General features: G+C 67.0%; 101 protein-coding genes and 1 tRNA gene (2 of these 102 running past the window's edge). 37 read left to right on the top strand and 65 right to left on the bottom strand.

The features are described from left to right. A protein-coding gene (recJ, locus tag AC6CHL_RS00985) for a single-stranded-DNA-specific exonuclease RecJ (RefSeq protein ID WP_498292879.1) crosses the window boundary here: on the bottom strand, positions 1–1,764 show its 5' portion. 9 nt of this gene lie to the left of the window's left edge; the window shows 1,764 of its 1,773 coding nt (coding positions 1–1,764); its start codon is at positions 1,762–1,764; its stop codon lies beyond the left edge, outside the window. Positions 1,765–1,905: 141 nt separating this feature from the next. On the opposite strand from recJ, the gene AC6CHL_RS00980 reads away from it, so the two are divergent. Further along, positions 1,906–2,976, top strand: coding sequence for a DUF1176 domain-containing protein (locus tag AC6CHL_RS00980; protein WP_498292877.1), 1,071 nt, complete (start codon positions 1,906–1,908; stop codon positions 2,974–2,976). Positions 2,977–3,027: 51 nt separating this feature from the next. On the opposite strand, the gene AC6CHL_RS00975 is transcribed toward AC6CHL_RS00980, so the two are convergent. From AC6CHL_RS00975 to dapB, 5 genes are all read right to left on the bottom strand, one after another. Next, positions 3,028–3,948 (bottom strand): phosphoglycerate mutase, encoded by a 921-nt coding sequence (locus AC6CHL_RS00975; RefSeq protein WP_498292875.1) that lies wholly within the window; start codon positions 3,946–3,948, stop codon positions 3,028–3,030. A 4-nt stretch (positions 3,949–3,952) separates the two neighbouring features. Then, positions 3,953–4,417: a transcription elongation factor GreA gene (gene greA, locus AC6CHL_RS00970; RefSeq protein ID WP_026069738.1), complete on the bottom strand. Its 465-nt coding sequence runs from the start codon at positions 4,415–4,417 to the stop codon at positions 3,953–3,955. A gap of 8 nt (positions 4,418–4,425) precedes the next feature. Then, complete coding sequence (gene carB / locus AC6CHL_RS00965; protein ID WP_038688570.1) at positions 4,426–7,668, bottom strand: carbamoyl-phosphate synthase large subunit; 3,243 nt, start codon at positions 7,666–7,668, stop codon at positions 4,426–4,428. A gap of 148 nt (positions 7,669–7,816) precedes the next feature. Beyond that, positions 7,817–8,947, bottom strand: coding sequence for a glutamine-hydrolyzing carbamoyl-phosphate synthase small subunit (gene carA, locus AC6CHL_RS00960; protein WP_498292873.1), 1,131 nt, complete (start codon positions 8,945–8,947; stop codon positions 7,817–7,819). Between the two features lie 268 nt (positions 8,948–9,215). Continuing rightward, positions 9,216–9,968, bottom strand: coding sequence for a 4-hydroxy-tetrahydrodipicolinate reductase (dapB, locus tag AC6CHL_RS00955; RefSeq protein ID WP_498292871.1), 753 nt, complete (start codon positions 9,966–9,968; stop codon positions 9,216–9,218). A gap of 155 nt (positions 9,969–10,123) precedes the next feature. On the opposite strand from dapB, the gene AC6CHL_RS00950 reads away from it, so the two are divergent. Both AC6CHL_RS00950 and AC6CHL_RS00945 read left to right on the top strand, forming a co-directional pair. Further along, a complete protein-coding gene (locus tag AC6CHL_RS00950; RefSeq protein ID WP_038688576.1) occupies positions 10,124–10,525 on the top strand; it encodes a MerR family transcriptional regulator in 402 nt (133 codons plus the stop codon). Between the two features lie 53 nt (positions 10,526–10,578). Next, a complete protein-coding gene (locus tag AC6CHL_RS00945; RefSeq protein ID WP_038688578.1) occupies positions 10,579–11,160 on the top strand; it encodes an NAD(P)H-dependent oxidoreductase in 582 nt (193 codons plus the stop codon). A gap of 233 nt (positions 11,161–11,393) precedes the next feature. Here the strand turns inward: AC6CHL_RS00945 and AC6CHL_RS00940 are convergent, their stop codons facing one another. Genes AC6CHL_RS00940 through AC6CHL_RS00930 form a run of 3 tightly spaced genes read right to left on the bottom strand, consistent with a single transcriptional unit; the run spans position 11,394 to position 13,758 of the window. After that, positions 11,394–11,648, bottom strand: coding sequence for a DUF6587 family protein (locus AC6CHL_RS00940; protein ID WP_137189385.1), 255 nt, complete (start codon positions 11,646–11,648; stop codon positions 11,394–11,396). Next, entirely contained in the window at positions 11,648–13,507 is a 1,860-nt protein-coding gene (gene feoB / locus AC6CHL_RS00935; protein WP_038688581.1) for a ferrous iron transport protein B, read from the bottom strand. Before feoB ends, AC6CHL_RS00940 begins: the two co-directional genes overlap by 1 nt. Next, complete coding sequence (locus AC6CHL_RS00930; protein ID WP_498292868.1) at positions 13,504–13,758, bottom strand: FeoA family protein; 255 nt, start codon at positions 13,756–13,758, stop codon at positions 13,504–13,506. The genes feoB and AC6CHL_RS00930 overlap by 4 nt, the downstream gene beginning before the upstream one ends. Positions 13,759–13,877: 119 nt before the next feature. On the opposite strand from AC6CHL_RS00930, the gene AC6CHL_RS00925 reads away from it, so the two are divergent. The 6 genes from AC6CHL_RS00925 (at position 13,878) to yeiP (ending at position 20,193) form a co-directional block, all read left to right on the top strand. Next, a complete protein-coding gene (locus AC6CHL_RS00925; RefSeq protein ID WP_498292866.1) occupies positions 13,878–14,666 on the top strand; it encodes an enoyl-CoA hydratase-related protein in 789 nt (262 codons plus the stop codon). 10 nt (positions 14,667–14,676) lie between these two features. Beyond that, positions 14,677–15,063, top strand: a complete 387-nt coding sequence (locus AC6CHL_RS00920; protein WP_498292864.1) for a VOC family protein — start codon at positions 14,677–14,679, stop codon at positions 15,061–15,063. A 190-nt stretch (positions 15,064–15,253) separates the two neighbouring features. Further along, the gene (locus AC6CHL_RS00915) at positions 15,254–16,147 is read left to right on the top strand and encodes a hydroxymethylglutaryl-CoA lyase (RefSeq protein WP_498292862.1); all 894 of its coding nucleotides are present in this window, start codon (positions 15,254–15,256) and stop codon (positions 16,145–16,147) included. Continuing rightward, the gene (locus tag AC6CHL_RS00910) at positions 16,144–18,711 is read left to right on the top strand and encodes a sensor domain-containing protein (protein WP_038688591.1); all 2,568 of its coding nucleotides are present in this window, start codon (positions 16,144–16,146) and stop codon (positions 18,709–18,711) included. The genes AC6CHL_RS00915 and AC6CHL_RS00910 overlap by 4 nt, the downstream gene beginning before the upstream one ends. A 78-nt stretch (positions 18,712–18,789) precedes the next feature. Then, positions 18,790–19,560, top strand: coding sequence for an SDR family NAD(P)-dependent oxidoreductase (locus AC6CHL_RS00905; protein WP_447593385.1), 771 nt, complete (start codon positions 18,790–18,792; stop codon positions 19,558–19,560). A gap of 66 nt (positions 19,561–19,626) precedes the next feature. Next, a complete protein-coding gene (gene yeiP, locus AC6CHL_RS00900; protein ID WP_038688595.1) occupies positions 19,627–20,193 on the top strand; it encodes an elongation factor P-like protein YeiP in 567 nt (188 codons plus the stop codon). 163 nt (positions 20,194–20,356) lie between these two features. On the opposite strand, the gene AC6CHL_RS00895 is transcribed toward yeiP, so the two are convergent. From AC6CHL_RS00895 to AC6CHL_RS00880, 4 genes are all read right to left on the bottom strand, one after another. Then, positions 20,357–21,091, bottom strand: a complete 735-nt coding sequence (locus AC6CHL_RS00895) for an MliC family protein (protein WP_447593383.1) — start codon at positions 21,089–21,091, stop codon at positions 20,357–20,359. 99 nt (positions 21,092–21,190) lie between these two features. Continuing rightward, a complete protein-coding gene (locus AC6CHL_RS00890; protein ID WP_038688599.1) occupies positions 21,191–21,580 on the bottom strand; it encodes a nuclear transport factor 2 family protein in 390 nt (129 codons plus the stop codon). A gap of 1 nt (position 21,581) precedes the next feature. Next, entirely contained in the window at positions 21,582–24,695 is a 3,114-nt protein-coding gene (locus AC6CHL_RS00885) for a multidrug efflux RND transporter permease subunit (protein WP_498292858.1), read from the bottom strand. Between the two features lie 594 nt (positions 24,696–25,289). Further along, a complete protein-coding gene (locus AC6CHL_RS00880; protein WP_498292856.1) occupies positions 25,290–26,462 on the bottom strand; it encodes an efflux RND transporter periplasmic adaptor subunit in 1,173 nt (390 codons plus the stop codon). Positions 26,463–26,588: 126 nt separating this feature from the next. On the opposite strand from AC6CHL_RS00880, the gene AC6CHL_RS00875 reads away from it, so the two are divergent. Together AC6CHL_RS00875 and AC6CHL_RS00870 are read left to right on the top strand one after the other, a co-directional pair. Beyond that, positions 26,589–27,335, top strand: coding sequence for a response regulator (locus AC6CHL_RS00875; RefSeq protein ID WP_447596234.1), 747 nt, complete (start codon positions 26,589–26,591; stop codon positions 27,333–27,335). Then, complete coding sequence (locus AC6CHL_RS00870) at positions 27,335–28,399, top strand: ATP-binding protein (RefSeq protein WP_498292854.1); 1,065 nt, start codon at positions 27,335–27,337, stop codon at positions 28,397–28,399. Before AC6CHL_RS00875 ends, AC6CHL_RS00870 begins: the two co-directional genes overlap by 1 nt. Here the strand turns inward: AC6CHL_RS00870 and AC6CHL_RS00865 are convergent. The 3 genes from AC6CHL_RS00865 to AC6CHL_RS00855 all read right to left on the bottom strand — a co-directional run bounded on the left by AC6CHL_RS00865 (position 28,377) and on the right by AC6CHL_RS00855 (position 31,941). Beyond that, positions 28,377–30,194, bottom strand: a complete 1,818-nt coding sequence (locus tag AC6CHL_RS00865) for a DUF7844 domain-containing protein (RefSeq protein ID WP_498292852.1) — start codon at positions 30,192–30,194, stop codon at positions 28,377–28,379. The genes AC6CHL_RS00870 and AC6CHL_RS00865 overlap by 23 nt on opposite strands. Continuing rightward, the gene (locus AC6CHL_RS00860; RefSeq protein WP_392732939.1) at positions 30,194–30,487 is read right to left on the bottom strand and encodes a DUF2388 domain-containing protein; all 294 of its coding nucleotides are present in this window, start codon (positions 30,485–30,487) and stop codon (positions 30,194–30,196) included. The genes AC6CHL_RS00865 and AC6CHL_RS00860 overlap by 1 nt, the downstream gene beginning before the upstream one ends. Before the next feature lie 65 nt (positions 30,488–30,552). Then, positions 30,553–31,941: a D-2-hydroxyglutarate dehydrogenase gene (locus tag AC6CHL_RS00855; RefSeq protein ID WP_498292850.1), complete on the bottom strand. Its 1,389-nt coding sequence runs from the start codon at positions 31,939–31,941 to the stop codon at positions 30,553–30,555. 187 nt (positions 31,942–32,128) lie between these two features. On the opposite strand from AC6CHL_RS00855, the gene serA reads away from it, so the two are divergent. Continuing rightward, the gene (gene serA, locus AC6CHL_RS00850; protein WP_498292848.1) at positions 32,129–33,370 is read left to right on the top strand and encodes a phosphoglycerate dehydrogenase; all 1,242 of its coding nucleotides are present in this window, start codon (positions 32,129–32,131) and stop codon (positions 33,368–33,370) included. A gap of 184 nt (positions 33,371–33,554) precedes the next feature. Here serA and AC6CHL_RS00845 read toward each other — a convergent pair whose 3' ends face one another. After that, entirely contained in the window at positions 33,555–34,139 is a 585-nt protein-coding gene (locus AC6CHL_RS00845; protein WP_498292846.1) for an NUDIX hydrolase, read from the bottom strand. 183 nt (positions 34,140–34,322) lie between these two features. On the opposite strand from AC6CHL_RS00845, the gene AC6CHL_RS00840 reads away from it, so the two are divergent. The 5 genes from AC6CHL_RS00840 to mtnC all read left to right on the top strand — a co-directional run bounded on the left by AC6CHL_RS00840 (position 34,323) and on the right by mtnC (position 40,257). Then, entirely contained in the window at positions 34,323–35,801 is a 1,479-nt protein-coding gene (locus tag AC6CHL_RS00840) for an amino acid permease (protein WP_038688618.1), read from the top strand. Between the two features lie 67 nt (positions 35,802–35,868). Then, on the top strand, positions 35,869–37,296 hold the full coding sequence (locus AC6CHL_RS00835) for an amino acid permease (protein ID WP_038688620.1): 1,428 nt from the start codon (positions 35,869–35,871) through the stop codon (positions 37,294–37,296). 755 nt (positions 37,297–38,051) lie between these two features. Further along, a complete protein-coding gene (locus AC6CHL_RS00830; RefSeq protein ID WP_425598270.1) occupies positions 38,052–38,696 on the top strand; it encodes a methylthioribulose 1-phosphate dehydratase in 645 nt (214 codons plus the stop codon). Between the two features lie 295 nt (positions 38,697–38,991). Then, a complete protein-coding gene (locus tag AC6CHL_RS00825; RefSeq protein ID WP_038688624.1) occupies positions 38,992–39,555 on the top strand; it encodes a 1,2-dihydroxy-3-keto-5-methylthiopentene dioxygenase in 564 nt (187 codons plus the stop codon). Positions 39,556–39,558: 3 nt separating this feature from the next. Continuing rightward, positions 39,559–40,257, top strand: a complete 699-nt coding sequence (mtnC, locus tag AC6CHL_RS00820) for an acireductone synthase (protein ID WP_498292844.1) — start codon at positions 39,559–39,561, stop codon at positions 40,255–40,257. Between the two features lie 36 nt (positions 40,258–40,293). Here mtnC and AC6CHL_RS00815 read toward each other — a convergent pair whose 3' ends face one another. The 7 genes from AC6CHL_RS00815 to AC6CHL_RS00785 all read right to left on the bottom strand — a co-directional run bounded on the left by AC6CHL_RS00815 (position 40,294) and on the right by AC6CHL_RS00785 (position 50,718). Next, positions 40,294–40,746 (bottom strand): hypothetical protein, encoded by a 453-nt coding sequence (locus tag AC6CHL_RS00815; protein ID WP_498292842.1) that lies wholly within the window; start codon positions 40,744–40,746, stop codon positions 40,294–40,296. 64 nt (positions 40,747–40,810) lie between these two features. Beyond that, positions 40,811–43,459, bottom strand: a complete 2,649-nt coding sequence (locus AC6CHL_RS00810; RefSeq protein ID WP_498292840.1) for a beta-mannosidase — start codon at positions 43,457–43,459, stop codon at positions 40,811–40,813. Between the two features lie 87 nt (positions 43,460–43,546). Continuing rightward, on the bottom strand, positions 43,547–44,740 hold the full coding sequence (locus AC6CHL_RS00805; RefSeq protein WP_498292839.1) for an AGE family epimerase/isomerase: 1,194 nt from the start codon (positions 44,738–44,740) through the stop codon (positions 43,547–43,549). Continuing rightward, complete coding sequence (locus tag AC6CHL_RS00800; RefSeq protein WP_498292837.1) at positions 44,737–45,738, bottom strand: carbohydrate kinase family protein; 1,002 nt, start codon at positions 45,736–45,738, stop codon at positions 44,737–44,739. Before AC6CHL_RS00800 ends, AC6CHL_RS00805 begins: the two co-directional genes overlap by 4 nt. Before the next feature lie 7 nt (positions 45,739–45,745). Then, positions 45,746–47,056: an L-fucose:H+ symporter permease gene (gene fucP / locus AC6CHL_RS00795; protein WP_051598833.1), complete on the bottom strand. Its 1,311-nt coding sequence runs from the start codon at positions 47,054–47,056 to the stop codon at positions 45,746–45,748. Positions 47,057–47,100: 44 nt separating this feature from the next. Next, positions 47,101–48,147: a LacI family DNA-binding transcriptional regulator gene (locus tag AC6CHL_RS00790; RefSeq protein ID WP_038692249.1), complete on the bottom strand. Its 1,047-nt coding sequence runs from the start codon at positions 48,145–48,147 to the stop codon at positions 47,101–47,103. Positions 48,148–48,252: 105 nt separating this feature from the next. Then, positions 48,253–50,718 (bottom strand): GH92 family glycosyl hydrolase, encoded by a 2,466-nt coding sequence (locus AC6CHL_RS00785; RefSeq protein WP_498292835.1) that lies wholly within the window; start codon positions 50,716–50,718, stop codon positions 48,253–48,255. A 618-nt stretch (positions 50,719–51,336) separates the two neighbouring features. On the opposite strand from AC6CHL_RS00785, the gene AC6CHL_RS00780 reads away from it, so the two are divergent. Next, positions 51,337–54,408 carry a TonB-dependent receptor gene (locus AC6CHL_RS00780; protein WP_038688633.1) on the top strand — a complete coding sequence of 1,024 codons (3,072 nt, stop codon included), beginning with the start codon at positions 51,337–51,339 and terminating at the stop codon, positions 54,406–54,408. Positions 54,409–54,647: 239 nt separating this feature from the next. On the opposite strand, the gene AC6CHL_RS00775 is transcribed toward AC6CHL_RS00780, so the two are convergent. From AC6CHL_RS00775 to hisS, 15 genes are all read right to left on the bottom strand, one after another. After that, on the bottom strand, positions 54,648–55,379 hold the full coding sequence (locus AC6CHL_RS00775) for a copper homeostasis protein CutC (protein WP_498292834.1): 732 nt from the start codon (positions 55,377–55,379) through the stop codon (positions 54,648–54,650). A 2-nt stretch (positions 55,380–55,381) separates the two neighbouring features. Then, on the bottom strand, positions 55,382–56,380 hold the full coding sequence (locus tag AC6CHL_RS00770) for a glycosylasparaginase (RefSeq protein ID WP_498292833.1): 999 nt from the start codon (positions 56,378–56,380) through the stop codon (positions 55,382–55,384). 55 nt (positions 56,381–56,435) lie between these two features. Beyond that, positions 56,436–57,440, bottom strand: coding sequence for a glucokinase (locus tag AC6CHL_RS00765; protein ID WP_498292831.1), 1,005 nt, complete (start codon positions 57,438–57,440; stop codon positions 56,436–56,438). 172 nt (positions 57,441–57,612) lie between these two features. Continuing rightward, the gene (locus AC6CHL_RS00760; protein WP_038688639.1) at positions 57,613–59,211 is read right to left on the bottom strand and encodes a calcineurin-like phosphoesterase C-terminal domain-containing protein; all 1,599 of its coding nucleotides are present in this window, start codon (positions 59,209–59,211) and stop codon (positions 57,613–57,615) included. An 88-nt stretch (positions 59,212–59,299) separates the two neighbouring features. Further along, positions 59,300–59,923, bottom strand: coding sequence for a bifunctional phosphoribosyl-AMP cyclohydrolase/phosphoribosyl-ATP diphosphatase HisIE (gene hisIE / locus AC6CHL_RS00755; RefSeq protein WP_137189358.1), 624 nt, complete (start codon positions 59,921–59,923; stop codon positions 59,300–59,302). Beyond that, on the bottom strand, positions 59,913–60,689 hold the full coding sequence (hisF, locus tag AC6CHL_RS00750; protein ID WP_141058340.1) for an imidazole glycerol phosphate synthase subunit HisF: 777 nt from the start codon (positions 60,687–60,689) through the stop codon (positions 59,913–59,915). The genes hisIE and hisF overlap by 11 nt, the downstream gene beginning before the upstream one ends. Further along, complete coding sequence (hisA, locus tag AC6CHL_RS00745) at positions 60,683–61,417, bottom strand: 1-(5-phosphoribosyl)-5-[(5-phosphoribosylamino)methylideneamino]imidazole-4-carboxamide isomerase (RefSeq protein WP_498292829.1); 735 nt, start codon at positions 61,415–61,417, stop codon at positions 60,683–60,685. The genes hisF and hisA overlap by 7 nt, the downstream gene beginning before the upstream one ends. Then, complete coding sequence (hisH, locus tag AC6CHL_RS00740; RefSeq protein WP_038688646.1) at positions 61,414–62,016, bottom strand: imidazole glycerol phosphate synthase subunit HisH; 603 nt, start codon at positions 62,014–62,016, stop codon at positions 61,414–61,416. Before hisH ends, hisA begins: the two co-directional genes overlap by 4 nt. After that, on the bottom strand, positions 62,013–63,086 hold the full coding sequence (gene hisB, locus AC6CHL_RS00735) for a bifunctional histidinol-phosphatase/imidazoleglycerol-phosphate dehydratase HisB (RefSeq protein ID WP_137189355.1): 1,074 nt from the start codon (positions 63,084–63,086) through the stop codon (positions 62,013–62,015). Before hisB ends, hisH begins: the two co-directional genes overlap by 4 nt. Further along, positions 63,083–64,174: a histidinol-phosphate transaminase gene (gene hisC, locus AC6CHL_RS00730; protein WP_498292827.1), complete on the bottom strand. Its 1,092-nt coding sequence runs from the start codon at positions 64,172–64,174 to the stop codon at positions 63,083–63,085. Before hisC ends, hisB begins: the two co-directional genes overlap by 4 nt. Then, positions 64,171–65,466 carry a histidinol dehydrogenase gene (gene hisD, locus AC6CHL_RS00725; RefSeq protein WP_498293483.1) on the bottom strand — a complete coding sequence of 432 codons (1,296 nt, stop codon included), beginning with the start codon at positions 65,464–65,466 and terminating at the stop codon, positions 64,171–64,173. The genes hisC and hisD overlap by 4 nt, the downstream gene beginning before the upstream one ends. A gap of 11 nt (positions 65,467–65,477) precedes the next feature. Then, positions 65,478–66,389 (bottom strand): ATP phosphoribosyltransferase, encoded by a 912-nt coding sequence (gene hisG / locus AC6CHL_RS00720; protein ID WP_038688653.1) that lies wholly within the window; start codon positions 66,387–66,389, stop codon positions 65,478–65,480. Between the two features lie 13 nt (positions 66,390–66,402). Beyond that, on the bottom strand, positions 66,403–66,729 hold the full coding sequence (locus tag AC6CHL_RS00715) for a YerC/YecD family TrpR-related protein (RefSeq protein ID WP_463600866.1): 327 nt from the start codon (positions 66,727–66,729) through the stop codon (positions 66,403–66,405). A 172-nt stretch (positions 66,730–66,901) separates the two neighbouring features. Continuing rightward, a complete protein-coding gene (locus tag AC6CHL_RS00710) occupies positions 66,902–67,195 on the bottom strand; it encodes a hypothetical protein (RefSeq protein ID WP_498292825.1) in 294 nt (97 codons plus the stop codon). Then, positions 67,192–68,589: a histidine--tRNA ligase gene (hisS, locus tag AC6CHL_RS00705; RefSeq protein WP_447593335.1), complete on the bottom strand. Its 1,398-nt coding sequence runs from the start codon at positions 68,587–68,589 to the stop codon at positions 67,192–67,194. Before hisS ends, AC6CHL_RS00710 begins: the two co-directional genes overlap by 4 nt. 139 nt (positions 68,590–68,728) lie before the next feature. Between hisS and AC6CHL_RS00700 the strand changes: the two genes are divergently transcribed. After that, positions 68,729–69,481 carry a Crp/Fnr family transcriptional regulator gene (locus AC6CHL_RS00700; RefSeq protein WP_038688658.1) on the top strand — a complete coding sequence of 251 codons (753 nt, stop codon included), beginning with the start codon at positions 68,729–68,731 and terminating at the stop codon, positions 69,479–69,481. A gap of 185 nt (positions 69,482–69,666) precedes the next feature. Here the strand turns inward: AC6CHL_RS00700 and thrC are convergent, their stop codons facing one another. The 5 genes from thrC to AC6CHL_RS00675 all read right to left on the bottom strand — a co-directional run bounded on the left by thrC (position 69,667) and on the right by AC6CHL_RS00675 (position 76,533). Beyond that, entirely contained in the window at positions 69,667–70,956 is a 1,290-nt protein-coding gene (gene thrC / locus AC6CHL_RS00695; RefSeq protein WP_498292823.1) for a threonine synthase, read from the bottom strand. Positions 70,957–70,991: 35 nt separating this feature from the next. Continuing rightward, positions 70,992–71,924: a homoserine kinase gene (locus tag AC6CHL_RS00690; RefSeq protein WP_498292822.1), complete on the bottom strand. Its 933-nt coding sequence runs from the start codon at positions 71,922–71,924 to the stop codon at positions 70,992–70,994. Continuing rightward, on the bottom strand, positions 71,921–74,437 hold the full coding sequence (thrA, locus tag AC6CHL_RS00685) for a bifunctional aspartate kinase/homoserine dehydrogenase I (protein ID WP_498292820.1): 2,517 nt from the start codon (positions 74,435–74,437) through the stop codon (positions 71,921–71,923). Before thrA ends, AC6CHL_RS00690 begins: the two co-directional genes overlap by 4 nt. A gap of 353 nt (positions 74,438–74,790) precedes the next feature. Then, entirely contained in the window at positions 74,791–75,738 is a 948-nt protein-coding gene (locus AC6CHL_RS00680) for a DMT family transporter (protein ID WP_038688664.1), read from the bottom strand. Between the two features lie 72 nt (positions 75,739–75,810). Beyond that, positions 75,811–76,533 (bottom strand): helix-turn-helix transcriptional regulator, encoded by a 723-nt coding sequence (locus AC6CHL_RS00675; RefSeq protein WP_498292819.1) that lies wholly within the window; start codon positions 76,531–76,533, stop codon positions 75,811–75,813. A 123-nt stretch (positions 76,534–76,656) separates the two neighbouring features. Between AC6CHL_RS00675 and AC6CHL_RS00670 the strand changes: the two genes are divergently transcribed. Both AC6CHL_RS00670 and AC6CHL_RS00665 read left to right on the top strand, forming a co-directional pair. Continuing rightward, positions 76,657–77,478 (top strand): DUF6491 family protein, encoded by an 822-nt coding sequence (locus AC6CHL_RS00670; RefSeq protein ID WP_498292817.1) that lies wholly within the window; start codon positions 76,657–76,659, stop codon positions 77,476–77,478. After that, positions 77,475–77,957: a GNAT family N-acetyltransferase gene (locus AC6CHL_RS00665; RefSeq protein WP_498292816.1), complete on the top strand. Its 483-nt coding sequence runs from the start codon at positions 77,475–77,477 to the stop codon at positions 77,955–77,957. Before AC6CHL_RS00670 ends, AC6CHL_RS00665 begins: the two co-directional genes overlap by 4 nt. Here AC6CHL_RS00665 and AC6CHL_RS00660 read toward each other — a convergent pair whose 3' ends face one another. From AC6CHL_RS00660 to AC6CHL_RS00625, 8 genes are all read right to left on the bottom strand, one after another. Next, positions 77,958–78,245 carry a hypothetical protein gene (locus tag AC6CHL_RS00660; protein ID WP_038688668.1) on the bottom strand — a complete coding sequence of 96 codons (288 nt, stop codon included), beginning with the start codon at positions 78,243–78,245 and terminating at the stop codon, positions 77,958–77,960. 166 nt (positions 78,246–78,411) lie between these two features. Continuing rightward, the gene (locus AC6CHL_RS00655; protein WP_137189345.1) at positions 78,412–78,861 is read right to left on the bottom strand and encodes a PA2169 family four-helix-bundle protein; all 450 of its coding nucleotides are present in this window, start codon (positions 78,859–78,861) and stop codon (positions 78,412–78,414) included. 161 nt (positions 78,862–79,022) lie between these two features. Then, positions 79,023–79,292 carry a hypothetical protein gene (locus AC6CHL_RS00650; RefSeq protein WP_447593320.1) on the bottom strand — a complete coding sequence of 90 codons (270 nt, stop codon included), beginning with the start codon at positions 79,290–79,292 and terminating at the stop codon, positions 79,023–79,025. Then, positions 79,292–80,014 (bottom strand): glycosyltransferase family 2 protein, encoded by a 723-nt coding sequence (locus AC6CHL_RS00645; RefSeq protein WP_498292814.1) that lies wholly within the window; start codon positions 80,012–80,014, stop codon positions 79,292–79,294. Before AC6CHL_RS00645 ends, AC6CHL_RS00650 begins: the two co-directional genes overlap by 1 nt. Beyond that, positions 80,011–80,598, bottom strand: coding sequence for a class I SAM-dependent DNA methyltransferase (locus AC6CHL_RS00640; RefSeq protein WP_447593318.1), 588 nt, complete (start codon positions 80,596–80,598; stop codon positions 80,011–80,013). The genes AC6CHL_RS00645 and AC6CHL_RS00640 overlap by 4 nt, the downstream gene beginning before the upstream one ends. Then, positions 80,595–81,353, bottom strand: coding sequence for a PIG-L deacetylase family protein (locus AC6CHL_RS00635; RefSeq protein ID WP_498292812.1), 759 nt, complete (start codon positions 81,351–81,353; stop codon positions 80,595–80,597). The genes AC6CHL_RS00640 and AC6CHL_RS00635 overlap by 4 nt, the downstream gene beginning before the upstream one ends. Next, positions 81,341–82,318, bottom strand: coding sequence for an acyl-CoA dehydrogenase (locus AC6CHL_RS00630; protein WP_498292810.1), 978 nt, complete (start codon positions 82,316–82,318; stop codon positions 81,341–81,343). Before AC6CHL_RS00630 ends, AC6CHL_RS00635 begins: the two co-directional genes overlap by 13 nt. A gap of 1 nt (position 82,319) precedes the next feature. After that, positions 82,320–83,483: a zinc-dependent alcohol dehydrogenase gene (locus AC6CHL_RS00625; RefSeq protein ID WP_463600856.1), complete on the bottom strand. Its 1,164-nt coding sequence runs from the start codon at positions 83,481–83,483 to the stop codon at positions 82,320–82,322. 148 nt (positions 83,484–83,631) lie between these two features. On the opposite strand from AC6CHL_RS00625, the gene AC6CHL_RS00620 reads away from it, so the two are divergent. The 3 genes from AC6CHL_RS00620 (at position 83,632) to AC6CHL_RS00610 (ending at position 86,677) form a co-directional block, all read left to right on the top strand. Then, positions 83,632–83,802 (top strand): hypothetical protein, encoded by a 171-nt coding sequence (locus AC6CHL_RS00620; protein WP_498292808.1) that lies wholly within the window; start codon positions 83,632–83,634, stop codon positions 83,800–83,802. A gap of 416 nt (positions 83,803–84,218) precedes the next feature. Then, complete coding sequence (locus AC6CHL_RS00615) at positions 84,219–85,310, top strand: alpha/beta hydrolase fold domain-containing protein (RefSeq protein ID WP_498292807.1); 1,092 nt, start codon at positions 84,219–84,221, stop codon at positions 85,308–85,310. 830 nt (positions 85,311–86,140) lie between these two features. Beyond that, a complete protein-coding gene (locus AC6CHL_RS00610) occupies positions 86,141–86,677 on the top strand; it encodes a hypothetical protein (RefSeq protein ID WP_498292805.1) in 537 nt (178 codons plus the stop codon). Positions 86,678–87,012: 335 nt separating this feature from the next. On the opposite strand, the gene AC6CHL_RS00605 is transcribed toward AC6CHL_RS00610, so the two are convergent. Then, positions 87,013–87,089 (bottom strand) — tRNA-Arg (locus AC6CHL_RS00605). Between the two features lie 126 nt (positions 87,090–87,215). After that, a complete protein-coding gene (gene kdsA, locus AC6CHL_RS00600; RefSeq protein ID WP_498292803.1) occupies positions 87,216–88,061 on the bottom strand; it encodes a 3-deoxy-8-phosphooctulonate synthase in 846 nt (281 codons plus the stop codon). A gap of 158 nt (positions 88,062–88,219) precedes the next feature. Between kdsA and AC6CHL_RS00595 the strand changes: the two genes are divergently transcribed. From AC6CHL_RS00595 to AC6CHL_RS00570, 6 genes are all read left to right on the top strand, one after another. Beyond that, positions 88,220–88,822 (top strand): phosphatase PAP2 family protein, encoded by a 603-nt coding sequence (locus AC6CHL_RS00595; protein WP_498292801.1) that lies wholly within the window; start codon positions 88,220–88,222, stop codon positions 88,820–88,822. Between the two features lie 119 nt (positions 88,823–88,941). After that, positions 88,942–89,262: a hypothetical protein gene (locus AC6CHL_RS00590; protein WP_498292800.1), complete on the top strand. Its 321-nt coding sequence runs from the start codon at positions 88,942–88,944 to the stop codon at positions 89,260–89,262. Between the two features lie 92 nt (positions 89,263–89,354). Next, positions 89,355–90,461, top strand: coding sequence for a polysaccharide biosynthesis/export family protein (locus AC6CHL_RS00585; RefSeq protein WP_498292799.1), 1,107 nt, complete (start codon positions 89,355–89,357; stop codon positions 90,459–90,461). Positions 90,462–90,474: 13 nt separating this feature from the next. Beyond that, positions 90,475–91,161: a YjbF family lipoprotein gene (locus tag AC6CHL_RS00580; RefSeq protein WP_498292797.1), complete on the top strand. Its 687-nt coding sequence runs from the start codon at positions 90,475–90,477 to the stop codon at positions 91,159–91,161. Further along, the gene (locus tag AC6CHL_RS00575) at positions 91,158–91,934 is read left to right on the top strand and encodes a capsule biosynthesis GfcC family protein (protein ID WP_498292795.1); all 777 of its coding nucleotides are present in this window, start codon (positions 91,158–91,160) and stop codon (positions 91,932–91,934) included. The genes AC6CHL_RS00580 and AC6CHL_RS00575 overlap by 4 nt, the downstream gene beginning before the upstream one ends. After that, positions 91,931–94,081 (top strand): YjbH domain-containing protein, encoded by a 2,151-nt coding sequence (locus tag AC6CHL_RS00570; RefSeq protein ID WP_498292793.1) that lies wholly within the window; start codon positions 91,931–91,933, stop codon positions 94,079–94,081. The genes AC6CHL_RS00575 and AC6CHL_RS00570 overlap by 4 nt, the downstream gene beginning before the upstream one ends. Positions 94,082–94,101: 20 nt before the next feature. On the opposite strand, the gene AC6CHL_RS00565 is transcribed toward AC6CHL_RS00570, so the two are convergent. The 10 genes from AC6CHL_RS00565 to AC6CHL_RS00520 form a co-directional block, all read right to left on the bottom strand. Further along, a complete protein-coding gene (locus AC6CHL_RS00565; protein ID WP_498292791.1) occupies positions 94,102–94,656 on the bottom strand; it encodes a serine O-acetyltransferase in 555 nt (184 codons plus the stop codon). Continuing rightward, positions 94,653–95,165: a DapH/DapD/GlmU-related protein gene (locus AC6CHL_RS00560; RefSeq protein ID WP_498292789.1), complete on the bottom strand. Its 513-nt coding sequence runs from the start codon at positions 95,163–95,165 to the stop codon at positions 94,653–94,655. The genes AC6CHL_RS00565 and AC6CHL_RS00560 overlap by 4 nt, the downstream gene beginning before the upstream one ends. Further along, positions 95,162–96,415, bottom strand: coding sequence for a glycosyltransferase (locus tag AC6CHL_RS00555; protein ID WP_498292788.1), 1,254 nt, complete (start codon positions 96,413–96,415; stop codon positions 95,162–95,164). Before AC6CHL_RS00555 ends, AC6CHL_RS00560 begins: the two co-directional genes overlap by 4 nt. After that, a complete protein-coding gene (locus tag AC6CHL_RS00550; protein WP_498292786.1) occupies positions 96,408–97,688 on the bottom strand; it encodes a hypothetical protein in 1,281 nt (426 codons plus the stop codon). The genes AC6CHL_RS00555 and AC6CHL_RS00550 overlap by 8 nt, the downstream gene beginning before the upstream one ends. Before the next feature lie 11 nt (positions 97,689–97,699). Further along, a complete protein-coding gene (locus tag AC6CHL_RS00545) occupies positions 97,700–98,902 on the bottom strand; it encodes a glycosyltransferase (protein ID WP_498292785.1) in 1,203 nt (400 codons plus the stop codon). Positions 98,903–98,928: 26 nt separating this feature from the next. Beyond that, positions 98,929–100,353 carry a hypothetical protein gene (locus AC6CHL_RS00540; protein WP_498292784.1) on the bottom strand — a complete coding sequence of 475 codons (1,425 nt, stop codon included), beginning with the start codon at positions 100,351–100,353 and terminating at the stop codon, positions 98,929–98,931. After that, the gene (locus AC6CHL_RS00535) at positions 100,353–101,519 is read right to left on the bottom strand and encodes a nucleotide sugar dehydrogenase (protein ID WP_498292783.1); all 1,167 of its coding nucleotides are present in this window, start codon (positions 101,517–101,519) and stop codon (positions 100,353–100,355) included. The genes AC6CHL_RS00540 and AC6CHL_RS00535 overlap by 1 nt, the downstream gene beginning before the upstream one ends. A gap of 153 nt (positions 101,520–101,672) precedes the next feature. After that, a complete protein-coding gene (locus tag AC6CHL_RS00530) occupies positions 101,673–103,889 on the bottom strand; it encodes a polysaccharide biosynthesis tyrosine autokinase (RefSeq protein WP_498292782.1) in 2,217 nt (738 codons plus the stop codon). Positions 103,890–103,958: 69 nt separating this feature from the next. Next, complete coding sequence (locus AC6CHL_RS00525) at positions 103,959–104,393, bottom strand: low molecular weight protein-tyrosine-phosphatase (protein WP_498292781.1); 435 nt, start codon at positions 104,391–104,393, stop codon at positions 103,959–103,961. Between the two features lie 204 nt (positions 104,394–104,597). Further along, a complete protein-coding gene (locus tag AC6CHL_RS00520; protein WP_498292779.1) occupies positions 104,598–106,055 on the bottom strand; it encodes an undecaprenyl-phosphate glucose phosphotransferase in 1,458 nt (485 codons plus the stop codon). Positions 106,056–106,401: 346 nt separating this feature from the next. Between AC6CHL_RS00520 and amaB the strand changes: the two genes are divergently transcribed. From amaB to AC6CHL_RS00485, 7 genes are all read left to right on the top strand, one after another. Beyond that, positions 106,402–107,934: an L-piperidine-6-carboxylate dehydrogenase gene (gene amaB / locus AC6CHL_RS00515; protein ID WP_498292778.1), complete on the top strand. Its 1,533-nt coding sequence runs from the start codon at positions 106,402–106,404 to the stop codon at positions 107,932–107,934. Beyond that, positions 107,934–108,707: an SDR family NAD(P)-dependent oxidoreductase gene (locus tag AC6CHL_RS00510; protein WP_498292776.1), complete on the top strand. Its 774-nt coding sequence runs from the start codon at positions 107,934–107,936 to the stop codon at positions 108,705–108,707. The genes amaB and AC6CHL_RS00510 overlap by 1 nt, the downstream gene beginning before the upstream one ends. Before the next feature lie 87 nt (positions 108,708–108,794). Next, complete coding sequence (locus tag AC6CHL_RS00505; RefSeq protein ID WP_038688720.1) at positions 108,795–109,079, top strand: DUF4190 domain-containing protein; 285 nt, start codon at positions 108,795–108,797, stop codon at positions 109,077–109,079. Between the two features lie 7 nt (positions 109,080–109,086). Continuing rightward, the gene (locus AC6CHL_RS00500) at positions 109,087–109,857 is read left to right on the top strand and encodes a class I SAM-dependent methyltransferase (protein WP_498292774.1); all 771 of its coding nucleotides are present in this window, start codon (positions 109,087–109,089) and stop codon (positions 109,855–109,857) included. 9 nt (positions 109,858–109,866) lie between these two features. Further along, positions 109,867–110,922, top strand: a complete 1,056-nt coding sequence (locus AC6CHL_RS00495) for a quinone-dependent dihydroorotate dehydrogenase (RefSeq protein WP_498292773.1) — start codon at positions 109,867–109,869, stop codon at positions 110,920–110,922. Next, positions 110,919–111,968, top strand: a complete 1,050-nt coding sequence (gene murB, locus AC6CHL_RS00490) for a UDP-N-acetylmuramate dehydrogenase (protein WP_498292772.1) — start codon at positions 110,919–110,921, stop codon at positions 111,966–111,968. The genes AC6CHL_RS00495 and murB overlap by 4 nt, the downstream gene beginning before the upstream one ends. A 32-nt stretch (positions 111,969–112,000) precedes the next feature. Next, complete coding sequence (locus AC6CHL_RS00485; protein WP_498293482.1) at positions 112,001–112,888, top strand: DMT family transporter; 888 nt, start codon at positions 112,001–112,003, stop codon at positions 112,886–112,888. A 78-nt stretch (positions 112,889–112,966) separates the two neighbouring features. Here the strand turns inward: AC6CHL_RS00485 and AC6CHL_RS00480 are convergent, their stop codons facing one another. Beyond that, positions 112,967–113,847: the 3' portion of a nucleotide sugar dehydrogenase gene (locus AC6CHL_RS00480; RefSeq protein ID WP_498292770.1), read on the bottom strand. It continues 286 nt past the right edge of the window; only the last 881 of its 1,167 coding nucleotides appear in the window; its start codon lies off the right edge, out of view; its stop codon occupies positions 112,967–112,969.

The following is a 113,847-nucleotide window of genomic DNA, read 5'->3' as shown; positions in this document are numbered from 1 at the left end:
GGCGCAGTGTTCGATGATGAGCTGGATCGCGCCGCCGCCACGGTAGTCGTCGCTGACCAGGCGGTAGGCGATATGCACGTGGTCGGCCGGGGCGGTGCCCTTCCAGCCACTGAAGTGGATCGCATTGATCGGTTCGGCACGGCCGGGCACGCGCAGGCTGAGTTTCAGGTGCTTTTCCTTCAGCACCTGCCAACGCGCCACCTGGAAATGACCGTCGAACAGCGGCTCGGGGAAGCCCTGCCCCCACGGGCCGGCCAGGCGCAGCGCTTCGGCATGGCGGAAATCGAGTTCCCCCGGCGCCAGCTCGCCATCGCTCAGCAGCAGCTGCTGCAACGAGGCCGGGTCCATGCTGGATTCGACCACGGCCACGAACGCCTTCTGGAAATCATCGAAGCGTGCGTGCGGCAGGCTCAGGCCCGCCGCCATCGCGTGGCCACCGAACTTGTCGATCAGGCCCGGGTGCGCGGCATTGACCAGCGCCAGCGCGTCACGGATGTGGAAGCCGGGGATCGAGCGTGCCGAGCCGCGCAGTGAATCGCTGCCCGGTTCGGACGGGGCAAACGCAATCACCGGGCGATGCAGGCGGTCCTTCATCTTCGATGCCACCAGGCCGACCACGCCGGGATGCCAGTCGGCATCGAACAGACACGCGGCGATCGGGCGTTCGCCTTCGGCCGTGAGCATCGCGCGCGATACCGCCAGTTCGGCGTCGTCGGTCATCAGCTGCTGCACCGCGCGGCGCTCGGCGTTGATCTGCTCCAGTGTCTGGGCGATCTCGCGGGCTTGGCCGCGGTCTTCTGTGAGCAGCAGTTCAATGCCCAACGCCATGTCTTCCAGGCGCCCGGCAGCATTCAAGCGTGGGCCCAGCGCGAATCCGATGTCGGTGGCGCTCAGCCGTGCCGGGTCGCGGCCGCTGGCCTCGATCAAGGCCTGCACGCCCACGCAGCCCTGCCCTGCGCGCAGGCGGCGCAGCCCGGCAGCAACCAGTGCACGGTTGTTGGCGTCGAGCGCCACCAGGTCGGCCACGGTGCCCACCGCGACCAGATCGAGCAGGGTCAGCAGGTCCGGCTCGGGGGTCGCCGCAAAGGCGCCCTGTTCGCGCAGGTGGCGACGCAGCGCCATCAGCACGTAGAAGATCACGCCCACGCCCGCCAGCGCCTTGCTGGGGAAGGCATCGCCGCTGATGTTCGGGTCTACCAGCGCATCGGCCGGCGGCAGCCGTTCGCCGGGCAGGTGATGGTCGGTGACCAGCACTTTCCAGCCCAGTGCTTTGGCCGCCGCGACGCCGGCATGGCAGGCAATGCCGTGGTCGACGGTGACCAGCAGGCCCGGCTGCAGGTGCGCCAGGTCCGCCACCAGCGACGGCGACAATCCGTAGCCGTGCAGGATGCGGTTGGGCACCGCGTGCACCACGTCGCGCGCACCGAGCATGCGCAGTCCGCGCACGCCCACCGCGCACGCCGTGGCGCCGTCGCAGTCGAAATCGCCCACCACCAGAATGCGGGCGTTGCTGGCAATTGCCTCGGCCAGCAGGTTCACTGCAGCCTGCATGCTGCCCATCAGCTCCGGCGCGTGCAGCTGCGCCAGCTTTGGCTGCGCCTGCGCCGCATCGGTGACACCGCGTGCGGCATACAGACGCTGCAGCAGCGGCAGCATGTCGTCGGGCCAGCCAGTCACGGGCGCTGCGTCGCGACGCTGCAGGGTGACGGCGTGCGTGGTGGTCGGGGAAGCGGAGAGCGGCGCAGCAGCGGCGGTGGAAGACATCGGGATCGCCGGGTTGCAGAGAGTGCCGCCATGATACCGGCTGGCTCCGGTAGCTGCTCTGCGGGTGTATCGGTCGACACATGCGTTCCCGTGCATGCGCCGATGTTGGATACTCCCTGCCCGCTTTAACCCGACTATTTCATGCCTTTCTCTGCATTGCCGCTGCGCCTGGCCATGGCCCTCTCGCTGGCACCGGTCACCGCCGCAACGGCTTCTTCACTGGGTACGTCGTTCTTCGAGCACGATTGGCTGCTGGCCTGTGACAACACCCGTACCTGCCGCGCCGCCGGATTCAGCGCCGACGCACCGCTGGCCTTCAGCCTGCTGTTCGAACGTGCCGGCGGGCCGGATACCCCGGTCACGGCAATGCTGGGCTACGTGGACGGCGAGGAGTATCTCGATGCGGGAAGCGCGCCGCCCGCGGCCAAGCCCACCGGCGCGCTGCAGCTGCGCGTGGACGGCCGTGCGCTGGGTGCGGTGGTTCCCACGCAGCCCGAGGCACCGGTCTCGCTCAGTCGTGCGCAGGTCGAGGCGCTGCTGGCCGCGCTACGGCGCGATGCGCCCATCGCGATCGTGGATGCGGCCGGCAGCGCCTGGCCCATTTCCAACCGCGGTGCCACGGCCCTGCTGCTGAAGATGGACGCGGCGCAGGACCGGCTCGACACCCCCGGCGCGCTGATCCAGCGCGGCACCCGGCCGGAGTCGAGCGTGCCGCCGGCCTTGCCCAGGCCGGTGCTGAAGAATCCGCCACCGCTGGCGGAAACACGGCCGAACGATGCGGCGCTTGCCGAGCGCAAGGACCTGATGGACGCGCTGTTGGCCGGCCGTGACATGCAGGCGGTGTGCGCATGGCAGGAGGATCGGGTGGAATCGACATCACTGGACGTGCACCGGCTGGACCCGGTGCACCTGCTGGCGTCCATGACCTGCCACGGGCCGGGCTACTACGGGAGCGGGCCGAGCTGGGTGATCCGCGCGCAACCGCCGTTCGAGCCGGCGCTGGTCACCACCGCACACGTGTTCCTGCGGCCTCCGGACGCGGTGCTCTACGAAGAGAGGGACGAGCGGACGCTGGGACGCTGCGGGTTCGGGCGCTACTGGGTCTGGGATGGCACGCGGTTCGTGGTGAGCCGCGAATACGTGACCGGGCTGTGCCGGGCCATGCCGGGCGGCTTCTGGCACCTGGCCACGTTCGAGACAGAATTGCGCTGAGCCCTGGCGCTGGCCAGAGGCAGGAACGCCGACCTTCGGTCGGCGCTGTACTCAGGTGTCGTGAAGCTGGACCGGCTTCTTCCAGAAGCGCCAGCGCTGGCCCTTGTCGATCTCGAAACGCACGCCGTCTTCGAAATCCAGGACCAGGCGACGCAGCTCGCCGCGCTGCACCGCCACCAGCAGCGGCCGGATCGCATCCTTGCCCAGCTGATCAAGCGACCGCAGCTGGCGAAGATCCACCAGCGCGTCCACCTGCTGCTCGCCATCGGCGTGCACGCCGGCCGCACGGGCCAACGCCTGCAGCAGTGCCTCGCGGCTGCGTACCTGCGCGTGCGGGGTATGCACGGCCTGGGGAAGCTCACCGCCGCCCCAGAACCACAACGAATTGATGGCACGTTTGCCCGCCGCCGTGCGCTGCTCATTCCACGGGTGGGTATGCAGCACCACCTGCGCTTCGGTCAGCAGGGCACGCCAGCGGCGCCCGGCGTCGCCTTCGGGCAGATGCGTGAACAGGTCATCGCCGAGCACGTCATCGGGGGAATCGAATACCGGCAAGGTGGTGCCCGGCGGCAAGCGCAGGTACCAGCGCGACGGCACCGGCGCATCCAGGGTGAACCCGAACCCGGCAAACAGCGGCTGCAACGCCGGCAGCAGCTGGGCCACGTCTTCGGCGTCGGGCCGCAGCGTGTCGCCGTGGCCCATCATCCGCGCGCCCTGCATGTCCGGCACCACATGGGCCGGGTCGGCACGCAGCCAGATCGCCTCGCCCGCGTCGCCCACGTCCAGCTGGCGGGTCAACGCGGCAACCGGCCAGTGCGCCGGCTGCAGCTGGAAATGCCGCTGCAGCTGGGCGTCCTCACCGGCCTGGACACTGCTGCGTTCGGCCCGCCCGAGCGCCTTTGCCACGTCATCGGGCAAGGGCGTGGCCGGGAACCGGCTGCGCGCCGGCAACAGCAGCGTCGCGGTGGCCATCGTTTCAGTCCAGGTACTGGACGCTGACGATTTCGTACTCGCGCTGGCCGGCCGGTGCGTCGATGGTGACCGCATCGCCTTCCAGCTTGCCGATCAACGCACGCGCCAGCGGCGAGGAGATGGCGATCAGGCCGAGCTTGATGTCCGCCTCCAGGTCACCCACGATCTGGTAGCGCTTTTCCTCGTCGCTTTCCACGTCCGACAGCTCGACGGTGGCACCAAACACCACCTTGCTGCCGGCGTTGAGCTTGGTGATGTCGATGATCTCGGCGTGCGACAGCTCGCCTTCCAGCTGCTTGATGCGGCCTTCGATGAAGCCCTGCTCTTCGCGCGCGGCGTGGTACTCGGCGTTCTCCTTGAGATCGCCGTGTTCGCGCGCTTCGGCGATCGCCGCGATGACCTTGGGGCGCTTGACCGACTTCAGGTGGTCCAGCTCTTCGCGCAGACGCTGCGCGCCCTTCAACGTGATCGGTGCTCTCATGCGTTCAACTCCTTGTGCAGTTCCTGCAGCGACCAGACCGGGCCGGTCCCGCGGAATTCCAGTGATTGCACCAGCGCCTTGGCGCCGGCAATGGTGGTCGAATAGGTGACGCGGTGCTGCAGCGCCTCGCGACGGATCGAGAACGAGTCGTTGATCGCCGCACGCCCTTCGGTCGTGTTGACGATATACACGATCTCGCCGTTCTTGATCGAGTCGACGATGTGCGGACGGCCTTCGACCACCTTGTTGACGATCTCGCAGTCCATGCCGTGCTGCTGCAGCCAGGCACCGGTGCCACGCGTGGCCACCAGCGTGTAGCCACGCTCCAGCAGCAGCTTGGCCACCGGCAGCACGCGCTGCTTGTCCGGGTCACGCACCGACACGAACGCCTTGCCCAGCGGCGGGGCCTTGATGCCACCGGCCTCCTGCGCACGCGCGAAGGCGGCGCTGAAGCTGCGGCCCACGCCCATCACCTCACCGGTGGAGCGCATCTCCGGCCCGAGGATCGGGTCGACGCCCTGGAACTTGGCGAACGGGAAGATCGCTTCCTTGACCGAGTAGTAGTCCGGCACGATCTCCTTGAGCGCGCCCTGCTCGGCCAGGGTCATGCCGGCCATGCAGCGCGCGGCGATCTTGGCCAGCGCCATGCCGGTGGCCTTGGACACGAACGGCACGGTGCGCGAGGCACGCGGGTTCACTTCCAGCAGGTACACGATGTCTTCGCCGTTCTCACCGGCCTGGATCGCGAACTGGGTGTTCATCAGGCCGACCACGTTCAGGGCCTTGGCCAGTTCCACCACCTGGCGGCGCAGCTCGGCCTGGGTCTCGGCCGACAGCGAGTACGGCGGCAGCGAGCAGGACGAATCGCCCGAATGCACGCCGGCTTCTTCGATGTGCTCCATCACGCCGCCGATCAGCACGTTGCCGTCCTTGTCGGCAATGATGTCCACGTCCACTTCCACCGCGTTGTCCAGGAAGCGGTCCAGCAGCACCGGCGAATCGTTGGACACCTTCACCGCGTCACGCACGTAGCGGGCCAGGTCGGATTCGCCGTACACGATTTCCATCGCGCGGCCGCCCAGCACGTAGCTCGGGCGCACCACCAGCGGGTAGCCGATCTCGCGCGCCAGCAGCAGGGCTTCCTGGTCGTTGCGGGCGATGCGGTTCGGCGGCTGCTTCAGGCCCAGCTTGTCCACCAGCTGCTGGAAGCGCTCGCGGTCTTCGGCCAGGTCGATGGAGTCCGGCGAGGTGCCGATCACCGGCACGCCGTTGGCTTCCAGCGCGCGCGCCAGCTTCAGCGGGGTCTGGCCGCCGTACTGCACGATCACGCCCTTGGGCTGTTCCAGCTCGACGATCTCCAGCACGTCTTCCAGCGTCAGCGGCTCGAAGTACAGGCGGTCGGAGGTGTCGTAATCGGTGGAGACGGTTTCCGGGTTGCAGTTGACCATGATGGTTTCATAGCCATCCTCGCGCAGCGCCAGTGCCGCGTGCACGCAGCAGTAGTCGAACTCGATGCCCTGGCCGATGCGGTTCGGACCGCCGCCCAGGATCATGATCTTGTCGCGGTTGCTCGGCGCGGCTTCGCACTCGTCCTCGTAGGTCGAGTACAGGTAGGCCGTGCTGGTGCCGAACTCGGCGGCGCAGGAATCCACGCGCTTGTACACCGGGCGCACCTTGTGCGCACGGCGCAGCGCGCGCACGGCCGCTTCGTTGGTACCGGTCAGTTCGGCCAGGCGGGCGTCGGAGAAACCGGCGCGCTTGAGCTTGCGCAGGCGTGCGCCGTCCAGTGCGTCGATACCCTCGGCCGCGACCTGTGCTTCGGCCTGGATGATCTCTTCGATCTGGTCCAGGAACCACGGATCGATGTGCGACAGCGCGAACACCTCTTCCACGCTGAAGCCGGCACGGAACGCATCACCCACGAAGAACAGACGCTCCGGGCCCGGGGCCTTGAGCTCGCGCTTGATGGTGGTGATGTCGTCTTCGTTGGCCAGGTCCAGGCCGGTCGGGTCCAGCCCGATCTTGCCGGTTTCCAGGCCACGCAGGGCCTTCTGCAGCGATTCCTGGAAGGTGCGGCCCATCGCCATCACCTCGCCCACCGACTTCATCTGGGTGGTCAGGCGCGCATCGGCGGCCGGGAACTTCTCGAAGGCGAAGCGCGGGATCTTGGTGACAACGTAGTCGATCGACGGCTCGAACGAGGCCGGGGTCAGGCCGCCGGTGATCTCGTTCTTCAATTCGTCGAGGGTGTAACCCACGGCCAGCTTGGCCGCGACCTTGGCGATCGGGAAGCCGGTGGCCTTGGAGGCCAGCGCCGACGAACGCGACACGCGCGGGTTCATTTCGATCACCACCACGCGGCCGGTGGTCGGGCTGATGCCGAACTGTACGTTCGAGCCGCCGGTATCCACGCCGATCTTGCGCAGCACGGCGATCGAGGCATCGCGCAGGCGCTGGTATTCCTTGTCGGTCAGGGTCTGGGCCGGGGCCACGGTGATCGAGTCACCGGTGTGCACGCCCATCGGGTCCAGGTTCTCGATCGAGCAGACGATGATGCAGTTGTCGGCGGTGTCGCGCACCACCTCCATCTCGAATTCCTTCCAGCCCAGCACCGACTCTTCCACCAGCACTTCGGTGGTCGGCGACAGTTCCAGGCCGCGGGTCACGATATCGACCAGCTCTTCGCGGTTGTAGGCGATGCCGCCGCCGCTGCCGCCCAGGGTGAAGCTGGGGCGGATGATGGTCGGGTAGCCGACGCGGGTCTGGATCTCGATCGCTTCTTCCAGCGTGTGCGCGACGGCGGCCGACGGGCAGTCCAGGCCGATCTCGCCCATGGCCACGCGGAACAGCTCGCGGTCTTCGGCCATGCGGATCGCGTCGCGCTTGGCGCCGATCAGTTCAACGTTGTACTTCTCCAGCACGCCGTTGTCGGCCAGGTCCAGTGCGCAGTTCAGCGCGGTCTGGCCGCCCATGGTCGGCAGCAGCGCGTCGGGCTTTTCCTTGGCGATGATCTTCTCGACCGTCTGCCAGTTGATCGGCTCGATGTAGACGGCGTCGGCCATCTCCGGGTCGGTCATGATCGTGGCCGGATTGCTGTTGACCAGCACCACGCGATACCCCTCGTCCCGCAGCGCCTTGCAGGCCTGCGCGCCGGAGTAGTCGAACTCACAGGCCTGGCCGATGACGATCGGGCCAGCACCGATGATGAGGATGGTTTTAAGGTCAGTGCGCTTTGGCATTGTCTTCTCTAAGTCAGTACAGCGTGTCGGGGTGATCGCACGCTGTCGATCAGGAAACTTCCGGGGGTGCAGCGCCGCGCCAAGGGCTGCGGCACTGCAGGGACTCGCGTTCCGTCGCGATGCCGCCGGGGGCACCGGCGGCGGCGGATCAGGCCTTGGCCTGCGCCATCAGGGTCACGAAACGGTCGAACAGCGGTGCCACGTCGTGCGGACCCGGCGAGGCTTCCGGATGGCCCTGGAACGAGAACGCCGGCACGTCGGTGCGTGCGATGCCCTGGTTGGTGCCATCGAACAGCGAGCGGTGGGTCACGCGCAGGGTGGCCGGCAGCGTGGCTTCATCCACCGCGAAGCCGTGGTTCTGCGAGGTGATCATCACCCGGCCATCGTCCAGGTCCTGCACCGGGTGGTTCGCGCCGTGGTGGCCGTGGCCCATCTTGACCGTCTTGGCACCGGAGGCCAGCGCCAGCAGCTGGTGGCCCAGGCAGATGCCGAACACCGGCAGCTTCTTGTCCAGGAACACCTTGATCGCCTCGATGGCGTAGTCGCACGGTTCCGGGTCACCCGGGCCGTTGGACAGGAACACGCCGTCCGAGTTCATCGCCAGCACGTCGGCGGCCGGGGTCTGCGCCGGCACCACGGTGATGTCACAGCCACGCTCGGCCAGCATGCGCAGGATGTTGAGCTTTGCGCCGAAGTCGTAGGCCACGACCTTGAACTTCGGGGCGGCGCTGACGAACTCGTTGTTGTCCAGGTCCAGCTGGCCTTCGGTCCACGGGTAAGCCTTGTCGGTGCTCACCACCTTGGCCAGATCCATGCCCTTCAGGCCCGGGAACTTGCGCGCTGCTTCCAGGGCGGTCTCCACATTGATGCCGTCACCGGCCATCAGCGCACCGTTCTGGGCGCCGCGCTCACGCAGGATGCGGGTCAGCTTGCGGGTGTCGATGCCGGAGATGGCCACCACGCCGCGCTGCAGCAGCCAGTCCTGCAGCGACACCTGGCTGCGCCAGTTGCTGGGACGGCGCGGCACGTCGCGCACGATCAGACCGGCCGACCACACCTTGTGGGCCTCGTCGTCCTGGTCGGTCATGCCGGTGTTGCCGATATGCGGGTAGGTCAGCGTGACCATCTGCCGGGCGTAGGAAGGATCAGTCAGCACTTCCTGATAACCGGTCATGGCGGTGTTGAACACCACCTCGCCGACGGACAGGCCGGGCGCGCCTACGGATTCGCCCTCGAATACGGTGCCGTCTTCGAGGACGAGGATTGCGGCTTGGGTCACGGAGATCTCACTTTGGCTACCGATGGGGGCACCGAAGTCACGCCTGCGCTCCACGAAAAAGCGGCTGCAAAAAAGCGCGGACTGCGGTGCGGGACCGGTCCGGCTGTCGTGATTCGGCGAGCGGGAATTGTAAAGGCAAGGGGGCTGCGACGCCAGCGTTTACATGCATGCGCTGACGTACGGGCGCGATCACCGCGCCCGGGGTTCAGCCAGCGCAGCGCTCGCGGCCCCGCCGGGCCGGTCGGTCCGGGCGGACCGGCCGGCCTGTTCAGCCAGCGCGTTCAGCCAGCAGCGGCCGGGTGGCCCCGGCCAGCAGGTCGCGGACCCGGTAGCTGCCGGGCGCGCGGCCGGCCAGCTGGGTGGCGGCAAACAGCGCGCCGCGGGCGAAGATGTCCCGGTTGGTGGCACGGTGGGTCAGCTCGATGCGCTCGCCCAGCCCGGTGAACTGGACCAGATGCTCGCCTACGATGTCCCCGGCGCGCAGGCTGGCGTAATGCGGCTCTGCCCCACCCTTCTGCGCCGCGGCACCCAGCGTCAGCGCGGTCCCGGAGGGTGCGTCCTGCTTGTGCACGTGGTGCGACTCGACGATGTCGCAGTTCCAGCCCGCCAGCGCCGCCGCGGCGCGCTCGACCAGCTCGTCCAGTACCGCCACGCCCAGGCTGAAGTTGGACGCCCACACCAGCGGGATGCCGGCGGCCGCCTGGATCAGCGCCTGGCGCTGCGCCTCGCTGAGCCCGGTGGTGCCCGACACCAACCCGGCGCCACGTTCGACGCACAGCGCCAGGATCGGGTCGAAGCCTTCGGGCAGGCTGAAGTCGATGGCCACGTCGAAGGTGGGCGCACCGGCCAGTTCGCTGCTGGCGAAATGCGGTACACCGTCCACCACCCGTTGCGCCGGTGAACGGCGCGTCACCGCGGCGACGATCTGCAAGGAAGAGTGTTCGGCAGCGAGCCGCAGCAGGGCCTGGCCCATGCGTCCGGACGCGCCGTGGATGAGCAAACGAAGAGGGGGAGTGGTCATGCCCGCAGGCTAGCGGTGCGGGCAGGCCTGCACAAGGGCAAATACGGCGCGCATGCTCCCGCTTGCTACCCTGTGCACCTGTTTTTTCAGGCCGTCACCCATGCAGCGTTCGCAGCAACGTGTACGTGTCACCGGCGACATGGTGCGCGACTGACATGCTCATTTCCGAAGTGGCCCGGCGCAGCGGCGCCAGCCAGAAGGCGATCCGCCTGTACGAGGCACGCGGCCTGCTGGCCACGGTGCCGCGCGTCAACCGTTACCGCCACTACAGCGAACAGGACCTCAACCTGGTGCTGTTGATCCGCCAGGCGCTGGTACTGGGCTTCCGGTTGGCCGACGTGGCCGCGCTGCGCCGCGATGACGGCAGCATCGACTGGGACCAGGTGCAGGCCCTGCTGGCATCACGGCAGCACGCCGTCCGCGCCGAACTGGCGCGGCTGCGGCAGCTCGACACCGCACTGACCGACCTGCGTGCCGAGGTGGCCCTGCTGGCGGCCGACGGCCACCACGGCCCGCTCGATGCCTGCCTGACCCAGGGCGCGTGCGTGGCGGCTTGACTCTGCCCCATGGGGCAGACCGTAGCCTGCACCACCCCGCAACGAGCGCCCGCATGTCCCGATCCATCGTCATCCTGCTTGGCCATCCCGACCGCGACAGCCTGTGCGGCGCGCTGGCCGCGCGTTACCAACACGCCGCGTTGGCCGCCGGCCACCAGGTGCAGCTGTTCGCGCTGGGCGAGATCGACTTCGACCCGATCCTGCGCCACGGTTACCGTCAGATCCAGCCGCTGGAACCGGGCCTTGAACAGATCAACGCCGCCATCGCCGCCTGCCAGCACCTGGTGCTGGTGTACCCCACCTGGTGGGGCGGCATGCCGGCGTTGCTCAAGGGCTTCTTCGACCGCGCCTTCCTGCCCGGGGTCGCGTTCCGCTACCGCGCCGATTCGGTGTGGTGGGACCGCCTGTTGGCCGGACGCAGCGCGCGGGTGATCACCACCCTGGACACCCCGCCCTGGTACTACCGCTGGGTGTACCGCATGCCGGGGCACCAGCAGATCCGGCGGACGATCCTGGACTTCTGCGGCATCCGGCCCGTGAAGATCAGCGGCTTCGGACCGGTGCGCAGCGCTTCCGAGGCGCAGCGCGAGGCGTGGCTGCAGCAGGCAGAGCAGCTGGGCCGGCAGGCCCGCTGACGCATCGTAGAGCCGGGCTCTGCCCGGCTTGCGTCAGAAGAGCAGCCGGGCAAAGCCCGGCTCTACGCTCGAGGGCGACGTCGTAGCGCCGGGCTCTGCCCGGCTTGTGTCAGATCCCCGCGCCATTGGCCGGAGAGCAGCCGGGCAGAGCCCGGCGCTACGCGGCTTGGGTCAGATCCCCGCATCATTGGCCGAAGGGCTGCCGGGCAGAGCCCGGCGCTACGCGGGCTGATTCAGTGCTGTTTCGGGGTGCTCGGGCCGCAGCTGTCACAGCCACCGCAGGCGCCACCGCCGCCGCTGGCCGGGGGCGCGATCTTCCGCCCGAGGGCCTGCAGCCAGGCGGCACGCTGCGGCTTCACCAGCCCCAGCGCGATCGCCCCGCGCGCCTTGCGCACGGTGCCCGGGAACTGCTTTTTCAGCACGACCCAGGCGCTGACCAGCACGATCAGCACCACCACGATGTACTGCAGCAGCAGGCCGGTACTCATCAGCCGCCGCCCAGTGCCACGGTCACCTGGTAGGTGACCAGCGCGGCAAGATAGGCCGCGGCGAACAGGTAGACGGTGGCAAAGCCCACCTGCTTCCACGAGTTGGTTTCACGCTTGATCGTGGCCAGGGTGGAAATGCACATCGGCGCGTAGATGAACCACACCAGCAGCGACAGACCCGTGGCCAGCGACCAGCCATGGGCCACCACCGGGGTCAGCGCCTGGATCGCGGCATCATCGTCGGCAGCGGACAACGCGTAGATCGTGGCCAGCGAGGACACCGCCACTTCGCGCGCGCCCATGCCCGGGATCAGGGCGATGCAGATCTGCCAGTTGAAGCCCAGCGGCGCGAAGATCGTGGTCATGGCATGACCGATCTGCCCGGCAAAGCTGTAGTCGATGGCCGGCATGGTCGCGTTGGCCGGTGCCGCCGGGAACTTCAGCAACACCCACAGCAGGATGGTCAACGACAGGATGATGCCGCCCACGCGCTTGAGGAAGATCATGCCGCGCTCGTACAGGCCGACAGCCAGATCACGCGGGTGCGGAATGCGGTACGACGGCAGCTCCAGCATCAGCGGGTGCTCGCTCTTGTCGCGGCGCCACTTCTTCATCACCCACGACATCGCCAGCGCGCTGAGGATGCCGGCCATGTACAGGCCGAACAGGATCAACCCCTGCTGGCTGACGAAGCCCCATAGGGTCTTGGCCGGAATGAACGCACCAATCAGCAGCGCATACACCGGCAGTCGCGCCGAACAGGTCATCAGCGGTGCCACCAGAATCGTGGCAAGGCGGTCGCGGGGGTCTTGGATGCTGCGCGTGGCCATGATGCCCGGCACCGCACAGGCGAAGCTGGACAACAGCGGGATGAACGACCGCCCGGACAGCCCGGCGGCGGCCATCATGCGATCCAGCAGGAACGCCGCGCGCGGCAGGTAGCCCGATTCCTCCAACGCCAGGATGAAGGCGAACAGGATCAGGATCTGCGGCAGGAACACCACCACCCCGCCCACGCCGGCAATGATGCCGTCGGTGAGCAGACTGGTCAGCGGGCCTTCGGGCAGCACCGTGGCCACAGTCTCGCCCAGCCAGCCGAAGCCGGCCTCGATGCCGTCCATCAGCGGCGTGGCCCAGGCAAACACCGCCTGGAAGATCAGGAACATCACCACCACCAGGGTGATCAGCCCGAACACCGGGTGCAGCAGCCAGCGGTCCAGCGCGTCATCGATCTTCGCGGTGCGGGTGGGCATGCTGACCGACGCGGCCAGGATGCCGCGCACCTGCGCGTGGTAATCCGCGTCCGCATCGGGCAGCGCCACGGGCGCCTGCAGATGCGGCACCATCGCGTCCAGCCGCGCGACCAGCGCCTGGGCACCGTTGCGGCGCACCGCCACGGTTTCCACCACCGGCACGCCCAGCGCCTGCTCCAGCGCCGGTACGTCGATCTTGATGCCACGGCGCTCGGCCGCATCCACCATGTTCAGCGCCACGATCATCGGCTTGCCCAGCTCGCGCAGTTCCAGCGCGAAGCGCAGGTGCAGGCGCAGGTTGGTGGCGTCGATCACGCACAGCAGCACGTCCGGCGCGGCCTCGCCCGGGTAGAAGCCCCGGCACAGGTCACGGGTGATGGCCTCGTCCAGGCTGGCCGGCTGCAGGCTGTAGGCACCCGGCAGGTCGAGCACGGCGAACTCGCGCCCGGACGGCGCACGCAGGCGGCCTTCCTTGCGCTCGACGGTGACGCCGGTGTAGTTGGCCACCTTCTGGCGGCTGCCGGTGAGCTGGTTGAACAGCGCGGTCTTGCCGCTGTTCGGGTTGCCCACCAGCGCCACGCGCAGGGGCAGCGCCACCGCACTCATGGCGCCGCTCCGGCCGGGATCGCGGTGACCAGGATGCGCCGGGCCTCGCTGCGGCGCAGGGCGAAGCGCGTGAACCCGACCTGCACCAGCAGCGGTTCACCGCCCACCGGCCCACGGGCTACCAGACGCACATCCTCGCCCTTGACGAAACCCAGCTCACGGAGCCGGCGGGCGATCGCATCGTTTGCATGTAGGTCCTGCACGGCGTCCACCAGGGCGGAACCGTGCAGAGGCAGATCGGACAACGTCACGGAGCGCCTTCTTGCCAATCAGGAATGGTTATCAATTCTAGCATCGCCGCGCCGCGTCATTGCCCGTGCCCCATGGCCCGCTATGATCCGTACATGTATGGAGTAACCGCAGGCCCCCCATGAGTGATGCATTACGGATTGAACGCAGTGCCGCGGTACTGACGCTGTGGCTGAACCGCCCCGCCCTGCACAACGCCTTCGATGCGGCCCTGATCGCCCAGCTCACCGCCGCGCTGGAAGCGGCCGGCCGTGACGAGCAGGTGCGCGCGGTGGTGCTGGCCGGCCAGGGCGCCTCGTTCTCGGCCGGCGCGGACATGCAGTGGATGCGCGGCATGGCAGCCGCCAGCGAGGACGCCAACCGCGAGGATTCGCTGGCGCTGGCGCGGCTGATGCGCACCCTGGACGAGCTGCCCAAGCCCACCATCGCGCGGGTGCAGGGTGCCGCATTTGGTGGCGGGGTGGGCCTGGTGGCCTGCTGCGACATCGCCATTGCCAGCACCACCGCCCGCTTCGGCCTGACCGAAAGCCGGCTGGGCCTGCTGCCGGCGGTGATTTCCCCCTATGTGATCGACGCGATCGGCCCACGCCAGGCCCGTCGCTGGTTTGCCACCGGCGAGCATTTCGACGCCGAAACCGCGCTGCGGATCGGTCTGGTGCACCAGTTGATCGAACCTGAACGCATCGACGAGGCGGTCCAGCGCCAGCTGGGCCTGCTGGACAAGGCCGGCCCGGTGGCGTCGGCGTCGGCGAAGGACCTGGTGCGCCGGGTCAGCGTGGGCCGCGACCGCGACGCCCTTGACCGTGACAACGCCGCGCTGATCGCGCGCCTGCGGGTGTCGGCCGAGGGCCAGGAAGGCCTGGGCGCGTTCCTGGACAAGCGCGCCCCGCATTGGGTCACCCAGGACTGAGGACACGCACATGCTCGACCACATCGGTATCCGCTGCGCCGACTTCACGCGCAGCCTGTCGTTTTTCCAGCAGGCCCTGGCCCCGCTGGGCATCCGCGTGGTGATGCAGGTCAGCGCCGAACAGACCGGCGACCATGACCATGCCGGCTTCGGCCGCACCGGCAAGCCGGACTTCTGGATCGGCAACGCCCCCGGCGCCCACGGCGGCGTGCACGTGGCCTTCAGTGCCGACAGCCGCGAGGCGGTGGATGCGTTCCACCGCGCCGCGCTCGCGGCCGGTGGCCAGGACAATGGCGCGCCCGGCATCCGCGAGTACTACCACCCCAGCTACTACGGGGCCTTCGTGCTCGACCCGGACGGCAACAACATCGAAGCGGTCTGCCACCCCCCGGGCTGAGCACCCCGGTCGCCCCCGACGACCGCGCTCCCCGCCGCGGGCTGGCCGCTTTGTCGCCCAGCCCGCGTATCCCCCTTTCGTGGCCCGCCGGGGAACGCGGGCCACCCTCTTTCCCCTGGTATCCCTGTGACCCGACCCCTGCCCCTTCTGCAGCCTGCTGTGCGCCATCCCGTCCGCCGGGAGGCCTGCCATGGATGATTTCGTCCGCATCGTCGAAGTCGGCCCGCGTGACGGCCTGCAGAACGAAGCCCAGCCGGTGGCCACCGCCGACAAGATCGAGCTGATCCGGCAGCTGTCGCTGACCGGCCTGCGCACCATCGAAGCCACCAGCTTCGTCAGCCCGCGCTGGGTGCCGCAGCTGGCCGATGCCGCTGAGGTCTACACCGGCATCGAGCGTCACCCCGGCATCGCCTACCCGGTGCTGGTGCCCAACGAACAGGGCTACGACCGTGCCCGCGCCGTGGGCGTCTCGGAAGTGGCGGTATTCACTGCGGCGTCGGAAACCTTCAACCGCACCAACACCAACGCCGGCATCGACGAATCGCTGGCCCGCTTCGCGCCGATCCTTGAGCGCGCCAAGGCCGACGGGGTCAAGGTCCGCGGCTACGTCTCCACCGTGCTCGGCTGCCCCTACCAGGGCGAAGTGGCGGTCAGCGAGGTGGTCCGGGTGGCGCGCGCCCTGCACGACATGGGCTGTTACGAAATCTCGCTGGGCGACACCATCGGCGTGGGCACCCCGCGCAAGGCGCGCGCGATGCTGCACGCGGTGGCAGCCGAACTGCCGATGTCGGCGCTGGCCGTGCATTTCCATGACACCTACGGCCAGGCGCTGGCCAACATCGATGCGTGCCTGGAGGAAGGCGTGCGCGTGGTCGATTCGGCCGTGTCCGGCGCGGGCGGCTGCCCGTACGCCAAGGGCGCCAGCGGCAATGTCGCCAGCGAAGACGTGGTGTACCTGCTGCACGGCATCGGCATGCGCACCGGCATCGACCTGCCGGCGCTGGCCGCGACCGGCCGCTGGCTGGCGGCGCGGCTGGGCCGCGAGACCGGCAGCAAGGCCGGCAAGGCGCTGGCGGCCACATGAGCCGCCGCGGCCCGCGCAGGGACGTTGCGGCCGGTGATCACCTCACCGCCCACGTCCACGCGCTGGCCGCCATGGATCGCGCCCTGGCAAGCCCGCCGGGCGAGGCCGACCTGCGCACCCTGCTGCGCGAGGTGCAGCAGGCCCTGCAGGAAGCGATGGACGACCGCCAGCTGGCACTGCGCCGCTACACCGCCCTGTTCGATGCCGTGCCCGACCCGGTCAGCATCCTGAGCGAATCGGGCGTGGTGCTGGACCTCAACAAGGCCGGCGTGCGCGCCTATGGCCGCCCGCGCGAGGACATCGTCGGGCAGCCGATCGAACTGCTCAACCCGGACCTGCCCAACGACCACCTGGACCCGGTGTGGGAAGCGCTGCACCGGGGCGAAACCTACGTCATCGAAGTCACCAACATGCGCGGCGACGGCAGCCGCTTCCCGGTGGAAGTGCACTCGGCCGGGTTCGAGCACCAGGGCGAGCATTGCATCGTGGCCGTGGCGCGCGACCTGAGCAGCCGCTGGCAGGCCGAATCGCGCTACCGCCTGCTGATGGAGTCGATCGACAAGGGCGTGGTCCTGTTCGACAGCCACCTGCGCGTGGTCTCGGCCAACCCGGCCGCGCACCGCATCCTGGGCACCCCCGGCAACGGCGGCAGCCTGCAGGCGATGCTGGCCCCGGACGACTGGATCTGCGTGGACGAACACGGCCACCCGCTGACCCGCGAGCAATGGCCGGCGGCGGTCTCGCTGCGCACCGGCCGGATCATCCGCAGCACCATCGTCGGGCTGTACCACCGCCCGCGCGGCCGCATGATCTGGATCTCCACCACCAACGTGCCGGTGTTCGGCACCGGCCGCGACTGCCCGGACCACGTGTTCGGCATGTTCAGCGACATTACCGAACTCAAGCGCACCAATGCCCTGTTCGACCGCGCCCAGTCGCTGGCGCACATCGGCGGCTGGGAGTGGGACCGCGGACTGCAGCGGCTGTACCTCACCGACGAGGCCAATCGCATCCTGGGCCAGGAGCTGCCGCTGCACGACATGGCGCACCTGCTGGAATGCCTGCGCGTGGACGACCGCTCGCAGCTGCAGCAGGCGCTGCTGGACGTGATCGACAAGCAGGTGCCGTTCGAGCTGGAGCTGCAGGGCCAGCGCGGCGACGGACATTCGTTCTGGGTACGCATGATCGGCGAAGCCGAAGCCGGCGACGTGGATGCCGCGCGCATCGCCGGCACCGTGCAGGACATCACCGCGCGCAAGCAGGCCGAGGAAACCCTGCGCATCCAGGCCCGTACTGATCCGCTCACCGGCATCATGAACCGCGATGCGGTGCTCAACGACCTGGCCGCTCGCATGGCCAACCCCACCCATTGCCGGGTGGCCGTGCTGTACATCGATCTGGACCGGTTCAAGACCGTCAACGACCTGCTGGGCCACAACGCCGGCGACGAACTGCTGATCGATGCCACCCGCCGCATCGCCACCGCGATCGGCACCGAAGGGCTGCTGGCACGCTTCGGCGGCGACGAATTCCTGGTGGTCTGCGACACCCGCGACCAGGCCGACCAACCCGAGCGTCTGGCCGAGGCGATCACGCGCGGGTTCAGCACGCCGTTCCGGTTCGGCAGCGACGAATTCGCGGTGACCACCAGCATCGGCATCGCCCGCGCGCCGCAGGACGGACTGCGCCCGCAGCAGCTGATCCAGAACGCCGACATCGCCATGTACGACTGCAAGCGGCGCACCCGCAACGGCTGGCAGGTGTTCTCCCCGGAGCTGGCGCAGCGCCAGCACGACCGCCTGCAGATCGAGAGCCGCCTGCACCGCGCGCTGGACGACGACGAGTTCCACCTGGTCTACCAGCCGCAGGTCAGCCTGCACGACGGCCGCATGGTGGCCGCCGAAGCCCTGATCCGCTGGCGCAACTCGCAGCTGGGCGAACTGCGCCCGGACATCTTCATCGCCCACGCCGAAAGCACCGGTGACATCGTGCGGATCGGCTTGTGGGTGCTGCGCGAGGCCTGCCGCCAGATCCGCCAGTGGCAGGATGCCGGGCTGGGCATCGTGCGGGTGGCGGTGAACGTGTCCTACCGGCAGTTCGTCGGCGAAGACCTGGCCCGCCACGTGCGCCAGGTACTGGACGAGTTCGGCCTGCCGGGCAGCGCACTGGAGCTGGAGTTCACCGAGCGGGTGCTGATCGAGGACGCGCCGGACACCCTGCAGACCTTCGCGCGCCTGCGTGAAATGGGCGTGCAGCTGACCATCGACGACTTCGGTGAAGGCTACAGCGCGCTGAACTACCTGCGCCGGCTGCCGATCCACGGGCTCAAGCTGAGCCAGCTGTTCGTCGAGGGCGTGCCGGGCAACCGCTCCGACGAGGCAGTGTGCGAGGCGGTCTGCGGCATCGCGCGCAGCCTGGGGCTGGGCCTGGTGGCAGAGGGCATCGAATCGGAGCCGCAGCGGCGTTTCCTGCAGGCGCTGGGGGTCACGGTCGGGCAAGGGTTCCTGTTCGCGCCCGGGCTGGCACCGGATGAATTCGCCCGGCGCCTGACACCCCGTCACTGAGCCCGGCGCGCAGCGCACAACAGCGGCACCCCCGGCTTCCGCTAGAATCGGCGGTTCCTGATCCAGCGGAACCTTGCGATGCAGCTGTCTTCTGTCCGTGCCGTCATCACCGGAGGCGTCTCCGGCCTCGGCCTGTCCGTGGCCCAGTTCCTGGTTGCCCATGGCGGCAAGGTGGCCCTGTTCGATCTCAATGACGACAAGGGCGCGGCCGCCGTGGCGGCGCTTGGCGCCGACAACGCGCGCTACTTCACCACCAACGTCAGCGACGAGGCGGCCGTGGCCGCGCAGATCGACGCCGCACACGACTTCCTGGGCGGCCTGAATGTCGCCATCAGCTGCGCGGGCATCCTGGGTGCCGGCCGCGTGCTGGGCAAGGAGGCGCCGATGCCGCTGGCCAACTTCCAGACCACGGTGATGGTCAACCTGGTGGGCAGCTTCAACGTGGCCAAGGCCGCGGCCAACCGCATGCAGCACAACACCCCCGGCGACGACGGCGAGCGCGGGGTGATCATCAACACCGCCAGCGTGGCCGCCTACGAGGGCCAGATCGGCCAGGCCGCGTATTCGGCCTCCAAGGGCGGCGTGGTCAGCATGACCCTGCCGATGGCGCGTGAGCTGTCGCGCTTCGGCATCCGCGTGATGACCATTGCCCCGGGCATCTTCTGGACCCCGATGGTCGATGGCATGCCGCCGGCCGTGCAGGAATCGCTGGCGGCCTCGATCCCGTTCCCGCCGCGCCTGGGCAAGCCCGACGACTTCGCCGGCCTGGTCGGCCATATCCTGGGCAACACCTACCTCAACGGCGAAACCATCCGCCTGGACGGTGGCGTGCGCCTGGCGCCCAAGTAAACAGACACCCATCCCGCCGGGTGCCCGGACAGGCGCCCTGACCTCCCACGAACCGACCTTCATTCCATGAAAGCCAACGACATCAAGAAAGGCAACGTCGTCGAATACAACAACGGCGTCTACCAGATCCGCGACATCGAGCGCAGCTCGCCGCAGGGTCGCGGCGGCAACGTCCGCTTCCGCTTCATCATGTACAGCGTGCCGGGCGGCAACAAGCTCGATGCCAGCTTCGATGCCGACGACAACCTGCCCGAAGTCGAACTGCTGCGCCGCCAGTCCACGTATTCCTACAAGGACGGCGACGCATTCGTGTTCCTGGATGACGAGGACTACACGCCGTACATGGTCGACGCCGATGTGCTGGGCGATGACGCCGGCTACATCACCGATGGCCTGACCGGCATCTACGTGCAGGTGATCGACGAAACCCCGGTGGGCGTGCAGCTGCCGACCAGCGTGGTGCTGGAAGTGGTCGAAACCCCGCCGGAAATGAAGGGCGGCACCGCCACCAAGCGCCCGAAGCCGGCCAAGCTCAGCACCGGCATTGAAATCATGGTGCCCGAGTACATCGCCAACGGCGAGCGCGTGCTGGTCAACACCGCCACCGGTGAGTTCGCCGGTCGTGCCGACTAGTCGGTAGAGCTGCCCCAAACCGGTAGAGCTGACCCAAACGGGTAGAGCTGACCCAAACGGGTAGAGCTGACCGTTGGTCAGCTGCTTCTGCTTCCGATGCCAACAACGCAGCCGACCAACGGTCGGCTCTACCATGCAAAACCAAGCCGACCAACGGTCGGCTTTACGGCTTGGCGGCCAGGGCCGGAGCCCCAGCAAAATCCCCACAGCCGTGATACTGGCGGGCGCCCACGGTCAACATGGCGGTGGCACCGAACGCCTGCCCACTCATGTCGTCCTGGCACACCGTGCGCTGGAAGGTCAGCTTGACCGGCGTGCCGTCTGCGGCCGTGCCCGACCAGCCATCCTTGCCCTGGGTGGGCGCCGCGATCTCCAGCGTGCGCTGCCCGTAGTCGGTTTCCACGCGCAGGTGCGGCGTGGCGCCGGCAGCCACTTCGGCCAGCCAGCCCGGCTCGTTGCCGGTGGCGCGGAAGCCGGCCGCGGTGGCGTCCTGCGCGGTCGGCAGCGGCGCTGCAGCGCCCTGTTCACCACTGCCCGTGCAGGTGCGATCCGGCTCGCCCTTCAACTGCAACGTGCCTTCGGTGGTGCCCTTGGTCCAGAAGACATTGCCCTGCCCGTCACCGTAGCGCGCGCCGGACGCCGCCGGTTCCGATGCCATCGGGTAGGTGCGACCTTCCACCACCACGCTGGCCGAATCCTGGCCGCGGTAGGTGGCCTGCACGGCGACGTCGCCACACTGGAACGCGTAGCTGCGTTCGTCGGAGGTAGCAGCGGCCATGGGCGGCGGCGCCTCGCCCGCACCCGCCTCGCTGGCGTTGCCCTCGGCACGTTGCGCGGGCTGGCAGGCGCTCAGGCCGGTGGCGATGGCCAGGCTGAAAAGCCACGGGGATGCACGCATGTTGGACTCCTTGCGGTTGTTGCGTTCAGCGAACCATCCTAGCCCGCAGCCTGCAGCAGGAGGTGAAGCAGCCCTGACTCCATGGGCTGCAGCATCGGTTCAGACCCCGCGCGGCGGCAGCAGTCCGATTGACAGCAGGTGCACGCCGGCCGCGTTCGATGCGCTGGCCCACACCCGCAGCAGGCGCAGCGCACGCGCGTGCTCGCCGGCCGCGTCGGCATAGCGCAGCCGCACGTCGCTGGATACCAGGGTGAGCTGCCCGCACACCAGCGGTTCCACCGCAGCCTGCTCTAGCGCGGTGATCCGCAGCTGTCCGGTTGACCACGCCGTGAGGCAGGGATGCGCGCCCAACCACTGCCCTTCCCCGTCGCTGAAAAACAGCGACGGCGACAGCCAGGCCTGCAGTGCGTCCACGTCCTGCGCCAACAGCAGCTGCAGCACCTGCGCCTCGGCCGTTGCGATGGTGTGTTCAAGCACGGTCGTGCTCATGTCATTCCTCCCGGCGTCGCCGCCATGGCCAGCGCCAGCGGCGTGCGCCCTGCACCAGTACGTAGAACAGCGGCACGAAGAACACCGCCAGCACGGTGGCGGTCAGCATCCCGCCAAATACCCCGGTGCCGATCGCATGCTGGGTTTCGGCCGACGCGCCGGTGGCCAGCATCAACGGCACCACGCCCAGCGCGAACGCCAGCGACGTCATCAGGATCGGGCGCAGCCGCAGACGTGCCGCCTCGATCGCCGCGTCGACCAAGCTATGCCCCTGCAACTGCAGTTGGCGCGCGAACTCCACGATCAGGATCGCGTTCTTGGCCGACAGCCCGATCACGGTGATCATCCCGACCTTGAAAAACACATCGTTGGGCAACCCGCGTAACAGCACGGCCGCCACCGCGCCCAGCAGGCCCAACGGCACCACCAGCAACACCGCCGCCGGGATCGACCAGCTTTCATACAGCGCGGCCAGCACCAGGAATACCACCAGCATCGACAGCAGCATCAGCCACGGCGCCTGCGCACCGGAGGCGCGCTCCTGCAGCGACTGCCCGGTCCAGGCCAGTGCGAAGCCGGCCGGCAACTGCCGCGCCAGCCGCTCCATCTCGGCCATGGCCTGGCCGCTGGACGCGCCCGCTGCGGCGTTGCCGGACAGGCTCAGCGACGGGAAGCCCTGGTAGCGTTCCAGCTGCAGCGGCGTCTGCGACCACACCGGGTTGACCAGCTCGGCCAACGCCACCATGCCACCATTGGCATTGCGCACGTGCAGCTTGAGCACGTCGTCCACCTGCATGCGGTGCGGTGCGTCGGCCTGCACGATCACCTGCTGCAGGCGGCCTGCATTGGGGAAATCGTTGACGTACTGCGAGCCCATCGCCGCCGACAGCGTGTCGCTGATCGCACTGAAGCCCACGCCCATGGCCTGCGCCTTGTGCCGGTCGATCTCCAACCGCACGGTGCTGCCCGATGGCAGGCCTTCGGCATGCACGTCGCGCAGCAGCGGGCTGGCGGCGGCCAGCGCCAGCAGCTGCTGCTGTGCCGCCTGCAGCTGCGCCTGGCTCTGGCCGGTACGCGCCTGCAGGCGCAGGTCGAACCCGGACGAGGTGCCCAGGCTGTCGATGGCCGGCGGGGTCACCACGATCACCTGACCTTCCGGCGCAGCGGCCATGGCCTGCTGCGCGCGTTCAACCTCGTCGGCCACGGTGGCACCGGCGCGCGCGTCCCAATCGTTGAGCATGGTGTAAGCGATGGCCGCGTTCGGCCCCGACCCGGCGAAGCTGTAGCCCATGATCGCCTGGTTGGAGGCGATGCCCGGACGCGCGGCGATGTGTGCCTCGTAGCGTTGCATCACCTCCAGGGTGCGCTCGGCGGTGGCATCGGCCGGCAGCTGGATGGAGGTCATGAAGTAGCCTTGGTCCTCTTCGGGCAGGAACGCGCCGGGCAGCAGATGCAGACCCAGCCCCAGCGCCACCACGAGTGCGGCGAACACGGCCATGCTGCGTCCACCGCGCTGCAGGATGCGCACCACGCGCCCCTGGTAGCCGTCGGTCATGCGCGCCATGCCGCGGTTGAACGCGCCGAAGAAACCACCACGCCCGTGGTGGCCGCGCGTGCTCGGCTTGAGCAGCGTGGCGCACAGCGCCGGCGTCAGGGTCAGCGCCAGCAGCGCCGAGAACAGGATCGATACCGCCATGGCCAGGCTGAACTGCCGGTAGATCGCGCCCACCGACCCATCGGCGAGCGCCATCGGAATGAACACCGCGGTGAGGACCAGGGTGATGCCGATCACCGCACCGGTGAGCTCCTTCATCGCCTTGGCGGTGGCCTCGCGTGGCGGCAGGCCTTCTTCGGCCATGATCCGCTCCACGCCTTCCACCACGACGATGGCATCGTCGACGATGATGCCGATCGCCAGGACCATGCCGAACATGGTCAACACGTTGATCGAGAAGCCGGCCGCCAGCATCACCGCAAAGGTGCCCAGCAGCGCGATCGGCGCCACGATCGCCGGGATGAGCGTGTAGCGGATGTTCTGCAGGAACAGGTACATCACAGCGAACACCAGCACCATCGCCTCGACGAGGGTGATCAGCACTTTCTGGATCGAGATCGCCACGAACGGCGCGGTGTCGAACGGCACCGTGGACTGCATGCCCACCGGCAGGGTGGGTTCGAGTTCGGCCATGCGCGCACGTACCGCGCCGGCCACCTTCACTGCGTTGGCCCCCGGCGACAACTGGATGGCCGCCGCGGTTGCAGGCGCGCCGTTCTCACGGGTGGACCACGCATAGCTTTCGGCGCCAAGCTCGACCCGCGCCACGTCACCGATGACCACCCGGGAGCCATCCGGGTTGGCCCGCAGCACGATGGCGGCGAACGCCTCGGGCGTACTCAGCTGGCCTTCCACGGTGAGGGGAATGGTGACCCGCTGGCCCGGCAACGCCGGCGAATCGCCGACCCGGCCGGGGGCGATCTGCGCGTTCTGTTCGCTGATCGCGGTGGTCAGGTCGCCCAGGGTGAGGCGGTAGGCCACCAGCTGTGCCGGGTCGACCCAGATCCGCATGGCACGTTCGGCACCGAACAGCTGCACCCGGCCCACGCCATCGATGCGCCGCAGTTCTTCGACGATGTTGCGCGCCATGTAGTCGCTCAGGGCCACTTCGTCGAGGCGCCCATCGGTGGAGCGCAGCCCGACCAGCATCAGGAAGCCCGAATCGGCGGCCTCCACGCCAAGGCCGTTCTGTCGCACCGCCTGCGGCAGCCGCGATTCGATCGCCTTGATGCGGTTCTGGACGTCCACCTGGGCCAGCTCCGGATCGGTGCCCGGGCGGAAGGTAGCAGTAATGGACGCCTCACCCGAGGTATCGGTGGACGAGGAGAAATACAGCAGGTGCTTGACCCCGGACAGCTCGCGCTCGATCAGCCCGACCACGGCATCGTTCATGGTCTGCGCCGACGCCCCGGGATAGCTGGCATAGATGCTGATGCTCGGCGGCGCAACGCTGGGATAGCGCTCGATCGCCAGGCGCGGAATGGCCAGCGCACCGGCCAGCACCACGAAAATAGCCAGCACCCACGCAAACACGGGGCGCTCAATGAAAAACTGCGGCATGCAACATCCTCTCGCCGTCGCACCGCAGCGAAAGCAGCCGGTGCAGTGGCATCGTCATCCACAAAAAGGTTCTTCGTCGTACTGCGGGATTGCTCAGGCCACTGCGATGCAAGAGCAAGAGCAAGAGCAAGGGCAAGGGCAAGGGCAAGAGCAAGAGCTACTGTCCGCGCCTGCACCGGGCTGGGCAGGTGCGGGTGGGGTTGCGGGACACGCTGCAAGTACATCCCTGTAAGCTCCGTCGCCGCATCCATGCGGCTCAGGGTCCCGCAACCCCACCCGCACCAGCCCCTGACACATGGCTGGCGCGCACAGGAAAGCAGAGCTTCCACTGCACCTGCGGCATTCGCTCCACAAGACCAAAGACAGAGGACCCCACGTCGATTGGATCGCGACAGGTGCCGAGAAACGCCGCCGTTGCACTTCGCTCGCCCAAGGCCACCAGCCCAGTGTCGAGGGTCGGGGTGGGTGGGTTCACGGGACCCTGAGCGCCATGGATGGCGCGACGGAGCCTACACGGACGTACTTGCGGCGTGTCCCGTGAACCTACCCGCCCCGGCCCAGCCAGAGAAGAGGCGCAAATGGCAGCTTTTGCTCCTAGCGCGAACCAACCGCCTTCGCGGCAGTAGCAGTAGCAGTGGCAACAGCAGCCGGCTGCCAAGGCCGGGCCGTCACCGCCATCCCTTCCTGCAACCGCTCCTGCCCTTCCACCACCACCCGCTCACCCGCCTGCAGCCCGTGGCTCACCACATACTGCCGGTCCACCAGACCATCCACCTCGATCGTCCGGATCACCGCCTTGCCCTCCTTGCCCACCACCCACGCATACGACTGCCCGCCCGTACTGCGCAGCACCGACTGCTGCGGCACCAGCAACGCACCCACCTGCACCCCGCGCGGCACCCGCGCCCGCACGAACATCCCCGGCAACAACCGCCGCGCCGGATTGTCCACCACGATCCGCAACACAATGTCGCCCGTCTCCGCGTCCACATTGATCCCCGAAAACAGCATCCGACCCTGCTCCGCATACGGCGTCCCGCCCGTACCCAGCAGCGTCACCGGCAAACCCTTCGCCGCATCCAGCTGACCGGCCACCACCGCACGCTGAATACCCTCCAGCATCGACGCCGGCTGCCGCACATCCACGTACACCTGGTCCAACTGCTGCACCACCGCCATTGGCGTCGCATCGCTCGCCGTCACCAACGCCCCTTCGGTCACCAGCGCCTGATCGATACGCCCCGCAATCGGCGACTCCACCGTCGCATAGCGCAGATCCAACTGCCGCCGCGCCAGCGTCGCACGCGCCTGTGCCACGTCCGCCACCGCCTGCTGATGCTCCGCATGCGCGTCATCCCGCGCCTGCTGACTCACCGCCTGCGCCGCCGCCAGCGAACCCAGCCGCTCCGACTGCACCCGCGTCCGCGCCACCGCCGCCTCACTGCGCTGCAGCAACGCCCGCGCACTGTCCACCTCCGCACGGAACGCCGCCGGGTCGATCTGGAACAACGGCGTACCCGCCTGCACCTCCGCCCCCTGCGCGAACAGCCGCCGCTGCACGATCCCGCCCACCTGCGCGCGGATCTGCGCCGTACGCACCGCCGCCACACGCCCCGGCAACTCATCGTCGCGCTGCACCGTCGCAGGCGAAAGCGACACCACGCTCACCTCCGGCACCGCCACCGGCGCCGCCTCGTCCTTGGCACATGCCGCAAGCATGACCGCAAGCACCGCCCATACAGCGGTTTGAATCCTGTTGGTTTTCATCAGCTGCACAGGGCCGCACGCACGGCCAGAATCATGAATGGCGAAGTCTGCGGCGACTGCGTGGGGTTTCGATGGAGGAACTGTGGAGATACGATGGAGCACAAGCACCTTCTGGCCCTGCCCCGCATGCACGCCACCGATTCGCCCAGCGCCGCCGCGCACTGGGACCGCTCGCTCAACGCGCTGGTCCTGATCGTCGAAGACGAACCGGAAATCGCCGACATCGTTGCCGCCTACCTCCATCGCGAAGGCCTGCGCACCGTGCGCGCGCTGGACGGGATCGGCGCCTTGGCCCTGCACCGCAGCGCCCGGCCCGACCTGATCCTGCTCGACGTGCAGATGCCCGGCATGGACGGCTGGACCGTGCTCAACACCGTGCGCCAGCGCGGCGACACCCCGGTCATCATGCTCACCGCCCTGGACCAGGACCTGGACAAGCTCACCGCACTGCGCATGGGCGCCGACGACTACGTGGTCAAACCGTTCAACCCGGCCGAAGTGGCCGCGCGCGTGCGCGCCGTCCTGCGCCGCACGCTCAATGCGCGTGGCCCGGCCAAACCCGGCATCCTGCGCGTTGGCAGGCTGGTGATCGACCCCGAAACCCACGCCGTGCACGTCGAGGGCGACGGCTACAGCCACGAACTGCTGCTCACCCTGACCGAGTACAAACTGCTGCACTGCATGGCGCTGGCGCCGTCACGGATCTTCAGCCGCAGCGAACTCATGCACGAGTGCCTGCCCGAGAGCGAAGCCCTGGAGCGCACCGTGGACAGCCATGTCAGCAAGCTGCGCCGCAAGCTGGATGACGTGGGCCTGGGCAACGTGCCGGCCAGCGTCCGCGGCGTGGGCTACCGGCTGGCGGCCGACCACTGATGCGCCGCCCGGGCCTGAGCCGGCACATCGTGGTGTCGATGTCGCTGATGGTGCTGGCGGTGATCGTGATGGTGATCCTCAGCTCCTACCTGCTGTACGCGGTACTGGTGAACTTCTATCCGTACGCCGAAGAACCCACCGGCTGGGCGCCCACCGGCCCCGAACTGGTGTGGATGGCCGCGGTTACCCTGCTGGGCCTCGCCGTGGCCGTGGCTGCCTCGGTACGGCTGTCGCAGCGCATCCTGACCCCGCTCAATTCGGTGGTGGACAGCATCGGCAAGCTGGCCGGCGGCGACCTTGGCGCACGGGCCGCCGCCAGCGAACGCTCGCTGGGCGAGGTGGCGCTGCTGGTGGACGACTTCAATGCCATGGCGCGCCGCCTGCAGAACATGGATGCCGACCGGGTGATGTGGCACGCCGCGATCGCCCACGAACTGCGCACCCCCGTGACCATCCTGCGTGGCCGCCTGCAGGGCCTGGCCGAGGGGGTGTTCCAGCCCGATGAAGCCCAGTTCCGCAGCCTGCTGGCGCAGGTGGAAGGCCTGTCCCGGCTGATCGAAGACCTGCGCGTGCTGAGCCTGGCCGACAGCGCGCGGCTGGACGTGCGCCGCGCGCGCAGCGACGTGGTGCATGAAGTGCATTCGGTCATGACCCTGGTCGATCCTGGCTTCCGCAGCGGCGGTTTCGTGCTGGAACTGGAAACCTCGCGCGAGGAGCATCCGGCCCACTGCGATCCCACCCGGGTGCGCCAGGCCCTGATGGCGCTGCTGGAGAATGCACGCCGCTACGCCACGCCCGGGCGCGTGCGCATCGCCGTGCATGACACCGCCACCCACGTGCAGGTATCCATCGACGATGAGGGACCGGGTATCGACCCCGCGTTGAGCGCGCACATCTTCGACCCGTTCATGCGCGGCGATGGCTCGCGTTCGCGCCAGCGCGGCGGCAGCGGGCTGGGCTTGGCGGTGGTGAAGGCCATCGCCGATGCCCATGGCGGCCGCGTATCGTGCACCGCCAGTGCGCTGGGCGGCGCACGCTTTGTCATCGAACTGCCGCGTCAGTAGCGGTTTCCTCGCGCGCCAGGGTACGCATGCGCGCGCCCAGCCGGTCCAGGTTGTTCTCGATCGTGACCAGTTCCTGCTGCTGTGCCGCCGGCAGGCGCGCGCGCAGCTGCTGTTGCAGCTGCTGCCACGCCGGTACGCCGCGGGCGCTGATGGCCGCGGTGGATGCCGCGGCAGCCGCCCGCTCGCTGCCCAGCGGCAGACCGTAGCCGCCGCCCGGCACCAGCGCCGCCGGGCTGACCAGCTGGCCGGTGTCCTGCAGCAGCGCCATCAAGGTGTCGCGGGCCGGGTCGGCGCCCTGTGCGCGGGTGCCAAGCGTGCGTTTGAGCTGGTCGCGCGCGCGCAGTTCCTCGCGTTGGCGTGCCGCCTGTTCCAGCAGCAGCAACGCCGCCGTTGCGCGCAGCCCACCCTGCCCCAGCCACGGTGCCCGCTGCGCCGCCGGACGCTGCAGCCATGCAGCCACCTCGGCAGTGTCCAGCGGCAGTTCGGCCCGGGCCACCTCAAACAGCTGCTGGTAGTGATCCTGCGCCGAGGCGAAGTAGTAGCCCTGGCGGGTTGCCTCGGCCCGGTTCTGCAGCACCGTCGGATCGGCGCGTCCCTCCCGGGTCAGGCGCGTCAGCAGGCCACGCGGGGTGATCCGGTTCAGGCCGGGCGTGGCCCAGGCCGGCACGCCTTCCTGCAGCAGCTTGCCGGTTTCCACCGCGCAGTTGTTGCTCACGAACAGGTACCTGCCGTCATAGCTCCAGTGCACCTGGGCCACGCGCTCGAGCAGGCTGGCAATCTCTCCGGGCTGCAGCTGCAACGGCACTGAAGACAGCCCGCGCAGTTCCAGCTGGGTGTACTCGTTGATCACCTGGTTCAGCGGCAACACGAACAGCCGCGAGGGGTACGAACCGGTGAGCCCGCGCCAACTGGAAATCTGCACATCGCCGACAAACGCGCGGAACGACAGTACCCGGTGGTAGGACAGGTCCATCCGGCAGGCAGGCCCCGGCGCGCGGCCCGGCGCGCAGATCACCAGCCGCAGCATGCTGTGGCCCCAGCGGCTCATCAGCCGGTCGTTGCCCTCGGCGAGCAGGTAGTCCACCGCGTACACGCGGGCCGGATCCAGCTGCAGCAGCGATGCGGCACCCGATGCGTCGTCGGCCTGCACCAACGGCAGACGTGCATCGCAGTCCGGGACGTGTCCGCTGGCACCGATCTGCGCGGAGAACCATGCATGCACTGCCGGGCGCCGGCAGGCATATGCGGGATCCAGCACGAAATGCTCGGCGTTGACCGCCAGAAACTCCGCCGGGCTGGTCCGCTCGTACTCGTCGGGGCTGCGGGTGCTGAAATGATTGCCGGTGCGACCCAGCCGCCAGGGGCGCTGCTGCCAGCCACTGAGGTCGCGCCATCGCGCCGTCTGCGACCAGCCCCCGCCTGCGGCGCGGTCCAGCACATGGGTGAGTTCGTGGATCAGCGCGGCCTGCAGCGCGCGCGGCAGCGGTTCGCCCGCGCGTACGTCATCGAGCAGGTCACGGCGCAGGGTAATCGCGCCACGGCGGGTGCGGCCATGCACGTGTTCTGGAAGGGTGGACGACCAGCCGACCTTTACCGGGCGATCAAAACGGTCCTGCCAGGCGGCAGGTACTACGTGCTGCATGTCCTGCAGTGCACGCTCGGCGGCCAGGATCTGCTGACCATCGAGTCCGTCCGGCTGCAACTCGAACTGCAGCGCGGCCTGCGCGAAGGGGCAGGCCAACAGCGCCGCCAGGGCCGCCCATCGCCAGCGGCGGGCCCGGCGACGCGCCTGCATCAGCGTGCCAGCAGGGTCCGGGCCAGCGCCAGGTCGCTGGTATCACGCTGCGCGGCATCGTGTTCGCGCAGGTGCAGCAGGGCCGCTTCCAGGCGGGCGCCACGGATGGCCCCGTCGCTGGCAACGAATGCCGCCGCGTCTTCGCGCGCATCGAGCACGATCTTGTCATCGTCCGAGCTGGACGAACCGGCCGACGAGGCACCGGAGGCGGAGCCAGCGGACGAGCCGGCGAAACTGGAGGCCAGCGCCGGCAACGGCAGGGCAAGCACGGCGAGAAGCAGGATCGGACGCATCGTCATGGTGTCGTTCGAAGTGGGAAAGCGCAGAGCGTATAGCCTGCGTGAAGACCTGTCGCGTCCTACAGGTCGAACAGCTTGCCGGGATTCAGCAGCCCTTGGGGATCAAACGCACGTTTGACCGCCTTCATCAAGGCGATTTCCGGCGCACTGCGGGTGCTGTCCAGGTAACCCTTCTTGACCAGGCCGATGCCATGTTCGGCCGAGATGCTGCCATCGAACCGTGCCAGCACCTGGGCCAGCAGCTTGGTCACGTGCTCGCACTGGGTCAGGAATTCCGCATCTTCGGTGGCATCGGGCTTGAGCACGTTGATGTGCAGGTTGCCGTCGCCGATGTGGCCGAACCAGACCACGTCGAACTGCGGATACGCCTGCCCGATCAGCGCCTGGGTTTCGGCCATGAACGCGGGCATCGCCGAGATCCGCACCGACACGTCGTTCTTGTACGGCTTGTAGCGCGCCACCGCTTCGGTGATGCCCTCGCGCAGGCGCCACAGCTGCGCGGCCTGCGCATCGCTGGCACTGACCACGCCGTCACTGACCCAGCCCTGCTCCATGCAGGCCTCGAACGCCGCCATCGCGGCGGCTTCCTGGGCCTCGTCGCCGGCCGCGAATTCGGTGACCACGTAGAACGGGTGCACCTGCTCGAACGGCGCCTGCGCACCGTGCGCCAGCACGTGTTCCAACGCGCGGTCGGTGAAGAACTCGAACGCCTGCAGCTGCATCCGCTCACGGAACGCGGCGAACACCTGCATCAGCACCTCGAAGCTGGGCAGTGCCAGCAGCATGACGTTGCTGGCCGGCGGCGGATCGGTCAGCCGCAGCGTCGCCTCGACGATCACGCCCAGGGTGCCTTCGGAGGCGATCAGCAGCTGTCGGAAATCGTAGCCGCTGGAATTCTTGATCAGTCCCTTGTTGAGCTCCAGCAGCTCGCCACTGGCGGTGACCACCTTCAATCCGGCGATCCACTCGCGGGTGTTGCCGTATCGGATCACGCGGATGCCGCCAGCGTTGGTGGCGACGTTGCCGCCGATCGAGCACGACCCACGCGCGGCGAAGTCCACCGGGTAGATCAGCCCGTGCTCCAGCGCTGCGTTGTGCACCGCTTCCAGCGCCATACCGGCCTGTACGGTCAGGGTGCGGTCCACCGCGTCGAAGGCCAGCGGCTTGTTCATCCGCTCCAGGCTCAGCACCAGTTCGCCGTTCGCAGCCACCGCGCCACCGGACAGCCCGGTGCGCCCGCCCGACGGCACCACCGCTATCTGGTGCGTGCTGGCCCAGCGCAGGATCGCCTGCACCTCATCCACGCTGCCCGGCAGGGCGATCGCCAGCGGCGCCGGGGTCCAGCGCCGGGTCCAGTCGCGCCCGTAATGCTCCAGATCGGCCGCTTCGGTCGTGAGCCGCAGCCCGGGGCAGTCCTGCAACAGCGAAGAGAGGCGCGGATCGGTCATGGCGGCAAGGCAGGACGAGGGAATTCCCAAGCGTAGCAGACCGCCACGCCGGGCCTGGCCGCCGGCATCCCCTTCAACGTGTCAACGGATGCATCTGAAACCATCGCCGCGCCGATTGGCGCACTGCACAATCCCCCGCCTGTTCTGGCATAGTTGGGCGCTCCCGCCCTACACGCTGCGCCCGCCCATGTCGCCGAAGAAGACCTCGTTCCCGAAGCAGGATATCCGCGTGCTGTTGCTGGAGGGGGTGAGCCAGACCGCGATCGACGTCTTCACCGCCGCCGGCTATTCGCAGATCGAACTGCACAGCAAGGCGCTGCCCGAGGAGGAGTTGAAGGCACGCATCGCCGAGGCCCACATCGTCGGCATCCGCTCGCGCACCCAGCTCAGCGCCGACGTGCTGGCCAACGCCAAGCGCCTGATGGCGGTGGGCTGCTTCTGCATCGGCACCAACCAGGTCGACCTGGACGCGGCCGAACTGGCCGGCATCCCGGTGTTCAACGCGCCCTACTCCAACACCCGCAGCGTGGCCGAACTGGTCATCGCCGAAGCGATCATGCTGACCCGTGGCATCCCGCAGAAGAACGCCGAATGCCACCGTGGCGGCTGGTCCAAGTCGGCGGCCGGCAGCCACGAAGTACGAGGCAAAACGCTGGGCATCATCGGCTATGGCCACATCGGCACCCAGGTGGGCGTGATGGCCGAGGCCATGGGCATGCAGGTGATCTTCCACGACGTGGAAACCAAGCTGTCGCTGGGCAATGCCCGCGCGGCGATCAGCCTGGACGACCTGCTGTCGCGCGCCGACATTGTCACCGTGCACGTGCCCGAAACCCCGGCCACGCAGTGGATGATCGGCGCCGAACAGCTGGCCCGCATGCGCCCCGGCGCGCACCTGATCAACGCTGCACGCGGCACCGTGGTCGACATCGACGCGCTGGATGCGGCCCTGCACGCCGGCCATATCGGCGGCGCGGCACTGGACGTGTTCCCGATCGAGCCCAAGGGCAATGGCGATGCCTTCGTGTCGCCGCTGACCGCGCACGACAACGTGATCCTGACCCCGCACGTAGGCGGCAGCACGCTGGAAGCGCAGGACAACATCGGTGTCGAAGTGGCGGCCAAGCTGGTGCGCTACAGCGACAACGGCAGCACCCTGTCGGCGGTCAACTTCCCGGAAGTGACCCTGCCCGAGCACGAGGACAGCCTGCGCCTGCTGCACATCCACCAGAACGTGCCGGGCGTGCTGTCCAAGGTCAACGAGATCTTCTCGCGCCACAACGTCAACATCGACGGCCAGTTCCTGCGCACCGATGCCAAGGTGGGCTACGTGGTGATCGACATCACCGCCAGCGAGGCACAGGCCGGTGCGGTGCGCGACGAACTGGCCGCGATCCCGGGCACGCTGCGTACGCGCGTGTTGTATTGATCCGGGTTCGTTGCCAGGGCCCGTCACCCATGGGTGGCGCGACTCCACGGCATAAGGTCATGCGTCGGGTGTAGAGCCCCCCTTGAGTCAAGGGGGGCGCGCCAACGGCGCGGGGGATGTGGGTGTTAGTGAGCGGGGGCCCGCGTTTTGCGCAGCAAAGCGTGGGGGCGAGAGCGCGAATGCGCTATCGCCGCGCCATCCACCGCTTGGCCATGCGCGGCAACGAATCATCACCATCCGGCGTTGCGATCGCCGCATTGGCCACGTCACGGATCTCCCGCCACGCCAGCGCCAGCGACTCTTCGCTGATCGCAAACTGTTCGCTGCCCACCGCCCGCACCACGTAGCGAGCGTCGTAATGCCAATGCCCAGCCACGTCCCTGCGTTCGGGAATCCAGTGCTTGTCGATGTCGAACAGCGCGCCATCCTCCAGCACCAGCCCGCTCAGCCCGGACTCTTCCTCGGCTTCCTTGAGCGCCACCCGGGCCAGGTTACGGTCACCGTCGGCGTGGCCGCCCAGCTGCAGCCAGCGGTCCAGCTTGCGGTGGTGGGTGAGCAGCACGCGCTCCCCGTCGGCACTGACCAGCCATGCGCTGCCGGTGAAATGACCGGCCAGGCGTTCGCGCAGGAAGGGGTTCTCCGGGTCGTCCAATAGTGTGCTGAATTCGTCAGCCAGGGCGGCGTGGGCAGGCTGGCGCTGCGCATACGCAGCCAGTTGGGCACGCAGTTCAGCATCAGCAACGGCAACGGATTCAGGGTTCAGCGACATGGTGGCGGGGGGTTCAGGCGGAATTTGTCGATTATCGCCGGGCCATGCTGCATTTGTGCTTGTGCGCGGGCTTCAGCTTTGGCTAAGGTACAGCGGGCCCCGCACGCTGGGGCGCCCAGTTGCCATCAAGGTGCCCGGCAATGTACCGCGCACCTCACCTTTGTCCATTTAGGGAAGCACTGCATGCTGAAGTCTCTGTTGAGGGTCAAACCGGTTGAACCCGCCGGCCACGTCGACGCGGGTGAACCCATCGAAGGCAGCCTGGACGGCGAAGCCACACTGAAACGGACCCTCACAGCCAAACACCTCATCATGCTCGGGATCGGCGCGGTGATCGGTGCCGGCATCTTCGTGCTGACCGGCCAGGCTGCGGCCAACCACGCCGGCCCGGCAGTCATGCTGTCGTTCGTGTTCGCCGGCTTCGCCTGCGCGCTGGCCGGCCTGTGCTACGCCGAGTTCGCGGCGATGATGCCGGTCTCCGGCAGCGCGTATTCCTACTCCTACGCCACCCTCGGCGAAGGCATGGCCTGGTTCATCGGCTGGTGCCTGGTGCTGGAATACCTGTTCGCGTCGGCGTCGGTCGCGGTGGGCTGGTCGGCGTACCTGATCAGCTTCATCACCACCACGTTGCACATGCCGTTCCCCGACGCGCTCAGTGCCGCGCCCATCGCCTGGAACGGGCATGAGTTCGCCGCCTCCGGCAAGCTGTTCAACCTGCCGGCGATGCTGATCGTGGCGGCGGTGACCGGCCTGCTGTATGTGGGCGTGACCCAGTCCGCGTTCGTCAACGCGATCATCGTGGCCATCAAGGTCTTCGTGATCTGCCTGTTCGTCGGCATTGGCGCGGCCCATGTGGACCCGGCCAACTGGCATCCCTTCATCCCCGAAAACACCGGCGTGTCCGGCGAGTTCGGCTGGAGCGGCGTGTTCCGTGCGGCCACCATCGTGTTCTTCGCCTACATCGGCTTCGATGCGGTCTCCACCGCCGCCGGTGAAACCAAGGACCCGCAGCGCAACATGCCGATCGGCCTGCTGGGCTCGCTGGCGGTCTGCACCATCGTCTACATCATCGTGTGCGCGGTGCTGACCGGCATGCTGCCATACCACCTGCTGGGCACCGACAAGCCGGTGGCCACCGCGCTGGAAGCCTACCCGAGCCTGTCCTGGCTGAAGACCGCCGTGGAGATCGGCGCCATTGCCGGCCTGTCCTCGGTGGTGCTGGTGATGATGATGGGCCAGACCCGCATCGCCTACACCATCTCGCGCGACGGCCTGTTGCCGAAGGTGTTCGGCAAGGTCCACAAGCGCTTCCGTACCCCGTACTGGGCCACGATCGTGGTCGGCGTGATCGCCGCCGCACTGGCCGGCATGGTGCCGCTGAACGTGCTCGGCGAGCTGGTGTCGATGGGCACCCTGCTGGCCTTCGCCACGGTCTGCGTGGGCGTGCTGATCCTGCGCTACACCCGCCCGGAGCTGCCGCGTCCGTTCCGCGTGCCGCTGGTGTGGGTGATCTGCCCGCTCGGCGCGGCGTCGTGCCTGTTCCTGTTCTGGCAGGCGTTCGTGGTGCATTGGCACCTGTTCGTGGGCTGGACCGTGCTGGGCCTGCTGATCTATTTCGGTTACGGCATGCGCCACAGCAAGCTCAACACTCCGTCCGCCTGATGTACCTGACGGGCCGGCCCACGCGCCGGCCCGTTCCACATACGCTCCACCTATAAGAAAACACACCATGTTCAAGCAACTGTGGGCCACCAAGCACCCGCACGCCGCCCACGAAGACGCCAACGGCTTGAGCCTGCGCCGCACGCTCGGCCCCTGGGGGCTGACCGCGCTGGGCATCGGCGCGGTGATCGGCGGCGGCATCTTCGTGATCACCGGCCAGGCCGCGGCCAACCACGCTGGCCCCGCGATCATGCTGTCGTTCGTGCTCGCCGCGATCTGCTGCGCGTTCTGCGCGATGGCCTATGCCGAGTTCGCGGCGATGGTGCCGGTCTCGGGCAGCGCCTACACCTATACCTACGCCACGTTCGGCGAGCTGTCGGCCTGGTTCATCGGCTGGATGCTGGTGCTCGAATACGGTGTGTCGGCCTCGGCGGTGGCGGTGAGCTGGACCGGCTATTTCCTGAGCCTGCTCAGTCATTTCGACATCCACCTGCCCGCTGCACTGGTCAGCGCGCCGTTGGATGGGCAACTGCGCCCGACCGGGGCGATCGCCAACATTCCGGCCGCGATCCTGGTGCTGCTGCTGACCTGGCTGTGTTACGTGGGGATCAGCAAATCCTCGGCGATGAACATGGCGATGGTGGTGCTGAAGACGGGGCTGATCATCCTGGTGATCATCGCCGGCTGGAAGTATGTGGATCCGGCCAACTGGACGCCGTTCATTCCGGAGAACGCGGGGCCGGGCAAGTACGGTTTCGAGGGGGTGCTGCGCGGTGCGGCGATGGTGTTCTTCGCCTATATCGGGTTCGAGGCGGTGTCGGTGGCGGCGCAGGAATCGCACAAGCCGCAGCGTGACATGCCGATCGGGATGTTGCTGTCGCTGGTGATCTGCACGGTTCTGTACATCGCGATGGCGGCGGTGATGACCGGGCTGGTGCCGTATCAGTTGCTGGGTACGGACGAGCCGGTGGTGACGGCGGTGGCGGCGCATCCGCAGTTGGGCTGGTTGCGGATCGTGGTGGAGATCGGGGCGCTGATCGGGTTGTCGTCGGTGGTGCTGGTGATGATCATCGGGCAGCCGCGCATTTTCATGATCATGGGGCGCGACGGGTTGCTGCCGCCGGTGTTCACGAAGATTCACCCGAAGTACCGGACGCCGCATATCAATACGGTGATCACGGGGATCGGGATCGCGTTGCTGGCGGCGTTGTTCCCGCTGGATATCCTGGGCGAGCTGACGTCGATGGGGACGCTGATTGCGTTCGCGGCGGTGTGCGCGGGGGTGTTGATTCTGCGTCGTACGCAGCCAGACTTGCCGCGTCCGTTCCGGATGCCGATGGCGTGGTTGATCTGCAGTCTGGGGGTGCTGAGCTGTATCGCGCTGTTGACGGCGATGACGGCGCACAACTGGATGCTGATGGGGATCTGGACGGCGGTGGGCTTTGCGATCTACTTCGGGTATGGGTATCGGAATAGTCGGCTTGCCGGGAAGTAAGGGGTGGGGTTTTGCCGGGCCTGCGGCCCGGCGGCCCGCTTTCTACTGCAAGTGCAAGTGCAACGGCAACGGCAATTGCGGCTCTGGGGTGCTGTGGGGGTGGCGGGACGGGGTGAGGCCGCGGGGGACGCCGCAAGTACGTCCTTGTAGGCTTGGTCGCCGCATCCATGCGGCTCACACCCCCGCAACCTCACCCCGCCCCACCCTCGACAGGTTCCGTGTGACGGTGCCGGAAGCCAACGCAGCGTTTGGGCTGGGAGGGGTGTTGCCTGGTTTCATTGCTCGGGGTGATCGGGGCCGCTGAGGAAGGGTGAAATTGATGGGGGTGACTGTTGATCGCCACTTGTCGACAGCGTGGTCCTTGATGACCGGTGTTCGGTGATTGGGGATTGGTCACCAAAAATGAAATCGCGGTAGGTGACGACCGTTGGTCGTCACGCCTTGGAGCCGGCCACTGGCCGGCTTTGCTTTTTCTCCCCACCCCCACCTGCTGGCGCTCGCCTCAGCGTGTCGGGGGCTGGGCGGGGTGGGGTTTGCGGGGGTGTGAGCCGCATGGGCCCGAGGCATGCCTCGGGCGGGTTGGGCAGGACGCCCAACCCCGGTCTTGCCGTGTGCGCACGAGAGCGCACACGCGCAAGCGGCGACCAAGCCTCCATGGACGGATTCACGGCGTCCCCCGCAAACCCCACCCCGCCCAGCCCAGTCAGGAAAACGGCTCTACGTAGTACCTGCTTTTACCGATCCACCCCGTTAAAATGCCAGCCATGAACACCTTCCCCTACGATACGGCGCGCCTGAGCGAGCTGGCCCAGGTGCTGATCGACAACGTGCGTGAGCTGGCCCAGTCGGGCTGGACGCCGGCGACCAGCAGCAACTTCTCCCATCGCCTGGATGATCGCCATGCGGCGATCACCGTGTCCGGCAAGGACAAGGGTCGGCTGGTGGAGGACGACATCATGGTCGTCGACTTCGACGGCAAGGCCGTTGGGCGTCCGCTGCGGCCGTCCGCCGAGACCCTGTTGCACACCCAGTTGTATCGCCGGTTCCCGGAAATCGGCTGCGTGCTGCATACCCACTCGCCGGTGCAGACGGTGGCCTCGCGCCTGTATGCGCCGCAGGGGCATATCCGCCTGGAAGGCTACGAGCTGCTCAAGGCCTTCCACGGCAACAGCACCCACGAAATGGCCATCGACGTGCCGGTGTTCGCCAACACCCAGGACATGGACGTGCTGTCGGCCCAGGTCGACGCGCTGCTCGACACCCAATCCCTGTGGGGCTACCTGATCGACGGCCACGGCCTGTACGCCTGGGGCCGCACGATGGCCGAAGCCCGCCGCCACCTGGAAGCCTTTGAATTCCTGTTCCATTGCGAACTGGAACTGCGCAAGCTGCGCGGCTGAACGGCAGCGCGGCACCCCGGTAATGCCGGCCTCTGGCCGGCTCCACGCAATCCAGGTGGTGCCGGCCGCTGGCCGGCTCCACGCAATTCCGGTAGTGCCGGCCGCTGGCCGGCTCTTCCAGATCTTTTAACGTTCATGAAGAGCCGGCCAGCGGCCGGCACTACCGTTGGGCTGCGGACTCTCCAGATTCCTGAAGGGAATCTGTATTCCGCCCTTCACCATCCGCCTGCGGCCCCTTCCCCGGCGCTGCGCTGGTACCCTTTCCTTCCCCCTTCTCCGCCTCGCTGCCGCCGCCATGAGCCGACTCCGCATTTTTGACGACACCGCCCCGGACGCCCCGCTGTTCGACAGCCGCGATGGCGCGGCGATCGCCGCCGAACTCAAGCAGATCGGCGTCACCTTCGAGCGCTGGCAGGCCACCCAGGCGGTCGCGCCCGGCGCGAGCCAGGAGGAGGTGTTCGCCGCCTACAAGGCCGACATCGACCGGCTGGTGGCCGAACATGGCTTCAAGAGCGTGGACGTGGCCTCGATCGCCCCGGATAACCCCAACCGCGCCGAGCTGCGGAAGAAGTTCCTCGACGAACACTTCCACAAGGAAGACGAAGTGCGCTTCTTCGTTGCCGGCTCCGGCCTGTTCACCCTGCACCTGGACGGCAAGGTCTACGAGATCGAGTGCGTCAAGGATGACCTGATCGCCGTGCCCGATGGCATCACCCACTGGTTCGACATGGGCGAAGAACCCAGCTTCGTGGCGATCCGCTTCTTCACCGAAGCCGACGGCTGGGTCGGCCATTTCACCGGCAGCGACATCGCCCAGCAGTTCCCGCGTTACCACCCCGCACAGCACCAGGCCGACTGATCCATGCCGCATCCAACCGTCATCCTCACCGATATCGAGGGCACCACCAGCAGCATTTCGTTCGTCAAGAACGTGCTGTTCCCCTATGCGCGCAAGGCCCTGCCGGCGTTCGTCGCCGCCCATGGCCAGCAGCCGGAGGTGCGCCGCTGGCTGGACGCGGTGGCCGTGGAGATCGGTGGCGCCTGCCAGGACAGCCTGATCGTGGAAACGCTGCAGGGCTGGATCGACCAGGACCGCAAGCACACCGCGCTGAAGGCGCTGCAGGGCATGATCTGGGAAAGCGGCTACCGCAACGGCGACTACAAGGCGCACTTCTACCCGGACGTGGCGGCCGTGCTGAAGGGCTGGCATACCGAAGGCAAGCCGCTGTACGTATATTCGTCCGGCTCGGTGCCGGCCCAGAAGCAGTTCTTCGGTTTCAGCGAGGCCGGTGACCTGACCGGGCTGGTCTCGGGCTGGTTCGACACCGAAGTGGGCGGCAAGCGCGATGCCGACAGCTACCGCCACATCGTCAAGGCGATCGGCGTGCCGGCAGGCCAGATCGTGTTCCTGTCCGACGTGGTGGAAGAGCTGGACGCCGCACGCGAGGCGGGCCTGCAGACCCGCCTGCTCGACCGCCTGGACGACTACCCGCTGCCGCGCAACGGCGAAGCGACCCACGGCCACGACCGCGTCGAGAATTTCCAGCAGATCACGCTATAACCGCGAGGCGAACGGGGGCGGAGGCAGCAAGCGTCTTCAGGCCCACGTGATGGATAGCTGATCCGGGCGGTCCAACGGGATGAGAACCGTTGTGCCGCGCGACGAGGTGGCGCGAACGCCATCTTCCTCCAGCGCCACGCTGACGAATGGGTCCGTTCGGCGCAGCACCAGCAGCCAGACCAACGTATTGGTTGCCGCCTCACTCACCGCGATAAAGCCATCTTCACCTGCGGCGCAGCACTCGCCGCAGGTGATCCGCGTGTCTGCCGACAGCGCGACGGTATTCAGGACTGCCAGCCCCTCGCAACCTTCGGCGTCGGCCTGCCACGCATCCGACGCCGGAACCCATGCCTTTTCCATCACCTGCGGGTGTGGCTCGGACGTTTCGAACAGGCAATAGAATCCATTGGCGAAAGCGAGTGAATTCTCGCGGGGATACGCTTCTGCCTGCCACCTGCTCTGGATGATGCGTCTGTCTGCTGCGAACACGCGCGTGGCCTGGTCAACGATACGTTGGAGAATACTCCAGGCGTGCGCAGACAGGCTGCCGCCGCTAGCGTGCGGCCATTGCATCGACCAATGAGGTGAGCCTCAACGCCTTCTGCAGCGATGCGAGGTCGGCATCCGCGTGCAGCCGAATCGTCACTGTCTCGCCCGGCACCAGGTCCAGCGCGTTGTCGTCAAGCGTGGCGTCCAGCCCATCGAAGGCGATCCACAGCGCACGCACCAACGTAGGCGAACGCAGGGTCAACACATACCCGTCGCCATCGGCGCGCAGTTCGCTGTCGATCGTCGCCGGTGACAGCAGCAAGGCCTTGGCCGGCGCGAAATACACCCGCTGCTGTGACAGCAGCCTTCCGCCGTCGAACAACTCCACCACTGCTACGGTGCGTGCTGGATCGGCCCCCTTCAACAGGTCCGCATCGGCGAACCGGCCCACCTCCAGCGCGGACAACGGCGGCAAGGCCACGGTATGCCGCTGCTCACTGCGCAGCGCGCCATCGAGATCCATCACGCGCAACCGCCACGTCGCCTGCAGGCCCTGTTGGCGGTCGTTGAGCAGGCTTACACGGGTCATACCGTCGTCGCGCAATGCGGCCACGGCCTGGTCGGCGAAGAAGCGCTTGGCATGGAAGTGCAGTGCCTTCCAGCGGCCTGCGTAGTCGATGCTGGACCACGAGGCACCCGGCCACACATCGTTGAGCTGCCAGTACAGCGAGCCCATCGTATACGGCCGCGACGCGCGGTGGTGCAGCGCGGCCAGCTGGATGCCGTCGGCCTGCATCACCTGGCTGAGGTACACGAACGCCGGGAAATCGCGCGGCGTGCCGTACTCCTCTTCGATGTACTTCAACAGGCGCTGGTTGCCCTCGCCGGCCATGAATTTCTGGTGGGCGCGCACCGTGGCGCTGTCCACCTGCTGATCGGCGGTCGGAATGATGCCCTCCAGCGTACGCAGCGACGGCCATGCCTGCAGCCCGTATTCGGACATGAAGCGCGGGGTCTCGCGCAGGTACGCGGTCACCGGCAGCGCCGGGTTGCCCCACACCTGCCAGTAGTGCTTGTCGCCCCGGGTGGAATCGTTAGCCTTGTCGTCCAGGTCGTTGCTGGGCGAGCTGGACCAGTACGGCACGCCGAGCCCTTCATCGGCCACCACCTGGCGCAGGTCGTTGCCGAACAGGTCCACGTAGCCCTGCCATACCTTCGCCGCGAAGGCCGGGTCGGCAGCGGTGAGGTCGCGGCCATGGCCCCAGTCTTTCCAGGCGGTTTCTTCCTCGTTGTTGCCACACCACAGCACCACGCTGGGGTGGTGGCGCAGCCGGCGCACGTTGTCGCGCGCCTCGGCCACCACGTTGGCGCGGAACGCCGGGTCGTAGCCGGGCTGCATGCCGCCGCCGAACATGAAGTCCTGCCAGACCAGCAGGCCCAGCTCGTCGGCGATGTCGAAGAACACATCGTCCTCGTAGTAGCCCCCGCCCCAGTTGCGCAGCATGTTCATGTTGGCGTCGCGCGCGGCGGTGAGCTCGCGGCGGATCCGCGCGGCATCCACCCGCGCCGGGAACATGTCGAACGGGATGACGTTGGCGCCCTTGGCGAAGATCGGTACGCCATTGATGACGAACGCGAAGCCCTGCCCGCCCTGGCGGTCCACTTCACGGCGCAGCTCGACGGTGCGCAGGCCGATGCGCTGTTCGATCCGGCGCGCGTCTGCACCGCCCGGTGCCAGCGTGGCCCGCACGGTATAGCGCGCCTGCTCGCCCTGCCCCGCCGGCCACCAGCGGCGCGGCTGTTTCAGCGCGACCGGCACGGTAATGGCGTTGTCGCCGAGCTGCAGTGAGGCGTCACGATCGATACGGGCCACTGACACACCGTCCGGGTCCAGCACGTCCACGCGCACTGCGGCAGTGCCACGCGCGGCGCTTTCCACCTGCACGGTGATCGCCAGATCGGCGTGCGCGGCGTCCAGCGCGCGGGTCTGCACGGCCAGGGTGGTCAGGCGCTGCGCATTCCAGCTGTCCAGCTGCACCGGGCGCCAGATGCCGGCCGTCACGTAACGCGGGCCCCAATCCCAGCCGAAGTGGTAACCCGGCTTGCGGACGAAGTTGCCGACCATCGCGTCTTTGGGCTCGTCGCCGTACGGCGAAGGGTAGTTGCCGGCGATCTTGTGCGGCATCGCCTGGACGCGCGGCAGCAGCGTGGTGATCGGGGAGCGCAGCACGATGCGCAGTTCATTGCCGGTGGCACGCAGCCGGCCGTCCACCCGCGCGCGCCACGTGCGGTGGCTGTTGTTGGCCTGCAACAGCGGCTGGCCGTTCAAACTCACCGTGGCAAAGGTGTCCAGGCCTTCAAACGCCAGCTCGGCATGCGCGCGTGTCAGCGTGGCCGCGTCCACGTCGAAGCGGGCGCGGTATTCCCAGGCGGCCAGACCGATCCACTGCAGGCCCGCCTCGGGCGCGCCCGCGTAGGGATCGGAGATCAGCCCTTGAGCCAGTAGATCGATATGCACCGCGCCCGGCACCTGCGCAGGGCGCCACTGCTGCAGGCCGGGGTGCGCGGCACCGCGCGCGTCACCGGGCAGCAGGCGGAATGACCAGTCGGCCGCCAATGGGGCGGCCGCCACGGGCAGTGCCCACGCGGCCAGCAGGACCAGCAACAGCCAACAGGCCGGTGCAACGACATGGAAACGGCGGTGCGCGCGCATGGGGGCCTGCCTGGTTGTGGGAGCAGCCGACCAACGGTCGGCTCTACCGGGTTTGGGGCAGCCGACCGACGGTCGGCTTTACCGGATTCAACGCACTACGTTGAGCACTTCGTAGCACGCGCCCATGGTGTGGTAGTCGGTCTTGCCGGCCGGGCTTTTCTCGTCGCTGTAGGAACGGTTGTCCGCGTCCAGGATGCGGTACCAGGCGCCGTAGCGGTGGTCGATCATGTGCTGCCAGGCATAGCCCCACAGCCGGTCGTACCAGTCCCAGTACTGCGCATCGCCCGTGCGCTTGGCCAGCAGCGCGGCGGTGGCCAGCGATTCGGCCTGCACCCAGAAATACTTGTCGTCGTCGCAGACGCTGCCGTCCGGCGCGAAGCCGTAGTACAGGCCACCGCGCTCGGCGTCCCAGCTACGCGCCACGGCCACGTCGAACAGGTGGCGGGCGGTGGGAACCAGCCAGTCGGCCTGCACATGGCGGTCCAGGATCAGCAGCAGCTTGGCCCACTCGGTCTGGTGGCCGGGCTGGAAACCCCACGGGCGGAACAGGTGCTTGGGGTTGTCGCGGTTGTAGTCCCAGTCGATCTGCCACTGGCGGTCGTAGTGCTCCCACACCAGACCGTCGGCCCGGGCGGCCTGGCGGCGGGTCATGTGGTCGGCCAGCAGCAGCGCGCGTTCCAGGTAGCGCTGTTCGCCGCTGGCCTCGAACGCGGCCAGCATCGCTTCGCACATGTGCATGTTGGCGTTCTGGCCGCGGTAGTCGCTGAAGGTCCAGTTCGCGTCCGCCTCGTCTTTGTACAGGCCGAACGACGGTTCCCAGAAGCGCAGTTCCAGCAGCTGCCAGGTTTCGTCCATCCACCCGCGGGCCTCGCTGATGCCGGCCTTCAGCGCACAGCTGTAGGCCAGCAGCACGAACGCCACGCCGTAGCAGTGGTTGGTGGCGTCTTCGACCACGCCATCGCGCAGGGTCCAGGCGTAGCCGCCGGTGGCCGGATTGCGGTGCACCTGGCGCAGGTAGCGCAGGCCGTGCTCGACCGCCGCCAGGTCCTCGGGCTTGCCGAACTCGCGGTAGGCCATCGCGTGGTTGAACACGAAGCGGGTGCTGCTCACCAGATGGCGGTGGCTGGCGTCGTACACGCTGCCATCGTCACGGTAGTAGTGGAAGAAGCCGCCGTTGGGGTCGATCTCGTGCGGCTGGTAGAAGGCCATGGTCTGCGCGATGTGCGCACGCAGGAACGCAGGCGAACGGAAATCAGGGGTGGGCGGAACCGGCGTGGTCATGCGGCGTCTTCCTGTTGTTGCTGCAGCAGCTGTTGGACTTCATCAAGGCTGGGCATGGCGGCGAACGCGCCCTTGCGGGTTACGGCCAGCGCACCCACCGCCGCACCGAAGCGAATGGCCCCGGTCAGGGCGGACGGGTCCTGGCAGAAGGTGGCGAAGGCACTGCCGTCGCCGCCGCGCTCGCCGATGCCGAACAGCAGGCCACCCACGAACGCGTCGCCTGCCGCAGTGGAATCCACTGTCTGCACGCGGAAGCCGGTGAGCACGCCCTCGGTGTGGCGGGTGTGCCAGCGGATCGGGGCGGCACCGTCGGTGATCACCACCGCCTGCGCCTGCGCCTGCGCGCCCAGCAGCCGTGCAATCACCGCGTCGCCGCCACCTGCGTGCGCGGCGGCCAGGTAATCCAGTTCCTCACGCGACAGCTTGACCAGCTCGGCCAACTGCAGGGCCTCCCACAGCCGCGGCAGCGGGTCCACGCCGGTCGGCCACAGCGCGGGGCGCAGGTTGAGGTCGATGCTGACCATGGCGCCGGCGGCGCGCGCGCGGCGCATGCCGTCCAGCGTGGCCTCGGCGATCTCCGCTTCGGTCAGGCTGTTGGAACACACATGGAAACTGCGCGTGCCGGCGAAGCAGTTGGGATGGAAGTGGCTGCTGCGGAACAGCAGGTCCGCGGCCGGCGGCCGGTAGAAGCTGAAGCTGCGCTCGCCGTGCGCGTCCAACGCCACGAACGCCAGCGCGGTCTTGGCCGCGTCGGTGCGCACGATGCAGTCGGTGGCCACGCCGGCGTCGGCCAGGCTCTCGGCAAGGAAGTCACCGAACATGTCCTGGCCGAGCATGCCGGCGAAATGGGTGTCGGCACCCAACCGTGCCGCCGCGACGGCGACATTGGCCGGCGCACCACCGGCGTATTGCAGGAACGCCCGCGGGGTGTCCGGCGTGGCCGGCGGTTGGGCAAGTAGATCGATCAAAATCTCGCCGAAACAGACAATCTTGCTCATTCGGGCCTCAGGCTCCCTGGCGGAATGCGGCGCTCGGGCGCGAACCCGACAGGCCATAGAAAATGATGTAGCCGTAGCAGACCAGCGGCAGGATGAAGGACGGCTGCAGCCCGATATGGTCGGCCAGCACGCCCTGCAGGTACGGCACCACGGCGCCGCCCACGATGGCCATGATCAACAGGCTGGACGCCTTGTTGGTCAGCGGTCCCAGACGCTCGATGCTGAGCGCGAAGATGGTCGGGAACATGATCGAGTTGAACAGGCCCACCGCCACCACCGAATACAGCGACACGTGACCCGAGCCGAGCATGGTCAGCGCCAGCAGCAGCACGTTGACCACCGCGAACAGGGTCAGCAGCAGGCGCGGCGAGAACCGCGTCATGATCGCCGAGCCGGCGAAGCGCCCGATCATCGCCAGCGTCCAGTACGCCGACACGTAGTGGGTCGCCTGCTGCTCGGTGAAACCACCGATGGACGGCATCGACAGGTAGTTGACCAGGAAGCTGCCGATCGACACTTCGGCGCCCACGTAGAAGAAGATCGCCAGCACGCCGAACAGCACGTGCTTGTGGCGCAGCGCATCCATCAGGGTGTGCGTGCCACTGTCGCCCTGCTCGGTGGTTTCGGTCAGCGCCGGCAGGCGGAACAGGTAGACGAACACCGCCAGCAGCGCCAGCGCGATGGCCAGGCCGACGTAGGGGCCCTGCACCGACTGCGCTTCCTGCACGCGGTAGGCAATCTGCTCGGCCGAGGGCAGCGCGGCGATGTCATCGGCGCTCTTGACCGTGTTGCCCAGGATCAGCAGCCCGCCGAAGATCGGCGCGATCGCCGTGCCCAGCGAGTTCAGCGCCTGGGCCAGGGTCAGCCGGCTCGACGCGGTCTGTTCCGGCCCCAGCAGTGCCACGTACGGGTTGGCGGCCACCTGCAGCACGGTGATGCCGGTGGCCAGCACGAACAGCGCGCCCAGGAAGGCTTCATACACGCGCAGTTCGGCGGCCGGCCAGAAGCCGAGTGCACCGACGGCCGCGATGGCCAGGCCCGCCACGATGCCCTTCTTGTACCCCAGGTGCGCCACCAGCCGGCCGGCGGGCAGCGACATCAGGAAGTAGGTGCCGAAGAAGGTGAACTGCACCAGCATCGCCTTGGCGTAGTTCAGCTCGAACACCGCTTTCAGATGCGGAATCAGGATGTCGTTGAGGCACGTCAGGAAGCCCCACATGAAGAAGATCGTGGTGGCCACGGCCAGGGCCATGCGCGTGTTGACCACGGGCGCGGACGATGACGAGGCAGGCAGTCGGGGCGTTGGAGAAATGGGCATTCAGGTACGCGCCTCGTTGCGCGGGCAGGTAAAGGGAAACGCCATCACGCAGCCACCGGGCCGCTGCTGGCGCGGATGCGCAGTTGTACGGGCGCCACGGTGCGTTGTGGCGCGGCATCGGGATGGTCCAGCCGCTGCAGCAGCAGTTCGGCCGCCTGGCGGCCCCGCTCGCGCGGGTTCACGGTGAGCGTGGTCAGCGGCGGCAAGGCCACCGCCGCTTCGGAGATATCGTCGAAACCGGTGACGGCGAAGTCCACGCCGGGGCGCACCCCGCGCGAGGCCAGGCCCAGCATCAGCCCGAGCGCAACGCTGTCGTTGTAGCAGACCGCCGCGGTCGGAGCCGGCACGCGCGCGAACAGTTCTTCGCTGCGCGCGGCCGCTTCCAGGCGGCTGGGGGCCGACTCGATCAGCCAGTCCGGATGCAGCTCCCTGCCCGCTTCGGCCAGTGCCTGCGCATAGCCCAACCGGCGCTGGTGGCAGGAACTGGAATCGGCATGGCCACCGAAGAACGCGATGCGCTCGTGCCCGCGTTCGATCAGGTGGCGGGTGGCCAGGTAGGCGCCCTGCTGGTTGTCCAGGGTGAGGAAATCCCAGTCGGCACCGGGCGGCTCGCGATTGAACAGCAGCACGTTGGCGTTGAAGCCCAGTACCTGGCGCAGTTCGGCCGCATCACTGCCTTCGGCCGGCGACAGGATCAACCCGGCCGGGGTGTGTTCCATCAGGGTGGTCAGCACCGCCTGCTGCCGCTGCGGTGATTCGCCGGTGCTGCCCAGCAGGGTCACGAACCCCTTCGCACCCAATGCCTCGTCCACCCCGGAGGCGAATTCGGCGAAGAACGGGTTGGACAGGTCGTTGATCACCAGGGCCACGCTGGACGAGGTGCGCCGGCGCAGGTTGGCCGCGCCGCGGTTGTAGACATAGCGCTGGCGGCGAAGCTCGGCCTCGACCTTGGCGCGGGTGTCGACATTGACCAGCGGGCTACCACGCAGCACCAGCGACACGGTCGCCCGCGACACGCCGATCGCTTCGGCGATATCGGTCACGGTGACGGCGCGCGTGCCCTTGCCCGCTGGTTTGACCTTGTCATTCATGGTGTCTGCCCGGTCCTTGTCATCCGGCAAGCGTAAACGATCGCATCGGCAAGCGGACCGCGCCCCTGCAGGCACGCAGATCGCGACCGCCGCCGATGCAACGGTTCATTCCAGCACCGCCCCGGGGGTGGCGCAGAACGAACGCGGCAGCGCCTCGACCTGGGTGCCCCAGCCGCCGGTGGGAGCCTGGGTGCCCAGCGCGAAGTCGATGCGACCGCCCTGCTGCAGCCGGTTCCAGTCCAGCCACACCGGGGCGTGGTCCTTGCCGTCCACGCGCACGCCCTGCACGTACTGCAGCGTGCGCCCGTCTGCACCGGCGGCGGCCAGGGTCAGCGTGCGGCCGGTGCCCAGGTCCACCTCCACCTTGTCGAAGCGCGGGGTATGCAGCAGGAACTGGCCACTGCCCGGCACCGCCGGGTACAGGCCGATCGCGCTGAACAGGTACCACGCCGACATCGTGCCCAGGTCATCGTTGCCGGTGACGCCATTGGGGGCGTTGGTGAACAGCTGCTGCGCGGCACGCACCACGGTGGCGGTCTTCCACGGCTGGCCGATCAGCGTGTACATCCACGGCGCGTGCAGGTCCGGCTCGTTGTTGGGGTTGTAGCGGTACTGGTTGTAGTAGCTGTACGGGCCCACCACCCATTCCTTGCGCGCGGCGGTCAGCGGCGACTGCACCAGCGCGTCGTAGGCGAAGAACGCATCCAGGCGCTTGCCGGCCTGTTCGCGGCCGTGCATGGCCTGCACCAGCCCCGGCACGTCCTGCTGCGCCAGCCACTGGTACTGCCACGCGGTGCCTTCATGGAAGCCATGGTGCGAGCGCGGGCTGTAGTGGCCGTCGGACGGCACGTACCACTTGCCGTCGTCCATGCGCGGACGCGGGAAGCCGCTCATGCCGGTCTCCTCGTCGCGCACCTGCGGGTCCCACACCTTGTGCCAGTTGCCGCCACGCGCACGCAGCGTGCCGGCGTCGTCGGCATGGCCCAGGCCATCGGCCATCTGCGCCAGCGCGCAGTCGGCCAGGGCGTATTCCAGCGTGGCCGAACCGCCGTGGTGCGGGTCCACGTCCATGCCCTTGGAGGGGAACGCGCGGTCGTAGGCGACGTAGCCGTTGTCCACGTAGCCGGGGTTGCCCGAGCGGCCGGCATGCCGCGAGTTCAGCGGCGGCTGCTCGAAGGCGTTGCGGCGCAGCGCGGTGTAGGCCTCGCCCTCGCGCCCGTCCAGCGCGCCGAAGCGCCACAGGTCGACCAGGACCGGGGTGACCGGGTCGCCGGTCATGATGTTGGTCTCGAAGTTGGCGTACCCCCAGCGCGGCAACCAGCCGCCCTGCGCGTTGATGGCGAGCAGGCTGCGGCCGATGTCACGCGCCACCTGCGGGCGGGTCAGCGCCAGCCACTGGTTCTGCGCGCGGTAGGTGTCCCACAGCGAGAAGTACTCGTAGTAGGTCCAGCCGTCGGCGCGATGGATCGCATCGTCGTAACCCCGGTAGCGGCCGTCGGCATCGCTGCCGGTCAGCGGCTGCAGCAGCGCGTGGTACAGCGCCGAATAGAACACGGTGCGGTCGTCGCCGCTGCCGCCGTGGACGCGCGTGGTGGCCAGTTCACGGCGCCACTGCTGCTGCGACTGGCTGCGCATCTGCTCGAAGCCCAGCAGCTTTCCGCCCTGCATGCCCTCGCTGCGCAGGTTGTTGCGCGCGCCTTCTGCGTCCACGTGCGAGATCGCGCTGATCGCGGTGACCGCGCGGTTCTTGCCGGTATCGAAACTCAACCAGGCGCCACTGGGCTTCTGTTCGCCCTCCATGCGGTGGCGCGCGTCGGCCAGGCCGCCTTCTTCGCCCCAGGTGCCAAACGCCTTGAACGGGCGGTCGAACTCGATGCGGAACCAGGTGGTGTACTGGTGGCCGCCGCAGAAACTCTTGGTGACCAGCTTGCCTTCGACCACGCGATCACCCACCACGTCGATCACGCTGCCGATCACCGAATGGCGCTCGTTGGCCTGGCCCACGTTGACCAGCACGTGGCCGGTGCCGGCGTCGACCGGGAAGGTGTAGCGCTCGGCGGCGGCACGGGTGCGCGCGGTGGCTTCGGCATCGATGCCGCCGTAACCGGTCAGGCGCACCTTGTAGTAGCCGGCCTGGCCGATCTCGCCGTCGTGGGTGTAGGTGGACGCGTAGCGCTTGTGGTCGAAGCTCTTGGCATCGTCGGTGTTGAAGTCCCCGCCCTTGCCGATGCTGCCGGTGACCGGCAGTACCGACACCTGGCCGCCCTGCTCCCAGCACCCGGCCCCGGACAGGAATGAATGCCCGAACCCGCGGATCTTCGGGTCGTCGTAGCGCCAGCCGGCATAGTGCTCGCCGATCGGGCTGACCTGGATCAGGCCGAACGGTGCCGACGCGCCCGGGAAGGTGTTGCCGTCATCCTTGCTGCCGATGAAGGTGTTGACCTCGCGCTCCAGCGCGACCGGGGCGGCGGCCTGCAGGACCGGCGCGAAGGCCAGCGCGAGCAGGCAGGCCAAGCGCGGCAGCGGGCGGCGCAACGGGGTAACGGCGATGACGGACGGCAGTCGGCGCATGCGTGGATCCTGTGGGTCGATGTCGGTACGGCAGACGGAAAAAGGCACGGCGGATGCCCGCCATGGCGTGCCAGCCATTCCCCCGCTGGCACCGGTCCAGATCCACGTTGCCGTGAATTTAGATCGATTCAAGTAAAGCACGGAGATTTCGGCGGATGCATTCTGCGGCGCAACATGGTGCCGCTCGTTTTTCGTCTGGGAGGGCTGCCAGGGCCGTCGTTCCGGCCCTTGCTACCGGGGAGCTGCCTTTCGCCGGCTGCCACAGCTCCAGCAGGAACCGGTTCTCACCGCGGGACGATGGACCACCGGCTCCCCCTCCGCCGTCCCGCGCAAGAAAACGTTTTCACTCCGCCGACGTCATCCGCCCGGTTCCCGGCCCGCCTTGGCCATATTGCGGAGCAGCATGCTTCCCTGCCGAACCCGTGCTAAAAATTCCCCGCCAATCGTTTAGATCGATCCAACTTCAAACGGTCACGATTGCCGGAGCGGTGGGTGGGGGCCCACCAGGCTGCATGCGGGACGCACGGGAGCTCAGAGCTGGCAACAGCCCTCCCAAAACATTAGATCGATTCAACAACGTATCGCCACCGTTTCAATCCAGGAGAGGGAGAGAGTGGAATGAACAAGATGTCCCGCATGCGCAACCGCGACACGCTGTCGGCCGCCATTACCGCCGCGCTGTTCGCCGCCGCGATGGTGCCCGCCAGTGCCTTCGCACAGCAGGCCAGCCCCGCTTCGTCGCCGGAGGCCACCACGCTCGACAGCGTGACCGTCACCGGCTATCGCTACGCCATCGAAAAGAGTCTGCAGCAGAAGCGCGACGCCAACGCCGTGGTCGAAGTGATCACCGCCGAAGACGTCGGCAAGTTCCCCGACAAGAACGTGGCCGATGCCCTGCAGCGCGTGCCGGGCGTGGTGATCACCCGCAGCGGCGGCGAAGGCAAGTCCGTCAGCGTGCGTGGCTTGGCGCCAGATCTGACCCTGACCCAGTTGAACGGCAACTTCGTTGCGTCTTCGGAGACCAACAACGAGGCCACGCGTTCGTTCAACTACACGCTGCTGCCGTCCAACATGCTGTCCAGCGCCGAGCTGTTCAAGTCGCCGGAAGCGCGCATCGATGAAGGCGGCATCGGCGGTACCGTAATTCTGCACACCCGTCGCCCGCTCGACATGGAAGCCAACTCCGGTTACGTCAACCTGGAAGGCACCTCCTCGGACACCAGCCACGACATCGATCCGCAGGCGTCGGCGCTGTACTCCTGGCACAGCAAGGACGAGCGCTTCGGCGTGCTCGTCGGCGTGACCCAGCAGAAGCGCACCAGCCGCACGATGGAAGCCAGTACCGAGGACTACCAGTGGTATGGCGACGGCACCACTGCCCGTGATGCCAACGGTGGCCTGCTGCCGCAGGATGGCATCCACTACTGGTGGGGGCAGTCCGGCTTCAACAACCAGACCGGCAAGAACTACAGCGAGTTCTTCATGCCGACCTCGGTCAATTTCGCGGTGAAGGAAGAGAAGCGCGAGCGCAAGGGCGGCCAGCTGACCTTCCAGTTCAAGCCGATCGACAACGTGACCCTGACCGCCAACTACTTCCGCTTCGAGCTGCAGGGTGACTACACCCAGAACATGCTCAAGGTGCCGGAGTGGAACCTGGCGCGCTACAACCAGGATGGCAACTGGGACGGTGGCCGGCTGCTCAACGGCCTGACCTTCGATCCCAGCGGCAGCATCGTCACCGGTGCGCAGTACGAAAAGCTGGCCGGCAAGACCTACTACTGCAGCGAGGAAGAGGCCGCTGCGGCCGGCATGAAGCCCGGTGGCTGGGGCCCGGATGACTGCACCATCCCCACCCCGCAGCTGACCGGCGGCTACAGCAAGGAAAAGGCGCTCTCGCAGACCGCCGACCTGACCATCGACTGGGACATCAGCCCGCTGTGGAAGGCCTCCTTCACCGGCGGCCGTACCTGGTCCGAAGGTGGTCCGTCGATGAACTTCCGCATGTCGGCCAAGCCGCGCCGCAAGGTGGGAAGCGAGTGGCAGTCGGGCAATCAGTACACCGCGTGGGACCTGACCGGCACCCCGTCGGTGCAGTTCTCGCCGGACCTGCAGCAGCAGCTGATGGCCGGCATTGCCGAAGTCGATACCGGTTCCACCGATTCGTCGTGGATGAAGACCGAAGTTGAACAGAACTACTTCCAGGCCGATGTCACCAAGCTGTTCGAAGCCGGCTGGCTGGATTCCATCCAGTTCGGTACCAAGTACCGCGATGGCAAGGTCCACCGCAACACCGGCAACACGTACTGGGTGTGCCCGGGCCTGGACCCGGCCGACTACGACAACAATCGCTACCAGGCCGGTTGCGACCCCACCGCCGGCAACGCCCAGCCGGGCTTCTTCCTGTCCAACCCGATCAGCAACATTGCCGGCGGCTTCAATGCCAACGTGTTCCCGGGCGTCGACTACCCGGCTTACATCGACTACCTGAACAAGACCTACGGCGGCTCGCACAACCGTACCGAAGAAGACTTCGTCTACGACGTCAACGAGAAGATCTACTCCGGCTACTTCCAGGCCAACTTCCGTACCGAACGCGTCCGCGGCAACGTCGGTGTGCGCGTGGTGCGTACCAAACAGTTCGCGCAGTCCAGCGATTCGGTCGAGCGCTTCAACGACTACTTCGTGGACAACGCCGCCGGTGCACCGATGAGCTGCGATGACCCGGCCGCCGATCCGACCCTGCGCTGCCAGGGCGGCTTCGTGCGCGTGCCGGACCCCCAGGCACGCGACAAGGTCTACACGCTCAGCTCGCTGGACAAGACCTACACCGACTTCCTTCCCAGCTTCAACATTGCCTGGGACATCACCGATTCCCTGGTGCTGCGCGGCGCGGCGTCGAAGGTGATCGCCCGCCCGAGTTACACCTCCATTGCCTACCCGGGTGGCCTGCGCTACGTCAGCGAGGAATACAGCAACGACCGCCGCGTCGCCGGTGGCACCGACACCCCCGGCTGGTATGGCTCGGGCAGCAACAAGGCGCTGGAGCCGTTCGAGGCGGTGCAGTTCGACCTCGGCCTGGAGTGGTACTTCAAGCCAGGCGCGGTGGCCGGCGTGTCGCTGTTCCGCAAGAACGTGGACAACTTCACCGTGCCGGTGGTGCGCGACCAGCAGATGACCGTCGGCGGGCAATCGGTGACGGTGCAGAAGTACGAAACCCAGGCCAACGGCCGTGACGGCGTCTCGCAGGGCGTGGAACTGTACGGCCAGTACACCTTCGGCTTCGGCTTCGGCGTGCAGGCCAACTACACCTACAACGACACCAACCTGGCGTCGATCGTGCTCGATGGCGAAGAAATCGGCTCCTCGCCGCTGGTCGGCAGCGCCAAGAACCAGGCCAACGTGACCTTGTTCTACGAGAACGACACCTTCCTGGCGCGTGCCTCGTACAACCGTCGCGGTGAAGTGGTCGGCGGCCTCAACAATGGCCTGACCAGCTACACCGAGCCCTACGACCAGCTGGATCTGAACGTTGCCTACAACGTTACGCCGGACTGGACGCTGACCGCTTCGGTGCTCAATGCCACCAAGTCCGAACTGCGCAGCTACCTGGGCAACGACACCGAGGCCCGTCTGCTGTCCAACATCTATGCCGGCCGCCAGCTGTACTTCGGCGTGAACTACAAGTTCTAAGCATCACCCGCCCCCGCCTTCGGGCGGGGGAAACGGTCCTCCACGGCAGCCGCGCTGGTACAGGTGGCTGCCGTTTTTTGTGGGCGTGGGGAAACCGTCGCGGGATGCATTCGCCCCCGGTGTAGAGCCACCCCATGGGTGGCTGTCGCAACCTTCGGTGGCTGTCGCAGCCCTCGGTGGCTACACGCGGTGCCAGAACCGGGAGCAGCCACCCATGGGGTGGCTCTACCCGCCATGCGTCAGATCTGGTCCAGCGCGGCGCGCAGCGCGGTGACTTCTTCGGCGTCGGTAACGGTCCAATCCGGCGACAGGCCCACCAAGGCCGGATTGTGGTGGCGTATCGCCGAGCGTTGCACCGCCTTGGCCGATGCGTGCAGTTCAACACACCCCGTGCGTGCGGCCACCGCGGCGATGTTGCGCGCGTTGAGCCCTGCGCCGGCCATCACGCCAATGCGCGCGTTCGACTGCGCCACCAGCGCCGCCACCCTCTCCGCGCCCGCCTCGGCACTGGGCTGGCCGCCCGAGGTCAGCACCCGCTGGCAGCCCAGCGCGATGACCTGCTCCAGCGCGGCGGGCAGGTCGCGTGCGGCGTCGAACGCGCGATGGAACGTCACCTGCAGCGGCCCGGCGGCCGATACCAGCGCCTGGCACAGCGCCGTGTCCACGTTGCCGTCGGCGTCCAGCGCGCCGATCACCACGCCATCGCAGCCCAGCTGCCGGCAGTGGGCGATATCGCGCAGCATGATTTCCGCCTCAAGCGACCCGTAGTGGAAGTCGCCCGGGCGCGCGCGGATCAACACGAACAACGGGATGCGCAGGCGCTCGCGGGCCACGGCAATGCTGCCGTAAGACGGCGTGGTGCCGCCCTCGGCGAGGTTGTCGAACAGTTCAATGCGATCGGCGCCACCAGCCTGCGCGGCCAACGCCGAGGCCACCGAATTGGAGGCGATTTCCAGCAGCCGACGCGCCATGCTCAGGTCTGCTCGCTGCTGTAGACCGATGCCGAATCACGCAGGTCGTCCTGGCGATCCTTGTCGCATACCGCGTAGACGAAGCCACGGTGCAACGCATACGCACCAACCTGCCCGTGCTTGTCCAGCGCCAGGAAGCACACCTGCAGCGTTTTGCTGGCCTCGGGCCGCTTGCGCACCAGCCGTGCGATCGCCTCGCGGCAGGCCTCGGCCGGCGAGCGGCCCTGGCGCATCAGCTCCACCACCAGGAACGACGCGGCGTTGCGCATCATCTCTTCGCCCACCCCCGACGCGGTGGCGCCGCCCACCTCGTTGTCCACGTACAGGCCGGCGCCGATGATCGGGCTGTCGCCGACCCGGCCGTGCAGCTTCCAGGCCATGCCGCTGGTGGTGCAGGCACCGGCCAGGCGGCCGTTGGCGTCGATGGCCAACATGCCCAGGGTGTCATGGTTGCTGCTGTCGCCGGGACGCCCGCGGCGCTCGACGTTGATCTCCGGCGTGTACTGGGCGGTCTTCAACCATTCGCGCCACGCCTTCTCGGCTGCCGGCGTGAGCAGCTTCTGGCGCTCGAAGCCCTGCTCGACCGCGAACTGCTGCGCGCCCTGCCCGACCAGCATCACGTGCGGCGTGTTTTCCATCACTTTGCGGGCCACCGACACCGGATGCAGGATGTCGGTGAGCGCCGCCACCGAACCACAGCGGCCATCGCCGTCCATGATGCTGGCGTCGAGGCTGAGCACGCCGTCGCGATCAGGATTGCCGCAGCGGCCCACGGTGGGGTTGCACAACTCGCTCTCGGCCCAGCGCGCGCCGGCTTCAACCGCGTCCAGCGCGCTGCCGCCGCCGGCCAACACCTTCCACGCCGCCTGGTTGGCGCCCACGCCAAAATCCCAGGTGGACACCACCCGCGCGCCGCCGCCTGCCCGCGCACCGGCGCGCGGCAGGGCCAGCGCGCCTGCGGCCAGTGCACCGGCCTGGAGGAACTGCCTGCGATCGGTCATCCCACCCACTCCCTGCGAAATTGGTCATCGAGCCGCCCGCTGCCGGGCGGACGCGTCATGCCACGGCGCGTTCGTGGCGCGCGGCGTGCCATACCGCCGCACCCAGCATGCCCAGTTCGCCATGTTCCACCCGCCACACCGGCACCTGCGCCAGCACCCGGCCCATCACACCCTTGGCCAGGAACCGCGCCTGGAAGCCGCCCGCGTGCAGGAACTGCGCGATGCGCGGCGGAATGCCGCCCACCAGGTACACCGAACGCGCACCGAAGGTGATGGCCAGGTCGCCGGCCAGGCTGCCCAGCCACGCGCTGAAGACCTCCAGCGTTTCCACCGCGACGGGGTCGTCGCCCAGATGCGCGGCGGCGATCAGCTGTTCGGGGGTGTCCCACTGCGGTGCCACGCCGCGAAGGCCGCACAGGCAGGGGTACAGGTTCATCAGGCCGCTTCCGGACAGGATGCGCTCCTGGTCCACGTGCGCCCAGCGCTGCTGCATCTGCCGCAGGATCTCCAGTTCCAGTGCGGTGCCGGCCGTGAGCGCGGCATGGCCGGCTTCGCTGGCCAGTACGGGTTGGTGCCCGCCCTGGAAACGCAGGGCCGCGCCGAGCCCGGTGCCCGGGCCCAGCACCAGTGCGGGCCAACGCGATGCGGTGTCAGGCGCGCCATTGAGCGGCACCAGGGTATCGGCCTGCACATGCGGGATCGCGTAGGCGACCGCTTCGAAGTCGTTGATCAGCGCCAATGAGCGCAGGCCGGCCTGGGTGCGCGTGTCGGCCACCGACACCGGCCACGGCAGATTGGTGTTGACCAGGTGGTCGCCTTCCAGCAGCCCGGCGATCGCCACCACGGCGCTGTCCAGCGGCTGCCCGGCGCTGGCGATGAAATCGGCCAGGATCGCGGCCAGGCTGGCAAACGCGGCGCAGCTGTAACGGCGCAGGCCGACAAGCTGCGGCGGCTGACCGGCACGCAGTTCGGCGACGGCCAGGCGCGCGAACGTGCCACCGACGTCGGCCACGAGCAGCGTTTCAACAGACGATTCCCGACCGGGCGTCAGCAAAGACACGTCGGAAGGGGCCGGAGAATGCTCCGGAAACGGTACCGCAACGCTCACTCGCAGGCCTTGGCTGGGGTCGAATAACCCGGTGCGATTTTCGGCGATCGCACCGGGTTTGCAAAGCAGGTCGCGCCGTACAGCAGCGTATGCAGCCGCTGCGCCGTGCGCGGCAGGCGCCCCATCAGGGCTTGCCGACCTGCAGGCGGTAGCTGGTGCTGGCCGAGGCGGTGGGGCCATCGGCGTGCACTGCGCGCACTTCAACCTTGTGCTCGCCCGCCGTCAGGTTGGTGGGCAGCGCGCCGCGCCACAGGTGCGGCGACGGCGTGGCTTCGGGAGAGCGATCGAAACCCCGCAGGCGCTCGGCCTGGTCGTCGGCCACGTTCTCCACCAGCAGGCGCGGGTCGGGCTGTTCCACCCGCTTCATGGTCTGCCAGGCACCACTGTCCACGCGGTATTCCACCAGCGTATCGGCCTGGCCCATGAACACGTTGGCGTACACGCCCCATGCCGGATAGGCGTCCTTGCGCAGCACCTTGGGCGCGTGCAGGGCAATCTGGTAGTCATCCGGCGCGCGGGCCACGTAATAGCGCAGGCCGTAGTCGCCGCCGGGCTTGACCGACAACACCGCATAGCCGTTCGGCGTGCCATCGCTCATGGTGGCATCGGGGATCCCGTTGCTGTCCTTCACGCCCGACCAGAACGCGCCACAGGCGGCGCCCACGTTGTACTCATGCAACGGCTTGCTGCCCTGCCAGCCCTCGGCGGCGCCATGGTAGTAGTGCTGCTGGGTGTGGCTGTGGCCGCTGAGCACCAGCACGTTGGGGAACTCCTTGAGCAGCGCGAACAGGCGCGTGCGGTCGGCGTGGCGGAAGGTTTCGCGGCCGGGCGCGGCATCGAACAGCGGAATGTGCATGCCCAGCACCACCAGGCGATCGCGCGGCAGGCCCTTCAGGTAGTTGCCGAGGAAGGTGAACTGGTCCGGGCGCAGCCCGCCCACGTAGCTCGGCTTGGCCGCAGGGTCGTAGACCACGTCGTCGAGGAACACGAAGCTGGCCCCGCCCTCTTCTACCGCGTAGGTATCGGGCCCGTACACTGCGCGCCAGCTGTCCAGCGAGTGGCGGTCATCGCCGGCGTCGAAATCCAGGTCATGGTTGCCCGGCACGTGGAACCACGGCACCTGCAGCAGCGCGGTGGCCTTGTTGATGGTCGGGTACAGGTCCAGGTCGTCGTTGACGATATCGCCGAGCGTGGTGCCCAGCCGTGCCGGATGCTTGCCGATGATGGGGTCGACGATGGCGCGCTGGTAATAGTCGATGTCCTGCCGGCTGGCGGTCTGCGAATCGGTGAAGACCAGCATCTCGAACCCGGCGCGGGCGGCGTCGCTGCCCTTGGCCGGTTCCAGCGCGAAGTCCCAGTTGCGCACGTTGCTGCCGGTGGCGCGGATACCGTCGTACTTCAGCCGCGGCGAGCCCTGCGGCGCGTAGTGGCGCCAGTACGACGGCAGCCCGTTGCTGGCGGCCGGGAAGCGGTACTCATCGGGCTTGATCACAAACACGGTCTGCCCGTCGCGCACCGGCAGGCTGTAGCTGCCGTCGGCGGCGGTGCGCACGATCACCTCGCCGTTGGACACCTGCACCCCGGCCATGCCCGGGTCGGTGGGCCCGCGCCCGGGCTTGCCGTCGCGTTCCTGATAGACCTTGCCGGTCACGGTCACCTCGGCGGCCAGGGCGGGTGCGGTAGTCAACAGCAGGCAAGCCAGCCAGGCAGCAGTGCGGGTCATCGGGACGGTCCGTTCGGGGTGGGTGATTGTAAAGCGGCACATCATCGCTTGTGCCGCGTTTCACCGACGTTAAACGCGATTCATGCGCTCACCCTGCGTGGCGCGCCGCCAACACGGCCACCGCGTCGGCCAGCGACAAACCGCGCGCGCGCAGCAGCACGATCAGGTGGAACAGCAGGTCGGCTGACTCGCCCAGCAGCGCCGCATCGTCCTGGGCCACCCCGGCCAGCGCGGTTTCCACGCCCTCCTCGCCCACCTTCTGCGCGATGCGGCGGATCTCGCCGTCGAACAGCGTGGTGGTGTAACTGCCCGGGGGGCGCTGCTGCTCGCGCTGGCGCACGAACGCATCCAGGCGGCCCAGGAAGTTGCCCGGGGCCCGCTCGAAGCAGCTGTCGCTGCCGGTGTGGCAGGTCGGGCCCGCCGGGCGCGCACTCACCAACAACGTGTCGTTGTCGCAGTCCACGCGCACCGCCACCACCGCCAGCACGTTGCCCGACGACTCGCCCTTGGTCCACAGGCGCTGCTTGCTGCGGCTGTAGAAGGTCATGTGGCCGGTGGCCAGGGTCAGCTCCAGCGACTCGGCGTTGGCATAGCCGAGCATCAGCACGGCCAGGCTGTCGGCATCCTGCACCACCACCGGCAGCAGGCCGTCGCCCTTGCTCCACGCCAGTCCGTCCAGCGCCTCGCGCGACGGCAGTACCTCAATAGACATCTCGAACCTCGATCTGCTGCTCGCGCAGGAACTGCTTGAGCGCGGGAATGGCGATGGCGCCACTGTGGAAAACGCTGGCGGCCAACGCACCATCGACATCGGCCTGGTCGAACACGTCGGCAAAGTGCTGCATCTCACCGGCTCCGCCGGAGGCGATCAGCGGCACCTGGCACAGCGCGCGTGCCTGGCGCAGCTGGGCCACGTCGTAGCCGCGGCGCACACCGTCGCTGTCCATGCAGTTCAGCACGATCTCGCCGGCGCCGCGGCGCTGCGCCTCGACCAGCCAGTCCAGCGTGCGCACCGGCACGGCCTGGGTCTTGTCCGGGTCGCCGCTGAAGCGCCGCACCCGCCATTCCCCGTCGGCCTCGCGCACCGAATCGATGCCGACCACCACGCACTGCACGCCGAACGCATCGGCCAGTTCTTCGATCAACGCCGGGCGCCCCAGCGCCGGGGAATTGATCGAAATCTTGTCGGCACCGGCATACAGCACGCGGCGCGCGGTCTCCACGTCGGAAATGCCGCCGGCCACGCAGAACGGAATGTCGATCAGGCGCGCGATGCGCTCGATCCAGCCCACGTCCACCGCACGGCCTTCGGGGCTGGCACCGATGTCGTAGAACACCAGCTCGTCGGCGCCCTGGTCGCGGTAGCGCAGCGCCAGCTCGGCGATGTCGCCCATGTCGACGTGGTCGCGGAAACGCACGCCCTTGACCACGCGGCCATCGCGCACGTCCAGGCAGGGAATCAGCCGGCGGCTCAGCATGCCAGCGCCTCCGGCAGGGACATGCGGCCTTCCAGCAGCGCCTTGCCCAGGATCGCGCCGCCGCAGCCCACTGCTTTGGCCTCGGCCACGTCGGTCGCGCTGCGCACGCCACCGGACGCCTGCACCGCCACGCCCGGCAACAGGGAGGCCAGGTGCTGGTACAGGCCGATGTTGGGGCCGGACAGCATGCCGTCGCGGGCGATGTCGGTGCACAGCAGGTGGGTCATGCCGGCCTGCGCGTAGCGCGATGCCAACACGTCCAGGGTGTCTTCGGCGGTTTCGGTCCAGCCGTGCACCGGCAGCAGCCAGCGGCCGTCGTCGGCCTGGCGGGCATCCAGCGCGATGGTCAACCGCTCCGGGCCGAACTCGCCCAGCCAGCCGATCACCGTCTCCGGCGCGCGTACCGACACCGAACCGACCACCACGCGGGTGGCGCCCGCATCAAGAATGCGCGCCACGTCGTCGCGCGAGCGCACGCCGCCGCCGGTCTGCACCTTCAAGCCGGTCTGCCGGGCAATCGCCGACAGCAGCGGGGCCAAGGTGTAACCGCCGGCCCGTGCGGCATCCAGGTCGACCAGGTGCATCCAGCTGGCGCCGGCGTCGGCGAATGCCTGGGCGCGCGGCAACGGGTCGTCGCCATAGGTGGTCTGCTGCGCGTAGTCGCCCTGCAGCAGACGCACGACGCGCCCTTCGCGGATGTCCAGGGCGGGATAGACGGTGAAACTCATGACGGTTCGTTCTCGATGAAGTTGCGCAGGATCCGGGCGCCGGTGGCGGCCGAACGCTCCGGATGGAACTGGGCGCCGCTGTGCAGGCCGCGCTGCACCACCGCGGCGAACAGGCCGCCGTGGTCGCAGGCCGCTACCGTGTGCTCGCCCAGCGGTGCTGCATAGCTGTGCACGAAGTAGGCGCTGGCACGTTCGGGCACGCCATCCAGCAGCGCCGACTCGCGCAGCGGCCGCAGCCGGTTCCAGCCCATGTGCGGTACGCGGATGCCGGTAGCCGGGTGCAGGTGGCGGACCACCCCGGGCATCAACCCGAGGCATTCCACATGCCCCTCTTCGGAGCCCTCGAACAACAGCTGCATGCCCAGGCAGATGCCCAGCAGCGGCACCTGCAGCTCGCGCAGCGGCTGCACCAGGTCCTGCGCGTGCAGGCGCGCCATGCCGTGCGGGGCCGCGCCCACGCCGGGCAGGATCACCCGCGACACGCCCTGCAGGCCCTTCGCGTCGCGGACCAGCCGCACCTGCACGCCCAGCCGTTCCAGTGCATAGCGCACCGACCCCAGGTTGGCGCCGCCCGCATCGATCAGGGCAACCTCGGTCACAGCGCCCCCTTGGTGCTGGGCAGTGCGGTGCCCTGGCGCGGCAGCGCCTGGCGCAGGGCGCGGGCCAGCGCCTTGAAGCACGCCTCCACCTTGTGGTGGTCGTTGTCGCCACGCACGCTCAGGTGCAGGTTGAGCCCGGCGGCGTCGCACAGCGAACGGAAGAAGTGCGGCACCAGCTCGGTGGGCATGTCGCCCACGCGCTCGCGCTTGAACTCGCCTTCGAACACGAAATACGGCCGGCCGCTGAAATCCAGGGCGGCGCTGGCCAGGGTTTCATCCATCGGCAGCGTGAAACCGTAGCGGCCAATGCCGCGCTTGTCGCCCAGCGCTTCACGCAGCGCCTGGCCCAGTGCCAGGCCGGTGTCTTCGATGGTGTGGTGTTCGTCGATGTGCAGGTCGCCCTCGGCCTGCACGCTCAACGCGAAACCGCCGTGCTTGCCGATCTGCTCCAGCATGTGGTCGAAGAACGGCAGGCCGGTGTGGGTCTGCGGCTCGGCGGTGCGGTCCAGGTCGACTTCGACGCGGATCCTGGTCTCCTTGGTATTGCGCTGCACGGTGGCGCGGCGCGGTGCATCGGCCAGTTCGTGGGCGATGCCGTTCCAGTCCCACTGCCCGCCGAACTGTTCGGTGCGCAGCTGGAAGCCACGGATCTTCATGTTCTCGGCGAACTGGATGTCGGTGGGCCGGTCGCCGACCATGCCCGAGCGGGCCCAGTCGATGCTGCGGTCCTGCAGGTAGGGCAGCATCATGCCGATGCCCGGCTTGCGGGTGGGCGCGTTGTCGTGCGGCCAAGTGCCGTCGATCAACACGTCACGGAACACGATGCCCTGGCTGGCGAAGATCTGCAGCATCAGGTCGTTGGGGCCGTCGAAGCTGGCCTGCGGGTAGCCTTCGCTGCCCAGACCGTCCTGGTTGCTGACGATCACGAACTGGTAACCGGCATCGCGCAGCTTGAGCATCGCCGGGATCACATCGCGCACGAAGCGGATCTTTTCATAGGCATCGATCTGGAAATCGGCCGGCTCTTCGATCAGCGTGCCGTCGCGGTCCACGAACAGGATGGGCGTCATGCCGCGACCCTCCGCGCAGCCAGCGCACTGAGCACACGGTCGTTCTCCAGGGTGCTGCCGATGGTGATGCGCAGGGCGTCGTCCAGCTGCGGCGCGGCGCGCTGGTCGCGCACCACCACACCGGCCGCCAACAGCGCATCGAAGGCCTGCTGCGCATCACTGAAGCGCACCAGCAGGTAATTGCCCTGCGAGGGGTAGACGCGCAGCACGCCCGGCAGCACGGCCAGTGCCTGCTGCAGGCGGCCGCGCTCGGTCTTGATGCGCTCCACGCGCGAGGCGGTGAGCTGCAGGTTGCTGTCGCTCAGGCCAGCGAGGGCCAGCTCGGCGCAGGGGCCGGGAATCGGGTACGGCGCCTGGCAGCGGCGCAGCAGCGCGATCAGCGCCGGCGCGGCAATGAGGCTGCCGATGCGCGCGGCGGCCAGCGCGTGCGCCTTGGACAGCGTGCGCAGCACGGCCACGTTGCCGCAACGTGGCAGCAGCGTAACCGCCGACGGCAGCGCGGCGTACTCGGCATAGGCCTCGTCCACCACCACCAGCGCCCTGCCCTGCAGCGCCGTGGCCACCCGTTCCACCTGCTCCAGCGTGATCGCGCTGCCAGCCGGGTTCGAGGGCGAACACAGGAACACCAGCTTGGCGTTGCCGGCCAGCGCGGTGGCGATCACCGCATCGATATCGGCGTTGAGCGCATCGCCGTCGTCGCGCAGCGGCACCTCCAGCAGCGGCGCGTTCTGCAGCCGCGCGCACACCGCGTACATGCCGAATACCGGCGGGGTCACCAGCACCGCATCGCGGCCGGGCTCGCACAGCGCGCGCACCAGCAGGTCGATCGCCTCATCGCTGCCACGGCCGATCAGCAGCTGCTCGGTCGCGCAGCCATACAGTTCAGCCAAGCGAGCACGCAGCGCAGCCGGCTGTGGATCCGGATAGCGCCGTGCCCGGCCTTCGCTGTCGGCCGGGTTGGCCCAGGCCGACTCATTGGCGTTGAGCCAGACATCGCCGACCAGCGCGCTGCTGCGCGCCGACGAATAGCCGGCGAAGGCCTGCAGGTCCGTACGGACCAGCGACATCACCGCGTCCGGCGCGCTCATGCGGCCACCTGCATGCGCAGTGCCACCGCATTTTCGTGCGCGTCCAGGCCTTCGGCACGGGCCAGCGTGCGTGCGCAGCCGCCGATCGCGGCAATGCCCTGCGCGGTGGCCGACTGCACGCTGATCAGGTTCTGGAAGCTGGCCACGCTCACCCCGCTATAGGCGCGTGCGGCGCCCGCGGTGGGCAGCACATGGTTGGTGCCGCTGCAGTAATCGCCCAACGCCTCGGGCGTGTAGTCGCCGAGGAAGACAGAGCCCGCCGCCTCGACCTGTTCCAGCCACGCGCGGGGTTCGCGCAGGGCCAGGATCAGGTGCTCGGGTGCATAGCGGTTGCTGATCTGGAAGGCCTGGGCCAGCGAATCCACCCGGATCAGCTTTGAGGCCTGCAGCGCCCGGGTGGCAATGGCCACGCGCGACAGACGCGCCAACTGCGCCTGCACTTCAGCGTCGACCCGCGCCAGCAGGGCGTCGTCGTCGGTGAGCAGCAGCACCTGCGAATCGGGGCCGTGCTCGGCCTGGGACAACAGGTCGGCGGCGACGAACGCGGGATTGGCGCCGGCATCTGCGATCACCAGCACTTCGGACGGGCCGGCCGGCATGTCGATCGCCGCCGCACCGTCCTGCGCCACCTGCTGCTTGGCTTCGGTAACGAAGCTGTTGCCGGGGCCGAACAGCTTGTCGCAGGCCGGCACGCTGTCGGTGCCATAGGCCATCGCCGCGATCGCCTGCGCGCCGCCCAGCTTGAACACGCGGTGCACGCCGGTCAGGCGCGCGGCCACCAGCACCGCCGGGTCGGCACTGCCGTCCTTGCGCGGCGGCGTGCACAGCACCACTTCGCGGCACCCGGCCAGTTGCGCGGGCACGCCCAGCATCAACGCGGTGGACGGCAGCGGGGCGCTGCCGGCCGGCACGTACAGGCCCACCCGGCCAATCGGCCGCACCACGCGCTCGCAGCGCACGCCCGGCGCGGTGTCCACCGCATAGCCCTGGCTCATGCCGGCCTTGTGGAACACGCCGATGCGTGCGGCCGCTTCAACCATCGCCTGGCGCAGGTCGTCCGGAACGGCCTGTTCGGCCGCGGCGAATTCGGCTTCGCTGACTTCAAAGGATTCGGGGGCCACGCCATCGAAGCGCAGGCTGATCTCGCGCAGCGCAACGTCGCCGTCGGCGCGCACGGCAGCGATCAACCCGGCGACCGCATCCCGGGTCTGCGCGGCCACGGCCTGCACCGGGCGCTGCAGCGCCTGCGCCTGGGCGCTGGCGTCCAGGGTGGACCACTGCACTACAGTCATCGAAAGACGGTTCATGCCAGCGAACGCTCCACGCTCAATACCATCAGGCCCTGGGCGCCTGCGCGCTCCAGATCTTCCAACCGCTGCCACGTCAAGGCGCCGTGGCACATGGTCTGCAGGCGCAGGTGGCCGCCGTCGTCGGGCAGCTGCACCAGCGGGTCGGCATCGGGCAGCAGCCGGGTCAGCTCGGACACACGGTCCAGCGCGGCGCGGAACATCAGCAGCTTGCTGTCCTGCACCTTGACCACGCCATCCAGCCGCCGCAGCAGCATCGCCATCAGCCCGGCGCGGGCGTCGTCAGGGGTCTTCACCGGGCCGGCCAGCACCGCTTCGCTTTCCAGCAGCGTTTCCACCGGCTTGAGCTGGTTGGCAGCCAGGGTGGCGCCGCTGGAGACCAGGTCGCAGATCAGGTCGGCGGTGCCCAGGCGCGGCGCGATTTCCACCGACCCGGACAGTTCCACCACCTGCGCATCCACGCCGCGCGCGGCCAGCCAGTCGGCCAGGATCGCCGGGTAGCTGGTGGCGATGCGCTTGCCGGCCAGCTGCTCAACGCCGGTCCATTCCCATTCGTCGGGCACCGCCAGCATCAACCGGCACTGCCCGAAATTCAGGCCGCGCAGCGCCTGGTAGGCGTCCGGCAGGCCGATCCGGCGGCGCGCGGCACCCTGCTCGTCCAGCTCGTTGCGGCCGACGATGCCGAAGTCGCAGACGCCATCGGCGATCAGCCCGGGGATGTCGTCGTCGCGGACCAGCAGCAGGTCGACCGGCAGCGATTCGCCGTAGCAGAACAGCTTGTCGCGGCTCTGCCGCCAGCTCAGCCCGCAGGCGGTGAGCAGGCTGCGCGCCGGCTCGGCCAGCCGCCCGTTCTTCTGGATGGCGATCCGCAGCCGGTCACGGGCCGGGGCGTTCTGGGTTGCACTCATGGGGGAGGCTCTCTTACTCGGATTCGGGGGGCGTAGGCGTGGCGGTGACGGCAATGGCGGCGGTATAGCCGCCGTGCCCATGCTCCAGCGAACGCGCGACGCGCCCGGTGGTGGTCACGCTGACGCCGGTCAGTTCGTGGATTTCGCGATACGGCACGCCCTGCTGCAGCAGCGGCACCACCTTCCAGCGGTCCGACAGCGCCTCCAGCTCGGCCGGGGTGCACAGGTCGCGCAGGAAGGCGGTGACCTGCTCGGGGCTGGACAGCGCGGCGAAGGCCGCAGCCAGGCAGGCCAGATCGGCCTGGGCATCTTTTTCTCGGGGGGCGGGGCGTAGTTTCATCGTATCAATGTAATAGCGTGCTATTACATTAGCGCAAACGACAACACTCGGTCAAACCGGGTTGATGTCCGGACCGGGTTGGTTCAGGGGGCGGGAACGAAAAACGCCCGCTGAGCGGGCGTTTGTTTTGGGTAGCGGGCGTTTTAGCGGCGTACCGACCAACGGTCGGTACCTACCGGCACGTTACCTCGGCGCGGAGGGCGCCGCTGCGCAGGCACTCGCCGAACAGGCTGCCCTGTCGGCTCGGGATGGACTGGATGGCTTCCAGCTCCCCTGCCCCGTCCGGGCACTTCTGCCCGGCCAACCCGCGCAGGTCACGCTGCAGCTGCTCACGGTCGATCACGTGGCAGCGGTCGACCGTCAGCCGGTACTGGCCCGCACCGATCCGCTGGCTGTGCAGCGCAGGATCGGTCCGGCACGCGGTCAGCAGGAGCAGCAGCGTTGCCGCCGCCCCCAACCGCCTCACGGCATGACCTTGGCCTGCTCCAGTTCCACCTGCAGGGTGCTGGCCAGTTCCTCGCGCGAGACTTCGAACTGCTGCTCCCGCAGCAGGTCCTTCACCGCCACCACGCCGCGGGCCAGCTCATCGTCACCGGCCAGCACCACGAAGCGGATCCCGGCCTTGGCCGCGTACTGGAACTGCTTGCCGATCTTCTTCGGCTCCATCTGCACTTCGGCGTTGATGCCACCGGCGCGCAGGCGGCGGGCGATGTCCAGCGACTGCGGCAGGCTGGCGTCGTCCATCAATGCCACCAGCGCGTGCACGCTGCTGTCTTCGATTCCGGCGATCAGGCCGGCTTCGCGCAGCTGCCAGAACAGGCGGGTCAGGCCGATGGAAATGCCCACGCCCGGCAGCTTGGACTTGCTGTAGTGGCTGGCCAGGTCTTCGTAACGGCCACCGGAGCAGATCGAGCCGATCTGCGGGTGGTCGGTCAGCGTGGTTTCGTACACGGTGCCGGTGTAGTAATCCAGGCCGCGCGCGATGGAGAAATTCAGGCAGTACGCGGTTTCCGGCACGCCCAGCGCCTTGACCAGCTCCAGCACTTCGCGCAGCTCGGCCACGCCCACCTTCAGCGTCTCGCTGGCGGCCGCATCGGCCAGCAGCGCGTCCAGCTGCGCCAACGCGTCGGCGTGGCTGCTGGAGCGGACTGCGACGAAGGCCAGGATGCGCTCGACCTGCTCGGCCGGGATCTCAAAGCCTTCGCCCACCAGCGTCTCGCGCACGTAGTCGGGGCCGCGCTTGTCCAGCTTGTCCACTTCGCGCAGCACCGCCAGCTGGCGCTCGCCGTCGGCCACGCCCAGGCTTTCAAAGAAGCCGCGCAGCAGCTTGCGGTTGTTCAGCTGGATGCTGAAGGCGCCGATGCTGAGCTCGGCGAACACCGCATGGATCACCGCCAGGACTTCGGCGTCATAGCGCGTGCTCAGGGTGTCCTTGCCGATCACGTCGATGTCGCACTGGTAGAACTCGCGGAAGCGGCCACGCTGGGCACGTTCGCCGCGGTACACGCGCTGCATCTGGTAACGACGGAACGGGAACGTCAGGTCGTGCTCGTGTTCGGCCACGTAGCGGGCCAGCGGCACGGTCAGGTCGAAGCGCAGGGCCAGCTCGGGCAGCGTTTTGTCGCCGGCCTCGGCAGCGTTGGCCAACGCGCCGGTGGACTGCACGAAGTACACCTGGCGCTCGGTTTCACCGCCGGACTTGGTCAGCAGCACGTCGGACAGCTCGAACACCGGCGTTTCCACCGGCAGGAACCCGAACCGCTCGTAGTTGCGGCGGATGACGTCCAGCATGCGCTGGAACGCGATCTGCTCGCGCGGCAGCAATTCCATGATGCCGGGCGGCGTACGGGGCTTGATCACTTGCGGGACTCCTGCGAATCGGGGGATGAGCGTGGTGCATATTCTAGCCGCAGCCAGCGCGCGGGGCTGCGCTGATCGCGCCGGTCCGGGCCAATGGCCGCATGAAGTATCATAAGCAGGCCCCGCTCCCTGGTTCGACATGACCCGGCCCCACTCCGGTACCGCCCTTTCCGCCGTTGAAGATCCCGCCAGCCCGGGCTGCTCGCCGCTGCGCGACTGCTTGCACTGCTCGGTACGTCATCTGGCCGTGTGCTCGGCGCTGTCGCCGGACGAAGTGCTGGCGCTGGAACGGGTGACCGTGTCGCAGCCTGTGGCGCTGGGCGCCACCCTGGCCCGCAGCGGCGAACCGCGCCTACATGTCTATACCTTGACTGCCGGCGCACTGCGCCTGGTGCGGACACTGCCCGACGGCCGTCGCCAGATCAGCGGTTTCGTGCTGCCGGGCGATTACCTGGGCCTGAGCGGCAACGACCATCACCGCTACGACATCGAGGCCATCGCCGACAGCCGCGTCTGCCGGGTGGCGCTGCCGCAGATGAAAGAGCTGCGCGCCCGCTTCCCGCACCTGGAGCGCAAGCTGCTGCAGCGCGCCTGCCAGGAACTGGACGCCGCGCAGGACGCGGCCATGTCGCTGGCCCGCCTGCAGCCGGCGGAAAAGCTCGCCGATTTCCTGCTGCGCCTGGCCGCCCGCGAAGCCCGCCTGGGCGGCAACGGCCTGCGCGTGACCTTGCCCATGGGCCGCGGCGACATCGCCGACCACCTTGGCCTGACCATGGAAACGGTGAGCCGCACGTTCACCAAACTGCGCCAGCAGGGCCTGATCGCCCTGCCCCACCTGAACACCGTCGAGATCCTCGACGAAGCCGCCCTGCACACGCTCTCCGGCGAGTAACCGGTAGAGCCGGGCTCTGCGCGGCTGGCGTCAGGCGCCCATGACCCCGGAACGAACGGCAGCCGGGCAGAGCCCGGCGCTACATGAGCAGCCACTCCGGCGAGTAACGCGTAGAGCCGGGCTCTGCCCGGCTGGCGTCAGACGCCATGACCCCCGAACGAACGGCAGCCGGGCAGAGCCCGGCGCTACGTGAGCAGGACCTCGCGCAGCGCCGCGTACTCCGGCGCGCACGGCTGCGCGTGCGCCGGCCGCTGCAGCAGCGCCGACAGCGACGGCGGCACGTCCAGCGCCTGGCCGATCAACGGTTCCACCACCGATTCGAACTTGGCGGGGTGGGCCGTCGCCGCAACCGCCCAGTCGCCCGGCATGCCGTCGGCACGCAACGCTTCCAGCACCGCCACCGCGGTGGCGGTATGCGGGCAGAACACTTCGCCGGCCTGCGTCCAGCGCCGCGCGATCAACGCACGGATCGCCGCATCATCCACCGCCTCCACGTGCAGGTCCGCGCGCAACGCGGCATCGTCATCGGCATACAGCCAGCGCAGCCGTTCGAAGTTGCTCGGCGCGCCCACGTCCATCGCATTGGCCAACGTGGCCACGCTGGTGGCCGGCTGGTACGCGCCGCCGTGGAAGAAACGCGGCAGCACGTCGTTGGCGTTGGTGGCCAGTGCAACCTGCCCCAGTGGCAGGCCCATCGCCCGGGCCAGCAGTGCGGCCATCGCGTTGCCCAGGTTGCCGGTGGGGACGACCAGGTTGAGCACGTTGCCGGTGCGGGCGTGGTGCTCAAGCGCGGCATGCGCGTAGTAACTCATCTGCGGCAACCAGCGCCCCAGGCTGATGCTGTTGGCCGAACTCAGCGGCACCCGCGCCTGCAGCTCGCGATCGCCCAAGGCCTGCTTCACCATCGCCTGGCAGTCATCGAACGAGCCGGCCACGCGCAGCGTGTGGATGTTGTCGCCGAAGCACCCCAGCTGGTGCGCCTGGCGGGGCGACACGCGCCCATCGGGGTACAGCACCACCACGCGGATGCCCGGTTGGCCGTGGAAGGCCGCCGCCACTGCCGCGCCGGTATCACCGGAGGTGGCCACCACGATCGTCAGCGGCTGATCGCGGTCCTGCTGCAACCGGGCCAGGCTGGCAGCCAGGAAGCGCGCGCCGAAATCCTTGAACGCCGCGGTGGGGCCATGGAACAGCTCCAGCACATGGTCGCCGGGGGTGCTCAATGCGCGCAGCGGCGCGGGGAAATCAAAGGCATCGGCGCACAGCTGCGGCAGGTGCGGTGCCAGCGCATCGCCGTCGAAGTACGGTGCCAGCACCGCAGCAGCATCCAGCGCCAGCGAGCCCTGCGGCTGCCATGCCGATGCCTGCGGGCGCTGCGCGGGAACATACAGGCCGCCGTCGGGGGCCAGCCCGGCGGCAATGGCCTGGCTGAGCGTGGCGGGCGGTGCGGTGTGACGGGTGGAAACGAAATTCATCGGTGATCCTGGAAGAAAGTTAAGAAGCACCACACTCACAGCAGGTGCGCGCCCGGCGCGTTCAAGGGCGAGACCCAGCCCTGGCTGTCGAACCCGGCATCGGCGAAGGCCTGCTGCACCGCCGCCTGCGCCGCCAGCGCGGCGTCGCGCCGCTCGAACCAGGCGAACACGCTCGGCCCGGCACCGGAAATGCTGGCGCCCATCGCACCGGCCGCCAGCGCCGCATCACGTGCGGCATGGAAGCCGCCAATCAGCCCCGCGCGGCGCGGCTCCACCAGCACGTCGCGCAGCCCGGCACGCACCAGCGACGCATCGGCGGTGAAGCAGCCGCTCAGCACCAGCGCGAGGTTGGCGCTCTGTTCAACGAACTCCCCCAGCGCGTAGCTGCCCTGCAGCGCCGCGCGAGCACGGCGCGTTTCCAGCACGGCCTCCGGATGCACCAGCAGGCTGTGCCAGGCGTCCGGCACCGGAATCGGCACCAGCCGCTCGGCCGTGCTCAACACCAGCCCGCCCAGCAGCATCGGGCCCAGGTTGTCGCCGTGCCGCCCGCCACTGGCCACCGCCTCGCCCTCCAGCGCGAAGGGATACAGCGCCTCGCGCGACAGCGGCGCGTCCAGCAGTGCATTGGCCGCCACCAGCGCGGCCACGCAGGACGCCGCCGACCCGCCCATGCCCGACCCCAGCGCGATGCCCTTGTCGATCTCCACCTCGAATCCGAACGGCAAGGCCAGCGCCTCGCGCAGCGCGATCAACGCCGCACCCGCGGTGTTGTCCGGCGCGTGCAGCGGCAGCGCGAACGGCGTGCCGCGGATGGCGTTGATGCGCACTTCCGGCGCCTCGATGCGGCGCACGGTCACCGTGTCGCCGACGCCGGCGATGGCATGCCCCAGGATGTCGAAGCCCACCGCCGCGTTGCCCACCGACGCCGGCGAGAACGCGCGTGCCACCTGGTCATCACCACCACTCACAGGCGCGCTCCTTCACCCACCGCCACCCGCAGCACATCGGCGAACACGCCGGCGGCGGTCACTTCCGGGCCCGCACCCGGACCCTGCACCACCAGCGGGTTGTCGCAGTAGCGGCGCGTGGTGAACTGCACTACGTTGTCGGTCAGGCGCAGGTTCGCGAACGCGTGCCCGGCCGGCAGCTCCACCAATCCTACCTGCGCACCGTCGGGCGACAGCCGCGCCACGTAACGCAACACCGCGCCCCGCGCCTTGGCCGCGGCGAGGCGCTCTGCGAAGACCGCATCCACCGCATCCAGCCCCGCCATGAACTCCTCCACCCCGGCCTGGCGCAGCGCCTCGGGCACCAGGCTCTCCACCTGCACCTGCTCCAGGCTCAGTTCGCGCCCGGCCTCGCGCGCCAGGATCACCAGCTTGCGCGCCACATCCACGCCTGACAGGTCATCGCGCGGGTCCGGCTCGGTGTAGCCCATGCCGCGTGCCTGCGCCACCAGCTGCGAGAACGGCACCTGGCCGTCGTACTTGTTGAACAGCCACGCCAGCGTGCCGGAGAAGATGCCGTCGATGGCCAGCACTTCGTCGCCGGTATCGACCAGGTCGCGCAACGTGGTGATCACCGGCAGGCCAGCCCCCACCGTGGCTTCGTAGCGGAAACGTGCACCGCTGGCGGCGGCCGCCTCGCGGATGGCCTGGTAGCGCGGCAACGGGCCGGCGCCGGCCTGTTTGTTCGGGGTCACCACGTGGATACCGGCCGCCAGCCACCCGGCGTAGCGGTCGGCCACCTCGGCGCTGCCGCTGCAGTCGATCACCAGCGCATGCGGCAGGTGGGCCGACAGCAGGTGTTCGGTAAAGGCGTCCAGGTCGGTGGCTTCGGACGACGCGGCCAGTGCGCTGCGCCAGTCGCCGTGCAGGCCGCGCTGATCGAGCACCATGCGGCTGCGCGAGGCCACCGCGCGCAGCCGCAGGTCGACGTTGGCACGCCCGAGCAGCTGCGACTGCGCTGCCTGCAGCTGGTCCAGCAGCGCCGCGCCCACGTTGCCCGGCCCGATCACGCCCACCGAGAAGGTCTGCGGCGACAGCCAGAACCCGGCATGGGCGGCGCGCAGTGCCTTGGTGGCGTGGCGGCTGTCGACGGCGACCGAGATGTTGCGCTCGGACGAACCCTGCGCGATCGCCAGGATGTTGACCTGCGCCCGCCCCAGCGATTCGAACAGGCGTGCGGCCACGCCCGGCTGCCCGGCCATGCCATCCCCCACCGCCGCCAGCACGCTGACGTTGTCGGTGAGCTGCACGCGCTGCACCTGGCCTAGGTTGAGTTCATGGGCGAAGGCCTGCAGCAGTGCATCACGCGCGCGTACCGCCTCGGCCTGCTTGACCACGCAGCAGATCGAATGCTCCGACGACCCCTGCGAGATCATCACCACCGACACGTGCGCGTTGCGCAGCGAGGCGAATACCCGCTCGGCCGTGCCCGGCACGCCGATCAGGCCGGTGCCCTCCAGGTTCAGCACGGCCAGGTCCGGGCTCAGCGTCAAGCCCTTGATCGGCCCGGCAACGGTCCGTTCGGCGGTGATGCGCGTGCCCGGGTGGAGGGGGTTGAAGGTATTGCGGATGATGATCGGCAGCCCGCGCTCGATCGCCGGCGACATCGTCTGCGGGTGCACCACCTTCGCGCCGAAGTACGCCAGCTCGCAGGCCTCGTCGTAGCTGAGTGCATCCAGCTGCACGGCTTCCGGCACCACGCGCGGGTCGGCCGACAGCACGCCGTCGACATCGGTCCAGATGTGGAGTTCGTCGGCATTGAACAGCGCCGCGAAGATCGCACCGGAATAGTCGCTGCCGTTGCGCCCCAGGGTGGTGATGCGGTCGCGGCGGTCGCGGGCCACGAAACCGGTGGCGACCACGCGCGGCGATGGGTTCGCCTCACGCCAGCGCGCCAGGCGCTGTGCGCTCTGCACCCAGTCCACGTCCACCCCCAGCTCGCCGCGATCCACCACCAGCACATCCCGTGCGTCCAGCACCGCACACGCTTCGCCCAGGCTCTGCAGGTACTGGCCCAGCAGCTGCGCCGAGTACACCTCGCCCAACCCCTGCACCCGGTCCAGCACTTCCACCGGCAACTCGCCGATCACCGCCAGCGCGCCGAGAACCTCGGCAAGGTGCTCGAACCGGGCATCAAGCCACTCCACCGTCTGGCCGGCGTGTTCGCCCAGCAATGCCACTGCGGCGCCGCGATGACGCGCACGCAGCGCATGCCACGCGTCGCGCCAGTGCGGCGCATTGTCGGCGGCCAGGCCGGCCACCGCGATCAGCGCATCGGTAACACCCTTCATGGCCGACACCACGGTGACCTGCACCGCTTCCTCGCGCGCCAGCAGCAGCTGGGCGACATGGCGGTAGCGCTCGGCATCGGCCACCGAAGTGCCGCCGAATTTATGCACGATGGTGGAGGTGGCAGCCCGCAGTTCGGGGGCAGCGGGTTCAGCGGCAGCAGGCAGGACGGCGACGGATGACATGAAGACCTCGATTCGAGGCCCCGCATCGGGTCAGGTTGAAGGCGCTCCCCCGCAACCTGTTCCGGGTGCGGGGCCGTTGTTTTCGGAAATTACGCGAAGACGACGGGCCGCACCAGGCGAGTGGTGACGGTGGTAATGGTGGTGGTACCGGTGGTCTGCGCAGGCACGCTTCGACCGGCCGCGAGGGCGGCGGTGCAGAGCTGGGCGGTGGCGGCGATAGAGACCATGGGCCAAGAAAACTACGCCGGCGGGGGGCTTGTCAAGTGTTGCAGTGCAAGATCACGCGGGGCGCGATCAGCCTGCATCGTCGGCAAAAAGGTTGCGAATGAGACCATGCAGCCACAGCAACGCACTCAGCCCACATGTTCCGCAATTGCCCGCGGCGGCCGATGCGCGTGCGCGCACATCAGCACGCCGGACACCAGGCACGCGATCGCGACTGTTTCCATCGGGGTCGGCCAGCGCTGTTGCCAAGCGAAGCCATACAGCAGCGCGAACAGGGTCTCGAACACGATCATCTGGCCGGTCAGGGTGAGCGGCAGATTGCGGCTGGCGCGGTTCCAGCACGCGTTGCCCAGCACCGAGGCCACCACCGCCACCCCGGCGCTGATCAGCCAGAACCAGCCCCAGTCCACCGCGGCGTGGGATGCGCTCGGCAGCAGGAACGCACTGGGCACCAGCAACAGCGACAGCGCGCCGGTCGCCACGCCGGTCAACAGCGACCAGTCGTGGCCGGACAGGTCCGGTCGGCGTGCCAGCCAGCGGCTGTTGCCAATCGAATACACCGCCCACGAAAACAGCGCGCCCACCGCGCACAGCAGGCCCAGCAGGCGACGGCCGGTGGACCCCTGCGCGTGCTCGGCCTGCAGCGCCTCATAGCCCACCAACGCCACCCCGGCCAGACACAGCAGCAGCGCGGGCGCCAGCTTGCGCAACGGCACGGCGCCCTTCTCGCGCACGCCCGCCAGCGTCACCACCACCGGAATCAGGCCGACGATCAGCGACGCCGCCGCGCCACCGGCCCACTGCACGGCATTGGCCAGCAACACGAAATACACCAGGTTGCCGGCCAGGCTCAGCCACAGCAGGCCGCGCCATTCGGCCATGCCGATGCGCGTGCGCAGGTCGCGCCAACGGGGGGCCAGCAACACCACGGCGATCAGCCCGTAGACCAGATAGCGACCGGCCGACAGCTGCACCGCACCGAACTGGCTCAGCATCGCCGGCGCCAGGAACACCACGCCCCACAGCGCGCCCGCAGCAATGCCGTTGGCGATGCCCACTCCCATCGATCGATTCATCTGCGCGCGTGCACCGCTACCGGAAACAAGGCGCCAGTGTAGGCATCGGCACAGCGGCGGTCTTGACCCAAGCTACTGCCGCTGCCGGCGCCGGTATTCGGCCGGGCTCATGCCCCATTCGCGGCGCAGTGCCCGGGTCAACGCACTCTGTTCGGAGTAGCCCGCGTGCTGGGCAATCTGCGCGATGGCCAGGTCGGTGCCGGCCAACTGGCCACGCGCCCAGCGCAGACGGCAGCTGCTCAACCAGGCCTGCGGGCTGAGGCCGAACGCGTGCCGGAACAACGCGTGCACCCGGCTGCCACTCACGCCCACCTCGGCCGCGATGCGCTCCACTGGCCAGGCCTGACCGGGCTGGCGTTCAATGCGCGCGCATACCGCCTGCAGGCGGGTGGCACTGCCAGCCAGCGAAAAGGCCTCCAGCAGCAGCGGCATCTCACGCGCCACTACCGCAGGGTCGATCTGGCCGGTGCCTGCCGCGCTGACCCGGCGCGCCATCGCACGTACGGGCGCAGGCAACGCCAGCACCGGGTGCCGCGCCAGGCGCTCCACGGTGTCGTCATCCAGCAGCGCAGCCGGGCAATCCACGATCAGGAAGCGATCGTCCTGCAGCGCGCATTGCGCGTGCCCTGCCGACGGCGCCACGAAGGCGCCCTGCCACACGTCCAGGCGTGCGCCGCGCCCCTCCAGTTCGAACGTCAGTTCGCCCTGCAGCGGCACCACCCATTGCGCGAAGTCATGCCGGTCCACGCTGGACGTGCGGCCGTAGCGACGCAGGTTGAAGGCAGCGGTGGACATGGCCGAAGACAGTGCGGAACCCGGGGGAAGGAGGAGTCTGCGCGCCCCCTGTGCCCGGTGCAACAAGGGCCGCGCGGGCCGGTGCTATAGTCGGGACCGTCCAGTCAGCAAGGAGTGCATGCCGTGACGTCCCCTTCCATTCCGCCTGTGCGGCAGCGCCGCCGGTTTCCGGCCCTGCTTGCGATCCTGGCCGTCGGTCTTCCTTTGACCACCGCCCACGCCGAATCCCCTGCCCCATCGTCCGCCGCGCGCACTGCGCCGGGCCCACAGTGCATGGACGCCAAGGGCCTGCTGGAAATGAACCAGAGCAGCCCCGACAGCATCACCTTGCTCGACCGTAACCAGTCACCGTGGCGACTGCGCTTCAACGCCGCCTGCCCGGGACTTCTCGCCGCCGAGGACCCGCGCGTTGCCGCCGTCGACAGCTGGGTCTGCGGCACCGGCGATGAGCGGGTCATGGCCGGCGACAGAACCTGCACCGTCGCAGCAGTGGAGCGCATCAGCCGCCGCGAGTTCGCACAGCAGGCAAAACAGAACGACGTGGCGCGCCCGGTCACGCTGGACGCGGTGAATGTGACCGAGCATCGGCGCACCTTCCGCGGTTCGCCGTCGTACTGCTTCAGCACCCGCCATGTGCGCGGCTGGAGCGACAGCGCGCAGGGCGTCACCGTGGAAACCAACCCGCGCTACTCCGGCGGTTACCGCCACTACGTCATCGAAGTGGCGCCGTCCTGCCGCGGGTTGGTGCATTCGCCGCAGCTGCGATTCCATTCCGGATTCAAGACCGGCGTGATCTGCGGCCACCCGGGCGACATGCTGGAAGTGATCCCAACGGTGGACCCCATCCTGGACGCCATCGCCGAACGCGGCTCCCTGCCCGAACCGCCCATCAACCGTACCCAGGCCCGCTGCGAGATCCTCGCCGTGTACCCGGCCGCGTCGTGACGGCCCTGCTTCGGGTCACCTTGAGTGACCGGCCCCAGCTGCTGCCGCAGGTCGCGGCCTGGTACTTCCAGCAGTGGGGGCACCACGTGCCCGGCCGGACGTTGGCCGACGAGTGCGAACGGCTGGAGGTGTTCCTGCAGCCCGACGCCCTGCCGATGCTGTTGGTCGCGATGCAGGACGATCGCCCTGTCGCGGCCGCACAGCTGAAGTTCCATGAACGTGCGGAACGCCCGGAACGTCTTCACTGGCTGGGGGGCGTCTACGTGGATGCCGCGCAACGCGGCAAGGGCATCGCCGAGGCCCTGATCAACGACCTGATGGCGCGCGCCGCCAGCGAAGGCGTGCGCGAGGTCTATCTGCAGACCGAAGCCGATGATGGCGGCCTGTACCGCCGGCTCGGCTGGATGCCGCTGGAATCGATCGTGCATGCCGGCGGGTTCCCGGTGCGCATCATGGTCCGGCAGCTTGCCCCGCCCTGATCAGCGCACGCGAAGCGGCTGCGGGGCCGGGCGATCGGCCAGCGACCCCAGCGTGAACGTGTAACCGGCCTCTTCCAACAGCTTGCGCATGCGCAGCTCGGCGCGCTTCGGATACGCCAGCGACAGCGGCGCATGCAGCGCATAGGACGTGGACTTGCCCGGCATCGTGTCGCGGGTCACCGACGACTGGTTCGTTTCGCAGGCATTGGACCAGAGGTCCGACAGCACCTTCGGTCCGATGGATTGATTGTTGCCAAGCCGAAGCGTCAGCCAACGCATGTGTTCCATAACAGATCCAGTCAGCCCTTTCGATCGAGTATGCACCAAATCCCCACCCCCCGTACGGCGGCGTTCGGCCGCCAGACGCAGACAGCCCCGGGCGTACCGGGGCTGTCTGCGCGGTGCACTGCGCGTGTTCATGCGGCGCCGATCAAGGCGCCGCGATGCCCGGCGGTCAGTGCTTCATTGCATGCTTGCGGTCGCGCATGACCGCATGGCATTCCTGCACCTGCGGCAGCAGCCGCTGCACTTCCTGGCGCGCGGCCGGGGTGGTGTCGCTGTCGGTGAGGGTGTCCTTGAACGCCTTCAGCAGGCGATCCTCGGATTCCTCCAGTTCAGCCACATAACCGTACTGCGTGTCGCCCAGGGTGGCGCGGACCTTGCCGTAGAACTGCTGCATCGACCCCACCACCGTGCCGTGGTCGGCCGGCTTGCCACCGGCGGCCACCACCGTGGCGCTGAGCGAGCGAACCAGTTCGTCCTTCACCCCGGCGATGCGGGTGAACAGCGCAGACAGTTCTGCGTCCTTCACCTTGCCGGCCGCCTCGGTGTAGAAATCCTTGCCGTCGCGGGCGATTTCGATCAGGTCATTCAAGGTGTGCGTGGTCTTGGTTTCGGTAGTCACTGCGATCTGCTCCTGAAGTTTCGGGCTTGCCCGTGCTTGGGTGGATCCACTTTTCCGCATCGCCAATGAAGTCGGCGTGACACTGAAAACAAGCGGTTCAGTGACGTATCGACGGCGCGTTGCGATTGTTTCCATCGCGTGTTCGCCATGCGATTGCGTCTTCACGACACGTCGCGACGTCGCTTCACGCGCGCCAGCACCTGCCCGGCTACCGCGGTGCCCAGCACCAGGCTGTTGGTGACCACGAACACCCAGGACTGCAACGCAATGCTGTACAGAATGAACAGCACTGAGGCACTGATCTGCCCGACGAACAACCAGGTGGACACCGCCTCGCTGTCGGGCGCGTGCCACTGTTTCCAGATCTGACGCCACAGCGTCGCCACCAGGATGCCGGTCGCCGCCCAGCCGAGCAGATCCACCGCTGCCATCAGCACGCAGCCGCTGGTTTGGTCGCGCTGCCAGCGAGCACTGCTTCGGGCGGATCCGCGTTGCCGCACAGCTGTCCTTCCAGCCGCCGCAGGAAGTCGCTGAATCCGTTCACCGCCCGCGCATGACGGCGGGCGCTGGTTACCACCTGTGGCGTGGCAAGGCGGGCCACGCGCGCGCCACTGGCCTGGATGGCCGCAATGAGGGCGACGTCTTCGCCGGTCACCAGGGGAAGAAATCCGCCGCTGTCGCGGTAGGCGTTGGCACTGAAGCCCATGTTCGCCCCGTGCACGTGCAGGTGGCCGTCCCGTGCCTGCTCGCTGGCCCCGAAGGCTCGCTGCACGGTCGGCGCATAGTCCTGCCAATCGTCCACGGTCACCACCCCGCAGAAAGCGCTGGCACCGCACTGCACCTGTTTCACCAGCCAATCGGCCGGCACGCGGCTGTCGGCGTCAGTGCAGCCGATCCATCGCGCGCCCTGTGCCAGGGCGTGATCGCTGGCCACTGCACGCGCCACCCCCACACAGCCCGCCTCGACCCGTACGACCTGTACCCCGAAACGTCGGCATATCGCCGCCGTGGCGTCACTGCAGCGGTCCAGGGCCACGATGATCCGCACGTCTTCGCCAGCCAGGGCGCGATGCTGCGCGGCCGCCTGCAACGCCTGCAGGCAGGGACCGATCAGCCGCTCCTCGTTGTGCGCCGGTACGATCGCCGCGATCATCGCAGCCCCTCGTGCTCGGCAACCGAGCGGGTGTCGCGCGACCAGCCCTGCAGCAGCATGTCCGCATCGCACCAGGAGAACGCCCGCGGCAGCAACGCGTCCAACTGGGCATGCACGAACGCGGCCGAGCACCTCGCCTGTGCAAAGTCCGGCCGCCAGTGGCAGGCAATCAGCACCCCCTGCGCGTCCAGCGACGTGGCCAGCCGTGCCGCCATCGCCTGCATTGTGGGCGGGTCCAGGTAATAGCCCAGTTCGCTGAACACGATCAAGTCGAACGTGCCATCGGGCCACTGACGCGGGTGCTCGGCACGCTCGACCCGCACATGTGACTGTGCAGCCAAGGAAACGCGCGCCGCGCTCACCGCCTCTTCGCTCAGGTCGGTGGCCAGCAACTGCGCGCAGCGCGGCGCGAGTGCGGCGGTGAGCACCCCGTTGGAGCACCCCAATTCCCAGCCGCGCAGGTAGTGGGCCCGTGGCAGGCTGGCCAGGGTCAGGGCACGCTTGCGCGCCTCGTACCAGCGGGTGCGGTACGCGAACGGATCGTCCTGCTGGTAGAGCGCGTCGAAGTAGGCGGTCGTGTTCATCCAATCAACACCTCGTAGTCACGCTCGAAACGCTGCACCACCGTGGGTGGCAGGATGGGGTCGCAGTCCAGCCCGTCCACCGCGCCAAGCTGGGTCGAAAACTGGGTGATGGCCGCGCGCTTGCGCTGCATCAGCTGGGCGCTCAGCGGGACGCGCGTCGCGGACGCCCAGGCATGCGATGCGTCCTGCGGATCCAGCCAATGCCAGCCCCACACCGGGAATTCGCGCAGCGTGCAGCCACGTGATGCGGCCGCGAGCGCGCAGGCGCGGCCCACTGCCTCGTGGTCGGGATGTGCATCGAGGCGCCACGGCCCCAGCACCAGATCATCGGCGCGCAGCAACGCCAGCAGGCGCGCCGCCAGCGCTGCTTCGCTACCGGCTACGGCACCGTCATCCATGTGGAACGCGTGATGGACACCATCGGCCAGGCCGAGGCAGTCCAATGCACGCGCGAGTTCCTGCTGGCGCGTGCTACGCAGTCGGTGCGGTGGCCACGTCGACTGACCGGGATAGCAGGCCTCACCATCGGTAACCGACATGACCACCACCGGCAGCCCAAGCGCCTGGGTAGCGGCCATCAGTCCGCCGCAGGCGAGCACTTCGTCGTCCGGGTGCGGCGACACCACCACCAGCCGTGCATGGCCCGCAAGCAGCGTGGCGGCGTCGCACACCGGCAGCGCATCCAGCCACGCGCACGCCTGCCACTGGGCTTCGCTGACGCCGTCGCCGGCAATGTGGCGCGTTACAACGTCCATGCCCGCCCCTCGCGATGGCAGTCCATGCCCAGCTGCTGCCAGTCGCGGTCGGCGTGGCTCTGGCGGATGAACACGGTCAGGTCGCTCCAGCGCCGCGCGTGCTCCGGGTCCATGCACATGGGCCCCGGCCCAAGCGCCCGCGCGACCAGATCCAGGGTCTGCACGCAAGCGCGCTCCACCACGCTGCGCACCCGCACCACTTCGGTCATGTGGGCGTGTGTGGGGGCGGCGTCGATCAAGTCCGCCAGCTCACGCAGCAGCGCCGCGCACGCGGACAGGCTCATGTCGACCTGGCCCAGCAGCCCGGCTGCCACGCCCGGTTCACCCGCCTTGGGCGAGCACCGCAGCGGCGCGGCCAATGCCGTTGCCGCCCCGAACCAGCACGCGGCGATACCCGCGCCGCCATGCCAGAAACCGGGGCGTTGCAGGTAGGCGTCGGCCGCCCCGATCTCCACGGCCGGCACCCGCTCGAAGTGCGCGGTAACGCTGGGGATGCGCTCCATGCCGGTGGCCTGCCAGGCTTGGGTGTCGCACTTCAGGCGCGCCTGTCGCAGGTCCGCACGGAACAGCCGGCAGTGCCCGTCCACCCGCACCGTCACCAGCGCCGCGCCCACCCAATCGGCACCCGAGCACCACGGTTTGGCGCCACTCAGCGTGCTGCTGCCGGCATCGAAGGCCAGGGTCGCCGCCGGTCCTTCGGCGGCCCATACCGCCGCCAGTTCCCCGGTAGCCAGCGGCGGGGCGTCAAGTTCATGCAGAATCGCCGCGGCGTCATAGTGCGCCTCCAGCAGCTTGGCCAGGCATAGATCCTGCGCCCCGATCTGCGCCAACAGCCGCCAGCGCCCCAGCGTGTCGCCCGCCCCCGGCAGCGGCAGCGCGGGATGGCGGGCCAGCCATGCCTGCGCGTGCTGCACCAAGGCAGGCGTTTCCGTACGCGGCGTGGCGATGTTGCTCACCGTACCCATGTCAGGGCGTCAGGATCACCTTGCGGCAATCCTCCTGCTTGCGGTCGAAGATCTCGTAGCCCTTGGCCGCCTCTTCCAGCGGCATGCGGTGGGTGACGATCACCCCCGGATCGAGATTGCCTTCTGCGATATGGTCGAGCAGCTCCGGCATCAGCTTCTGAACGTGGGTCTGGCCCATCTTGAAGGTCAGCCCCTTGTCGAAGGCATCGCCGAGCAGGAAGCCGTGCACGAAGCCGGCATACACGCCGGGAATGCTCACGGTGCCGCCGCGACGCGTGGCCGCGATGCACTGGCGGATCGCCACGCCACTGCTGCCTTCCACCTTCAGCGTGGTCAACGCCGACTCGAGCGCACTGCCCTCGGCTTCAAACCCGACTGCCTCGATGGTGGCATCCACGCCGCGTCCGTTGGTCTGGGTGACGATGTATTCGGCCGGATCATCGACGCGCGTGAAGTCGATCGGCGTCACCCCGTACGTGCGTTGCGCGAAGTCGAGGCGGTACGCCAGGTGATCGACCATGAAGATGGTCTCCGCCCCCAGCAGGCGGCAGCACGCCGCGCTCATCAGGCCAACCGGCCCTGCGCCGAAGATCGCCACACTGGAGCCGGGCTTGACCCCGGCATTGATCGCCGCCTGGTAGCCGGTGGGCAGGATGTCCGACAGGAACAGCACCTGCTCGTCGGACAGCCCGTCCGGAATCCGCAACGGACCCACATTGGCCTTGGGTACGCGCACGAACTCGGCCTGCCCACCCGACACGCCGCCATACAGATGGCTGTAACCGAACAGCGCCGCCGGCGGACGGATGCCCTTCTGATTGGTCGCCGCCCCCTTGCCGCTGTTGGTGGTTTCGCACGCGGCAAACTCGGCAAGACGGCAATGGAAGCAGGCGCCACAGGCAATCACGAACGGAATCACCACCCGATCGCCCGGCCGAAGGTCGCTCACACCGCTGCCGACCTCTTCGACAATGCCCATGAACTCATGGCCCAGCACGTCGCCGCTGTGCAGGTCGGGGATCTTGCCGCGATACAGATGCAGGTCCGAGCCGCAGATCGCCGTGGCGGTCACGCGCAGAATCAGGTCGTCGGGAGCCGCCAGCACCGGATCGGGGACGGTGTCGACACGGACGTCCTTGCTGCCGTGGTAGGTCAAAGCGCGCATATGCTGCTCCAGTGAGGGATGCACCATTGCTACGCCGGGCTGCGTACCGGGGGGGTGACTCAACCGTGTGCGCCGTGTTGAGGGGGAGCGACGGTACGTTCACCCGGGCGGCAGGATGCTCCAACTTCACTCGCACAGGAGTCAGCCAATGAACACACCCACCCACCCACGCGGCACGCCCGAAGACGATCAGCAGAAGGCGTTCACGCCGGACAAGGTCCGCAATGACGACGCCCGGTGGAAGGACAAGGACATGCCGGAACAGGACGACGGCAAGGTCACCCCGGCCGACTACGAGGCGCCCCCATCGAAGGACTGAGGCAGGCCACCCGTCGTACTACTGCTGCCCAGGCGGTGAGGCCGGCGGCGCTTCCACCGGTGGCGCTGCAGGGGCCGGATCGCCTTCAGGCGGTGCCTCGAGTGGCGGCACCTGCGCTGGCGGATCGCCTTGGGGCGGCGCTTCGGCAGGCGGCTCCTGCACCGGCGGTTCCGGGCTCACCGGCACTTCCACCGGCGGCGCAACAGGCGACCCTGGCGTGGGCGTAGGGGCCGCGCCGGGCGGCGAATGCGACGATGCGTTCATCGGGTAGCTCCAACGGGTGGGATGGCAGAGCATCGCCGGTAGCGCGTCAACAACCGGCGACGGGACCGTGCACGTATCGGCACGGTGACGCTTAGTACCAGGCCACGCCGGGCGCTATCCTGTGCCGCATTCCCGCAACGTGGACCGAGCACATGGCTGTTTCGAAATGGATGTCGGCGCTTCCGCTGTGCCTGCTGCTGGCCCCCGGCGCGCACGCCGCAGCGCCTATTGAAGGCGTGCGCCAGGTGCCCAGCTTCGCATTGCCGGTGTCGCCCTATCTCAGCCCGCAGGCGCAGGACAGCGTACGCAGCGCAGTGATCCACGGTGATCCCACGGCCAAGCTGGACAATGCCGCCGTCCTCGCGCAGCTGGACAGTATCCGCAAGGGGACCGACCAATGGGCCTATGGCGAGATCGCCGAACTGCGCAAACGCTTCGCGGTGGAGCTGCATCACGAAACCTGGGGCGGCATTCCGGTGGTGCGCGTGCAGCCGCAGAGCGCACCGCCTGACCCCGCAAACCGACGCCTGCTGATCGAACTGCATGGCGGCGCCTTTGTGTTCGGCCGCGCTGACAGCCTGGGCCTGCTCGAGGCGATCCCGGTGGCGGCGATGACGGGCATGACCGTACTTGCCGTGGAGTATCGTCAGGGCCCCGAGCACCGCTTCCCTGCGGCCAGCGAGGATGTCGCGGCGGTGTACCGGGCGGCATTGGCGCGGTTGCCCGCCGCGCATATCGGCATCTTCGGCTGCTCGGCCGGTGGCGTGCTCACCGGGGAGTCACTGGCCTGGTTCGCGAAGGAGAAGCTGCCCATGCCCGGCGCGGCCGGCCTGTTCTGCGCAGGCGGCGATGCGCGTTACGGCGGGGACTCGCGCTACGTCATGGCCGCGATCAACGACGCCCTGCTGCCCCATGCCGACGGCACATTGCCCATCATGGAGGACCTCTACTACGGCGACGTCGACTTCCGCGACCCGCTGGTGTCGCCGGTGTTTTCCGAACCGCTGCTGGCGCAGTTTCCGCCCACGCTGTTCATCACCGGCACCCGCGCGGCGGAGCTGAGCAATGTGTCCTACATGCACAGCCGGCTGGTCGACCTGGAGCGCGTGTCGGACCTGCATGTGTGGGAGGGGCTGGGGCACGCGTTCCATCTGGATGCCAAGCTGCCGGAAAGCCAGCAGGCGTACCGGGTGATGGCGCGGTTCTTTGCGCGGCACCTGGGGGCGGCGTTGACTGGGAGTTGAAGCGCAGTGGTTGACTTGTGGCAAGTCATCCACGATTAGTCAAGCGCAAGACCTGTGGTGGAGCACACAGCGCCAATCATCCGGAGAGGTGAATCGATTTCCGTGCAGTTGCCTCCCAGTTGCTCGATCGCGACTAGCAATCTTGATATCCAAAGCACTGCTTTCGACCCGGAGAAGTTGGGCACCCTTAACCTGCCCCCGTTCGCCCGCATTTGAACAACGAAAAAATCACTTCGTTCGCGGGCTAAATCAGCCCAACAGACGTCAACACTATCCTTACAAGACATTCCCTTGGATATCAGCTCATCCTTGGACTCCCACTGTGGGACGCCAAAACCTCTCGCTTCTACCTATGAATAGCGTGACTCACCCATGATGGCCTCGCAATGCTACTTGAGATGATTGCCCCTAGTTAAGCATTTGGAAAGGCCCTACTCCAGATTCGGCATCGGTTTCGTTTTTTCGAATAGTCGTTTCACAGATGACATTATTCGTGCTTCTGCCAATTATCTCGCAATCTGCGCCGAACTGAAGCTAGCAATTCACGAAGCTGGCGACATCGATCTTCGGAGCCCAAACGTCCCGTTAGCCGGACGAACAAAGCCGAGTAGACAGCGGAAAGCTTGCCCGAGTTAATTGAGATGCCCATCTTGTATGTTTACACTTGACACACCCGCCCCTCCCCTTAGGACAAACGGTGCGCCAGAAGACCTGGTGAAATCGACACGTGCCCTCAGCTGGTACACATGCGACACCCCCCATCCGCGCCGCAAGGACGAATCGCATTGAACAGAGGAAATTGCAAAACTGCTATCCCGATGGCGATCGCAATGCTCGCCACCTATGTTGCACTGAGCTCGCGACAGTCCTGGACGCGCTCGCTTCGACGGCCTTTTCAAACATCACCTGAACCACTTAAGGAATTGGCGATTGTTAAGCAGCGCGATCCCTTGAAATGCCTTGTGGAGCTAACTGGAGCGACCGGACTTGTTTTTGGCACTTGGTCGCTATTTTTCGTGGCAATCCAACGTGCGAGCATTGACACATCCATGTGGTACAACCTCATCTGCTTTGGCTACGCGATGGGTTTCTTCCCCGCCATCATTTTGAACAGTCTAATCGGCTCGATCTATGAGCGCGGCACAAGCGCAATTAAGCTTTACTACAGCGAAATAATGGAGAAGAACGGAAGAGCGTTTGCAGCATTCATGATTATCCTTATTCTCTCCATCGCCCTCATTGCCATCTGCGCTTGGTCCGCCCCAGTATTTTCCGGTAAGGTCAATAGAGTTGTGGCAATTTCAATAGCCATTGGAGCCATCGTGGGAAGTGAATTCTCCTCAAGGAGACTTGCTCAGATGAACTAAAAGAGGGGGGCGTAACCGTTAGTCCCCATGACCGGGATGCGGCGCGTCATTGGTGTCGGGCCACCTCAGCCCAAACGCCGTTGTGACTGTTCATGGCAGACGCCTGACTGAAAAGGTGAGGCCATCGACAGGAGGAAAGTGCGGCGGCCGCCAACTCCCACTAGCAGCCGCAAGTGGCTCTAACGAGATTTGTGCAAGCCGTCCCAAGTCCGGAATGCCCCGCCCACGCTCAAGCGCGACAAGGGGCGGAAGCAAGTCTGTCATCTGTGACATATCAGAGCCAGAAGGAGCCCATGCACGACATTGAGTTGATGGGGCGCAACTAGGCCATTGAATGGTGACCCCGGCCCGATTCGAACGGGCGACCTTCCCCTTAGGAGGGGGACGCTCTATCCAGCTGAGCTACGGGGCCAAGTGCGGGACGGAAAACCCCCGCCAAACCGCTGGCTGCACGCGCCAATTCGGCGTGCAGCCATGAAGGATACCCACATTCAGCGGCGGGACCAAGGCCGTCGCCGCCAAATGCCGGCGGGCCGCCTCAGCGGATATCCAGTTCCGGGAAGCCCTTGACCAGTTCGTCCAGCGCCTTGATCTGGGCCAGAAACGGCTCCAGCGCCGACAGCGGCAGTGCACTGGGGCCATCGCAGCGTGCGTGGTCCGGGTCACGGTGCGCCTCAAGGAACAGCCCCGCCAGGCCCAGTGCCATGCCCGAACGGGCCAGCTCGGCCACCTGACGTCGGCGGCCACCCGAAGCTTCGCTGCCCGCGTCGCGGCGCTGCAGGCTATGGGTCACGTCAAAGATCGCCGGCAGGCCGCCGGTGGACTCGATCATCTCGCGGAAGCCCAGCATGTCCACGACCAGGTTGTCGTAGCCGAACTGCGAGCCGCGCTCGCACAGGATGATGTTCTCGTTGCCGGCCTCGCGGATCTTGGACACGATGTGTTTGATCTGCGTGGGACTGAGGAACTGCGGCTTCTTGATGTTGACCGCCCGGCCGGTCCGGGCAATAGCCGCCACCAGGTCGGTCTGGCGGGCCAGGAAGGCCGGAATCTGCAGCACGTCGACAACCTCGGCCACCGGGGCGGCCTGGGCCACTTCGTGCACGTCGGTGATCACCGGCACGCCGAAGCGACGCTTGACCTCCTCGAAGATGCGCAGCCCCTCTTCCAGGCCGACGCCGCGGTAGGACGCGATCGACGAGCGGTTGGCCTTGTCGAACGAGGCCTTGAACACGTACGGGATGCCCAGCTTGCCCGTTACCGTGGTGAAGTGCTCGGCCGCGTGCAGGGTCGAATCCAGGTCTTCCAGCACGTTCAAGCCGCCAAACAGCACGAACGGGAGACGATTCCCGACCACCACACCTTCTGCAACGGTAACGTTCATTCAAGACTCCTGGGGCGTTGTGCGCCGGGACGCGGCCCGGACAATGCGCCATTCTAGGCCGCACGGGCGCGATCGAACATGCCGGCGGCGGCCCGGCTCAGCATCGGCACAGCCCGCCTGCCCTATGCTGCCCCGTCTCCCCCGCCTCACGTGACCAGATGTCTTCTTTGTGGGTTCATCTCTCCCAGCTGGGCGACAGCCGCTGGCTGCTGCCGCTGGGACTGACCCTGATGCTCGTCGCACCGGCCGCGAGCGCGCCGCTGCGCTGGCGCTGGGCGGTGGCGCTGGCCGTCGCGGCCTCGCTGACGCTGGTCTCAAAACTGGCCTTCCTCGGCTGGGGCGTCGGGCTGGCCCGGCTCGATTTCACCGGCTTCAGTGGTCACGCCACCATGAGCGCGGCCATCTATCCGGTCGTCGCCTACCTGGCCGCGCATGGCAGGTGCCGCTCGCCGGGGGGCTGGGCTGTCGCGGGCCTCGCGCTGGCGGCCGCCATTGCGTGGTCGCGGCTGCCGCTCAATGCCCACTCGCTATCCGAAGTAATCAGTGGCTGGCTGCTGGGAGCGGCGGTCTCGGCAGTGGCGCTGTCGGCGCGCCCGGCCGCGTTCACTACACCGCTGCGCACGCTGGTGCTGGCGCTCTGCATGGGCCTGCTGGTGCCGCTGGCGATGCCAAGCGTGCGCACGCACGACCTGGTCGTGCGGCTGGCCACAGAGCTATCGGGACGCGACAGCGTATTCGCACGCCACCATCCACAACGTTGATCGTCAGAATTTAGACATGGCGCGATCGGTGCGGAATGACGCTTTAACCTTGACACTGCACGGCCATCGCAGCCACCATACCGGTGAAATATTTACCTGACGGAGTAGGAGACCCCGTAATGAAGAAGATTATTGCCGCATTGGCCCTGTTGGGTATGTCGTCCCCGGTGTTCGCCCAGGAAGCACCGGTTGAACCCGGCGCAGAAGTGGCGAGCGCTGAAGTCGCGGGCACCGGAACCGCCAGCGGCGCCGCTGCCGGCACCCTGACCACCGCAGCTGCCATCGGTGGCGGCATCGCCATCGCGGCCGTCGTTTACAGCGTCGCCTCGGACAGCAGCAAGGATGACGCCGGCAACAACAACGGCGGCGGCACCACGCCTCCGGGCCCGGGCGGCACCACGGGCACGACCGGCACCACCGGTACCACCGGCACCAACTGATCCGCCCAGCGGATTAGGTGTCGTCACGCCCTCGCCGGGCGCAGGTCCGGCGGGGGTTTTGTTTTGCCCGTTCGGGCCAGGAAAGATCACCGATGGATTGCAAGCGTCTCGGCGCCGTAGTGGCGTTCGCCCTTACCTTGACCGGCTGCGTGTTCGCCCCCGGCCAGCACATGCGCTCCAGCGCATTCGCCCGCGATGACCAGCCGGTCGGCAATGACCAGATCGAGCTGATCCCGATCACGCCGAAACTGATCGCCATGGACCGCGCTGCGCGCGACGTGCCGACCCTGCCGACGGCGCTGACCACCTACCAGCCGGGCCCATACACCATCGGTGCGGGCGACGTCCTGTACATCACCGTGTGGGATCACCCCGAACTCACCGTGCCAGCAGGTCCGCAGCAGCAGCTGAACGCAGCCGGCCGGCCGGTACAGTCCGACGGCACGCTGTTCTACCCCTACATCGGCAACGTAGAAGCGGCCGGCAAGACCCCGAGCCAGCTTCGCGAACTGCTCACGACCAAACTGGCGCGCTACATCGAGGCGCCTCAGGTCGATGTCTCCATCCTGACCTACGCCAGCCAGCGTGTCTGGGTGACCGGCGCATCGCGCCAGGCCGCCACGGTCCCGCTGACAGTGACCCCGCTGACCCTCGGCGATGCCATCAGCCAGTCCGGCCTGGACGCTACCCAGGCAGACCTGTCCGGCGTGCGCCTTACCCGCGAAGGGCTCACCTATTCCATCGACCTTGACCGGCTGGGCCGCCAGGGCGGCGGTGCCACCAACATTTTCCTGAAGGCCAGCGACCACCTGTACGTGCCGTACCTGGATCGCAAGGAAGTCTTCGTGGTCGGTGAGGTCAACCAGCCCGGCGCAATGAGCTTCAAGACTAGCGACATCTCGCTGAGCCAGGCGCTGGGCCGTGCACGCGGTCTGCAGCAGAGCACCTCCAATGGCAATGCCGTCTACGTGATCCGCGGCTCCAACGACCTGCAGAATGCGCCGTCGACCGTGTTCCACCTGGAAGCGCGTTCGCCTGCGGCCTTTGCCGTTGCCAGCCAGTTCGAACTGCTGCCCGGCGACGTGGTCTTCGTGGGTGCCGCCGGCGTGACCCGCTGGAGCCGCTTCGTGAACCAGCTGTTGCCGTTCACCTCGATCATCAGCAACGCCGCCAGCGCGCGTAACGATCTCGACAACTGACGGTGGTTCACTGATGAGCAGGAGCGCTCTGACCGCCCTGAACAAGGCGCAGCGCGGCATCGCCGCGCTGCTGTTGATCACCCTGGCACTGACCGGCTGCGGGGTGGTCGGGCGCACCAGTATCAAGACGATGCAGTTGGCCGTGCAGGGCACGCCGGACGTGCAGCCCTCCGCGGCCGAGGTCGCCGCCAAGCCGTATCCGCAGATCAAGGTCAGCGGCCCCAACGGCGGCGCCGTGCTGGTGCTGGGCAACATCGATGCCGGGCGGCAGGCGTGGTACAGCAGCGAGCGTAGCATCGTGTTTCTGCAGGACGGGCTCTTGGTTGGCACCCACGGTGGCTCGCCCGAGCTACAGCAGATGTGGATTGAGGGCGACAACCCCTTCCACGCCCTGCACACGCTGGAAGGCACCGTCACCGTACAGCGCAGCTATGACCTCATGCCCGGCTATCGCTACGGCGTCCCGGTTACCGGCACGCTGGAGCGCCTAGGCACCGAGCCGGTGGAGATCCTCGGCAAGGTGCGCACGCTGGTGCATGTTCGCGAGGCATTGCGTGGCACGCAGTGGAGTGGTGAGAACCACTACTGGGTCGACCCCGCGAGCGGCTTCATCTGGAAGAGCCAGCAGATGATCGCGCCGGGCACGCGCCTCGAAATCACCCAACTCAAGCCGTACAGCCTGGACCTGCAACGTCGATGAAGCAGCGATTGTTCGCCCTCGCACTGGGCCTGGTCACCTGCGGCACCAGCATCGCCGCCCCTACGATCAGCGTTGACGTCCTCGGCCAGGTGCGCGATCCCGGCGCACAGGTTCTGCCGACCGGCGCCCGGCTGAGCGATGCCGCGCTGGCCGCCCAACCGCTGCCAAGCGCCTACCCGCTGGCGGCCGCATGGCTCCGCCAAGCCGAACAGGTGGCGCAGACGCGGCTGAAAGCGGGCGTTCTGTTCGACCTGGGCCAGCTCGAGGAGCGCGCCGATCGCGACCCCGACGGCGCGCAGGCGGCGACCGCGCTTGCCCGCGAGATCGACAGCATGCCGGTGACCGGCCGCGTTCCCGCGTTGCTCGCCGCGCGCAATGTTGAAGCCGCACTGTCGCAGAACCGCCCGCTGGCCGATGGCGATCGCCTGGTCTACCCGCCCCGCCCCGCCACTGTCACGGTGATGGGTGCGGTGGCCCAGCAATGCATGCTGGACCACGTGCCCGAGCAGGCAGCGCGTGCCTATCTGGCGCACTGCCCTGCCCTTGCCGCCGCCAGCCGCGATGACCTGTACGTCATCCAGCCCGATGGCCACGTGGAGAAACTCGGCATCGCCTTGTGGAACCGCTCGCCGGCCTCCACGCTTGCACCAGGCGCCATCGTCTATGTGCCGCTGCAGGCCAGTACGCTCGGCCAGACCGCGCCCGATCTCAACGAGGAAGTCGCCCGCTTCCTCGCCACCCAGGTGCTGGATGCGCCCGGAGTTACGCTTTGATTCCTTCGCTTCGCACACCGGCCGCGCGCCTTGCGCTGGCCGCGCTCAGCCTCAGCATCAGCAGCGCCCTGTACGCCCAGAACGCACCGGCACCCACCGCCAGTGACTGGGGCGGCATCGGCCTGTTGCAGACGCCTACAGCGCGCATGGCCGACGAAGGCGAGCTCGCCTTCACCGCCAGCCACACCTCGCCGTACAGCCGCTACAACATCGTGCTGCAGCCGCTGCCGTGGATGGAAGGCGCGTTCCGCTACGTGTCGGTAGCCAATCGGCGCTATGGTCCGGAATGGCTCAGCGGCAACCAGAACTACAAGGACAAGTCGATCGATCTGAAGATCCGCTTGCTGCAGGAAAGCCGCTGGATTCCCGAAGTGTCCGCGGGCTTCCGCGACCTTGGCGGTACCGGTCTGTTCTCCAGCGAGTACCTGGTGGCCAGTAAACGGATGGGCGCGTTCGACGCCAGCCTTGGCCTGGCTACGGGGTATATCGGCAACCGGGGGGATTTCCGCAACCCGTTGGCCGCATTGAATGATCGCTTCGAGACTCGTCCACGGTCTACCGGTGCTGGCAAGTTCAACAGCAACGGCATGTTCCGCGGCCCTGTCGGCGTTTTCGGCGGCGTTGCCTACCAAACGCCCTGGGAGCCCCTGCAGCTGAAGCTGGAGTACGACGGCAACGACTACAAGCACGAGCCACAGAACAACAACCAGAATCAGCGCAGCCCGTTCAATTTCGGCGCCACCTATGCCGTCAACAAGAACGTGCACCTTCATCTGGGCTGGGAACGCGGCGATGTGGCAACCGTTGGCATCACCATGCGAACCAACCTCGCACAGATCAGTTCGATGCCCAAGGTCCTGGACCCACCGCCTGTGCCGCTGAAGCAGCGCAGCTCGAATGGCGATCCCGGTATCGTTGAAAGCGTAGGCGACGATATCCCCGCGCTCGACTGGACCGCCGTGGCAACACAGCTGGAGCAGAACGCAGGCCTGCGCGTGCAGCGGATCAGTCAGCGCGGATCAGAATTGATCGTCAGCGGTGAGCAACGGCGTTTCTACTATCCGGCACAGGGCCTGGGACGAACCGCGCGCATTCTCGACGGCACGCTTCCTCCTGATTTCAATTGGTTCACCGTGCAGAACACTCGCCTGGGCGTGCCAATCGTGGAGACCAGCATAGAGCGCAAGGCCTTTGTGGACTATGTGAACCACACGAACACCCTGGACACGCTCACCGGACACGTGGAAATGGGAGCCCCGGCGGCACAGCGCAGGGAAACCCTCTACCAAGCGCCACTGCATCGCCTTGATGGCGCGTTCAACATTGGCTACCAGCAGTCACTCGGCGGTCCGGATGGTTTCGTGTTGTTCCAGGTTGCCGGCACCTACAGTGCCAACTTCTATTTCACCCGCAATCTCTGGCTTGCTGGCACCGTCAGCTATAACGCCTACAACAACTACGACAAATTCCGATACGACGCCCCCAGCCGCTTACCGCGCGTTCGCACGAACATTCGTCAGTACATGACGACCGAGGACCTGACCTTGCCGAGCCTGCAGCTGACAGGCACCCGGCAGATCGGCCGGGACCTTTATGGCATGGCGTACGCCGGGCTACTGGAATCCATGTACGCGGGCGCGGGCGGCGAAATTCTGTACCGCCCGTTGAATGAGCGCTGGGCGCTTGGCGTAGAGGCAAACTGGGTCAAGCAACGCGACTTCGACCAACGATTGAGCTTCCGCGACTACAGCGTCGCAACTGGCCACGCCACCTTCTACTACATGTGGGGCGAAGAGCGCCGCGTGATCAGTGCACTCAGCGCAGGCCGATACCTCGCCAAGGATTGGGGTGCCACGCTCTCGGTGTCGCGCGCCTTCGACAACGGCGTGACCATGGGGGCGTACGCGACGAAGACCGATGTGTCTTCCCTCGACTACGGTGAAGGCAGCTTCGACAAGGGAATTTATGTCTCGGTACCGTTTGACTTCCTGCTGCCACGCTCGACCCGTGCCCGCGCCAATTTCCTGTGGAATCCGCTTTACCGCGACGGCGGCGCGCGGGTAGGACACAGCTACGGCTTGTACCAGATGACCTCCGAGCGAGATCCGGAGTTCTTCTTCGACAACATCCGAACGATCGGGGACTGACGGACCATGCGGCCGGTCGCCTATGGCGAACCGGCGCCGACCGCTGCGAGGTCACGCGCTGGCACACCCGCCACCGCGCTGCCTGCCGCTACATTTCGTAACACGACGGCATTTGCGCCTACGACGGCGCCGTTGCCCACGTGGACCGAGCCCAGAACGCAGGCACCGGAGTAAACAATCACTCCGTTGCCCAGGCTCGGATACTGCGCGCCGCGTTGGCCGAGCGTGACAGATTGATACAACTGAAGGTTGCTACCCGCCGCAACGCCATCGCCAACCACCACGGCAGTCGCGTGAGGCAGGAAAAGCCCAGGCCCGATGCTGGAGCTGGGAGAGAGATAGCAACCAGACACGCGTACATTGCGACGCCAGATGAGTTTCGACAGCAGCTTTCCCGTCCATCCGAATCGCCGGGCGGCGACGGAGAACCGGTATCGGACCACGACTGCAAAACCCGGATCCAGCACGTACCGGGCGGCGCACCTGAAGAGCGATGGACGCGCCCCTGCCGCAGCAGCACGGAAGTCCGCACTCAGCAGCGAAAGCAGCGTAACGTGGGCATTGCTGTCGCTCACAGCGCCAACTCCTTCTTGAAAACAGCTGGATTTCCAGCCACAAGTACATTGTCTGGCACATCGCGCGTCACGACTGCACCTGCGGCGATGATCGAACCGGCACCGATCGTGACGCCGGGAAGAATGATCGCGTTGGCACCAATCCACACCCCATCCCCGACACTGACATCTCGCGCAGTCACCTCACCCGCCCGCGCGTGAGCCCCCCCGACAGCGTGCGACGCCGTCACCAAGGCAACGCCATGACCGACGGTGACATCGCGTCCCAGCCTGATCGACCCTGTCGCGTCGAAATAGCAGCCACGGTTGATGAAGCACCGCTCCCCGACGGAGATGCGACCGCCTTCGAAGCGCCCCCCTCCGCGAATGCGTACGCCACTGGCGATCGATGCACCCAGAATACCGAGGAGGCGGGGGCGAAGACGACAGGAAACGGGATCGTCCGGGAGCAGCGCACCGATCACGTTCACGAAGTGAACCATGAACTTGCCGAAGGTCCTTCGAATCATATTCCAGCCCTGTCGTAGGCCTCTGCGTACCTGGCGAACACCACCTCGCGAGAGTGTTGTTCAGACACGTAGGCAGACGCATTGGAAGCGACGTTCTGCAGTACTTCCGGATCCGCAGAGACTGCTTGCACCAACGCCAGGAAGTGCTCCGGCGTGTCGAATACGAGCGCAACGTCGCGCCCCTCCACCTCCAGGCCCTCCAAGCCCAGTGAGGTCGTCAAGGTCGGCACACCAAAGGCGAAGGCATCGACAATCTTGGTTTTGACCCCCGATCCCGAGAGTATCGGAGCCAGATGCAGATCTGTGTCACGAAGTGCGCCGCTCAGATCATCAACGAAACCATGGAACGTAACGGAGGGATGCGACAGTTCCTCGGCCACCTTCGGGTCAATACTGCCAATGACATGGAGCTCGTAAGCAATTCCGGAATCGTCCAGCACCGGCACAAGGGTCTGCACCACGTACCTCAGGGCCTGCAGGTTCTGTGGCGCCTTGAGATTGCCCAGGAACGCGAAGCGCAGGGATCCGTCGCCTCGATTCACCGGTGGGCGCCGAGCGTCGTTGACGTCCGCTGACATGGGCGGGGCCGAATAGAGGTTCATGGCACCTGATGAAGCCCTGTGCCGTTGAGCCTCCAGCCCCGACACAAAGAGGACGCTGGCTGCAGACTCTGTCACGTCGTGCTCCAGTCGTGCCAACCGCTTGGATTCCATCGCCAACAGCCGGGTAGCGAACACAGTGGCTGCCCACCCCGCAACTGCCGGCAGCCGCTCTTTGAACGTCCCGAGCACATCGCTGGCACCCGACGACAACTGCCGTTGGTAGCGAAGGGAAAGTAGATCATCTATATCCAGCACCCGCGTCGTTACCAACTGGCGGGCATAACTCCATAGCCTGAGCATATCGACAACGACAACATCCGGACCGAACTCGCGCACTCTGGCCGTCACCCACCTGGATTTCTGACGTCCAAAGAAAGCCAGGCACTGAAGCGGAGCCGATACACCCAGCGTCGGGATGCCACGCAGAACGTCCAACAAACCTGGATAGTCAGTGAACTCAAACTCAACCGTGGGGAATTCGCGGCGGTAGCGCTCAGGCTCAATGCTCTCGCCACGCCCCTTGAAACAGATCACCTTCACCGCATCAAATCGATGAACCAGATACTCGAGGTGCTGCCGCAGCATACGCTCACGACCGCCGACGACGGGAAGGAAAGGCCGGGTCATGAGGAAGAGAGCCTTAGCCATGACGCGCCACCCGAATACCCTTGGCAATGCTCAGCACTGCCGCAAGCGGGATCCACAAGAGGACAAATGCGAACGAGCCGAACTGGAGACAGGCAGCTCCCATCAGAATCAGCTGCAGGACAACCAGCCTCTCCGTCGGCGAGCCAAATCTCTTGATGAGACTGAAATCGCGGTAAACGCGGTTCAGCATGAAGATCAAGTACGCCAGCCCAACCAACCCGCCCATCACGTAGATGCTCACGTACAGGTTGCGCGGATCCGCAGAGATCGACGAGATATCCCCCATGATCTCAAAGTTGCTGTAGGCCACATGGTTCAGCGGCAGCCACGACATCGCCTCATTGAATCCGTACGGATACAACGCAGCCCCCATGCCCAATGGGTACGAGAGCGACACAAGTATCGCGTAGACCGGGTACATGATCCGCACGAACACCGATCCGTCGAGCGATTCAAGCAACGACGTTTCCACGGTTGACGCTTCGTCGAGCTTGATGATCCGGGTCAGGTAGTACGGAAGGTCACCTGAAGAGGCGAGATTTGCCACGATCAGCTTGACCGCATACACCACCAGCAGCGTGCCCGCCCCGATGACGACAACCTGGATGATGGTCTTGGTCACGCTTCGCCCCATCAGCAGCCGATAGCCAATCAACCCTATTACCAGCGTCGCGAATCCATACAGCGAGAAGGTGGCTGCGAACAACAGGACCCACATTCCGCGATAGATCCAGGACATCCGACTTAATAGAGGGAAGGCAAAGACGAGGTAAAGGCTCGCCCATGATGCCTCGGAAGTGAACAGTTGCACCCGAGATCCCGCGTTTCCGCTCAACGCAAGTGCAAGTGCGTCCCGGAACACACCACCAATACCCATGTAAAGCGCGACAACTTCAAACATCCCGTATGCAAGGACGATCTTGAGCACAGACCTGAGGACGCCGAAGTATCTGTCGATCGACGCGAACCGGAAGTAATAGCGAAAACCAAGGAAGCTGGCCATGCCTGCCAGGACAGGAAGGACGCCTCGGAGCACCCGCTCCACGCCGATGTTCTTCACACCCAGAAGGATGAAGCTGATCAGAACGACGTAGAGCACGAAGCAGATCGTTGCGACGTCGGTACGCTCAATTCTTCCGCGCGAGTTCAGGAAGAAGATCAAGCCAAGCAGAGCGGCAGGAATGAGGGTCGGCGGACTATAACTGACCGGGACGATGGACATCTTGAAGATGGGCAACAATGCAATCGCCAGCAGACCCAGCCAACTGGCCAATCTGACCCTGATCATTGCAAGCCCTCAATCGCAGCGATGAACCGGCGCGACGTCGTGACGTACCCATATTGTGAACGCAACGACTCAGCCGCGGTACGGCGAGGCAATGCGGCCATCGCCGAGATGGCCTCTCGCGACGCCTGTGCCACCGCATCCTCTTCGCATCGATCAAGCGCATCGAGATCTGCCGAAAAGTACTCGGCAGCGTCCTGCAGCACTTCCTCCGCCCCACTCCAGCGCGTACTGATCACACGCCCGCCGACACTCACGGCCTCCACCGGAACATTCGCAAAGCCTTCCCAGAGCGACGTTACAAGGACGAGGTCCGCTTGGCGGAGATAGGGAATCGGGTTGTCGACCCCCCCCAGAAACTGCACCCTGTCCCTTACACCGGCCCGTTCAGCACCGGCCTCCAGTGCCGACCGCAAGCTGCCCTCCCCCAGGAAAACGAGCTTGCCCTGGTACCCCATCTCCACCATCCGGGCAAAGATTGCGACGGCGATGTGCTGCCCCTTCTGCTCATTCAATCGCCCGCAAGACACCACATACGATCCAGATACAGGGATCGAGAAGGGCGCTTCTGCGCGTTCATCAAGCGCGGCGAAATCATAGCCATTGGGGATGTAAAGCGTCTTTTCCGGCGACACCTTGAAAAGAAGCGGCGCGCGCTTGGCGGCGACGGGAGAATTGCAGTGGTAAAGATCGCTCCCGCGATACATCCAGCCACACAGCCTACGCACGAGCGACTTCCGCCAGCCCGTCGCGAGGTCCCGAGAGGGGTCCTGCCGCTCCGAAACCACCAGTTTGAACCTGAGGGCCAGCTTTTTTGCCATCAAAGCTACGATGCTTGGACCATAGGACATCGAGATGACGACGTCGAAACGCTCGCGTTGCATGAGCTTTCGAAACCGATGGACAGCAACAAGGACGCCGAAGACACGGCGAATGTCGTAGTCCCATGCCGGACTGGCCTGAAACTCCCTGACCAGCGGGAGACCCAACGCGAATCTGGCCGCCCCGCCATCCTCAGCAGGCTCGTACGACAGGATGCCGACGTCGGCGACGCTGCCCTTCAGCATTTCCTGAAGTCGAAGCGTGGATGCCTTGATGCCACCGGCGTGGACATCGGTGGTGAAGATCAGAATCCTGAGTGACGAAACCTCAGTTTCCGCGCCAAGCTTCTGTGCAGCCGCACAGTCCCCATTGCTACTCATTTCAGCTAGGTTCCTCGCCTGCGAGCTCACGACTGTCCCAACCATTGTCTGGGTCCACCTACGCCAAGCGCGCGATAGCCGCCAAGAATGATGAATGCAATTACGATGAAGCCCGCCATCTGGACCACTGCATTGCCGTAGACGGCAAGCAGGAAGGACGCCACCATCGCAGCGGCCGTGACCAGGAGAATGCGGGACAACTTTCCCCACGGGAGCCTCAGTGACAATGCGGAGGCCGCAAAGTACGTAGCCAGAACAAGTCCAGCGACCAGGGCGAGCACGAGGACGACGAGAGTGCTGGACAGGCCTATCGAGTGGGTCACGTAGAGGCCACCGCATCCCAGCAGGACCAGAAGCAAGGCAACTCCACTTGTGACCACGGAATAGACGGTTTTGCCCCCGATGGCGAACAGCGCATCGAGACCATAGCTCTTCAGGCATACCAGCACGATTGAGAGAACGGCCAGCAACGAAACTCTCGAGTACGACTCGAGGAATGCGGGCGGCACAAAGTAGGTCACCACGACGCTGTTGGCGTAGAGCAGCACAACCATTGCCGCAGAGAACAGCGCGACCACATTGATCAGATGGCTTTCCATGTACCGTGATCCTTCTTCTGGATCACAGCTGACGCGACTGATGACGGGCTGCAGAAGGAGCAGGTTCACGGCTGTGCCGAGCGCCATCAGTATCTTCTGTGCGATATCCACCGCAAGCACCGCGCCCGCCGAATCCGTGCCGCCGGCATAGTGCACCATCGCGTATCGCGCGACGAGCGGCAACGCGAAGGAGATTATTCCGGCGGCCGCGGCGAACAGTCCGAACTTCATCAGGAAAACAACGCTCGACCGGGCGGGCCAGCGGAGCGATCGAGGCGACAGACCCGCGAACAGCGAAACGATCAGGAAAGACGTACTTAAAGCCGCTAGAGCGAACCTGCCATCCGAGAACGCAGATGCGACAACAAGCGTGAGCGAGAAAGACAATACGCTTCTCGTCATCCAGGTAACCGAGAAGCGAACATTGAGAAACCTTGCCCGCAGGTTCGCCTGCTGACCATCGAATGCGCCTTGCGCACACGCGTAGAAGAGGATCAAACCCGCCATGAACATGGCACTGCCCGTCTTGCCCGCGGCCAGAAGGATCACAGCCAGGACTGACGCCCCCACCAGAAGAGCGGCATAGAGTGCAGCCAGCGCCTCTGGAAGTCGCCGGGGATCGCTCGCGTCGCTCGCGGAGTAGCGCACCACACCTATCCGCAGCCACTCAAAGAGCAGTGCCGCCACCAGCTGGCCGGATGCCCACATCATTGCGAATCGCGTGTATTCCTCGGGCACCAGCAATCGTGGGATCACGAACTGGATCCCAAGATTGGCGAGATTTGCGAGAACCAGCGATAGCATCATCAGAATCGATGCACTGCCCCGCGCCTTCGGAAGGCCTGCCTGCATCAGTCGATCCCGAACTGGTCGCGGCTATATGTCTTCTCAGCGACGTCATCAAGATCAGGATGGCGTCGATTCGCGAGAATCACGTCCGCAGTGCGCTTGAACTCCGCCAGATCCCGGCACACTCTTGAGCGGAAGAACTCATCGGCTGCCATCGCAGGCTCGTAAACGATGACCTCCACGCCCTTGGCCTTGATCCGCTTCATGACACCTTGGATGCTGGACGAACGGAAGTTGTCCGAACCGGCTTTCATCGCAAGACGATAGATGCCCACCACCCTTGGATTTGAACGGAGGACCTCTGCCGCGATGAAGTCCTTGCGAGTCGAGTTGGACGCCACGATGGCCTGAATGAGGTTCTGCGGAACGTCTCGATAGTTCGCCAGGAGTTGACGGGTATCCTTCGGCAGACAGTAACCACCATAGCCATACGATGGATTGTTGTAATGGTCTCCGATCCGCGGGTCCAGGCACACCCCATCAATGATCTGGCGAGCATCCAACCCGTGGCAGGCTGCATAGGTGTCCAGTTCATTGAAGTACGAAACGCGCATCGCCAGATAGGTGTTGGCGAAGAGTTTGATTGCCTCTGCCTCGGTTGCCCCGCAGAAGACGACTGGCACATTCTCAGCGGCCGCGCCTTGCCGTAGCAGCGAGGCAAACTCGGTCGCCTGCGCGGAGCACTCACCCACGACAATCCGGCTGGGGTAGAGGTTATCGTAGAGTGCGCGGCCTTCGCGCAGGAACTCCGGCGAGAAGATGATCTTGTCCGTCCGGTACTCGGAACGAACACGATCAGTGAACCCTACCGGGACCGTCGACTTCACTACCATGGTCGCCGACGGATTGATCGCCATGACATCGCGAATAACCGCTTCTACCGAACTCGTATCGAAGAAGTCGGTGTCCGGATTGTAGTCCGTGGGCGTTGCGATGATGACGTAGCTGGCGTCGGTGTAGGCAAACGTTTTGTCCAGCGTCGCGCGCAGGTCAAGCTTCCCGTTGTCCAGGAATTTCTGAATGTCACTATCTTCGATGGGCGAACGACTCTGATTGATCCCGTCGACCTTCGCCGGATCAACATCCAGCGCAACCACAGAGTTGTGCTGAGCCAGAAGAACAGCATTGGCCAAACCGACATAACCCATTCCTGCAATAGCAATCTTCATACTTGACGCTCCTTCCTGCGCTCGCACGCCATCTGAATCTGGCCCGCGGGCTTGACTTCATCCCTTTGTGGAAACAACAACGCCGAATCTACGTTGTTTCAAAAACGAGAACGGAGCCGAACGTGACGGCTCCGCATTCGCCTTCAACAGATATCAATTCGAGGATTTGTATTCGTAGTAGCCATAGCTGTAGTACCCCGTCGCCCTGCGCTCGACAGCATTGAAGATGGCGCCCTTGAGCTTGACGTTGTTCTGCTCGAAGCGCTGCTTTGCCAACGCGAGTTCCTTCGGCTGATTGAGGCCGAAACGCGCCACAAGAAGACAAGTTCCCACGTGGTGCGCAATGATCGCGGCATCTGTCACTGCGAGAATCGGCGGCGTATCAATGATGACCAGGTCGAAGTCCTTGCTTACGGCTTCCAGCAGCGCAGAGAAGTTCTCATGCATGAGAAGCTCTGACGGATTGGGCGGAACATCGCCACGCGTGATGAAATGTAGATTCTCCAGCACATCCAAGGTCCGGATCGCCTGGGCAGCCGGCACTTTTCCGACGAGCACGTCAGAAAGTCCAGGGCTCTGCGTGGCACCCAGCGCCTTGTGCAAGGTCCCCTTTCGCATGTCCGCGTCGATGATCAGCACGCGCTGTCCGGCCTGCGCAATCACCGTGGCCAGATTGGCGGAGACAAACGTCTTGCCTGCATTCGGGCTGGAGCCTGAGATCAGGATGAGATTGTTCTTCGCCTCAAGACGGGCGAAGTGCAGGCTTGTCCTAAGGCTGCGAACAGCTTCAACGGCAAGATCAGCGGGATCCTTGATGGCCAGAAGATGCTGCTTGCCATCGCCGCGGAAACTGCCGCGGACCGAATCCCCCTCCTGCTTCGGGCTGACAGGAATGGACGCGTAAACCGGCAGGCCAAGCTCTTCGATCTGCGCAGGGTCTTCGACGCCTCGATTGAGCATCTGCCGCAGGAAGACCAGAGCGACGGAGAGGAATGCTCCAAGCAGAGTTCCGATCACCACGATAAGCGGCTTGCGCGGCTTGACTGGCGTGGTGGCGTCGACGGCCGCGGCATCCACGATTCTGACGTTGCCAACAGTACCGGCCCGGGCAACATCCAGCTGCTGCGCCTGGTTGAGCATTCCGGTGTAGATCTCGTTGCTGACTTTCAGCTCGCGCGTCAGGGTCAGCAGTTCCTGCTGCGCTTCGGGCAGCTGACGGACCTGCCCCTGGAAATTGGACTTCCGTCCCTCCAGCTCACCAATTTGACGCATCAGCGCCTGGTAGGCGGGGTGGTCCCGGGTAAACTTCCGGTCCATCTCCGCCTGTTGCAAGCGCAACTGCTGGATACTCGTCTCGACCGCAACTTCCTGGTCCAGAAGCCCCTTGGTCTGCAGAGAAAGATCAACGGAGTTGGCCCGGGTCTGATACGCACTGAGTGCCTTCTGGGCCGCGTCGACCTGATTGCGGATGTTCGGCAACTGCTCTTTGACAAACACCAGCTGAGCCGACGCTTCCGCCGAGTTCCGATCCACGTTCTGGCGCACGTAAGCAAGCGCTACCTGTTGCAGAAACGCTTGGGCCAGCTCGGGATCCGGACTCTCATAGCCAAGCATCAGAATGCCCGAGTCCTTACCCGACTCCGACACAGCTACCTGACGTTGCAGATCGCCAACAATCTTCAGCCGCCGCAGCTTGGTCACGGTGAAGCGCATCCCTGGATGCGCGCGGAGCGTGGAGACCTGCATGACGACGCCATGACCACTCGCGCGCTCACCAACCCGCCCCGTCAGCAGTTGGCGGCCATCCTCGTCCTGCAAACTGTACTTTCCACTCACGTCTTCGACAGTCAGCGTCATCTCGTTGTCGAACAGTGCGGGAGGCACGTCCAACTGGAACACCTGCAGGAGCTCGCCGCCCCAGCCGAAACTTTCCAGCCCGAACTTGGTCGAGGCTACGGAACCCGGCGCCTTGGCCTCAGCCCGTCGCGCCATGTAGTCCCCCAGCAGCGGGAAGGTCCTTGGCGTCACATCAATGTCCAGCTTGAGCTCATCGACAGCTGAGCCGACGACGGCTCGCGAGGTGATCAAGGCGATTTCAGTACTGGCCTCCGCCGATCCAGTGCTCACGCCCAACGACTGACTGATGTCCGTCAGACCGGGCAGTGACGGGACCTTTGATTCAACCTGGATGATGGCGTCAGCGCGGTAGATTGGCTTTGCCAGCATTGCATATGCCACGGAAACGACGAAGAACACGCCCGTGACACCCAGTATCCACCACTTGTGGTCGAGAAGCGTTCCGAGCAACTGACGCAGGTCAATCTCTTGCGCGTCTTCTTGGGGATTATTGCGGGCGTCTGGGCTGGTCATATTGGATCGTTTAGAGGCTTGAATAGTTGTTGGGCAGACGCTGCGCGCGCCTGCCCGGGCAATCTGGACTTAGATGTAGCGCTTCCAGCTCTCTACGCCCTGGGCCATAAGCCGATAGACGTGCTCGAATGCGGGCCGCTGCTGCCGGTAAGGATCGGGGATTTCAGTATCGCCCTCCCACTTCCCGAGGAGGAATGACTTCCCGGATGCCTCCGGCGCAACCTCTGAAATTCGCTTCAGATGCTTCCTTTCCATCACCAACACCAGATCAGCTGCGGACAGGATCTGGGAGGAAACCTGCCGCGCACGGTGCAAGGAGCCGTCAAGCCCGCGCTCCACAAGCAACTCCTGTGCTGTTGCATCGATTCCGTGGTCAACCAGCGCGCCAAGGCCTGCGGACGAGACATGGATGCCCCTTCCCTCCAGAGCAGCGCGCATCATCACCTCGGCAGATGGACTGCGGCAGATGTTGCCGATACAGACAAACAGAATATTCTTGAACACTACTTGCAAGTTCCAATGTGCTGCGGGGAGGGTCGCGAATCACCCGCCAATGCGGGCCTACAGTAAAGCCGGGCAGAATAACCGATCACCCGGGCAGCCACGCCTGGGACAGGCCGGAAAGACCCTCCCGCGGGCGGCGTGTTGAAAAACTGAGACGGAGTTGGCAATGCGCCTGACACCCGTCCGAGCACCCACTGCGTCATGTCAATACGCCGTTCTTTGGCCGAGGACCCTGAACACGGTCAACCAGATGATCCGCAGATCAAACAACGGGCTCCAGCGCCGGATGTAATCAATGTCGTACTGCACGCGCTTCTTCATCGACCGCAGCTCCGGCGTCTCACCCCGCAGCCCGTTCACCTGGGCCCACCCGGTGATGCCCGGCTTGACGTAGTGCCGATGCATGTAGCGCTCGATCAGCCGCTCGTACTGGTTGTTGTGCTGCACCGCATGCGGCCGCGGCCCCACCACCGACATGCTGCCGCCCAGCACGTTCAGGAACTGGGGAAGCTCATCCAGGCTGGTCCGGCGCAGGAAAGCCCCGAACGGCGTGATGCGGGCATCCCCGCGGGTGGCCTGCGTAAGCGTCCCGCTCGACTCCTCGTGCACCCGCATCGACCGGAACTTCAGCATCTTGAATTCTTTTCCATCCAGCCCGTGCCGGCGCTGGCGGAACAGGACCGGGCCCGGTGAGCTCAGCTTCACCCCCAAGGCCAGCAGCACAAGCAACGGCGACAGCACCACCAGCGCCACCCCGGCTACCACCATGTCCTCGACCCGCTTCACCATCAGCAGGTGCGGCTCGACCATCCCCTGGCGTACGCCGATCATCGGCACATCCCCGACCTGGTGCACCCCGGGGTTCAATGCCCCCAACCCGGTGGTGTCTGGCACCAGCCTGACCTGGACGGGATAGCGCTCGAGCAGCTTGAGCACCTGCTTGAGGCGCGCGCGCCCGCCCAGCGGCAAGGACACCCAGATCTGCTCGATCTGGCCCCGGTGCTGGTCGAGGTAAGGCTCCAGGTCCTCCAGTGCGCCCAGCCGAAGCGGCGCACCACCGCCATCGCGACGGGTCGCGATGTCGTCAGGTCCAGCGAAGTAGCCAATGACCTCCTTGCCGATCTCCGGGCGACTGCGGAGCAGCCGATGCACCTTGAGCGCTGGGGCCCGCAAGCCCACCAGCAGGACCCGCTGGCGATCCAGCCCCCTGGAGCGCAGGTTGTGCACGCGCAGACGGATGCAGAGACGGCTGACCCCCATTCCCGCCAGGCCCAGCGCATACCAGCTCACCAGCCAGGGTGCCGGCACGGCGTCGGCCACGTCCATCAGCACCGAATACATCGAGAACAGCGCAAACGCTGCTGTCCACGCAAGGAAGAGCGTCCAGATCTCGGCCAGCAGGCTGCGCGCCCGCCAGTTGCGATAGACCGGCGCGACGGCGAAACACACCACGCAGCACAGCAGCACGGCCCCGAACACCACGCGCTGCGAATGCGAGGCCGGGATCCAACCGTGGAAAAGGATGTGCCCCAGCAGGGCCGCACTCGGCACCAGCAACAGGTCGAGCACGCGCAACCACACTTCGAGGGCGGCACGGGCCTCAGCGGTTACACGCCGCCGTCCCCGCGGGGCGGGCAATGGGTCTACGGATCCATGTAGCACAGCGACATCTCCATAATGAAACACTTGCCGGGACGCTCGTACTCCGCCCCGCCCGTGCAACGACCCCCTGAGACAATGACGCTCCCTGGAAAGAGCAAATGACGGCGGCAAGTGCCGCTCAGCTCACAAAAATATCACAATCCGGATCGGAGCGTCACAATTGACTTTGTCTTTTTTTGCCTTTTGGATCAATGGATTGACGCATTCAGAGTGGCGCAGGTGATCGCCTGCCATGGCTGTCCAAGCCAGTCCAGCCGCCCCGCTCTGCTACCATCAGCGGTCAGCTTGCCGCCCCCCACCCTGCCAGCGGCCAGCGCCTTACAAACGCAACGCAACAGGAGTTTGCATGTCCTCTGATCTGCTCAAGGCCCTCGGCCTGGACGCGACCAACGCTGGCACCTACCTCGGCAATGGCGAGTGGTCCACCGCCACCAGCGCCGGTCTGATCACCCCGGTCAACCCGACCACCGGCGAGGCGATCGCCCAGGTCCACGCCACCACCGACGCCGACTACGAAACCATCGTGGCCCGCGCCCAGGAAGCCTTCAAGGTATGGCGCACCACCCCGGCCCCGCGCCGTGGCGAAGCCGTGCGCCTGTGCGGCGAAGCGCTGCGCGCCCACAAGGACGCACTGGGCTCGCTGGTCGCGCTGGAAATGGGCAAGAGCAAGCCCGAGGGCGACGGCGAAGTGCAGGAGATGATCGACATCGCCGACTTCGCCGTGGGCCAGAGCCGAATGCTCTATGGCTACACCATGCATTCCGAGCGCCCCGGCCACCGCATGTACGAGCAGTACCAGCCGCTCGGCCTGGTCGGCATCATCAGTGCGTTCAACTTCCCGGTCGCGGTGTGGGCCTGGAACTCCTTCCTGGCCGCGATCTGTGGCGATGTGTGCATCTGGAAGCCGTCCAACAAGACCCCGCTGACCGCCATCGCCTCGATGCGCATCTGCAATGAAGCGCTGCGCGGCGCCGGCTTCCCGGACATCTTCTTCCTGATCAACGACGCCGGCACCGAGCTGTCGCAGAAGATGGTGGCCGACAAGCGCGTGCCGCTGATCAGCTTCACCGGGTCCACCCAGGTGGGCCGCCAGGTCGCCGAAAAGGTTGCCCACCGCCTGGGCCGCTGCCTGCTGGAGCTGGGCGGCAACAACGCCATCATCCTGGACGAAACCGCCGACCTGAAGCTGGCCATCCCGGGCATCGTGTTCGGCGCGGTCGGCACTGCGGGCCAGCGCTGCACCACCACCCGCCGCCTGATCGTGCACGAATCCATCCATGACGACGTGCTGGCCACGCTGGTCAAGGCGTACAAGCAGGTGGAAGGCAAGATCGGCGACCCGACCGACCCGGCCAACCTGATGGGCCCGCTCAACAGCGACGGCGCCGTGCAGCAGTTCCTGGCCTCGATCGAGAAGGCCAAGGCCAGCGGCGGCACCGTGGAAACCGGCGGCATCCGCATCGACCGCGCCGGCAACTTCGTGCTGCCGGCCATCGTCACCGGCCTGAAGAACAGCGACGAAGTGGTGCAGCACGAGACCTTCGCCCCGATCCTGTACGTGATGAAGTACAGCACCCTGGACGAAGCCATCGACATGCAGAACGGCGTGCCGCAGGGCCTGTCCTCGTCGATCTTCACCACCAATCTGAAGGTGGCCGAGCGCTTCCTCTCGGCGGCCGGCTCGGACTGCGGCATCGCCAACGTCAACATCGGCACCTCCGGTGCGGAGATCGGCGGTGCGTTCGGCGGCGAGAAGGACACCGGCGGTGGTCGCGAGTCCGGCTCGGATGCGTGGAAGGTCTACATGCGTCGCCAGACCAACACCATCAACTACTCCGATTCGCTGCCGCTGGCCCAGGGCATCAAGTTCGACCTGTGATGCCCACGCCCGCTGCCCCTTCGCTGGATTTCGCCGGCCGCCGGGTACTGGTGGCCGGCGGCAGCAAGGGCATCGGGCGGGCAATGGCGCTGGCGTTCGCTTCGGCGGGCGCCCGCGTGTCGGTCTGCGCCCGCGGTGAGCCCGGGCTCACTGCGCTGCGCACGGATGCCCAGGCCCTGGGCCTGGACATCCACACCGCGTCGGCCGACCTCGGGGTGCTGGACGACATCGGCCGCTGGCTGGCCGATGCCGCCCACGCGCTGGGCGGTATCGATGTGCTGGTCAACAATGCTACCGGCTACGGCATGGCCGACGATGAAGCCGGCTGGGAATCCAGCCTGGGCATCGATCTGATGTCGGCGGTACGCGCCTCGCGACTGGCCCTGCCCTGGCTGCAGCAGTCCAGCGATGCCTGCATCCTCAACCTGGCCTCGATCGCCGCGCTGCAACCGCGACCGGGCGCTGCTCCGTATGCCGCGGCCAAGGCCGCACTGATGCACTACACCACCTCCCAGGCACTGGCGCTGGCCCCGCAGCGGATCCGCGTCAATGCCATTGCCCCGGGCTCGATCGAGTTCGAGGACGGCCTGTGGGCCCGTCGCCGCGAGCACGACCCGGCGCTGTACCACGCCACGCTGGCCAAAATTCCGTTCGGTCGCTTCGGCCAGCCGAAGGAAATCGCCGATGCCGCCCTGTTCCTGTGCTCGCCGCTGGCGCGCTGGATCACCGGCCACACGTTGAACGTCGATGGTGGCCAGGTCCTGATGGGCTGAGGCCCTGCCGGGTTGCACGCCGCCCCGCGCCGATGGGCTAATCCCGGCGCAGGCACTATCATGGACGCTCTGCCATGGAGGAAACGGATGAACCAGCCCTATCGACAGACCAGCTCGCTGGCCGTAGTCAGCTTGATCATGGGCATCGTCGGCTGGACGGTCTTTCCGTTTCTCGGCAGTCTCATTGCCATCGTCACCGGCCACATGGCGCGCGCGGAAATCCGTCGCCAGCCGCAGGCGCTGGAAGGCGACGGCCTGGCGGTCGCCGGACTGGTACTGGGTTGGCTGGCGGTGATCGGCAGCATCCTGGTGGTGGTGGGTTTCGTGCTCTTCTTCGGTGGATTGGCCCTGTTTGCCGCATCCCAATCGTGAGGTCCCCATGAGTGCATCGGATTCGACCGAACGCTTCAGCAGCCGCGTCGCCGACTACGTCCGCTACCGCCCCGATTACCCGCCGGCCCTGCTGGACTGGCTGCATCACGATATCGGCGTGCCCACCGAGACCCTGGTCGCCGATATCGGCGCCGGTACCGGTATTTCCACCCGCTTGTTCCTGGCCAGCGGCCACCCGGTCATCGCGGTGGAGCCCAATGCGGCCATGCGCGCCGCCGCCGAGCAGTGGCTGACCCCCGATTACCTGCGCCTGAAACTGGTCGATGGCACCGCCGAGGCGACCACCCTGGCCGACGACAGCGTTGGCCTGGTCGCCGCCGCCCAGGCCTTCCACTGGTTCGATACCGCCGCGGTGCGCCGCGAGTGGTCGCGCATCCTGCATCCCGGTGGGATGGCGCTGGTGTTCTGGAACTCCCGCCTGCTGGATGCCTCGCCGTTCCTGATCGGCTACGAGCAGCTGCTGCTGGAGTTCGGCACCGATTACACCCAGGTGGCCGAGCGCTACCAGGATGATGACGCCATGCGCGCCTGGTTCGGCGCGGGCCTGCGCGGCCTGGCCAGCTTCCCCAACGTGCAGCGCATGGACATCGATGGGCTGCGTGGGCGCCTGCTGTCCTCGTCCTACGCGCCGCAGGCCGGCCACCCCCGCCATGCACCGATGCTGGAGGCGCTGCAGCAGTTGTTCGATGCCCACGCCGTGGACGGCCAGGTTGCCTTTGAATACCAAACCCGTGCCTTTGTCGGCACGCTGGACTGATAGAACGCCATGTACTCGCTTGCCCGCCCCTTCCTGTTCGCCTTCGATGCAGAGCGCGCCCACGGCCTTGGCCTGAGCGGCCTGGAGCTGGCCTACCGCACCGGCACCACGCCCCTGCTGGCCGGCCGTATCGCACCGCTGCCCACCAAGGCCTTCGGCCTGGAGTTCCCCAATCCGGTTGGCCTGGCCGCCGGGCTGGACAAGAACGGCGAGCACATCGATGCCCTGCTGGCGCTGGGGTTCGGCTTCGTTGAAATCGGCACGATCACCCCGCGTCCGCAGGAAGGCAATCCGAAACCGCGGCTGTTCCGGCTGCCGGCCCACCAGGCCATCATCAACCGCATGGGCTTCAACAACCTCGGCGTGGATGCACTGGTGCGCAATGTTGAACGGGCCAAGCGCCGCCACGGGCTGCTCGGCATCAACATCGGCAAGAACAAGGACACGCCCAACGAGCAGGCGTTCGACGACTACCAGCACTGCCTGCAGAAGGTGTATCCGCTGGCCGACTACATCACCGTCAACATCTCCTCGCCGAACACGGCCGGGCTGCGCGAGCTGCAGGAAGAAACGGCGCTGCGCCAGCTGATCTCGCAGCTGCGCGACAGCCAGGAAAAGCTTGCCGCCAAGCATGGCCGGCGCGTGCCGATGCTGGTCAAGGTGGCGCCAGACCTGAGCGACCGCGACATCGATGCGGCCGCCCGCGTGCTCAGCGAATTGAAGGTGGACGGTGTGATCGCCACCAACACCACGATCGACCGCAGTGCGGTGGCCGGTGATCCGCGCGCGCAGGAGGCCGGCGGCCTGTCCGGCGCGCCGCTGCTGGGCCAGTCCACGCTGGTCCTGCGCCGGTTGCGCGCACGCCTGCCCGAGTCGATGCCGCTGATCGGCGTCGGCGGCATCCAGTCCGGTGCCGATGCGGTGGCCAAGATGTCCGCCGGCGCGGCCTTGGTGCAGTGCTACAGCGGCTTGATCTTCCGCGGCCCAGCCCTGGTGCAGGACTGCGTTGAAGCCATCCGCCGACGCCGCGAGGCCCCCAGCCGCGGTGCGGTTGCCCCCCTATGAGTAATGCAATGCCTGCCTGGACCCTGACTGAGAACGCGTCGCTGAAGGCGCTCAACACCTTCCACGTGGAGGCAAGCGCGGCACAGCTGCTGGAGCTGCACGACCCGTCGCTGCTGCCGGACGTACTGGCGCTGCCGCAGGTCGCCGACGCGCCGCTGCTGGTGCTGGGCAGTGGCAGCAACGTGCTGCTGGCCGGCAACGTGGACGGCACGGTCTTGGTGTTTGCCAACCGCAGTATCGAGATCCTCGAACACCGCGCTGACCACACCGTGGTCCGTGCCGGTGCCGGGGTCAGCTGGCATGGGCTGGTGATGTGGTCGCTTCAGAATGGCCTGTCCGGGCTGGAGAACCTGGCGTTGATTCCCGGTACGGCCGGCGCCTCCCCCATCCAGAACATCGGCGCGTACGGCGTGCAGGTGGACGAGTTCATCCAGACCGTCGAAGCCTGGGACCGCGAGGCCGCTGCGTGGGTCCGGCTGGATCCCGAGGCCTGCCAGTTCGGTTACCGCGACAGCGTGTTCAAGCAGATGCCGGAGCGCTACCTGATCACCGCGATTGAACTGCGCCTGCCGTTGCTGCACGCCCTGCGCCTGGGCTATGCCGGCATCACGGAAGAAATGCAGGCCATGGGCGTGGAACTGCCGGTGGCCGCCGATGTGGCCAACGCGGTGATCAACATCCGCCGCCGCAAACTGCCTGACCCGGACGTACTGGGCAATGCCGGCAGCTTCTTCAAGAACCCGGTGCTGCCGCTGGAGCAGGTGGAGGTGTTGCTGCAGCACTTCCCCGACCTGCCGGTGTACCCGGCCGACCAGGACACCCGGCGCAAGCTGTCGGCGGCCTGGATGATCGAGGCATGCGGCTGGAAGGGCTACCGCGACGGCGACGCCGGCGTGTCACCGCATCACGCGTTGGTACTGGTTAACCACGGCACCGCCACCGGCGAGCAGCTGCTGGCGCTGGCGCGGCAGATCTCGGCCTCGGTGCTGGAGAAGTTCGGCGTACCGATCGAACCGGAGCCGCGCCTGATCGGCGCGCAGTGGTGACCCCGCCACTCGCCCTGCCCGCCCCCACTCCCCTGCGTGCGGCACTGCTGATGCTGGGCAGCACGCTGGCCTTCGGGCTGATGGCCGTGGCCATCCGCTATGCCACCCGCTCGGTGCCCACCCAGGAAGTGGCGTTCTTCCGCAACGCCTTCGGCCTGATGGCCCTGCTGCCGATGCTGCTGCGCCCCGGTCGCGCGTCGCTGAAGACCCAGCAGCTGCCGCGCTACCTGCTGCGCAGCACGATCGGCCTGGCGTCGATGCTGTGCGCGTTCTGGGCGATCGGCCACCTGCCGATGTCGCAGGCGATCTCGCTGTCCTACTCCACGCCACTGTTCGTCACCATCGCCGCGGTGCTGTGGCTCGGCGAGACCGTGCGCGCGCGACGCTGGGCAGCGGTGATCATCGGGTTCATCGGCGTGCTGATCATCGTGCGGCCGGGCTCGACCAGCTTTACCCCCGGCACCCTGGTGGCGGTGCTGGCCGCGGTACTCAGTTCGCTGGTGGCGATCCAGATCAAGCAGCTCACCCGCGTGGACAGCGCCGATGCCGTGGTGCTGTACACCTACGTGTTCTGGGTACCGCTGTCGCTGGTGCCCGCGTTGTTCGTCTGGGTGTGGCCGACCGGCTTGGCGTGGGTGTGGCTGGCCGCCACCGGCCTGTTCGGCACGGTGGGCCAGCTGCTGTGGACGCGGGCGCTGCGCCTGGGCGAAGTCTCCGCACTAACCCCGATCAGCTTCATGCAGCTGCCGCTGGTTGCCGTGCTGGGCTGGCTGCTGTTTGGCGAAACACTGGACCGCTGGACCGTGATCGGTGCGGGCATCATCCTGGGCGCCAATGCCTACATCGCCCATCGTGAAGCGGTACTGGCCCGCCACGCCAAATCCCAGGCTGTCACCGCCGCGGCGAAACCCGGCGAGTGAAACGCCTGAACCGCATGCGCGGTTGGATCTTCATTGAAGATCTCGCCGCGCGCCGGAATCACACGAGAAGCAGACGGGTCAATCCGCGCCGAACAGATCTCGCGTGTAAACCTTGTCCGCCACCCTGGCCAGCTCATCCGTCATGCGGTTGGCAACGATAATGTCGGCTTGTGCACTGAACGCATCGAAGTCATTGACGACCTTGGATCGATAGAACTCCGGAAGCGTCAGAACCGGCTCATGGACGATAACCTCGATTCCCTTTGCCTTGATCCGCTTCATGACGCCTTGCACCGCTGAAGCACGGAAATTATCAGACCCTGCCTTCATGACCAGCCGGTAGATGCCGACGACCTTGGGGTTGCGACGCACGATCTCGTCGGCAATAAAATCCTTTCGCGTGCGATTGGCCTCCACGATCGCATGGATCAGATTCTGCGGAACCTTGTCGTAGTTCGCCAGCAGCTGCTTTGTATCCTTCGGAAGGCAGTATCCGCCATACCCAAATGACGGATTGTTGTAGTGGTCTCCTATACGGGAATCCAGACTGACACCGGCAATCATCTGTCGGGAGTCAAGCCCGTGAGAGCTCGCGTACGTATCCAACTCGTTGAAGTAGGCGACGCGCATTGCAAGGTAGGTGTTGGAGAAGAGCTTGATGGCCTCTGCTTCCGTGGCATCGGTAAAGAGCACCGGCACATCCTTTCGAATTGCCCCCTCCAGCAGAAGCCCAGCAAACACCGACGCCCGCTCTGACTGTTCACCGACGATGATTCGACTGGGATGCAGATTGTCGTAAAGCGCCCGCCCTTCACGAAGAAACTCCGGCGAGAACAGGATGTTCTCCGTGCCAAATTTCGCACGCAATGCACTGGTGCACCCAACCGGAACGGTGGATTTGATAACCACGACGGCATGCGGATTCACACGCATCACCTCTTTGATTACCGACTCGACAG

Source organism: Stenotrophomonas sp. GQ19 (assembly GCF_059758695.1).
Note: the sequence above shows the minus strand (reverse complement) of the source record. Positions and strands in the feature narration are given on the sequence as shown.

Excerpts from the sequence above, each read along its gene's own strand:
- AC6CHL_RS00980 (WP_498292877.1), top strand. The coding sequence starts at position 1,906 with ATGCCTTTCTCTGCATTGCCGCTGCGCCTGGCCATGGCCCTCTCGCTG.
- AC6CHL_RS00975 (WP_498292875.1), bottom strand. The coding sequence starts at position 3,948 with ATGGCCACCGCGACGCTGCTGTTGCCGGCGCGCAGCCGGTTCCCGGCC.
- carB (WP_038688570.1), bottom strand. The coding sequence starts at position 7,668 with ATGCCAAAGCGCACTGACCTTAAAACCATCCTCATCATCGGTGCTGGC.
- dapB (WP_498292871.1), bottom strand. The coding sequence starts at position 9,968 with ATGACCACTCCCCCTCTTCGTTTGCTCATCCACGGCGCGTCCGGACGC.
- AC6CHL_RS00950 (WP_038688576.1), top strand. The coding sequence starts at position 10,124 with ATGCTCATTTCCGAAGTGGCCCGGCGCAGCGGCGCCAGCCAGAAGGCG.
- AC6CHL_RS00945 (WP_038688578.1), top strand. The coding sequence starts at position 10,579 with ATGTCCCGATCCATCGTCATCCTGCTTGGCCATCCCGACCGCGACAGC.
- AC6CHL_RS00940 (WP_137189385.1), bottom strand. The coding sequence starts at position 11,648 with ATGAGTACCGGCCTGCTGCTGCAGTACATCGTGGTGGTGCTGATCGTG.
- feoB (WP_038688581.1), bottom strand. The coding sequence starts at position 13,507 with ATGAGTGCGGTGGCGCTGCCCCTGCGCGTGGCGCTGGTGGGCAACCCG.
- AC6CHL_RS00925 (WP_498292866.1), top strand. The coding sequence starts at position 13,878 with ATGAGTGATGCATTACGGATTGAACGCAGTGCCGCGGTACTGACGCTG.
- AC6CHL_RS00920 (WP_498292864.1), top strand. The coding sequence starts at position 14,677 with ATGCTCGACCACATCGGTATCCGCTGCGCCGACTTCACGCGCAGCCTG.
- AC6CHL_RS00915 (WP_498292862.1), top strand. The coding sequence starts at position 15,254 with ATGGATGATTTCGTCCGCATCGTCGAAGTCGGCCCGCGTGACGGCCTG.
- AC6CHL_RS00910 (WP_038688591.1), top strand. The coding sequence starts at position 16,144 with ATGAGCCGCCGCGGCCCGCGCAGGGACGTTGCGGCCGGTGATCACCTC.
- AC6CHL_RS00905 (WP_447593385.1), top strand. The coding sequence starts at position 18,790 with ATGCAGCTGTCTTCTGTCCGTGCCGTCATCACCGGAGGCGTCTCCGGC.
- yeiP (WP_038688595.1), top strand. The coding sequence starts at position 19,627 with ATGAAAGCCAACGACATCAAGAAAGGCAACGTCGTCGAATACAACAAC.
- AC6CHL_RS00895 (WP_447593383.1), bottom strand. The coding sequence starts at position 21,091 with ATGCGTGCATCCCCGTGGCTTTTCAGCCTGGCCATCGCCACCGGCCTG.
- AC6CHL_RS00890 (WP_038688599.1), bottom strand. The coding sequence starts at position 21,580 with ATGAGCACGACCGTGCTTGAACACACCATCGCAACGGCCGAGGCGCAG.
- AC6CHL_RS00885 (WP_498292858.1), bottom strand. The coding sequence starts at position 24,695 with ATGCCGCAGTTTTTCATTGAGCGCCCCGTGTTTGCGTGGGTGCTGGCT.
- AC6CHL_RS00880 (WP_498292856.1), bottom strand. The coding sequence starts at position 26,462 with ATGAAAACCAACAGGATTCAAACCGCTGTATGGGCGGTGCTTGCGGTC.
- AC6CHL_RS00875 (WP_447596234.1), top strand. The coding sequence starts at position 26,589 with ATGCACGCCACCGATTCGCCCAGCGCCGCCGCGCACTGGGACCGCTCG.
- AC6CHL_RS00870 (WP_498292854.1), top strand. The coding sequence starts at position 27,335 with ATGCGCCGCCCGGGCCTGAGCCGGCACATCGTGGTGTCGATGTCGCTG.
- AC6CHL_RS00865 (WP_498292852.1), bottom strand. The coding sequence starts at position 30,194 with ATGCAGGCGCGTCGCCGGGCCCGCCGCTGGCGATGGGCGGCCCTGGCG.
- AC6CHL_RS00860 (WP_392732939.1), bottom strand. The coding sequence starts at position 30,487 with ATGCGTCCGATCCTGCTTCTCGCCGTGCTTGCCCTGCCGTTGCCGGCG.
- AC6CHL_RS00855 (WP_498292850.1), bottom strand. The coding sequence starts at position 31,941 with ATGACCGATCCGCGCCTCTCTTCGCTGTTGCAGGACTGCCCCGGGCTG.
- serA (WP_498292848.1), top strand. The coding sequence starts at position 32,129 with ATGTCGCCGAAGAAGACCTCGTTCCCGAAGCAGGATATCCGCGTGCTG.
- AC6CHL_RS00845 (WP_498292846.1), bottom strand. The coding sequence starts at position 34,139 with ATGTCGCTGAACCCTGAATCCGTTGCCGTTGCTGATGCTGAACTGCGT.
- AC6CHL_RS00840 (WP_038688618.1), top strand. The coding sequence starts at position 34,323 with ATGCTGAAGTCTCTGTTGAGGGTCAAACCGGTTGAACCCGCCGGCCAC.
- AC6CHL_RS00835 (WP_038688620.1), top strand. The coding sequence starts at position 35,869 with ATGTTCAAGCAACTGTGGGCCACCAAGCACCCGCACGCCGCCCACGAA.
- AC6CHL_RS00830 (WP_425598270.1), top strand. The coding sequence starts at position 38,052 with ATGCCAGCCATGAACACCTTCCCCTACGATACGGCGCGCCTGAGCGAG.
- AC6CHL_RS00825 (WP_038688624.1), top strand. The coding sequence starts at position 38,992 with ATGAGCCGACTCCGCATTTTTGACGACACCGCCCCGGACGCCCCGCTG.
- mtnC (WP_498292844.1), top strand. The coding sequence starts at position 39,559 with ATGCCGCATCCAACCGTCATCCTCACCGATATCGAGGGCACCACCAGC.
- AC6CHL_RS00810 (WP_498292840.1), bottom strand. The coding sequence starts at position 43,459 with ATGCGCGCGCACCGCCGTTTCCATGTCGTTGCACCGGCCTGTTGGCTG.
- AC6CHL_RS00805 (WP_498292839.1), bottom strand. The coding sequence starts at position 44,740 with ATGACCACGCCGGTTCCGCCCACCCCTGATTTCCGTTCGCCTGCGTTC.
- AC6CHL_RS00800 (WP_498292837.1), bottom strand. The coding sequence starts at position 45,738 with ATGAGCAAGATTGTCTGTTTCGGCGAGATTTTGATCGATCTACTTGCC.
- fucP (WP_051598833.1), bottom strand. The coding sequence starts at position 47,056 with ATGCCCATTTCTCCAACGCCCCGACTGCCTGCCTCGTCATCGTCCGCG.
- AC6CHL_RS00790 (WP_038692249.1), bottom strand. The coding sequence starts at position 48,147 with ATGAATGACAAGGTCAAACCAGCGGGCAAGGGCACGCGCGCCGTCACC.
- AC6CHL_RS00785 (WP_498292835.1), bottom strand. The coding sequence starts at position 50,718 with ATGCGCCGACTGCCGTCCGTCATCGCCGTTACCCCGTTGCGCCGCCCG.
- AC6CHL_RS00780 (WP_038688633.1), top strand. The coding sequence starts at position 51,337 with ATGAACAAGATGTCCCGCATGCGCAACCGCGACACGCTGTCGGCCGCC.
- AC6CHL_RS00775 (WP_498292834.1), bottom strand. The coding sequence starts at position 55,379 with ATGGCGCGTCGGCTGCTGGAAATCGCCTCCAATTCGGTGGCCTCGGCG.
- AC6CHL_RS00770 (WP_498292833.1), bottom strand. The coding sequence starts at position 56,380 with ATGACCGATCGCAGGCAGTTCCTCCAGGCCGGTGCACTGGCCGCAGGC.
- AC6CHL_RS00760 (WP_038688639.1), bottom strand. The coding sequence starts at position 59,211 with ATGACCCGCACTGCTGCCTGGCTGGCTTGCCTGCTGTTGACTACCGCA.
- hisIE (WP_137189358.1), bottom strand. The coding sequence starts at position 59,923 with ATGTCTATTGAGGTACTGCCGTCGCGCGAGGCGCTGGACGGACTGGCG.
- hisF (WP_141058340.1), bottom strand. The coding sequence starts at position 60,689 with ATGCTGAGCCGCCGGCTGATTCCCTGCCTGGACGTGCGCGATGGCCGC.
- hisA (WP_498292829.1), bottom strand. The coding sequence starts at position 61,417 with ATGAGTTTCACCGTCTATCCCGCCCTGGACATCCGCGAAGGGCGCGTC.
- hisB (WP_137189355.1), bottom strand. The coding sequence starts at position 63,086 with ATGACGCCCATCCTGTTCGTGGACCGCGACGGCACGCTGATCGAAGAG.
- hisC (WP_498292827.1), bottom strand. The coding sequence starts at position 64,174 with ATGAGCGCGCCGGACGCGGTGATGTCGCTGGTCCGTACGGACCTGCAG.
- hisD (WP_498293483.1), bottom strand. The coding sequence starts at position 65,466 with ATGACTGTAGTGCAGTGGTCCACCCTGGACGCCAGCGCCCAGGCGCAG.
- hisG (WP_038688653.1), bottom strand. The coding sequence starts at position 66,389 with ATGAGTGCAACCCAGAACGCCCCGGCCCGTGACCGGCTGCGGATCGCC.
- AC6CHL_RS00715 (WP_463600866.1), bottom strand. The coding sequence starts at position 66,729 with ATGAAACTACGCCCCGCCCCCCGAGAAAAAGATGCCCAGGCCGATCTG.
- AC6CHL_RS00700 (WP_038688658.1), top strand. The coding sequence starts at position 68,729 with ATGACCCGGCCCCACTCCGGTACCGCCCTTTCCGCCGTTGAAGATCCC.
- thrC (WP_498292823.1), bottom strand. The coding sequence starts at position 70,956 with ATGAATTTCGTTTCCACCCGTCACACCGCACCGCCCGCCACGCTCAGC.
- thrA (WP_498292820.1), bottom strand. The coding sequence starts at position 74,437 with ATGTCATCCGTCGCCGTCCTGCCTGCTGCCGCTGAACCCGCTGCCCCC.
- AC6CHL_RS00680 (WP_038688664.1), bottom strand. The coding sequence starts at position 75,738 with ATGAATCGATCGATGGGAGTGGGCATCGCCAACGGCATTGCTGCGGGC.
- AC6CHL_RS00675 (WP_498292819.1), bottom strand. The coding sequence starts at position 76,533 with ATGTCCACCGCTGCCTTCAACCTGCGTCGCTACGGCCGCACGTCCAGC.
- AC6CHL_RS00660 (WP_038688668.1), bottom strand. The coding sequence starts at position 78,245 with ATGGAACACATGCGTTGGCTGACGCTTCGGCTTGGCAACAATCAATCC.
- AC6CHL_RS00650 (WP_447593320.1), bottom strand. The coding sequence starts at position 79,292 with ATGGCAGCGGTGGATCTGCTCGGCTGGGCGGCGACCGGCATCCTGGTG.
- AC6CHL_RS00645 (WP_498292814.1), bottom strand. The coding sequence starts at position 80,014 with ATGATCGCGGCGATCGTACCGGCGCACAACGAGGAGCGGCTGATCGGT.
- AC6CHL_RS00640 (WP_447593318.1), bottom strand. The coding sequence starts at position 80,598 with ATGAACACGACCGCCTACTTCGACGCGCTCTACCAGCAGGACGATCCG.
- AC6CHL_RS00635 (WP_498292812.1), bottom strand. The coding sequence starts at position 81,353 with ATGGACGTTGTAACGCGCCACATTGCCGGCGACGGCGTCAGCGAAGCC.
- AC6CHL_RS00630 (WP_498292810.1), bottom strand. The coding sequence starts at position 82,318 with ATGGGTACGGTGAGCAACATCGCCACGCCGCGTACGGAAACGCCTGCC.
- AC6CHL_RS00625 (WP_463600856.1), bottom strand. The coding sequence starts at position 83,483 with ATGCGCGCTTTGACCTACCACGGCAGCAAGGACGTCCGTGTCGACACC.
- AC6CHL_RS00620 (WP_498292808.1), top strand. The coding sequence starts at position 83,632 with ATGAACACACCCACCCACCCACGCGGCACGCCCGAAGACGATCAGCAG.
- AC6CHL_RS00615 (WP_498292807.1), top strand. The coding sequence starts at position 84,219 with ATGGCTGTTTCGAAATGGATGTCGGCGCTTCCGCTGTGCCTGCTGCTG.
- AC6CHL_RS00610 (WP_498292805.1), top strand. The coding sequence starts at position 86,141 with ATGCTCGCCACCTATGTTGCACTGAGCTCGCGACAGTCCTGGACGCGC.
- kdsA (WP_498292803.1), bottom strand. The coding sequence starts at position 88,061 with ATGAACGTTACCGTTGCAGAAGGTGTGGTGGTCGGGAATCGTCTCCCG.
- AC6CHL_RS00595 (WP_498292801.1), top strand. The coding sequence starts at position 88,220 with ATGTCTTCTTTGTGGGTTCATCTCTCCCAGCTGGGCGACAGCCGCTGG.
- AC6CHL_RS00590 (WP_498292800.1), top strand. The coding sequence starts at position 88,942 with ATGAAGAAGATTATTGCCGCATTGGCCCTGTTGGGTATGTCGTCCCCG.
- AC6CHL_RS00585 (WP_498292799.1), top strand. The coding sequence starts at position 89,355 with ATGGATTGCAAGCGTCTCGGCGCCGTAGTGGCGTTCGCCCTTACCTTG.
- AC6CHL_RS00580 (WP_498292797.1), top strand. The coding sequence starts at position 90,475 with ATGAGCAGGAGCGCTCTGACCGCCCTGAACAAGGCGCAGCGCGGCATC.
- AC6CHL_RS00575 (WP_498292795.1), top strand. The coding sequence starts at position 91,158 with ATGAAGCAGCGATTGTTCGCCCTCGCACTGGGCCTGGTCACCTGCGGC.
- AC6CHL_RS00560 (WP_498292789.1), bottom strand. The coding sequence starts at position 95,165 with ATGATTCGAAGGACCTTCGGCAAGTTCATGGTTCACTTCGTGAACGTG.
- AC6CHL_RS00555 (WP_498292788.1), bottom strand. The coding sequence starts at position 96,415 with ATGGCTAAGGCTCTCTTCCTCATGACCCGGCCTTTCCTTCCCGTCGTC.
- AC6CHL_RS00545 (WP_498292785.1), bottom strand. The coding sequence starts at position 98,902 with ATGAGTAGCAATGGGGACTGTGCGGCTGCACAGAAGCTTGGCGCGGAA.
- AC6CHL_RS00540 (WP_498292784.1), bottom strand. The coding sequence starts at position 100,353 with ATGCAGGCAGGCCTTCCGAAGGCGCGGGGCAGTGCATCGATTCTGATG.
- AC6CHL_RS00535 (WP_498292783.1), bottom strand. The coding sequence starts at position 101,519 with ATGAAGATTGCTATTGCAGGAATGGGTTATGTCGGTTTGGCCAATGCT.
- AC6CHL_RS00530 (WP_498292782.1), bottom strand. The coding sequence starts at position 103,889 with ATGACCAGCCCAGACGCCCGCAATAATCCCCAAGAAGACGCGCAAGAG.
- amaB (WP_498292778.1), top strand. The coding sequence starts at position 106,402 with ATGTCCTCTGATCTGCTCAAGGCCCTCGGCCTGGACGCGACCAACGCT.
- AC6CHL_RS00510 (WP_498292776.1), top strand. The coding sequence starts at position 107,934 with ATGCCCACGCCCGCTGCCCCTTCGCTGGATTTCGCCGGCCGCCGGGTA.
- AC6CHL_RS00505 (WP_038688720.1), top strand. The coding sequence starts at position 108,795 with ATGAACCAGCCCTATCGACAGACCAGCTCGCTGGCCGTAGTCAGCTTG.
- AC6CHL_RS00500 (WP_498292774.1), top strand. The coding sequence starts at position 109,087 with ATGAGTGCATCGGATTCGACCGAACGCTTCAGCAGCCGCGTCGCCGAC.
- AC6CHL_RS00495 (WP_498292773.1), top strand. The coding sequence starts at position 109,867 with ATGTACTCGCTTGCCCGCCCCTTCCTGTTCGCCTTCGATGCAGAGCGC.
- murB (WP_498292772.1), top strand. The coding sequence starts at position 110,919 with ATGAGTAATGCAATGCCTGCCTGGACCCTGACTGAGAACGCGTCGCTG.